A 115,343-nucleotide genomic window follows, 5' to 3' on the forward strand; every position below is an offset into this window, starting at 1 on the left:
GGGACCGACCCGGTCATGGCGGCCGAACTGACCCGCCTCGTCAAAGCGGCGTCATCCAAACCGGTGTACGTCAAGCTGTCACCGAACGTCACGTCGATCACTGACATGGCGAAGGCGGTCGAAGCGGCCGGGGCCGACGGGATCACGATGATCAACACGCTCGTCGGGATGCGGATCGACGTCGCGACCGGGCAACCGATTCTAGCCAATCGAATCGGTGGCTTGTCCGGCCCGGCCGTTAAACCGGTCGCCATCCGCATGGTGTATGAAGTCGCCCAAGCCGTCGATATCCCAATCATCGGAATGGGCGGCGTGCGGACGGTCGACGATGTGTTGGAGTTTATTTACGCTGGCGCCTCGGCCGTCGCGGTCGGAACGGCCAATTTTGAGAATCCGTACGTCTGTCAGGAAATCATCGAAGCGTTACCTGGCCGGCTTGACGAGCTCGGCATCGATCACATTTTAGACATCAGGGGGAAAGCTTATGAACAGACTGTATCTCGCGCTTGACGTCGAAACGGGCGCGGACGCGTTTCGTTTATTGGAACGAATCGAACAGAAGCCGGCCGTCAAAGTCGGAATGGAGCTGTTCTACCGTGAAGGCGGACAATTTGTCGAACGGCTCGTCGGCGAAGGGTACCCGGTCTTTTTGGACGTCAAAGTCCACGACATCCCCGAAACGGCGCGGCGGACGCTCCGCCAAATCGGTCGCCTCGGTGTCGAACTGACGAACGTCCACACACTTGGCGGCGAGACGATGATGCGCTACGCGTTAGACGGGTTACGCGACGTGACCGACACGACGAAGTTGATCGGTGTCACCCAGTTAACGTCGACCGATGAACGAATGCTCGCGGATGAGTTGCACATCAGCGGGGGGCTCGAACAGGCCGTTCTTAGGCAGGCCACGATGGCACACCGCGCCGGACTCGACGGTGTCGTTGCTTCGGTGCATGAATCCCGCGCGATTCATCAAGCGCTCGGTTCTTCGTTTTTGACCGTGACGCCGGGCATCCGGATGAGTGAGACGGCGGACGACCAAGTGCGCGTCGCCACGCCTCAGGCAGCCCGTGACGCCGGCGTATCCGCCATCGTCGTCGGCCGACCGATCACCCGCTCCGTTGATCCGAACGCCGCTTATACACATTACCTAGAGGAATGGAGTCGAACGTATGAAACAAATCGCTGAAGCATTGTTAAAAATTGAGGCCGTGACGCTGTCGCCGGAGAACCCGTACACATGGTCGAGCGGACTGAAGAGTCCGATTTATTGTGACAACCGCTTGACGCTTAGCTATCCCGAGGTTCGTAACTTGATCGTCGACGCGCTCGTCGAAGAGATTCGATTGCTCGACGTCGATGTCATCGCGGGGACGGCGACAGCAGGGATTCCGCATGCGACGCTTGTCGCCGATCGTCTCGGTTTACCGCTCGTCTACGTCCGGTCGAGCGCGAAAGGGCACGGCAAAGGGAATCAAATCGAGGGCCGGTTCGAACCGGGGGCTCGTGTCGTCGTGATCGAGGATTTGTTGTCGACCGGGGAGTCGAGCATCAAGGCCGCTCGGGCGGTCGAGAAAGCGGGCGGAGAAGTCGTGAAGATTCAAGCGATCTTCTCATACAGCCTGAGCCGTCTCGCCATCAATCTGTTGGAGTCCGGTTTCAGCGCCCACGCGCTGACGACCCTATCGGATTTGCTCGACGTCGCCGTCAAGAAGCGGATCATCAGTAAAGAAGAAGCTGCTTCATTGCATGACTGGCGAACTGATCCGACAGGTTGGAACGAACGCGTCACATCATAATCCACTCATCTAAGAATCCACCTTCGGGCGGATTCTTTTTCTATGCGCACCATGGGATACTGAACGTGTTAGAATAGGGAAAGCAGATGAAGAAGGAGATAGATATGGCGTACTCTAGAATGAAAGGGAAGTCGTGGAAAGCCCGCTTTCAAGACATCCCGAAGCATCGTAAAATCACATTCGGTCTCGTTTTCCTCGCCCTCCCCGTCCTCTTTTTTGTGAACTTATTCGTATTTAGCGACGTGTTGGCACTCGGGGACAAATACGAGGACCGCTACCAAATGAAGAAGCTTCGGCTTGAGACGGCACACGGCAATGTCGAGTTCGTCCGCAGCACGAATGAAAAAGTGCAAATCGAGGTGCTGCAGACGAACTCGAAGGAACGGACAGTAAAAGTGAAGGCGGTCGGGGATACGATTTCGGTCGTCGAACGGTTCGGCCGCTTCAGCCAGTTCGGCAGCCGACCGAGCGAGTCTCCGTCACGCTATAAAATACGCGTCGCCCTGCCGAGCTCGATGACATCGATTGATGTGACGGCCGAACAAGTGACGGGACAAGGTTTGATCGCGAAGTCGATCGTCTTGGATGCGAATGCGGTCAACTTGACGAAAGTCGAGTCGGACCGACTCCGCGTCGAGACGCGGAGTGATGTGACGCTTGAGACGGTCCGGGTCGTGCAAGCGGATATCCGTTCTTACCGCGAGGCGTCGGTGCGCGACATCGTCGTCAATCAGGCGTTGACCGTTCAAACCGAGGCCGGGGCGCTCACGTTCGAGCCGCGACATGCGACCGGGCAAGTGAACGTTAATACGGGTGGCAGTGTGACCGCGGCCGACCGTTATAACGAAATTGGCGGCGGTGTGTATCAGCTGTCAAACTCGAATCGACCGACGATCCATTTGATTGCTGAGACAGGGAAGGTTGAATTGAAATGATAGATAAGCGATACATCCCGAAAGTCGGACTCCGGACGTTGAAGACGGGCATCGCCGTCGCGATCACGATCGCGTTGTCGTGGTATGTGTTCGGAATTTATTCGGGCATGGGCGCCATCGCCGCGGTCGTCGCGATGCAACCGACCGTCAAACGTTCCTCGAAAATCGTGTTCAGCCGTATTTTCGGGACGATGGTCGGACTGATGTGCGGCTTGCTCATCGTCTATGCGTTCGGCGTGAACCCGATCTCGATCGGTCTCGCCGTCATCGTCGCCTTGACGCTGAACACGACGTTCGACAAGACGCACATGTCGACGTACGCGGCGTTCGCCATCGTGCTCATGCTCGAGAACCCGACGACCGACTTCTTTCACTACGCGTGGACGCGTTCACTGTTGACCGCGGTCGGCGTCTTCGTCTCGCTCGGCGTGAACTATGCGTTCTTGCCGCCACGTTACGAAGACCGGCTCCTCGGCGAGATTCGCAAGACGTCGGCGTATATGTTCCATCATTGGCGTGAACTCGTCGGGTCACCGGGTGAGCTGCTCGAGACACGGGCCCGGATTCTCGGGCATCAAGAACTTCATATGATGCTCCAAGAAGATATGAAAGTGACGAACGTGAAGCTGAAGCATTTGACGATCAAGCAGTATCGGCTGTTGATCCATCTCGAGGACAAGCTCGTGCTCTTACTCGAGAGCCTAGCGGAACATCGCGAGGCGCTCTTATTGATGGACGAGGAAGAGCGGAAAGCGTTCGAGTCCGAGTTTTTATACTTACTCGCGCATCACCACGACATCTTGTACACGTGTGACAAGCCGTATTCGCTGTTCACGTTGCCCCATGAAGATTTATCCGTATCTGAAATTTTACACGGGCACTTGCTCGACTACCATGAACAGCTTGAGTTGTTCAAACATGACCCGAAATAAACGAAGGCCCCGTCAAGCGACGGGGCCTTCGTTTATGATTGCCTGATAAAGAGCTCGTCCTTTCGGCGCCTGCGCTTTCCTCAGGCAATCCCGGAGCCGCATCGCCCCAGGAACGGAGGGTGCCGGCGGAGGGGATAGGAAGCATCGATTTATACGACATCCACAATCAAGGCCACGTCGCATGACGTGGCCTGAACTCATTGCTGGAGTGATTTGACGAGCCGCTCATCCGGCGTGACGTACACCGTCTGCTGATCCGTATAGATGACGAATCCGGGCTTGGCGCCGCTCGGTTTTTTCACGTAGCGTGCTTTCGTGTAGTCGACGGGAACACCGCTCGAGGCACGGGCTTTCGAGAAGTAGGCCGCGACCGTCGCCGCTTCAAGGAGCGTCGTCTCATCCGGGTCGGTCGAGCGGATGATGACGTGTGAGCCTGGGATATCTTTCACGTGGAGCCAAATCTCATCACGACGCGCGAACTTGAATGTCAAGTGGTCGTTTTGCGTATTGTTCTTGCCAACATAAAACTCGGTACCGGTCGATGACGTATAGCCTTCGAGCGCGACTTTTGCCGTCTGTTTTTTCTTCTGGCGCTTTTGGCGGATATAACCGCCCTCGGCCAGTTCTTCGCGAATCTCGATGATATCACGAGGGGAGGCGACATCGAGTTGGGCGACGAGCGTCTCTAAATAACTGATTTCGGCCTCGTTCAACTCGATTTGCTTTTGGACCTCGACTTTGGCGACTTTTAGTTTGTTGTACTTCTTATAGTAACGTTGCGCGTTCTCATTCGGTGTTTTGAGCGGGTCGAGCGGGATGTCGATCATGGCGCCGTCTTCATCGTAGTAGTCGACGACGTGGGCGACTTTCATCCCTTTCTCGAGTTGGAACAAGTAGGTCGTCAAGAGCTCGCCATATTTTTGGAGCTCATCGGACCGTTCTGTCGCTTTCAAATCTTCAAGCAGACGCTTTCGTTTCAACTGGTTGCGCTCGAGCTCAGACTTGAGCAGACGCTCGACGTCATGGGCCTGCTGCTTGACGCGGTCCCGGTTCGCTTTCTCGTAGAAAAAGCGATCGAGCACTTCCTTGCTCGTGTCGTACGTCTCTTCAGACGTGACGTCCCCGAACGTCAGGCGAAGCGGGGCGAATCGTTCTTTGCCAGAGGCGAGCTGTTGAAACACGTACGGCCCCGTGAGGTCATCGATTACGCTCTTGAACGCCGTCTCGATGCTCGCTCGGTTCGGTACGTTGGCCCGGTGCACGATCTCTTGGGCGACTTGAGGGCTGAGCCCGGAAAAGTGAGCGACGAGCTGTTTATCGAGCTTGCCTGCGTTCCAGTCGATTCGTTTCAATCCGTCCTCCCGCCCAGTGAGCGGATCGGCTTTGTCTTGCGCGGGTGGCAACAAATAGTCGCTTCCCGGCATGATTGTCCGATACGTGTTTTGTGACGGGGGCAAGTGCTTGATCGCATCCAAGATTTTACCGTCCTCATTGGTCAAGATGACGTTCGAGTGACGTCCCATCAATTCGATATATACTTTCTTGTTCTCTTCGTCGCCGAGTTCGTTGCGCGAGCGAATCGAGAAGACGATGACCCGGTCCCGTCCGATTTGCTCGACGGCCGTAATGAAGCCGCCCTCGATATGTTTCCGGAGCATCATACAAAACATCGGAGGCTCTTGCGGGTTTTTAATCGAGGTATCCGTCAGTTGAAGCCGCGCGTACATCGCGTTCGCCGAAACGAGCAACTGCACGCTCTGCCGGTTCGACCGCACTTGAATCATCAAGTCGAGCGCGTACGGTTGGTGGACGCGATTGATTCGTCCGCCGACGAGCGCCTGTAATTCTGTCACGACACGATATGTCATTAATCCATCATATGCCACTAGTCTCATCACCTTTGTTCTTTTTCTGTCTCTACGTTATCAGATTACCGGAAAATATGGTACGATGAAGTAGGAAATCCGAACTTCTTCTTGCCGTAACAATCGATTGACTGCTATTATTATGAAATGTGATGTTAGAAGATGGAGGGCAATGCATTGAATTTTAAAGAACGAGGATTATTAATCGTCTTGTCCGGTCCAAGTGGTGTCGGCAAAGGTACTGTCTGCCGTGTGCTCCGCGAGGAAGAGGATAACAACCTTCAGTATTCGGTGTCGGCGACGACGCGAAAACCACGCGAAGGAGAAGTCGAGGGAGTGCATTACTTCTTTAAGACGAGAGAACAGTTTGAAGACATGATCGAGCACGATCAGCTGCTCGAACACGCCGAGTTCGTCGGGAACTACTACGGGACGCCGGTCGAATGGGTACGCGAGACGCTCGAGGGCGGCAAGGACGTCATTTTAGAGATTGAAGTCCAAGGTGCTTTCCAAGTGAAAGAACGTTTCCCGGAAGCCGTCTTTTTATTCTTGGCCCCGCCAAGCCTGCAAGAACTTCGTAACCGTCTCGTCGGCCGAGGTACAGAATCTGAAGAAGTCATCAAGCAACGTTTGCTCGTCGCTCGTGAAGAAATTGAATTGATGGACGCATACGATTACGTCGTGACCAATGATGAAGTCGAGAAAGCGATCGATCGTATTAAAGCGATCGTGACGGCCGAGCATTGCAAACGTGAACGTGTCGCATCTCTCTATAAAAAAGCCATGATGGAGGTCATTTAATGTTATACCCTTCGATTGATGCCTTACAACGTACAATCCCGTCGAAGTATACGATCGTAACGGTCGCCGCGAAGCGGGCCCGCCAAATTCAGGACGGAAAAGCTCCGAAAATCACCGCGCCAAAATCGTATAAGCCGGTCGGACAAGCGCTAGAAGAACTGTTTTCGGGTGACACGACAATCATCGTGAACGAAAAAAACAACGGATGAATGGTGACCCAAGTCGTTTGCGACTTGGGTCTCATTGTCTATAAAGGGGAGAATTGTGAATGGTGAACGATCGGAACATCTTGCTTTGCGTGAGTGGCGGTATCGCCGCCTATAAGGCGTGTGCACTCACATCGAAACTCGTTCAAGCGGGTGCGAACGTCCGCGTGGCGATGACGCAGTCAGCTGAACAGTTCGTCGGGAAAGCGACGTTTCAAGCGCTCAGTCGCAATCCGGTGTATACGGACGTGTTCGAAGAGCACGATCCGACGAAAATCGCGCATATCGACGTCGTCGACACGAGTGATTTGATCGTCGTCGCCCCGGCGACGGCGAACATGATCGCCAAGCTCGCCAATGGGATCGCCGACGACTTCATCACGACCTCGATCTTAGCGGCAACATGTCCGGTCATCGTCTCACCGGCGATGAACGTCAATATGCTCGACCATCCGGCGACACGACGTAACATCGAGACGTTGAAATCATACGGTTACCAAATCATCGAGCCGGGTGTCGGCAACCTCGCCTGCGGTTGGATCGGCGGGGGACGTTTACCGGAACCGGAAGACTTGTTGCGCATTATCGAGAGCCAGTTCGTCCCGAAACATCTGCTCGGAAAACGGGTGCTCGTGACAGCGGGGCCAACGGTCGAACGCATCGACCCGGTCCGCTTCCTGTCGAACGATTCGTCAGGAAAGATGGGCGTCGCCCTCGCCGAGGCGGCCCGAGATATGGGGGCGGACGTCACACTCGTGCACGGTCCGTTGCAAATCCCGGTCCCGGCCGGCGTGAGGGCCATCCCCGTTGAATCGAGTGCGGATATGCTCGAGAAAGTGCTCGGCCATTTCGACACACAACACCTCGTCATCAAATCGGCGGCAGTCGCCGACTACCGCCCGAAAACGGTCCACGCCGAGAAACATAAAAAAGTGCACGGACCGTTGACGATCGAACTCGAGGAGACGACCGATATTTTGAAGACGCTCGGGATGAAGAAGACGCACCAAGTGGTCGTCGGCTTCGCCGCCGAGACGGAGCAGTTAGAGACGCATGCCCGGGCCAAACTCGAGAAAAAACGCGTCGACTACCTCGTGGCGAATCACGTGGCGACGCCGGGCATCGGGTTCGGGGCAGAGGAGAATGAAGTCACACTGTTTCGTGCGGACGGATCCACGCTCCGTCTACCGCGACAATCGAAACAAAAGTTGGCGCACGAGTTGTTGCTTCAATTTAAGGATGCGATCCAATGATTGCCCATGTCCACGTCGACGCGCCGGTCATCACGATCGACCGCCCGTTCGACTATGAGGTACCGGTCCAGTTCGAATCGCTCATCGAGCCAGGAATGCGCGTCTCGGTCCCGTTCGGTTCTCGGCGTCTGCTCGGTATCGTGACGGGTGTGTCCGCCGGAACGAGAGAAGGGTTGAAACCGCTCGAGGCGCTGTTGGACGAGACGTCTTCGTTGACCGAGGAGCTGCTCGACTTGTCGACGCACGTGAAAGAGACGACGCTATGTTTTCGATCGTCGGCTCTCCTCGCGATGCTCCCGGCCGCGTTGAAAGTGAGTTACGATAAAGAAATCAGCGGCACGGCTCTGCCGGAAGGTGTCCGTGCCGGCACACATCTATCGGAATATCCGAAAGACGTCCAATCCGTCATTTTAGAACGTGCGAAAAAAGGGGAGTTGACGTTGTCGCCCGTCCTCAAAGAGAAACGGACGGTCAAAACGGACCTCGTCATCGAGCTCGTCGACGCGGCGGTCGTCCCGGCCCGTGCGAAGAAACAGCTTGAAGCGATTCGATTGTTAGAAGAGGTCCCGCGCATGTACTGGTCTTCGCTCCGTCAAATCGGGCTGTCCCGTTCGCAACTGCAAAAGCTTGAGTCGCTCGGCGCCGTCCGTGTGACCGAAGTCGAATTGAATCGCGATCCGTACGCATTGATTGAACAAGTGTCCGAGACGGTCGAGTTGAACGACAGTCAAACGGTCGCCGTCAAAGCGATTCGCGAAGCGGAAGCGGGGGAGACGCTATTGTTGCACGGTGTGACCGGCAGCGGAAAGACGGAAGTGTACCTCGAAGCGATCGGACGTGTCGTCGACGAAGGGCGACAAGCGATTTTGCTCGTCCCGGAAATCAGTTTGACTCCGATGATGGTGAAACGGTTCAAACGACGGTTCGGTGACCGGGTCGCCGTTCTGCACAGCGCCCTTTCACAAGGCGAAAAGTATGATGAATGGCGGAAAATCAAACGCCGTGAAGTCGATGTCGTCGTTGGCGCGCGTTCGGCCGTGTTCGCACCGCTCGAACGAATCGGCCTTATCATTCTCGACGAAGAGCATGAGACGACGTATAAACAAGAAGAAAACCCGCGCTATCACGCCCGAGACGTCGCGATTTGGCGAGCCCGCTACCACGGTTGTCCGGTCGTGCTCGGCAGCGCCACCCCATCGCTCGAGACGTATGCCCGCGCCCAGCGAGGCGTGTACCGTTATTTACATTTGAAAGAACGATACGGCGGAGAGATGCCGCCGGTCCATATCATTGATATGCGGCGCGAGCTCGCCCGCGGGAACACGACAATGTTCTCGGAAGATTTATTTGTAGCGATCAATGACCGCATCGCGAAAAAAGAACAGTGCGTCATCTTGCTCAATCGCCGGGGCTTCACGACGTTCGTCATGTGCCGGGATTGCGGCGAGGGACTCACCTGTCCCCACTGTGCGGTCAACTTGACGTATCATCAGCACGGCGACCGTCTGAAGTGCCATTATTGTGGCTATGAGATGGGCATGCCGTCGAAATGTCCAACGTGTGACAGTAAGAAAATCAAACAGTTCGGCACCGGCACACAAAAGATCGAAACCGAGCTGTTGAACCGGATCCCGGACGCCCGAATCATTCGGATGGACCAAGATACGACGTCACGGAAAGGGTCGCACGAGCAGCTACTCAAACGGTTCGAGGACGGGGAAGCCGATATTTTGCTCGGAACGCAAATGATTGCCAAAGGGCTTGACTTCCCGAACGTCACGCTCGTCGGGGTGCTCGCGGCCGACGCCACGCTCGGCATGCCGGATTTTCGGGCGACCGAGCGCACGTTCCAACTCGTGACCCAAGTCGCCGGGCGCGCCGGACGAGGCAAATTGCCGGGCGAGGCGTACGTCCAGACGTACAACCCGGACCATTACGTCATCGAGACGGCGAGCCATCACGACTTCGAAGCGTTTTACGAACAAGAGATGAAGCTGCGGCAAGTCGGGAGCCATCCGCCGTACTGGTACATGACGCTCATCACGGTTGCGGCTGAAAATCCGCTCGTCGCCCAAACCGAGGCGGAGCAGTTCGCCGAGGACTTTATGAACGCTCACGTCGAACAGTCGCGGTTGAACGGGCCGATGCCCGCCCCGTTGTCCAAACTTAAAAACATGTACCGCTATCAACTGTTCATCAAGACGAAACAACCCGAGGCGCTTTATCCGGTGCTCGCCATGCTTCAACAAGCGCGGGCGAAAGCGATCAGCAAGAAAGAATATCAACTGAGTATCGATGTTAACCCATACGTATTCATGTGAGGTGGAATGAAATGTATAAAGTAGTAGAAGTACCAAACGAGATTTTACGTGTCGTTTGTGAACCGGTGACGAAATTCGATAAGAAGTTGCGCCAGACGGTCGACCGGCTGTTCGATACGATGTATGAGTATGACGGAGTCGGCGTTGCGGCCCCGCAAGTGAACTTGAATCAACGGCTCGCCGTCGTTCACACCGATGATGAGACGGGACCGCTCGTCTTGATCAATCCAGAGATCGTCGAGACGTCTGGAAAAGAAGTCGGACTTGAAGGTTGTCTGAGCATTCCTGGTGAATTCGGGTTTGTCGAGCGCCACGAGACGATCGTCGTCAAGACGCAAGACATGAAAGGACGCGAGCAACACGTGAAGGCGAGCGGCTTTTTCGCCCGCGCGATTCAACATGAGATCGATCATTTGGACGGCGTGTTGTTCACCGATAAATTGGCCGTCCCGCGGAAAGGGACCGACCAACGTATCGTCTTCATGGGCACGCCGACGTTCGCCGTTTCCGTACTTGAGCGCTTGCTCGAAGAAGGATACAATGTCGTAGGTGTCGTCTCACAACCGGACAAACCGGTCGGACGTAAACGAGAGTTGAAGCCGACGCCGGTGAAAGAATGTGCGCTCCGCCACGGCATCCCGGTGTTGCAGCCAGAGAAAGTCCGCACCGATTATGCGGACATTTTAGCGCTCGAACCGGACTTGATCGTGACGGCGGCGTACGGGCAAATCGTCCCGACCGAGCTGTTAGAGGCCCCGACCCATGGCGCCATTAACGTCCACGCCTCACTGCTCCCGAAATATCGGGGCGGGGCGCCGATCCATCAAGCGATCCTTGATGGAGAGAAAGAGACAGGCGTGACGATCATGTATATGGTGGATAAGCTCGATGCAGGTGACATGATCGCGAACACGATCGTACCGATCGAACAGACGGATACGGTCGGGACGCTGTTTGAGAAGCTCGCGGTCGCCGGATCGGACTTATTGATTCAAACGTTGCCGGCTTTCCTCGAAGGTTGGATTGAAGCGGTACCGCAAGACGAGCGTGACGTCACGTTCGCCCCGAACATCAGCCGGGACCGGGAACAGTTAGACTGGTCTCAACCGGGCGAAGCGGTCTTCAACCACATTCGAGGCATGAATCCGTTCCCGACGGCCTACACACTGATCGCAGGCGAACGGGTGAAAGTGTTTTCGAGTGAGAAGACGACCGGGACAGGTGAACCCGGAACGATCGTCCGGTTAGAAGACGACGGTTTCGTCGTCGCGACGGGCGATGCGGTCGCGATCAAAGTGGTCGAGCTTCAACCGGCCGGTAAAAAACGGATGGACGGTTCCACGTTCATGCGCGGCGCAGGACAGAAGTTACAAGTCGGCGACCGATTAGGAGGATAAATCATGAATGTCAGACACGCAGCGCTAGAGACGCTGATTAAAATTGAACAAGGTGGGGCATACTCGACGATCGCGGTCAACGAGTTGCTGAACCAAAAAAAATTGGCGACGAAAGATGTCGGCTTATATACCGAGCTCGTCTATGGGACGCTCGGGCGAAAACGGACGCTTGACTACATTTTAGAGAAGCGAATCCACAACCCGAGAAAGCTCGACCGTTTCGTCTTGCCGCTTCTCCGGATGAGCGTGTATCAACTGTTTTATCTCGACAAAGTGCCGGACCGGGCCGTATTGCACGAAGCAGTTGAGATCGCGAAACGAATGGGGCATTCCGGCACAGGGAAATTTGTGAACGGTGTGCTGCGCAACGTCATCCGTGACGGGTTCCCTGATTTGAGTGGACTGCCTGACGCCGAGCGCATCGCCGTCGAGCATAGCCATCCCGACTGGCTCGTCGCGGACTGGATTGAGACGTACGGTGTCGAAGCGACGGAAGCGATGTGTAAACTAAACAACGAACCGGCTCCGGTGACAGTTCGGGTCAACCGAAAACGTGCCAGCGTCGCAGAGATGATCGAACGCCTCGCTGACGTCGGTGTTGTCGCGATACCGTCAGTCTTGTCGGCAGACGGGCTCGTCATCGAGTCAGGAAACGTCCATCAGACGTCATTCATCGACATCGGACTGTTGTCGATCCAAGACGAGAGTTCGATGATCGTCGCCGACGCGCTCGATGCCGAGGCGTCGTCACACGTGCTCGATGCATGCGCGGCACCAGGCGGGAAAGCGATGCATACGGCCGAACGGATGGACGGCGGGACGCTCGTCGCCCTCGACTTGCATCCGCATAAAGCGAAATTGATCGAACGTCAAGCGAAGCGTCTACACATCGATGGAGTGACCGCACTGGCCCTCGATGCACGCGGCGCCGGTGACAAGTTCGAGCCGGAAAGCTTTGATCGCATCTTGCTTGACGTCCCTTGTTCAGGTCTTGGCGTCATTCGCCGGAAGCCGGACATCAAATGGACGAAAGAGAAAGCCGCGCTAGCCGGATTGCCGAAAGTACAACGTGAAATTATTGATGCCGTCTTGCCTCTCTTAAAACGAGGTGGTACGCTAGTGTACTCGACATGTACGATCGACCCGTCTGAAAATGAAGAGCAGGCCGACTACATTTTGTCGAACGGATTGACGTGGGATGAGACACTCCGTGATCGTCTTCCAGAAGTATTACGGCCGATGGTGTCATCGGACCGCGCTGAACTCAAATTACTCCCGACGACGTTTGGGACGGACGGCTTCTATATTGCCGCCTTCAAGAAAGAGGTATAAACCATGAATCCAAAAGCAGTTGAAAAAAATCCATTGGTCGGCGCTAAGCCGTCGCTCTACTCATTGACGTACACGGAACTCGAACAATGGCTCGTGGAAGCAGGAGAAAAAGCGTTCCGGGCGAAACAGTTATACGACTGGATGTACGTCAAACGTGTGACTTCGTTCGAAGATATGACGAACTTATCAAAACCGCTCCGCGAGAAACTCGATGCGGCGTTCCAGTTGACGACGCTAAAAGAACTCGTTCGTCAAGAGTCAAAAGACGGCACGATCAAGTTCTTGTTCGAGCTCCAAGATGGCTATTCGATCGAGACGGTGCTCATGCGCCATGAATACGGTAACTCGGTCTGTGTCACGACACAAGTCGGCTGCCGTATCGGTTGCACGTTCTGTGCCTCGACGTTAGGCGGGTTGAAACGTAACCTTGAAGCGGGTGAAATCACGGCCCAAGTGCTTGATGTGCAACGTGCGCTCGATGCGAGCGGCGAGCGGGTCGACTCGGTCGTCGTCATGGGAATCGGGGAACCGTTTGACAACTATGACGAATTGATGCGTTTCCTCCGTACGATCAACCACGACGATGGGTTGAACATCGGATCACGTCACATCACCGTCTCGACGAGCGGTATCGTTCCGAAAATCTACAAGTTCGCGGATGAAGGGATGCGCATCAACTTCGCCATCTCCCTTCACGCTCCGACGACAGAGATTCGGACGCGTCTCATGCCGATCAACCGTGCTTACAACTTGGATAAATTGATGGAAGCCGTCAATTATTATACGGAGAAGAGCGGTCGTCGCATCACGTTTGAATACGGTCTGTTCGGTGGCGTCAACGATACGGAAGAACACGCGCATCAGCTTGCCGACTTGTTGAAAGGCGTCAAATGCCACGTCAACTTGATCCCGGTCAACCACGTGCTCGAGCGCGACTACGTCCGGACGCCGCGCAGCCAGATTTTTGCCTTTGAAAAAGTGCTCAAAAACCGAAAAGTGAACGTGACGATTCGTCGCGAGCAAGGTTCGGACATCGATGCGGCTTGTGGGCAGCTTCGAGCGAAGGAGCGCGAACAAGAAACGAGGTAATGGGAGAGATGGAATTAGCCTATCGTACCGATCGTGGGCAGGTGAGGGCGCAAAATGAGGATGCCGTCTTGATTTTAGGGGACGAGCATGCCGGCATCGCCCTCGTCGCCGACGGGATGGGCGGGCATGAAGCCGGAGAAGTCGCGAGTCAGCTCGTCATCGAGCAGTTTCGTCGCGCTTTTCCGACGCTTCCGGCCACGCCGATGGAGATGGAACAATGGTTCCGCGACAATGTGGAACTGGCGAATGAACAAGTGCTCGCGTTTTCGAAACAGTCGAACCTTCTCATGATGGGGACGACGATCGCAGGCGTCTGTTGGCACGACGAGACGATCGTCATCGTCCACGTCGGTGACAGTCGCGTCTATGCGCTTCGTAACGGAGCGTTGTCACAGTTGACCGAGGACCATTCCTACGTCAACGTGTTGAAACAGCTCGGTGAGTTGACCGAGGAAGAGATGCGCGTTCACCCGAAACGAAATATCATCACGCGTGCCATCGGATCGAATGAACACGTCGAACCTGATTTGCAAGTGTTGGCCGAACCTGAATTTGACACAATCTTGATCTGTACGGACGGGTTGACGACTCATTTGACGGACGAGGACATTTTGCGCGTGCTCGAACGTCCGCTTTCTGCTGACGTCAAAGCGGATCAATTGATCGATCAAGCGAATCGATTGGGTGGGAGCGACAACATCACTGTCGCCATCGTCCAGTTTACAGATAGAAAGAGAGGATGAATCCGATGCGAAGCGGAGAACGAATCAACGATCGTTATCGGATCGAACAGCAAATCGGCAGCGGCGGCATGGCAAATGTCTATCGGGCTCACGATGAGATTTTAAACCGAACCGTCGCCATCAAAGTGTTACGATCTGAATTCTCACATAACGAACAGTTCATCAGACGGTTCGAACGAGAAGCCCATGCGGCAACTAGCCTGAATCATCCGAATATCGTCGCCATCTATGACGTCGGAGAAGAAGAAGATTTGTATTACATCGTCATGGAACATGTCGATGGGATGACGTTAAAACAATATTTGCAGGAAGAATACATATCTGTCGAAGAGGCGTTACGCATCATGGGACAGATTTGTGATGCGATTGACCACGCCCACGCGAATCGGATCATCCATCGGGATATCAAACCGCAAAATATGATGATTGACCAGAACGGGAACGTGAAAGTGACCGATTTTGGCATCGCCGTCGCCATGTCGAACGCGACGCTCACCCATACGATGTCGGTGCTCGGTTCTGTCCATTACTTCTCGCCAGAGCAAGCGCGCGGGAAGTTCGCTGATGAAAAATCAGACATCTATTCGCTCGGGGCGGTTCTATACGAGCTCATCACCGGGCGGGTCCCGTTCATCGGAGAGACACCGGTCGCCGTCGCCTTGCAACATTTACAAGACGACCCGATCCGACCGATGGATTTGAACCCAAAAATCCCACAAGCGCTCGAGAACTGCATCATGCAGGCGCTCGCGAAATCACCGGCGGCACGACATGCGTCGGTCGCGGCGTTCAAAAAAGATTGTCTGACGTCGCTTGACCCGGAACGGGCGAATGAGCCGAAGCGGGTGAACGCCGAACAAGATGCGTTCGATCAAACACTCGTCATGGCACCGGTCGTCCCGGACGAGCCGAAAGTCGTCGCCGAGCAACCAGTCAAACCGGTCGAACCAAAAGCTGAACCACCGAAGCAGAAAAAGCGGAAGTGGTGGTTGTGGTTGCTCCTCGCGCTCTTGCTCATCGGCGGGGGAATCGGCGCTTACGTCGTCGCTGATGAAATGTCGCGCGCTGTCGTGCCGGACGTTGTCGGCATGACAGTCGGTGACGCGACGACGGAACTTGAATCGTCCGGTTTTGTCGTCGACGTGATCGAACGGGCGAGTGATAACATCGAGGCCGGGAACGTCATCTCTCAAAACCCGCCAGCCGGGCGTAAGCCGAAACGAGGCACGACGGTCACGCTCGTCGTCTCGGCCGGTAAAGAGACGGTTCAAATGCCGGACGTCGAAGGATTGTCGCAATCAGCGGCGGAACGGACGTTGAAAGATTTAGATTTCACGGATATCGACATCCAAAAAGAAGCGTCTGAGACGGTCGACAGCGGGGACGTCATCTCGCAGTCGCTCGCGCCAGGCGAAGAAGTCATTCCGTCCGAAGTGACGGTCACGCTCGTCGTGTCGACGGGTAGCAATAAGATTGAGCTCGCCAACTTGGCCGGGTATACGTTCGAGGAAGCGACGACTTACGCGGAACAGAACAACTTGAAGATCGTCAAGCGAGACGAATATTCGACGAGTGTGCCGGCAAATCAAATCATTCGGCAACTCCCGACGGCCGGTACGGCCGTTGACCCGGGCACCGAGCTGACGGTCATCGTCTCACTCGGGGTCGAGCCGACCGATGCGTCGATCGAACGTGAAGTGAGCGTCGAGATCGAGCCGCCGGCAGAAGGGGAGACGGCTGAACCCGTCGAGGTCGTCATTCGTACGGTCGATGCACGTGGTGAGATCGAGGTGCTCCGTGATAAAATAACGGAGACGACGACATACTCGTACACACTCGTCATCGCCCCAGGCGAAGTCGGAACAGCGACGATCGAAGTTGACGGCGAAGTCGTCCGGACCGATTCGGTGACCTACGCACAAGCTAAAGATTCACAATAAAGAGGTGGCGTGCGCGTCGCCTCTTTTTCTAAGGAGGAAACAGGATGAAAGGAACAATCATTCGCCTGCAGGGCGGGTTTTACGATGTCATGACCGAGGCGAAACAAGAGATTCGTTGCCGTGCCCGTGGAAACTTTCGAAATCGTAACATCTCACCTGTCGTCGGGGACGACGTCGACATACAAGACCAAGGGGACGGCACCGGTTATATATTGGCCGTCGATGAACGGTCGAACCATCTCGTCCGTCCGCCGATCGCGAATATCGACCAAGCGTTTCTGTTGTTCTCAGTGAAGGAACCTGCATTTTCGTTCCATTTGCTCGATCGGTTCCTCGTCTTGATCGAATCCAAGCAAGTCCATCCGATCATCGTCTTGACGAAGATGGACCTGCTCAAAGAAGAAGAGCGTCCCGCCATTACCGCGGCCGCTGCGTTATACCGCACAATCGGTTACGAGGTCATCGAGACGTCGACCGAGGACGGCGCGGGGATTGAAGCGATCCGTGCCTTGTTCCAAGATAAGACGAGCGTGTTCGCCGGCCAGACAGGGGTCGGCAAAAGTTCACTCCTGAATGCCGTTGCGCCAGAGCTTGAACTTGCCACCGGGAAAATCTCGAAATCGCTCGGTCGCGGAAAGCATACGACCCGCCATGTGACGCTCATTCAACTGGCGGGCGGACTCGTCGCCGATACGCCAGGATTCTCAAGTCTCGAGTTCCCGCAAGAACTTGAAGTCGAAGAGATGCGTTGGTGTTTCCCTGAGTTCGTCGAGCGCCATGATGATTGTAAATTCCGGGGTTGTGCCCATTTGAACGAGCCGGGTTGCGCCGTCAAGGCGGCGGTCGAGACTGGAGAAATCGCTTCCACCCGTTATGAGAATTATGTTACGTTTATGGCAGAGTTAAACGATAGACAACGGAGGTACTAACATGATTAAAATTGCACCATCGATTTTGGCAGCGGACTTTGCAAATTTGGAGGCGGAAGTGAAAGCCGTTCAGGAGGCGGGCGCGGACTATATCCATTTTGACGTGATGGACGGTCAATTCGTCCCGAACATCTCGATCGGATTGCCTGTTCTTGCGAGTTTACGTCAAAAGACAGACATGATTTTAGACGTCCACTTGATGATTGACCAGCCGGAGCGGTTCGTCGAAGACTTCATCAAGGCCGGAGCGGACATCGTCACCGTCCACGTCGAGGCGACGAATCATTTGCATCGCGTCCTGCAACAAATCAAGGCGGCCGGGGCGAAATGTGGGGTCGTCTTGAATCCGCACACTCCGATCAGTTCGATCGAGCACGTCGTACAAGACGTCGATATGGTGCTTCTCATGACGGTGAACCCGGGCTTTGGGGGTCAGGCGTTCATCGAATCGGTCGTCCCGAAAATTGCCGCTCTAAACGAAATGCGTTCTGCCCGCGGGCTCGATTTCGAAATCGAGATCGACGGCGGGGTGAACGCGAAGACAGCGAAATTGTGCATCGACGCCGGGGCCGACGTCCTCGTCGCCGGTTCGGCGATTTACAACGAGCCGAGCTATAAAGACGCGATTGATGGCATTCGCAACGCATCTCGTGTATAATCGTTCATAGAACAACAAATATTGTCGCAAGGGGTGTCACATTCTGTGGCTGAGAGGCATACGCTAACCCTTTGAACCTGTTCCGTTCACACGGACGTAGGGATGTGGCGAAAATGCACGTTGCGAATCCAAGCAGCATGGCGTTTACGTCATGCTGCTTTTTGTCGTTCTCATTTGAAGAAGGGGGAATTAGAAATGAAACAAAAATTGAAGTTGCAAGCATTGATCGAGATCTCGCTCTTTTCGGCGCTCGCGTTGATCTTTGACTTGCTCATGCCGTACCGGATGCCGCAAGGAGGCTCGATCACACTCGTCATGTTGCCGATCTTCGTGATGGCGTACCGGCACGGGTTGAAAGGCGGTCTCGCGACCGGCGCTCTCGTCGGGACGCTCCAACTGCTGTTTGGCGCCTACATTTTCACGCCTGTCCAGTTCTTAGTCGACTACACGTTTGCTTATGGCCTCGTCGGTATGGCCGGTGTGTTCGCCGGGCAAGTGAAACGAGCTGCCCATGACGGCACTAAAAAGACGCTCGTCTTTTACTTGATTCTCGGTGCCTTGCTCGGATCGCTTCTCCGTTACGCGGCTCACGTCTTGTCAGGGATCGTCTTCTTCGCCCAGTACGCGGAAGGACCGGTCGTCGCCTATTCGCTCGGCTATAACATGACGTACATGCTCCCGTCGTTCTTGATTGCGACAATCGTGCTCGTCCTCTTGTTCACGACGGCACCGCGCTTCGCGACGCTCGCGACACGGGACGTTCGCTGATGCGGGTGTTGGTCGTGGCGGCCAGTCCGTCACCTGTTCCGTCCCTCCCGCGCGACGTCGATTACGTCATCGGCGTCGACGGAGGCTACGAGACGCTCCTCACCCATGGGATCGAGGCTGATCTCATCGTCGGTGACTTTGATTCTTTGACGGGTCCGGTGCCGACTGAGGCGGTTCGGTATCCGTCAGAGAAAGATGTGACCGACCTCGAGATCGCCCTCGAGGCGGCACGGGGCCATGGCGCCACGGAAATACTCGTTTACGGTGCACTAGGCGGTCGGCTCGACATGACGCTCGGGAATATCGGGTTGCTCGAGGCTTACCCGGAGATGTGTCTTTATGCCGACGGCCAAGTCGTCTCTCTCGCACGGGAGGGCCGACACGCGCTTGCGCGACGTGATGACCATTATTTGTCGCTTATTCCATGGAAGCGGGCGAACGTCACAATCCGTGGCGTCAAATATCCGCTCGACCGCCACCATGTCGTCAGCCACGAGGCGTTGACGATCTCGAACGAATGGGATGCGGAAACGGCGGAATTGATCGTCCATGACGGTACGGTGTTAGTCATGTATGTAAAAAAATAAGCACAAAAAAAATCCCATCGGCGCATGCCGCTGGGATTTGTTTCGTTCGTGTATAAGATTATACGCGTTCAACGAGACCAGATTTAAGAGCGCGAGCTGAAACCCAAACGCGTTTCGGTTTACCGTCAACGAGAATACGAACTTTTTGTACGTTTACACCCCAAGTACGTTTTGTCTTGTTGAGTGCGTGCGAACGGTTGTTACCTGACTTAGGTGATTTACCTGTTACGTAGCATTTACGTGCCATGCGTTTCCCCTCCTTTTTTATGTGGGTTCGTCCTAATAGACACTCGTTTATATTAGCACGGCTTTTTTCCCGATGCAACTAGAAAATAATAGTATGACAAGAAAAAAACTTGACATTACTGGTAAGGATTTTAATAATGAATGAGGGTTACAGCACAATTGACCGAGTTTAGGAGCAGGTCCTTTAAATAACTAGGTGGATATTGTAGAATGTAGTGAAGGAATCATTCTGAATGAAGGAGGCTACTCCATATGGCAATTGATATGAAGACAACATATGGCAATATTGACATTACGAACGATGTCGTGGCAACACTAGCAGGCGGTGCTGCGATGGAATGTTTCGGCGTCGTCGGCATGGCGTCACAGGCTCAATTGAAAGATGGAATCGCAGAACTTTTGAAGCGTGAGAACTATGCGCGCGGTGTCGTCGTACGTCAAGATGGTGAAGACGTACATATCGACATGCACATTATCGTGAGCTACGGGACGAAAGTGTCAGAAGTCGCATACAATGTGCAAAGTCGTGTGAAGTATACGCTCGGTGAAACGTTAGGATTAAACGTTTCGTCAGTAAACATATTCGTCCAAGGCGTTCGGCTGACGAATGACTGACGGAATCGGAGGAGGATTTGGTGTGGGTTTACAACGTTTAGATGGATTGGTGCTCGCGAACATGATCGCAAACGGAGCAGCCAACTTGAGTCAAAATGCGGATTACGTTGATTCGCTCAACGTGTTTCCGGTCCCAGACGGGGATACAGGAACGAACATGAACTTGACGATGACGTCAGGGGCGAAAGAAGTCGCTGCGCTCGAAACGGCGAACGCCGCTGACATATCGGCGAAATTCGCGCGTGGATTGCTCATGGGAGCCCGCGGGAATTCAGGCGTCATTTTGAGCCAATTGTTCCGCGGCTTCGGCAAGGCGATCGAAGGAAAGGCAGAACTAACGACAGTCGATTTTGCTGAAGCGCTCAAGCGCGGTGTCGATACGGCTTACAAAGCGGTCATGAAGCCGGTCGAGGGGACGATTTTAACTGTCGCCCGTGAAGCGGCGGACGAGGCGCTCGTAGCGTCTGAATCGACAAGTGATTTCAACGAATTCATGGAGCGGATCGTCGCCGAGGCGAAAGCGTCGCTCGACCGGACGCCAGACTTGTTGCCTGTCTTAAAAGAAGTCGGCGTCGTCGATTCTGGTGGTCAAGGCCTTCTCGTGATTTACGAAGGGTTCCTCGCGACACTCGAAGGGAAAGAACTCGAAAAGCCGCACGCCCCGGTCATGGATGCGCTCATCGAAGCTGAGCATCACGCCCATTCCGCTCAAGGATTCATGTCGACCGAAGACATCGAATTCGGCTACTGTACAGAAATCATGGTCCGGTTCCAAGACGAGAAGTTGAAAGATACTCCGTTTGATGAAGACGTGTTCCGCAACGAACTGTCTGAACTCGGGGACTCGCTTCTCGTCGTCGCGGATGAAGAATTGCTCAAAGTCCACGTGCACGTGGAAACACCGGGCGATGTCATCACGAAAGGACAGCGATTCGGCGAACTCGTCGCGGTCAAGATCGAGAATATGCGTCAACAACACTCGACGATTCTCGAAGAAGAACACGGCGCGAATCAACATGGCGTTCAACCAACTGCCCCGACGGCGACGGCACCGAAGCCGAAAGCACCGTATGCGATCGTGACGGTCGCGATGGGTGAAGGCGTCAGTGAATTGTTCCGTTCACTCGGAGCGGCGCACGTCATCGAAGGCGGCCAGACGATGAACCCGTCGACGGAAGATATCGTGAAAGCGGTCGAAGCGGCCAACGCCGATCACGTCTTCATCTTCCCGAACAACTCGAACATCATCATGGCAGCTGAACAAGCGGCGTCCGTGGCGCCATGCGGCGTCTCGGTCATCCCGACGAAGACGGTACCGCAAGGTCTCGCGGCAGCGATCGCCTTCAACCCGGAAGCCGACGTGGACACGAACGAGTCGGTCATGAAAGCGGCAGCGTCTGCGGTCAAGTCTGGACAAGTGACGTATGCTGTCCGTGATACGAGCATCGACGGCATCGAGATTCGAAAAGATGACCATATGGCCATCGCCGAGAAGAAAATTGTCGCCTCATCGGGCTCGAGCCTCGAAGCGGCGAAAAAGCTCGTCGATGCGCTCATCGATGCCGATGACGAGATCGTCACGATTTTGACAGGTGAAGGTTCGTCGGCGGAAGACGTCGAAGCGCTCTCAGCTTACATCGAATCGAAGAACGACGAGATCGAAATCGAGGTCCATGACGGGAAACAACCGCTCTACTCCTATATTTTTAGTGTGGAATAAGCTGTATCTCGGCCCTACCTTCTGTATAATGAAGGTAGGGTTTTTTTGAAAGGGGGAAATGCGATGAAATATCGCAGTGTGTTTGATATTATCGGTCCGGTCATGGTCGGACCGTCGAGCTCGCATACGGCTGGAGCGGCGCGCATCGGTCTCATGGCCGGCAAACTGTTCGGACGTCAGCCGCGTCTCGCTCGGATCACGTTTTACGGCAGTTTCGCGGACACGTACCGTGGCCACGGGACCGATGTCGCCATCGTCGGCGGGATCATGGGGTTTGACACGTTCGACCTGCGCATCCCGCAGGCGCTCGACATCGCCAAAGAACGAGGCATCGACGTCGTCTTCGAGACGAGCGATGCGCTCACGGACCATCCGAACACGGCGCGGGTCCATTTAGAAGACGCGGATGGGACGTTTGAAATCGTCGGGATTTCCATCGGCGGCGGGACGATTGAGATCACCGAATTGAACGGTTTTCCGCTCAAGTTGTCTGGCGGCGGTCCGGCACTCGTCGTCTTGCATCATGATCGCTTCGGGGCGATCGCGGCCGTGACGGGTATTCTCGCCAAGCACGAGTTGAACATTGGCCACATGGAAGTGAGCCGTCACGAGAAAGGCAAACAAGCGCTCATGGCGATCGAGATCGATGAACATTTATCAAAAGACGTGTTAGCGGAGATTGAGCGGTTACCTCAAATTGAGCGGGTAGCCATCTTTGGAGAATAAGGAGAATCGACTATGTTTAAATCAGTAGAAGAATTGGTCCGGTCGGCTACGGAACGAGGGGTCCCGATCTCAGAAATTATGATCGAGCAAGAAGTGCACGTCAGACGCTCGACACGTGAAGATGTGTTCGGGATGATGGAGCGGAACTTAGAAGTGATGGAAGAAGCGGTCGAACGGGCGCTGCAAGGTGTGACATCTGTCACCGGACTCACCGGCAACGATGCGGTGCTCATGCAGGATTACGTTCGGTCCGGGAAGTCGCTCGCCGGCGATCTGATTTTAGACGCGGTCGCCAAAGCGATCGGGACGAATGAAGTGAATGCGGCGATGGGGCGGATTTGTGCGACGCCGACGGCAGGGAGCGCTGGCGTCGTGCCAGGGACGCTCTTCGCGGTGAAAGATCGTCTCGAGATGGACCGCGAGGCGATGGTCCGTTACTTGTTCACCTCGGGAGCGTTCGGGTTCGTCGTGGCGAACAACGCCTCGATTTCGGGTGCGGCCGGAGGCTGTCAAGCCGAAGTCGGGTCAGCGACCGGGATGGCGGCGGCCGCGATCGTCGAAGCAGCCGGTGGGACGCCGGAGCAGTCGGCGACGGCTTTCGCCATCGCGTTGAAAAACATGCTCGGGCTCGTCTGTGACCCGGTCGCGGGACTCGTGGAAGTGCCTTGCGTGAAACGAAACGCCATGGGTGGCGCCAACGCGGTCGTCGCGGCCGACATGGCGCTCGCGGGCATCACGTCGCGCATTCCTTGCGACGAGGTCATCTCGGCGATGCATGAGATCGGCCAAATGATGCCGACAGCGCTCAAAGAGACGGCGCGTGGGGGGCTCGCCAACACGCCGACGGCACGTCGTCTCGAGAAAAACATCTTCGGAGCGAAAGAAAATGTTGAAAAGTGAGTCGCTGACGACGCTCAAAGGGGTCGGGCCGGAGATGGCCAAAAAATTAGAGGCGATGGGTCTCGAACGAATCGAGGACGTGCTAGAGCACGTCCCGTTTCGTTATGAGAATTATAATAGTGGGACAGTGACGACGGCCGTCCATGGCGACCTCGTCAAATGGAGCGGGACCGTTCAAGCCGAGCCGCTCGTCCGCTATTACAGCAAAGGGAAAAATCGCCTGCAGTTCCGACTGTTGCTCGAAGAGCGCTACGTCGTCCACGTGACGATGTTCAATCGGGCGTTTTACAAAGACAAGCTCACCCTCGGCTCGACCGTGACGGTCAAAGGCAAATGGGATATGAACCGGATGACCATCAGCGCGACCGACCTTGAGTTCGGAGAGCTATCGGACGGGTTGCAGCCGATTTATTCATTGCGGTCCGGTCTGACCCAAAAAAACTTCAGCCGCATCGTCAAGCTCGCGTTCGACCAGACGCCGACGTTTGATGACCGGTTACCGGAATCGATCCGCGAACGTTATCGGTTGCAAGACCGAGCGTCGATGCTGAAAGGAATGCATTTCCCAGAATCGGTCGACGCTTATAAACAAGCCCGCCGCAGCTACGTGTACGAGGAGTGTCTGCTTTATCAACTGAAGTTGCAGGCGTTTCGCAAAATGGAGCGCTCGGGGAAAGGGCGGGCACTCAGCCTCGACAAACAGCAACTGAACGAGTTCGTCAAACGGCTCGCTTTTCCGCTCACCGGGGCCCAAATGAGAGTCATTCGCGAGATTGTCGACGATTTAGAGAAGCCCGAACGAATGAACCGATTGTTGCAAGGGGATGTCGGGAGCGGGAAGACCGTCGTTGCCGCGATCGCCTTGTATGCGACAGTACGCGCCGGCTACCAAGGGGCACTCATGGTCCCGACGGAAATTTTGGCCGAACAGCATGTCACCTCGCTCCAAGCGTTGTTCGAGCCGTACGGCATGCGCGTCGCGTTGCTGACGAGCTCGGTGAAAGGAAAAGCGCGGACTGAATTGCTCGCGGCCATCAAAGCGGGGGACGTCGACATCATCGTCGGTACACACGCCCTGATCCAAGGACCGGTCGAATTTTCAAGCCTGCACTTGGCCATCACCGATGAACAGCACCGGTTCGGGGTCGAACAACGGAAGATGCTTCGTGACAAGGCGGACCTCGCCGACGTCCTTTATATGACGGCGACACCGATCCCCCGCACGCTCGCCATTAGCGCGTTCGGGGAAATGGATGTGTCGACGATCGATGAGATGCCGGCCGGACGCAAGCCGATCGAGACGTACTGGGCGAAGCCTGACCAAATCGACCGTGTCCACGCGATGGTCGAGCGCGAACTTGCGCTCGGTCGCCAGGCGTACGTCATCGCGCCGCTCATCGAGGAGTCAGATACGCTCGAGGTGGAAAATGCGACCGCTTTGTATGAATTATTAAATGAACGCTTCCGACAGTATGCGGTCGGTCTCATGCACGGGAAGCTATCAAGTGCCGAAAAAGACGAGGTCATGAAGTCGTTCTCAGAGAACGCGCTACAAATTCTCGTCTCGACGACGGTCGTCGAGGTCGGAGTGAACGTGCCGAACGCCTCGCTCATCATCATCCATGACGCCGAGCGGTTCGGGCTCGCCCAATTGCACCAATTAAGAGGACGGGTCGGGCGTGGTGCGCATCAGTCTTATTGCCTGTTAGTCGGGGACCCGAAGTCGGACGTCGGTAAGTTGCGCTTGAAGACGATGACGGAGACGAACGATGGCTTTGTCTTGGCTGAGAAAGACCTTGAGCTCCGCGGGGCCGGTGATTTCTTCGGTACGGCCCAAAGCGGGCTGCCGAGTTTCCGTGTCGCCGACCCGGTGCTCGATTTAAAAGTGATGGAAGTGGCGATGCAAGACGCCGTCCGGTTGCTCGGCAGTGAGACGTTTTGGCATGACGAGGCATACGCGCCGCTTCGTCACTATTTGAAGCGGCTCGACTTGCTCGTCGGGGAAAGGTTAGAATAACGGTTGAAAATAAAATCTAAAGAATATATACTACTATTAGTACCAGGTATTAAGTTCTTTAGCATAGAGTTTAGGAGGGAACTGAATGCGGGTACCTAAGAAAGAGCGGCAACGTTTGCTGCAAGAAACGATTGAACAAAACCCGTTCATTAAAGATGACGAGCTGTCGAAACAGTTCGCCGTCAGCATTCAAACGATTCGACTTGATCGGATGGAGCTCAAAATTCCAGAGGTGAGAGAACGGATCAAGCATGTTGCTTCAGAGCACCTTGATGAAGTGAAGTCGCTCGCGATGAGCGAGGTCATCGGTGATATGATTGACTTGAAACTCGACGAATCGGCCATCTCGGTTCTCGACATTGAGAGAGAACACGTCTTTAGCCGCAACGAAATCGCCCGTGGACACGTATTGTTCGCCCAGGCCAACTCGTTAGCGGTGGCGCTCATCAATGATGAATTGGCGTTGACCACTAAAGCGGAAATCCGCTTCAGTCGCCAAGTCCATCTCGGTGAGCGAGTCGTTGCCAAGGCTCGTGTGATCAAACTGCGTCGGGACGGACGGACAGACGTCACAGTGGATAGTTATGTCGGCGATGAGTGTGTCTTTAGCGGAGACTTTACGATTTATCGTCGCGGTGAGGAGGAACAAGCATGAAGTTAGCAATCGATGCAATGGGTGGGGATCATGCCCCGAAAGCGATCGTGGAAGGTGTCAAGCAATTCGTCGACCGCTTCCCGAACGACCAGATGGAATTATTTTTAGTCGGGGACGCGGTGAAACTTGCCTCTTACGGACTGACCGATCCGCGGATCACGATCGTCCCGGCGAGTGAAATCATCACCGGGGAAGACGAGCCGGTCCGGGCGGTACGCCGTAAAAAGGACAGCTCGCTCGTCGTGGCGGCCCAGCTCGTCAAAGACGGGAAGGCTGACGCGCTCGTGTCGGCCGGGAACACCGGGGCGCTCATGGCGGTCTCGTTGTTCGTCATCGGTCGGATTCCTGGAATCGAGCGGCCAGCACTTTCGCCAACGTTCCCTACATATACGGGTAGCGGTGTCGTCGTCTTAGACGTCGGGGCGAATCCTGACGCGAAGGCTGAACATTTGGTCGACTATGCGATCATGGGCTCACTCTATGCGGAGCATGTTCGCGGCGTCAAACGACCGCGTGTGGCGCTTCTCAACATCGGGACCGAGGCAGGAAAAGGAAATGCGCTAACAAAAGAAGCGTTCCCCCTCCTTGAACAGGCACCGGTCCACTTCGTCGGCAACGTCGAGGCCCGTGAGGCGATGTCAGGAGATGTCGATGTCATCGTGACCGAAGGGTTCGCCGGTAACATCTTGTTGAAAGGGGTCGAGGGCTCATCCTCGATGCTCATGAAAATGTTGAAAGAACAGTTCACGAGTGACCTTGTCTCGAAGCTTGCCGCTCTCGTCTTAAAGCCAAAGTTACAGAAATTAAAACAAACATTAGATTACCGTGAACATGGCGGGGCCGGCCTGTTCGGCATTAACGCCCCTGTCATTAAAGCACACGGGTCAAGTGACGCCCTTGCCATCATGAGCGCGCTCAAACAAGCGAAAATCATGGTCGAGCATGACGTCGTCACGAAAATCAAGCAAGCGAAAGAAACGACAGACTAACGTAAAGAAGGTGAGTACATGGGGAAGACAGCATGGGTATTTCCAGGACAAGGGTCACAAGCCGTCGGCATGGGCCAAACGTTCTTAAACAATCCTGAAACGCTACAAACGATCGGTCGTCGCCTCGGGTTTGATTTACTCGACGTGATGGCGGCCGGGTCGAAAGAAGACTTGCAACAGACGGAAGTGGCGCAACCTGCCATCGTGGCGCATGCGGCGTCGCTCGCGCTCGCTTACGGTGAGACGGGTGCGACACCGGACGTCGTCATCGGGCATAGCGTCGGGGAGTATGCGGCACTTGTCATCGCGGGCGTCATCGACCTCGAAGAAGCGAGCGTGCTCGTCCGTGAGCGCGGTAAACTCATGTCAGAGGTGAAAGATGGAACGATGGCGGCGGTCATCGGGATGACCGATGTCGCTGAAGCGTTCCATGTGACAGAGAAAATCAGTGCTAGCGGTAACCTTGTACAAATCGCCAACTATAACTGTCCTGGCCAATTCGTCATCTCGGGACATGTCGATGCCGTCAAACAGGCGGAGACGGAATTGAAACAAGCCGGCGCGAAGCGTGTGTTACCGCTCGACGTGTCGGGTGCGTTCCATAGCTCGTACATGATGCCGGCTGCGACGCGGTTCAAAGACGTGCTTGCCTCGTCACCGTTCAAACCGGCCTCGGTCGGGATCATCTCGAACGTCGATGCCGACGTGCACACGGACCCGGACAAGCTGAAAGCGCTCCTTACCGAGCAGCTGTATGCGTCTGTCCGTTTCGAAGATTGCGTCCGCAAAGCGATCGACGCAGGTGTCGATACGTTCATCGAGTTCGGTCCGGCGTCACCGCTTTCGGGTCTGATCAAGCGGATCGACAAGAGTGTGACGATCAAGCAAGCGACGACGTTAGAAGAAGTGGCATCGTTAGGAGGAGAAGTTCGTGCATGACCATGTTGCAATCGTGACCGGCGCGTCCCGCGGGATTGGGGCCGCCATCGCGAAGCGTTTAGGGGAAGACGGCTTTCGGGTCGTCGTAAATTACTCGGGTAGTGTTGAGAAAGCGAACGCGGTCGTCACCGCGATCGAAGAAGCGGGCGGAGAAGCTATTGCCGTCCAAGCCGACGTCTCGAACGCCGAAGACGTGAAGACACTCGTCAAGGCGGCGCTCGACGCGTTCGGTCGCGTCGATTGTCTCGTGAACAACGCCGGCATCACACGTGACGGCCTGCTCATGCGGATGAAAGAGAATGATTTTGATGCCGTCTTATCGACGAACTTGAAAGGTGCGTTCTTGACGTCACAGGCCGTGACGCGACCGCTCCTCAAGTCGACGTCAGGACGCATCATCAACATCGCCTCGGTCGTCGGGATCACGGGGAACGCGGGCCAAGCGAACTATGCGGCGGCGAAAGCAGGCCTCATCGGCTTGACGAAATCGGTGGCGCGCGAGCTCGCGGGCCGTCACGTCACCGTGAACGCGGTTTGTCCGGGCTTCATCCAGACCGATATGACCGATGCGCTCACGGAAGCACAGCGGGAAGCGACGCTCGGACAAATTCCGTTCAACCGTTTCGGACAAGTCGAAGACGTGGCCAACCTCGTCTCATTCCTTGCTTCCGATCAAGCCGCGTATGTCACCGGGCAGACGATCGCCGTCGACGGCGGCATGACGATGGCGTAAAACAGAACTTTACCAATCACAACACATTTTATATACTTTAATCTGGAGGGATTTAATCATGACAAAAGAACAAATTTTAGTAGACGTACAAGCAGCAGTGGCAGAAAAGCTCGGGAAAGACGTATCTGAAATCACAGCCGACAAATCATTCAAAGACGACCTCGGCGCTGACTCGCTCGAAGTGATGGAAATGGTCATGGACCTCGAAGACAAGTTCGACATCACGATCGAAGACGAAGATGCAGAGAAACTCGCGACAGTTGGCGACGTTGTCGCATACATCGAAACTAAATTGTAATCCAGCTTCCCACCGCTCGTTTTGAGCGGTGGGCATGCTTCTATTTGGAGGGAACTATGACAAAGGATAAACGACGGTTTGACCGTCAAGGGTCGGCGCAACGCCGTCGACGAAATGAATTGGAACGGGCCCGAATCATCGAACAGTTCACGGGACTCGAAGAACGGCTCGCTGTACAGTTTACGAACAAAGAACTGTTGATGCAGGCGTTCACGCATTCTTCTTACGTCAATGAACAACGCGGTCTGAAAAAAGACAACGAGCGGTTAGAGTTTCTAGGAGATGCGGTGCTCGAGTTGACAGTGTCCCGCTTCTTGTATGAGACGTATCCGGAGCGCTCCGAGGGGGAATTAACGAAGTTACGGGCGGCCATCGTTTGTGAGCCTTCGCTCGTGAACTTTGCAGAAGCTTACGCTTTCTCTGAGTTCATCTTGCTTGGAAAAGGAGAAGAGTTGACCGGGGGACGCAAGCGCCCGGCCTTGCTCGCTGATGTGTTTGAATCGTACATCGGGGCGCTCTATCTCGACCAAGGGATCGAACCAGTTGAACAGTTCCTCGCCGAAGCGGTTTTTCCGAAAGTCTTGGCCGGTGTGTTTGAAGAGCAGACAGACTATAAGAGTCAGCTCCAAGAGAGCGTGCAACGAGAAGGGCTTGGCCCGGTGGCGTACACGATCATCGAAGAGCGAGGTCCGGCCCATAGCCGGGAGTTCGTCGCTCACGCCCGTCTGTCGGACGATATCGTCGGGGAAGGGATCGGACGTTCGAAGAAAGAAGCCGAGCAAATCGCGGCGAAAGAGGCGTTGATCGAGTTCAACCGTCGCTACGCCGACCTATAAAAAAGAGTGGACCGAAGTTGGTCCACTCTTTTTCGTTACGTCAATTGTCCGAGTTCTTCGACGATGCCGTCGACTTCAGAAATCGACAATGATGATCGGTTCATCACGTAGTCATAAATCTCTTTCACGGCGGTGGCGTCGGCGCGGTTATATTCTTCGGCTTTGATGGCGCCGCGATTGATGATGTTCATTTTGTCGAGAATTTCCTCGATCATTTGTTCGTTCGTCATGTGTCGTACCCCTTTCTACAGTTCTTTTAAGAATAGCATGATTCTAGCATTTTGACGAACTGTCAACTGTGGTAAAATAAACGAATGAATGCTTACTGAGGATAGGATGGTCACGATGCACTTAAAACGAATCGAACTCGCTGGCTTTAAATCGTTTGCCAAGCGGATAGAACTAGATTTCCGTCCCGGTGTCACCGCCGTGGTTGGGCCGAACGGTAGCGGAAAATCAAATATATCGGATGCGGTGCGCTGGGTGCTCGGTGAGCAGTCGGCCAAATCGCTCCGAGGCGCCAAAATGGAAGATGTCATCTTTGCCGGCAGTGAAGGCGAGAACCATCGGAACGTAGCCGAAGTGACGCTCGTCCTCGATAACACGGATGCGCATTTACGGCTGCCGTATGAAGAAGTGAGCGTGACCCGACGCGTGTCACGCAGCGGCGATAGCGACTATTTCATGAACAAAAAACCATGCCGGTTAAAAGATGTCATCGATTTGTTCATGGATACGGGTCTGTCCCGCGACGCGTTCGCGATTATCGGACAAGGCCGCGTCGAACAAGTCATCTCCGGGAAACCGGAAGATCGCCGTGCTGTCATCGAAGAAGCGGCAGGCGTCTTGAAGTATCGGCAACGTAAAAAGCAAGCCGAACGCAAGCTCCAAGATACAGAATTGAACTTATCCCGAGTCGACGACATTTTGTATGAGCTGGCCGACCGGGTCGAACCGCTCCGTGAGCAAGCTGCGCTCGCACGAGAGTACCAAGTCGCGAAAGCCCGTCACGATGAGCTCGAGACGGGCATACTCGGAGCCGAGATTGCCGAGCTCGGTGAAAACTTGGCCGCTAGCCGCACCGGGCTCGAGACGGCGACGGGCGAAAAGGCGAGACAAAACACCGTGCTCGAGGCGATCGTCGGCGAACGGACCGAGCTCGAGACGGCGCTCGTAAACAAACGGGAAGAGCTCGAGGCGCTCCATCAACAAGAGCGGACGCAAGCGACCGAGCTCGAACGGCTCGTCGGTGAGATCAATTTGGCGAAAGCTCGTGAAGAACACGGTGCCGAGACGAAGGAACGTCTCGAACGGCAACAAGAAGAGTCGTCAGGCGAACTGGAGCAGTTAGATGCTCGGCTCCAGGCGGCACGGACTGACTTGGCATCAAAACGTGCGGCGCTCGAAACGGTCGAGTCGGCGCGAAGCGAACTCGACAAAAAGCTCGAGGCCGCATCGCGTGATTTCGACGCGGAAATCGACGCGCTCCAGAGCGAGGCGTTCGAGCTCGCGACGACGCGTGCGACGCTCACGAATCAACAGAAGCGCGAAGAGCGGGATATCGAACAGGCAAAAGAAGCGACGGAACGGTTGTTGCGGGAAAACAAAGATCGTCTGGACGTCCGGTCGGAGCAGACGGAAGCGCTCGACAGCGAACGAGCACGCCTCGACGCGTCACGTGCCACGTGGCAGCAACTGCTCGAGCGTGAAGACGAGTTGACGGCCGAGGCGGCAACGCTGCGTGACAAATTGACGCGGGCGGAACAGTCGTATCATGACCTTGACCGGCGCCGCCAAAAGACCGAAGACCGGATCGACATGCTTGAACGGATGAAACAATCGTATGAGGGATACTTCCATGCGGTCAAATTCGTCTTGAAAGACCGCGGTCCCGGTGTGCTCGGTGCCGTGGCGGAACTGATCCAGGTGCTCCCGACATACGAGGCCGCCATCGAGACGGCGCTCGGTCAGACGCAACAACATATCGTCGTCACAGATGAGTCGGTCGGGCGCCGCGAGATCGACAAGCTGCGGCGGTCGAGTGCCGGCCGGGCGACGTTCGTTCCGATGACGACCGTCAAGGAGCGTTTCGTCCCGTCTGAAGTCGTCCATCGGCTTGAAGCGATGGACGGGTTCATCGGGGTCGCATCCGACCTCGTCTCGACGGAAGCGACGTATGAAAAGTTGAAACGATCGCTTCTCGGGGCGGTCATCGTCGCCAAGACGCTTGAAGTCGCGAACCGGATCGCCCAGACGACCGGATATCGTTACCGGATCGTCACGTTAGACGGTGACATCGTCAACGTCGGCGGTTCGATGACCGGTGGGAGCCGGAAACAAGGGGTCGCCTTGTTCACCCAGTCACGTGAACTCGATGATTTGAAACAAGGTCTCACGCAAGGGCTCGCCATGCTTCACGAGCAACAGTTGCGCGTGACCGAGTATACGGAGGAACTCGGACGCCTCGAGACGGAACTGCAGACGTTGCGGGCGGAGAAACGAAACAACGAGACCGCTCTTCGAGAACGTGAGGCGGCGTATCGTGAACTTGAACGCGTCAGTCAAGACGCAAAGGCACAGCTAGAACTGTTTGACCACGAGATGAATCGTTATACGAAGACGATTGAGTCGTCGACAGCAGAACTCGCTCGTCTCGCCGAAGAAATCGCGACGACCTCGACGAAAGAGACGGCGCTCCGGAAAGAACTCGAATCGCTTCGTGTCGAACAGGCAAGAGGTGCCGAAACGACCGATGAACTGCGTGAGACGCTGCGTCAAAACGAGCTCGACCGACAGCGGCACACGCTCGAAGTGGAACGGGTCGAGGCCGAAGCCGAGCGGCTAGAGGATGAACGTCTGAAACTCGTCACCCGGCTCGGGCAGATCGAGGCCGAGCTCGGCCGTCTCGCGAGCGGGAAAGTCATCTCATCGGCCGAATTGCGTGTCAGCCATGAGGCGGCCGCGATGCAAATGGAGACGCTCAAACGACAGCTCGACACGGAGACGGTCGGACTGAAGGCGCAAGAAGAGTCGCATCGCATCCTTCGTCAACGGGAGCAACAGGCATCAGACCTATTGCGTCGCCTCGACGCGGAAGTACGGAAAGCCGAGACGATGCTGAATGAGCTCGAGTTGAAACGGCAGTGGAAGCTCGACGCGCTCGAGGAACGGGGACTCGTCTTTGAGCTCCTTCCGGCGCTCGATTTGCCGCTCGACGAAGCGCGCGAGGAGTTCAAGCTGCTCGTCCGTCAAATCGAGGAGATCGGGCCGGTGAACGTGAACGCGATTGAAGAGTTCGACATCGTCAACGAACGTTTCACGTTCTTATCGGAGCAACGTGATGACCTCGTGAGCGCCAAAGAAGACTTGTACGAGATCATCTCGGAGATGGACCGCGAAGTGACGCGCCTGTTCAATGAGACGTACACGTCGGTCCGGAACCACTTCAAACAGACGTTCAAAGAGCTGTTCGGTGGCGGTGAGGCCGATTTGAAATTGACTGACGATGGCGATCTCCTCAATACGGGAATCGATATCGTAGCGAAACCGCCAGGGAAGAAATTGCAGACGCTCAGCCTGTTGTCAGGCGGGGAGCGGGCACTGACGGCGATCGCCTTACTATTTGCCATCTTGAAGACGCGCCCGGTACCGTTTTGTGTCCTCGATGAAGTCGAGGCGGCACTCGACGAGGCGAACGTCCATCGCTTCGGCGAGTATGTGCGGACGCTGTCGATCGACACCCAGTTCGTCATCATCACCCACCGCAAAGGGACGATGGAGGCGGCTGACATGCTGTACGGTGTGACGATGCAACAAAACGGGGTCTCCGAGGTGCTTTCGGTCGAGTTGGCCGAAGCGAAGCGCGTCGTCGAGACGGAACAAGAGATGGAGGAATTGACTTGAGTTTTTTTAAAAAATTAAAAGATAAATTGACGACTTCGACACAAGAAGTGTCCCAAAAATTTACGGACGGATTGACGAAGACGCGCGACGGGTTCGCGAGCGCCGTCAACGATCTCGTCTACCGCTTCCGAGAAGTCGATGAGGATTTCTTCGACGAACTCGAAGACTTGCTCATCCAAGCGGACGTCGGTGTGACGACGACGATGGACCTCGTCGAAGATTTAAAAGAGGAAGTGAAGCGCCGCAACTTACGGGACCCTGAGAGCGTCCGTGACGCGCTCGTCGAAGTCGTGGCAAAAAGACTTCAAGAAGACGAGTCGGAACGGGAGTTGAACATGCAAGACGGGTTGACCGTCATCTTGTTCGTCGGCGTGAACGGGGTCGGGAAAACGACGACGATCGGGAAGCTCGCCCATCAATTAAAATCTGAAGGGCGTTCGGTCATGCTCGCGGCAGGCGACACGTTCCGGGCCGGGGCGATCGACCAACTCCAAGTATGGGGCGAACGGGCCGGCGTCCCGGTCATCCGGCAGGCGGAAGGGTCTGATCCGGCCGCTGTCGTCTTCGATGCCGTCCAGGCGGCGAAGTCGCGCGGGGTCGACGTCCTCATCTGTGACACGGCGGGCCGTCTTCAAAACAAGGTCAACTTGATGAAAGAACTTGAGAAAGTGAAGCGTGTCATCGAACGGGAAGTCCCGAACGGACCGCACGAGGTGCTCCTTGCACTTGACGCGACGACGGGGCAGAACGCGATGATGCAAGCGAAAGCGTTCCAAGAAGCGACGAACGTGAGCGGAATCGTCTTGACGAAACTCGACGGGACGGCCAAAGGCGGCATCGTGCTCGCGATCCGAAACGAGCTCGATATCCCGGTCAAATACGTCGGTCTCGGCGAGAAGATTGATGATTTACAACCGTTCGACCCGGAACAGTTCGTGCTCGGACTGTTCGGCGACGTATTTGAAGAAAAAGAACAACGAAACGATGACCTCGCCTAACTTTCACTGTTAAGAAAAAAACTTGACAAGAGGTTAGGACGGCTGTACTATTGGTAGTTGTAAAGGGATTTCACTTAACATGTGGAGGTGGAACGGATGTCGCTCGAAAAAACGAATCGAATGAACTATTTGTTCGATTTTTATCAAGCGCTTCTCACGCCGAAACAGCGCAACTATATGTCTCTTTATTACCTAGATGACTTTTCGCTCGGAGAGATTGCGGAAGAGTTCGAAGTCAGCCGTCAAGCGGTCTACGATAACATAAAGCGTACTGAAACGATGCTCGAGCAGTACGAGGAGAAATTAGGCTTGTTCACGAAATACGAACAGCGCCAACTTCTGCTCCAGACGCTCAAACGTCAAGTCGAGCTTTCGCCCGACGCGACGGAGACGATTTCGGCGCTTGAGAATTTAGAGTAGGGGGCTGAAGCATGGCATTTGAAGGATTATCAGAACGATTGCAGGCGTCACTTGCGAAGATGCGCGGCAAAGGAAAAATCTCCGAGGCTGATGTCAAAGAGATGATGCGTGAAGTTCGCCTCGCGCTCCTTGAAGCCGATGTCAACTTCAAAGTCGTCAAACAGTTCGTCAACGACGTGAAAGAACGGGCCATCGGCCAAGACGTCATGAAATCGTTGACGCCAGGACAACAAGTCGTCAAAATCGTTCACGAAGAGTTAACGACTTTGATGGGTAGCGATGTCGTCCCGATCACCTTTAGCTCGAAACCGCCGACGGTCGTCATGATGGTCGGATTACAAGGTGCGGGTAAGACGACGACGACCGGCAAGCTAGCGAACTTGATTCGCAAAAAGCATAACCGGAGTCCGCTCCTCGTCGCGGCCGATATTTATCGCCCCGCGGCCATCAAGCAGCTCGAGACGCTCGGCAAACAGCTCGATCTACCGGTGTTCTCACTTGGCGACCAAGTGAAACCGGAAGAGATCGTGACGAAAGCACTCGAGCACGCCAAAACAAATCATCACGATTTCGTGTTGATAGATACGGCTGGTCGCCTTCACATTGACGAGACGCTCATGGGTGAGCTCGAAAACGTGAAAGCGATCGCCAAACCAAATGAAATCTTCCTCGTCGTCGATGCGATGACGGGACAAGATGCGGTCAACGTGGCCGACAGCTTCAATGAGTTGCTCGGGATCACCGGGGTCGTGCTCACAAAGCTCGACGGAGACACACGTGGTGGGGCAGCCCTTTCAATTAAGGCAGTCACGGGAGCGCCGATCAAATTCGTCGGTCTCGGTGAAAAGTTGGATGCCCTCGAACCTTTCCATCCGGAACGCATGGCGTCACGGATTCTCGGAATGGGTGACGTGCTCACGCTCATTGAAAAAGCCGAGTCACAGATGGACCAAGATGCCGCCAAAGAGCTCGAGAGCAAAATGCGCGATGCATCATTCACGTTCGATGATTTTATCGAGCAATTGGGTCAAGTGAAAAACATGGGCCCGATTGATGAGTTACTTTCGATGTTACCTGGTGCAGGTAAGATGAAAGGGTTGAAGAACGTCCAAATCGACGAGAAACAACTCGATCACGTCGAGGCGATCATCCGCTCGATGACGAAGCATGAGCGCGCGCATCCAGAAGTGCTCAACGCGAGTCGTCGTAAGCGAATCGCAAAAGGAAGCGGTCGCTCCATCCAGGAAGTGAACCGCCTCATCAAACAGTTCGACGACATGAAGAAGCTGATGAAGCAGATGTCAGGACAAATGAAAGGGAAGAAAAAAGGCCTCGGTCTTCCGTTCTTCTAATAAATCTTTTGTCAGTCGGACAAAAAAGCAGTATACTATTAAAGTTGTCAATTCTTAAACACATGATGGAGGTATATTACCATGGCAGTTAAAATTCGTCTCAAGCGCATGGGCGCAAAAAAATCACCTTTCTACCGGATCGTTGTCGCTGATTCACGTTCACCACGTGATGGCCGTTTCATCGAGCAAGTAGGACACTACAACCCGGTTGCAAAACCTGAAGCAGAAGTTCGCATCAACGAAGAACTCGCTCTCAAATGGTTGGCAGACGGCGCTAAGCCATCTGACACAGTTCGTAACTTGTTCTCTAAAGCAGGGATCATGGAGAAATTCCACAACGCGAAAAACGCGAAGTAATGCTGTGGCCGACCTTTTATGGGGTCGGCCTATTTTTGTGAGGAGGGATACAATGGATTGGTTATACGTTGGAAAGATTGCCAACACGCACGGATTAAAAGGTGAGCTGAAAGTGCTCGCCGCCACCGATTTCCCCGAGGAGCGCTTTAAAAAAGGCACGACGCTCTATCTCGATGTCGATGGTAAGAAGATGCCGTTTGAAGTGACGACGTATCGTCCGCACAAACAGTTCCATCTCGTCACGTTCAAAGGGTTCGAGAACATCAACCTCGTCGAGAAGTATAAAGGGATGAAGCTGTACGTCCATGCCGAGCATGTGCATGAGCTTCCGGAACATGAGTTTTATTACCACGAGATCATCGGCTGCGAGGCCGTCGTCGACGGGGACGTCATCGGCGTCATCGATGACATCTTCGAGACAGGCGCGAACGACGTCTGGGTCATCAAGCGCCCTAATAAACCGGACGCGCTCATCCCGTACATCGAGTCGGTCGTCAGTGAGATCGACGTGGATGCCAAGCGTGTCATCATCACCCCGATTCCGGGAATGATTGACGATGAAGATTGATGTCTTGACACTTTTCCCCGAGATGTTCGCCCCGCTCGACCATTCGATCGTCGGACGGGCGCGCACGCTCGGACAGCTAGAAGTGAACTACATCAACTTCCGTGACTATTCGACGAACAAGCACCAGAAAGTCGATGACTATCCGTACGGCGGGGGAGCGGGCATGCTGCTCACCCCTCAGCCGATCTTCGACGCATACGATGCGATCGAGAAGACGCGGCCTCGTGTCATCGTCACGACGCCTACGGGCCGACCATTCACCCAACGTGTCGCTGAAGAGTGGGCCCGGGAAGAGCATCTCATCTTCCTATGTGGCCACTACGAAGGGTTCGACCAACGGATCCATGACGAACTCGCGACAGACGAAGTGTCGATCGGGGACTTCGTCTTGACCGGAGGTGAACTCGCGGCAATGGTCATGATCGATGCGACGGTCCGTCTGTTGCCTGATGTGTTAGGGGCCCAGGCGAGCCATGAAGACGACTCGTTCTCGACCGGACTGCTCGAATACCCGCATTACACGCGTCCTGCCGACTTCCGCGGCCTCAAAGTGCCGGACGTGCTGTTGTCGGGCAATCATGCGAAAATCGAGACGTGGCGCCGCGAGCAATCGCTGTTGCGCACGCATCGACGCCGTCCCGAGCTGCTCGAGCAAGCCGGGCTGACTGAAACCGATAAAAAGTTTCTCGAGTCGTTGCGCGATTGAACAATTTATGCTATGTTTGAGCATGTGGGTTAACCCCCCGATTACCGATGTTCCGCTATTGGATGCCTGGGCATATGAAGATATGAACATTGAAGAAAAAGGAGAATACATTCATGAACACACAAAAACTGTTCCGTGAAATCACAGAAGAACAATTCAAATCGGACGTACCTGCTTTCCGTCCTGGTGACACAGTACGTGTCCACGTTAAAGTCGTAGAGGGAACGCGTGAGCGTATCCAGATGTTCGAAGGCGTAGTCATCAAGCGTAAAGGTGGCGGCATCAGCGAAACATTCACAGTCCGTAAGATCTCTTACGGCGTAGGTGTTGAGCGTGCATTCCCGCTTCACTCACCACGTGTCGCGCAAATCGAAGTCGTTCGTTACGGTAAAGTCCGCCGTGCGAAACTTTACTACCTCCGCAACCTTCGCGGTAAAGCAGCACGTATTAAAGAAATCCGTCGTTAAGATGGGGATTAAGCTTGTCGCTTGCGACAAGCTTCTTTTTTTCTAGTACAATAAGTTCAAACGGATAGAGGAGTGAGGCATGTTGAAAGAAGTGTTCAGTTGGATTAAGGCGATCGTTGTAGCGCTCGTCATCGCGTTCGTGATCCGAACGTTCATCTTTGTACCTGTCATCGTCGAAGGAGAATCGATGATGCCGACGCTCCAAAATGCCGATCGCATGATCGTCAGTAAAATCTCGAACTATATCGGAGAGCTCGATCGCGGGGACATCATCGTCTTCCATGCGACCGAATCGAAAGATTACATCAAACGCGTCATCGCCATCCCTGGCGACACGCTTGAATATCGTGACGATACGCTCTATTTGAACGGAGAGGCGGTCGGGGAGCCTTACTTGGACGACTTCCGCGCCCAAATGAACGGGTTCCCGCTCACCGAGAACTTTACGCTCGAACAAGTGACGGGCGAGTCGGTCGTCCCAGACGGTCATTACTTCGTCATGGGGGACAATCGACAAAACTCGAAAGATAGCCGAGAAATCGGTCTCGTCTCGAAAGAGGATGTCGTCGGCAAAACGAACTTCGTGTTCTGGCCGCTAGACGACTTCGGGACGGTAGAAGAATAAGGTGGTGTTTTTTTGGCAATTCAATGGTTTCCTGGCCACATGGCCAAAGCAAGAAGACAAGTAACAGAAAAGATCAAGCTGATCGATGTCGTCATCGAACTCGTCGATGCACGCGTCCCACAGTCGAGCCGAAACCCGATCGTCGATGAGATCACGGCGGGCAAGCCGCGTCTCATCGTGCTCAATAAAGCCGACATGGCCGACCCTGTCGTGACGGACGCTTGGCTCAAAGCGTTCAAGCGTGACGACGTCGAAGTCGTCGCCGTCGACTCGAAGCACAGCAAAGGCTTGAAGCAGCTCATGACGGGTGCCGAGAAGCTCATGAAAGAGAAGCACGACCGGATGCGTGAGAAAGGCCGTAACCCTGGCCCGATCCGTGCCCTCATCATCGGTATCCCGAACGTCGGGAAGTCGACGCTCATCAACCGCCTCGCCGGGCGCAACATCGCCATCACGGGTGACCGCCCGGGTGTGACGAAGCGCCAGCAATGGATCAAAATGAAAGGCGGCGAGATGGAGCTGCTCGATACACCGGGGATTTTGTGGCCGAAGTTCGAGGACCAGCTCGTCGGCTATCGTCTGGCGGCGACAGGAGCGATCAAGGACGAAATCTTGAACTTGGACGATATCGCCCTGTACACGGCGCGCGAGCTCCGGACGCGGTACCCGGAACAGTTGAAGGACCGCTTCAAACTGGATGAGTTGCCGGAGGATGCGGTCGAACTGCTTGAACAGATCGGCAAGAAACGCGGTCTCATCAGCGGCGGCTACGTCGACTTTGAGAAAGCGAGCGAATTGTTGTTAAATGAATTGCGTCACGAAAAGATCGGCCGGATCTCTCTTGAGACACCGGACGACCACGAGATGGCGTGAAGCCCTGTGCAAACAGGGCTTTTTTGGATAGGAGGCATATTGTGACGATTCAACAGATTAAACAACGGCTTCAGACCGTCCGATATGAGGAGTGGGAAGACGTGAAGCGCGAGCTAGGCAATGACCCGCGGACCGGGGTCCAGGCGCTCCTGCGGCAACGTGAGCGTCGGTTCGAGGCCGAACGGGCACTTTTAGACGACTTTGTCCGCCGGTCCGCGCATGAAGCGGCGCTTCGGGCAGACGGGTACGCCCTGGTTGCCGGCGTCGATGAGGTCGGCCGAGGACCGCTCGCCGGGCCGGTCGTCGCGGCAGCGGTCATTTTACCGGAAGGATTTTATAGTCCCGGCCTCAACGATTCGAAGCAGATGACGAAATCGGCACGAGAACGGGCGTGCACGGAAATACTCGAGCAAGCGGTCGTCGGCGTCGGGATCGTCGACGCGGCGACGATTGATCAAATTAACATTTATGAAGCGACGAAGCTCGCGATGATGGAGGCGGTCCGTCAACTCGACGGCGTCGACGCGTTGTTAGTCGATGCGATGACACTCGACATCGACACGAAGCAGACGTCGCTCGTCAAAGGAGACACGTTGAGCGTCTCGATCGCGGCGGCGAGCGTCGTCGCCAAAGTCATGCGTGACAAGATGATGGAAGACTATGCCGTCTTGTATCCCGGTTACGGTTTTGAGCGAAACGCGGGCTACGGGACGAAAGATCACTTGACGGGGCTTGCGGAACACGGGGTCACACCGATTCACCGGAAGTCGTTCGCCCCGATCAAACATATGTGAAGGAGGGAGCCGGATGCGGATCGACCACCAAGGGGTCATGCCGTTCAAAGTCACCGAACAAACCTCACGGCCGTTGCTCATCGGCAACACGGTCGTCGGTCGGGTGCTGCAACTGTTGCCCGGCAATGAAGCGGTCATGCAGCTGCCGCAAGGGCTGTTTCGTGTCGGGGTGAATGCCGACGTCAAAGAGAACGTGACATATAAGATGGTCGTCACCGACCTCGAACCGAAGCTCGTCTTAAAAGTCGTGCCGCAAGCGCCGGACGGACAACTTGTCCGTTCACCGCTCGCCCTGCTCACCTCCGAGCTCGCTCGCCTCGCCAGACAACCGTTCGATACACCGGAACCGCTCAAAGCGCAAGGGCAAAAGTTGCTCGAGAGCGGGGCCGGGGCCGACTTGAAACAGTTGGTCGGCGATTTGTTCAAAGTGAAAGGGGATGCGAAGTTCGAACAGTTCGTCAAGGCGCAGGAGACGTTCAACGCGGTGCAGACGCCGCCGTTTGTCGCTCAATCATTTCACATACCGCACTTAGGTCCATTCGAACAAGTTCGTTTTCGGCTCGAGGCCCCGAAGCGCGACATCGTCGATTCCGACCATGCCCGCATCGTCTTGTTCTTGGAGACGCCACGCTTCGGGGAAACCGGCATCGACTTGCTCGTACAAAAGCGACATATCACGATCAAAGTGTTCAATGAGCGACATGATCTTTCGCCGTTCGTTCACGCCTATGAGCCAGTGCTCGTCGCGGCGCTCAAGTCGAACGGCTACGAGCTTGCCCGATTTGTCTTCGAGGAGAAAGTGGAGTCGGTGCCGGAAGTGTTCGCACCGCTCGGAAAGGTGGACCGACGCATATGACGGAACGAAAACAAGCGATCGCCTTATCGTATGAGCAATCAATGGAATCCCCGCGCGTCGTCGCCAAAGGCGGCGGACTCGTCGCTGAGCGGATGCTCGCGCTCGCGCAAGCGAACGGTGTCCCGATCCATGAGGACCCGGCCCTCTTGTCTCTGCTCGGTGCGTTGCACATTGAAGAGCACATCCCTGACGACTTATATCAAGTCATCGCCGAGCTCTTTGTGTTTCTTTATCAGATGGAACAGGACAAAATCAAAGATGTCTACAGGTAGATGTGAAAAAAAGATGAAAAGTTAAAGCAAGAACGATAGACAGCGCTTTCAGTTTTTCGTTACAATAGACGTGCCGATATTAAAGGGGACTAAGGGGGAAATGAAATGAATATCCATGAGTATCAGGCAAAAGAACTGCTTCGGGCGTTTGGTGTGGCCGTACCTACGGGCTATCCGGCGTTCACGGTTGAAGAGGCAGTTGCCGCCGCCGCCAAGCTTGACGGCGAACTGAAAGTAGTCAAAGCACAAATCCACGCAGGGGGCCGCGGTAAAGCCGGCGGTGTCAAACTTGCGAAGACGGATGAAGAAGTCAAACAGTATGCAGCAGAGATTCTTGGCAAGACGCTCATCACGCATCAGACAGGACCAGAAGGTAAAGTCGTCCAACGTCTTTACATTGAAGAAGGTTCTGCAATCGATCAAGAATTTTACTTAGGACTTGTGCTTGACCGTTCGATCGGCCGAATTGTCATCATGGGTTCATCTGAAGGTGGTATGGACATCGAGGAAGTCGCTGAACATACACCGGAGAAGATTCATAAGGAAATCGTCGACCCTGTCGTCGGACTTCGTCCGTTCCAGGCCCGCCGACTCGCGTTCAAGATGGAAGTACCGACAAAACTCGTCAACAAGTTCAGTGACATGGTCATGAAACTGTACAAAGTATACGTCGAGACGGATTGCACGATCGCGGAAATCAACCCGCTCGTCACGACGAAAGACGGCAACGTCATCGCACTCGACGCGAAGCTTAACTTCGACAGCAACGCGCTCTACCGTCATTCGGACATCGTTGACCTCCGGGACACGACAGAAGAAGACCCGCGTGAAGTCGAGGCGTCGAAACACGACCTCAGCTATATCGCGCTCGACGGCAACATCGGTTGCCTCGTGAACGGGGCTGGGCTCGCGATGGCGACGATGGATATCATCAAGCACTACGGCGCCGAACCCGCCAACTTCCTCGACGTAGGTGGCGGTGCGACGAAAGAAAAAGTAACCGAAGCGTTCAAACTGATCTTGTCGGACGACCAAGTAAAAGGTATTTTCGTCAACATCTTCGGAGGAATCATGAAGTGCGACATTATCGCTGAAGGTATCGTCGCCGCGACGAAAGAGATTGGGCTCGACTTGCCACTCGTCGTGCGCCTAGAAGGAACTAACGTGGATGCGGGACGACGCATTCTCGATGAATCTGGACTTGCGATCACGTCGGCGAGCTCGATGGCTGACGGTGCAGAAAAAATCGCGGCACTCGTTCGATAAGGGGGAAACGACATGAGTATTTGGGCGAATCAAGATACAAAAGTGATCATTCAAGGGATCACGGGGAAACAAGGTCTGTTCCACGGTGAACAGATGCTGGCGTACAACACGAAACTAGTCGGAGGGGTCACACCAGGCAAAGGAGGCACGACCGTTCTTGACAACGTACCGGTCTTCAACACGGTGTCTGAAGCTGTCGAAGCGACTGGTGCGAACGCATCGATCATCTACGTACCACCGGCGTTTGCGGCGGATTCGATCATGGAAGCGGCGGATAGCGGCATCGAGTTGATCATCTGTATCACAGAAGGCATCCCGGTGATCGACATGATCCAAGTGAAGCGATATCTCGAAGACAAGCCGGCCCGTCTCATCGGTCCGAACTGTCCGGGGATCATCACACCAGGTGAGGCAAAACTTGGCATCATGCCAGGTTATATCCACACGAAAGGTCACGTCGGCATCGTGTCACGTTCAGGGACACTCACGTATGAGGCGGTCCATCAGTTGACGACGGCTGGCATCGGTCAATCGACTGCGGTCGGCATTGGGGGCGACCCGGTCAACGGGACGAACTTCATCGACACGCTCAAAGCGTTCAACGAGGATGAAGATACGAAAGCGGTCATCATGATCGGTGAGATCGGTGGAACGGCTGAAGAAGAGGCGGCCGAATGGGTGAAGGCGAACATGACGAAACCGGTCATCGGCTTCATCGGCGGTCAAACGGCCCCAGAAGGCAAACGGATGGGCCATGCCGGCGCCATCATCTCGGGCGGCAAAGGAACGGCAGCCGAGAAAATCAAGACACTCAACGCTAACGGCATTGAAGTCGCAGAGACACCAGCTGTCATCGGAGAGACGCTCATCCGCGTGTTGAAAGAAAAAGGTTTATACGAAGCTTGTGTCACGGGCCAACCGACGACGTAAGCCGAATCGGTCTGAGGGATGAATCTTCATCCCTCTTTCTTATAAAGGAGATTGTGATGAATCAAACAATTGCCCGCTTTGCAGCCGAACGGTTGCCTGTCGAGTTCGTCCATCACTACTTGTCCGGTTCTCACGCTGCGTATCGCGCCATGCCTTCTGTATCGAGAAAAATCGAACGGGCGCTGCAAAGCACACAAACGTACCGTCATTTCATCACGTGGGAGGACCCGAATTTCCCGGAGCGATTGCTCCACATCCCGAATCCGCCATACTGCTTGTTTTACCGAGGGGATTTAGAGGTACTACAAGAAAGAACGACCGCATTGGTCGGAAGTCGTGAATTGAATCGAATCAGCCGTCCGCTCGTCGATTATTTGCATCCTTTAATAGAAGAAACTGTCTCGATTTCAGGGGGGGCGCTCGGCATCGACGGGCTCGTCCACGAACTCGCGCTCTCGCGGGAGCGTCCGACCGTCGCCGTGCTCGGATCTGGATTTTTACACCTTTATCCGGCCGCCCATAAGCAACTGTTCGGAAAAATCGAGCGAAACGGTTTGTTGCTCAGTGAGTACGTTCCGGAGACGCCCGTGAAAAAATTTCAATTTTTAGAACGGAACCGTCTCGTCAGCGGTCTCGGCGACCGACTTGTCGTCGTGCAAAGTCGCCAGCAGAGCGGGACGATGAATACGGTCGGTCACGCACTCGAGCAAGGAAAGACGGTGTTCGCGGTGCCGGGAAGCCCGCTCGATCCACTCGCTGCCGGACCGAACCGATTAATCGAAGAAGGTGCGATTCCATTGACGAATCCCGATCAAATTGTGAACGATCTCATGATTGCACGTTGACAAATCATCGAGAACATGAATATTATGGTAGGGATTTAAATGACCTCTAAAAGGGGAGCAGATGTATGGCAAAATATTTGGTGATCGTTGAATCACCTGCGAAAGCAAAGACAATTAAACGTTATTTAGGATCGAATTACACGGTCAAGGCCTCGATGGGTCACGTCATCGATTTACCGAAGAGTCAACTCGGTGTCGACGTCGAGCATGACTTCGAACCGAAGTATATTACGATCCGTGGAAAAGGGCCGGTCTTGAAAGAATTGAAGACGGCCGCTAAAAAAGCGACGAAAATATTCCTCGCGGCTGACCCGGATCGCGAAGGGGAAGCGATCGCATGGCATTTGGCACGTGCGCTCGGAGTCGATGAGACGACTGAATGTCGTGTCGTCTTCAACGAGATCACGAAAGATGCCATCAAGGAATCGTTCAAACACCCACGAAAAATCAATCACGATCTCGTCGACGCCCAACAGGCCCGACGCATTTTGGACCGCCTCGTCGGATACGGGATGAGTCCATTGTTATGGAAGAAAGTGAAAAAAGGACTATCGGCCGGACGTGTCCAGTCGGTAGCCGTCAAAATGATCATCGACCGCGAACGCGAAATCAACGCCTTCGACCCGGAAGAGTATTGGACGATCAAACTCACCCTCAACCATGACGGTGAGACGTTCGAGACGTCTTTCTACGGGAAAGACGGGAAGAAGATGGAGCTGAAGACAGAGGCGGACGCTGATAAAGTGCTCGAGACGATCGGCGAATCGTTCAAAGTCGTCGATGTCACGAAAAAAGAACGGAAACGGAATCCATCGTTACCGTTCACGACGAGTTCACTTCAACAAGATGCGGCACGTAAGCTCAACTTCCGGGCCAAGAAGACGATGATGCTCGCCCAGCAACTGTATGAGGGGATCGACCTCGGCAAGAAAGAAGGAACGGTCGGTTTGATCACATACATGCGTACCGACTCGACCCGAATCTCTGATTTGGCGAAAGCGGAAGCGAAGTCGTACATCGAATCGACGTTCGGCGAAGAGTATGTCGCATCGCAGAAACAAAAAGAGAAGAAGGCAACGAACGCTCAAGACGCCCACGAAGCGATTCGCCCGACGTCCGCTTTGCGTGACCCGGCGACGATGAAGCCGTACTTGTCACGTGACCAGCTCCGGTTATACAAACTCATCTGGGAGCGCCTCGTCGCGAGCCAGATGGCGCCGGCCGTACTGGACACGGTGAAAATCGATGTTGAATCGAACGGCATGATTTTCCGTGCCAACGGATCGACCGTCAAGTTCCCAGGTTTCATGAAAGTGTATATCGAGTCGAAAGATGAAGATATCGAGGACACGAACCCCGAGAAAGAAGGGTTGCTCCCACCGCTTGAAGTAGATGATACGGTCGCGTTCGATACGATCGAGCCGAAACAACACTTCACGCAACCACCACCGCGCTATACGGAAGCACGTCTCGTCCGGGCGATGGAAGAGCTCGGCATCGGTCGTCCGTCGACGTACGCACCGACGCTCGATACGATTCAAAAGCGCGGCTACGTCGTGCTAGAAGAGAAGAAGTTCGTCCCGACCGAGCTCGGAGAACTCGTCATCGAGATGATCAACGAGTATTTCAATGATTTCATCACTGTCCAATTCACGGCTGACATGGAGACGCTCCTCGATTCGATCGAGAATGAGGAAGTCGAATGGACCGATGTCGTGGCACCGATCTATCGCAGTTTCGAGAAGCGATTGAAGCGTGCAGAGGCGGAAATCGAGAAAATCGAAGTGAAAGACGAGCCGGCTGGAATTGACTGTGAGATTTGTGGATCACCGATGGTCATCAAGATGGGACGTTACGGCAAGTTCATGGCATGTTCTGGTTTCCCGAACTGTACGAATACGAAGCCTGTCCAAGTCGAAATCGGTGTCCCTTGTCCGAGTTGCGAAGACGGCCAAGTCGTCGAGCGACGTAGCAAGAAAGGTCGCCTGTTCTATGGCTGCTCGAACTATCCGGACTGCGAGTTTGTCTCGTGGGATAAACCGGTTGCGAAACCTTGTCCAGAATGCGGCAAGATGATGGTCGAGAAGAAGATCAAGGACGGCGTCAAATATCAATGTACGAACTGTACCCACACCGAGGTACATCAGCAAGAGGAGGATTAAGATTGTCACAACGTGTAACTGTCATCGGGGCCGGCCTTGCCGGTTCCGAGGCGGCTTGGCAACTCGCGAAGCGCGGGATTCAAGTCGACTTATATGAAATGAGACCGGTGCGTCAAACACCGGCCCACCATACCGACCAATTCGCAGAGCTCGTCTGCTCGAACTCGCTTCGGGCGAACGGCCTGCAAAATGCAGTCGGCGTATTGAAAGAAGAGATGCGCACGCTCGACTCGCTCATCTTGAAAGCGGCAGATACGGCAAGCGTCCCTGCTGGCGGTGCTCTCGCCGTCGACCGCCATGACTTTGCCGGGTTCGTCACGGACACGTTGAAGAACCACCCGAACGTGACCGTGCATAACGAAGAGATTCAAGCAATCCCGGACGGCATCGTCATCGTGGCGACCGGGCCGCTCACGTCGCCGGACTTATCGGCGTCGCTCAAAGCGTTCACCGGGGAAGACTACTTGTACTTCTACGATGCGGCCGCGCCGATTCTTGACGGCGAGACGATCGACCGGGAGAAAGTCTACTTGAAATCACGGTATGACAAAGGGGAAGCGGCTTATCTGAACTGTCCGATGACAGAAGAAGAGTTCGACGTCTTCTATGAGGAACTCGTCAAAGCCGAAGTCGTTCCGCTCAAAGAGTTCGAGAAAGAGATTTACTTCGAAGGGTGTATGCCGTTCGAGGTGATCGCACAACGCGGCAAGAAGACGCTTCTGTTCGGACCGATGAAACCGGTCGGGCTCGAAGACCCGAAAACGGGCAAACGTCCGCACGCGGTCGTCCAGCTCCGTCAGGACAACTCGGCAGGTACGCTCTTCAACTTGGTCGGTTTCCAGACACACTTGAAGTGGGGCGAACAAAAGCGCATCATCCAGCTCATCCCTGGTCTTGAGAACGCTGAGATCGTCCGCTACGGTGTCATGCACCGGAACACGTTCATTAACTCGCCGAACTTGTTGAAGCCGACGTATCAGGCGCGCACGCGTGATACGCTCTTCTTCGCAGGACAAATGACAGGCGTCGAAGGCTACGTGGAATCGGCCGCTTCAGGTCTCCTCGCCGGGATCAACGCAGCGAAACTGATTCAAGGGGAAGAACTCGTCGTTCTCCCGCGTGAGACGATGCTCGGATCGATGGCGCATTACATCACGACAACGGACGGTAAGCATTTCCAACCGATGAACGCCAACTTCGGTCTCGTGCCTTCCCTCGAAGATGCGCCGAAGAAAATGAAGAAACAAGAACGTTACGAGAAGTATGCGAATCGTGCCCTTGAAACGATTCAACAGTTTAAAGAGATTTAAGGGGAAGGAGCCATTTTTTGGCTCTTTTTTTTTGAATTTAAATTTCAATTGTGTAATTTGTACAACACTTTGAAAATTTTCAGATTATTGAAGGGGTTTCTATTGTCACCTCCGATTCTGTATGCTATGCTAATTTCGATTTGACGGGAACATGCGTTTTTAAGCCGAAATTGAGGGGGCGAGAGGATGGGATTCGTTGAGGATCAACAATCATTTTTACGCTATTGCCAAGTCGAACGACGACTGTCGCCTCACACGAAACGCTCTTACGAGCAGACGCTCGACCAGTACGCCGCATATTGCCAAGCGACACATCTCGAACCGTATGATGTGGAGTCGGCGCGGCGTTATTTATATGCGCTTTATGAGGCCGAGGCCGCGGCATCGACTGTGTCGCAAAAAGTGTCTTGCCTGAAACAGTTCGGGAAGTTCGTCGCACGTGAGAACGGGGGCGAGCCGCTGTTTCATGGCTTGACGTCACCGAAACGCCGCAAGACGATCCCGACTTTTGCCGTGCCGAGTGAGGTCGAACAATTGCTCATCGTGGCAGCAGAGGAGAACGACCCGTTTCTTCAGGCACGGGACGTCGCCATCATTGAGATGTTGTACGGCACCGGCATCCGTGTCGCCGAGCTGTGCGGGATGGACGTTTCGTCGTACGATGCCTCGCTCTCTTTCGTTCACGTTGTCGGAAAAGGGAAGAAAGAGCGCTACGTTCCGATCGGTCAGTACGCCAAGGAGGCGCTCGACCGCTACTTGCAAGTACGGGAAGCGCACGTCGAGGCACATGAAACGGCTTTATTTCTCAGTCAAAAAGGGAATCGAGTGACAACAGACCAAATTCGTTATGTGATGAAGCGGCTTAGAAAACGCGGCGGTCTTCAGAAGCCGTTGACGCCGCACTCGCTCCGTCACAGTTTCGCGACCGACATGCTCGAGCGTGGTGCGGACCTGCGTGCCGTACAAGAACTGCTCGGCCATGAGTCGTTGTCGACGACAGGCAGATATACCCACGTGTCGACTGAACGGTTGCGGGCGGTCTATCAAGCTACACATCCGAGAAAGTAGGGGGTCATACTATGTTCCATGCAACAACGATTTTCGCTGTCCGTCACGAAGGCAAAGGCGCGATGAGCGGCGACGGGCAAGTCACGCTCGGTAACGCCGTCATCATGAAGAACAAGGCAAAGAAAGTACGCCGGCTCTATGGCGGGAAAGTTGTGGCCGGATTTGCCGGAAGCGTCGCTGATGCGTTCACCCTGTTCGAGAAGTTCGAATCGAAGCTAGAGATGTATAATGGGAATCTCCCTCGAGCGGCTGTCGAACTTGCGAAAGAGTGGCGCGGTGACAAGATGCTTCGTCAACTCGAGGCGTTGCTCATCGTCATGGACGACGAACATCTATTGCTCGTCTCCGGAAACGGTGAGGTCATCGAACCGGATGATGGGATTCTTGCGATCGGTTCGGGAGGGAACTACGCCCTCGCGGCCGGCCGGGCGCTCGTCCGCCACTCACCGGAGAAATCGGCCGAGGAGATTGCTCGGGCCGCCCTCGAGATTGCCGGCGAGTTGTGCGTCTATACGAACGACCAAGTCATCGTAGAAACGATCGGAGGCGATTCTAAATGAAACGTGAATTGACACCACGCCAAATCGTGTCGGAGCTAGACCGGTTCGTCATCGGACAAAAAGATGCGAAGCGGGCAGTCGCGATCGCGCTTCGCAACCGCTATCGCCGTCAAAAGTTGAGTGCGGACCTGCGCGATGAAGTCACGCCGAAAAACATCTTAATGATCGGACCGACCGGCGTCGGGAAGACCGAGATTGCTCGTCGGCTAGCCAAACTAGTCGGAGCACCATTCATTAAAGTCGAGGCGACGAAGTTCACCGAGGTCGGTTACGTCGGCCGTGACGTCGAATCGATGGTGCGTGACCTCGTCGAGGCATCCGTGCGTCTCGTCAAAGAAGACAAGAAGGAAGGCGTGAAAGACGAGGCGGAGGCCGCTGCGACAGAACGTATTCTTGATGCGCTACAAGGAAAGGCGAAAGCCGAACCGACCACGGCCAACCCGTTTGAGGCGTTGTTCGGCGGGCAAGCCCAAAAGCCGCAAGAACCATCGACAGAGCATGCGTCTGACCGCTCACAGCTACGCCGTTTACTCGAGATCGGCGAGTTGGAAGATCGTTTGATCGAGGTCAACCTCGAAGAGAAGCAGACCGTCGATTTGTTCCAAGGTCAAGGGATGGAAGGATTGTCGAACCTGCAAGACATGCTCGGCCAAATCGTCCCGAAAAAACGGAAAAAACGAAAGCTTCCTGTCCGGGAGGCCAGACCGCTCATCGTCGCTGAAGAGGCGGAGAACTTACTCGACATGAATGAAGTTCACGACGAGGCCGTGCAGCGCAGTGAACAGATGGGGATCATTTTCGTCGATGAGATCGATAAGATTGCCACGAAGTCACAAGATCACGCTGGCGTCTCCCGTGAAGGGGTGCAACGTGACATCTTGCCGATCGTCGAAGGTTCGACGGTCGTCACGAAATACGGACCGGTCAAGACGGACCATGTCCTCTTCATCGCAGCCGGAGCGTTCCATATGGCGAAACCGTCCGATCTGATTCCAGAACTTCAAGGACGTTTCCCGATTCGTGTCGAGTTGAGCAGCCTGACCGAAGAGGATTTCGTGAAGATTTTGACGGAACCGTCACAGGCGCTCATCAAACAGTACACAGCTTTGCTCGAGTCTGAAGAAATTGGTGTCGAGTTCACGCATGAGGCGATTGAAGAGATTGCGAAGATTGCCACGCACGTCAACCGGGAGACCGATGACATCGGCGCACGTCGCTTGTATACGATCATGGAGCGCGTGCTTGAGGACTTGTCGTTCGAGGCGGCCGATATGCCGCAGACGAGCGTTCAAATCACACCAGCCTATGTCAAAGAGAAAGTCGGCTCGATCGCGGAAGATCGAGACCTTAGCCAATATATACTATAAGATTCTGTATGCACATACAGGGAGGAAAATTAGAATTATGAACTTACTAGATAAAACACGACAATTGAACACGATGCTTCAACAAGAGGCGAGCGCACACGTTGACTTTAAAGAAATGGCCGACAAGATGCGTGAAGTGCTCGAAGCGAACACGTTCATCGTCAGCCGCCGCGGCCGTCTGCTCGGCTTCGCGATCAAACAACAAATCGAGAACGAGCGGATGAAGGCGTTTCTCGTCGACCGTCAGTTCCCAGAACCGTACGCGTCGAACTTGTTTAACGTGAAAGAGACGACGGAAAACATCGACATCGACAGCGAGTATACAGCTTTTCCGGTTGAGAACCGCGAACTGTTTCTCGAGTCGAAAACGACAATCGTCCCGATTATCGGTGGCGGTGAACGTCTCGGCACACTCGTCCTCGGTCGTTTGAACAACGAGTTCACCCAAGACGACCTCGTGCTCGCAGAATACAGCGCGACGGTCGTAGGGATGGAAATTCTTCGTGAGAAGGCAGCAGAAGCTGAGGCGTCAGCTCGGAAGAAAGCGGTTGTGCAAATGGCAATCAACTCCCTCTCGTATTCGGAGCTTGAGGCGATCGAGCATATTTTCGAAGAGCTCGGTGGTAACGAAGGACTGTTAGTCGCTTCCAAAATTGCCGATAGAGTGGGAATTACTCGTTCGGTCATCGTCAACGCACTTCGTAAACTCGAGAGTGCCGGCGTCATTGAATCACGTTCGCTTGGAATGAAAGGAACGTATATTAAGATATTGAATGATAATTTCTTGTTCGAATTACAGAAGCTGAAATCGAATTGAAATAGTCTAATTCTTTCTATAAAAGCGTGATAACGCTTAGTTAGACTGAGCATTAGGTATATAAACCCGTTCTTTCTGAGGAAAGAACGGGTTTTTTAGTGCAAAAGTAATTATTTTCAGAATATGTCGTAAATTCGACAAAAAGAGGGAACAGCATTTACCTGTTTTAATAAAAATATCTTTCAGAACTGTTACAGATTTGTTTCAATGTAATAGTAGAATTTCCAAATAAGGTATATACATGCATCTTTATGAGAAAGTGAGTGAGCCGCATGAACTGGATTGGCACCGACTATCAATTGATGAAGCAAGCAATCAACCATTCGGTCATGAACCAAAAAGTAATCAGTCATAATTTGTCGAATATTGATACCCCGAACTTCCGGGCGAAGCAAGCCGTCTTCGAACAGACGTTGTCGAACGAGATGCGCCTGAAACTTGCCGGCGGGCGTCCGAGTGAACGGGCGGGCACACAAGTCGTGGATCGTGCCGGTGGCGCGATGCGAAGTGACGGGAACAACGTTGACCTCGATTTCGAGATGAGCGAGTTGGCCCGCAATCAGTTGCAATATGAGGCGATGATGGAGCAGCTCAACCGTCGGCTCGGCGGATTGAAGACTGTGATCCGAGGAGGTCGTTAACGATGGGCATGTTCGATAGTTTTCATATATCGGCGACGGCATTGACGTCACAGCGACTACGTATGGACACCGTGTCGGCAAACATTGCCAACGCCCAGACGACGCGCGGTAAGCTCGTCGATGGGGAGTGGCAACCGTATACGCGTAAGATGACGGTGTTGCAGGAAGCGCCGTTCCAGAAACAACTGGCGGGCGCCGTGAAGGGCGGGGTGCAAGTCGCACGCATCGTCGAGGACGAAGCCCCGTACAAGTTGTCTTACGACCCGAGCCATCCCGACGCGGACGAACGAGGGTACGTGCAATTGCCGAACGTGGATTTACTAAAAGAGATGGTCGACTTGATGGGCGCCACTCGTTCGTATGAGGCGAATATCGCCGCAATGAACGCGACGAAAGCGATGCTCGTCAAAGCGATGGAAATTGGTAAAGGATAAGGAGTGACAACATATGCAGATTAATCCGGTTTCAATGATTGGGGCGCAACCGACCACGCTTCCGAGTGTGAAGGATACCCCATCTCAGTTTGGATCATACTTGAACGAAGCGATGCGGTCGCTGAACGACGTGCAACAAGCGACGAGCGCGGCTCGGGCTGACTTGGCCGTCGGTAAGGCCGACCTTCACCAAGTGATGATTCAAAGCGAAGAGTCGTCGATTGCGATGCAACTCGCGATAGAGGTGCGGAACAAAGCTGTCGAAGCTTATCAAGAAATGATGCGAATGCAAGTTTAATGTAGAGGATGACGAGTTGCGATGAATGAAAAGTTAAAAGAACGATTCAGTTCACTGACCGGTTCGATCAAGGAGATGCCTGCGAACCGAAAAATCTTTTGGGGCATCGTCATCGCCGGCGTACTTCTCGTCGCGGTGATCCTCACCATGTTACTCGCTCGACCGAATATGGCGCCGCTATACACCAACTTGTCAGCGCAAGAAGCCGGAGAAGTGACGGAAAAACTGACGGCCGACGGGGTGAAGTCGGAAATCAAGGCGACGTCGAACGGTGTGAGCGTCTATGTGCCGAGTGAACGAGTCGACCAGTTGAAAGTAAACTTGGCGGCAGCCGGCATCCCAAAATCGGGCGCCATCGATTACAGCTTCTTCAGTGACAACGCCGGATTTGGAACGACCGACCGGGAAATGGCCGTGATCGAACGGAGTGCGATGCAAACCGAGCTCGAACGATTGATCACGCAAATCGAAGGCATCAACCAAGCGAAAGTCATCATTTCTTTGCCGGAAAAATCGGTGTTCTTGGCTGAAGACCAAGGGGAGCCGACGGCGTCGATCGTCTTAAACCTCGGGGCCGGCATGAATTTAGAGCCAGCGACGATCAAAGGGTTGTACCACTTGATCAGCAAGAGCGTGCCGAACTTGAAACCGGAGAACATCTCGGTCATGGACCAATACTTCACGTATTACGATTTGGACCAATCGACAATGGCCGGTGGCGGTTCGTCTGACCCGCTCGCCTTGAAACGTCAAGTCGAGAAAGATGTCCGTCAACAAATCCAACAGATGTTGTCCGTCCTGCTCGGGGAACGAAGTGTCCTCGTCTCGGTGACGGCGGACATCGACACGACCCAGACGGCAGAAGAGCAAAATCTTGTCACACCGGTCAACGAAGACAACATGGAAGGAATCGTCACGTCCGCCGAACGGATCGCTGAAGCGTACACGGGCGGTACCGGGACGACGACTGCGGCGGGAACGGCTGAGAACGATACCGTCAACTTCCCGGCTGCGACCGGGAACGGGACCGAAGAGAGCGAGAAGAACCATGAGATCATCAACTATGAAGTGAACCGCATCACGAAACAAATTCAAAATGCACCGTATACGATTCGCGACCTTGGCGTCCAGCTCATCGTCGAACCACCGAACGGTGCGACGACGATCGACCCGCAGCTTGAAGGCGACCTTGAAACGATGATGTACTCGATCATCCGGACGTCGCTCGCGAAGACGGGCGAGGCGCTCACCGAGGCCGAACTCGAACAAAAAGTCGTCGTCGTCTCACGGCCATTCGCCGAGACGCAAGAGGCGGCTGCTGTCGAGCAACCGACTCAATGGTGGATGTATGCGGCTGCGGCCGGTGCCGTCCTGTTGCTCGCGCTCGTGTTCTTCGCACTCCGGAAACGGAAAGAAGAACCGCTCAGCGAGACGAACGAATGGGAAGTACCGTATGAGGACGAAGTACCGGACCTCGATCTCGAAGAGCGGGGCGAAGGCGCCGTCAAGAAGAAACAGTTGGAGAAATTGGCGGAGAGCAACCCAGAGGAATTTGCCAAGCTTCTTCGCACTTGGATGTCTGAGGAGTGAGTACCGTGAACTATGCAAAACAATCGAACCGAGAAAAAGCGGCGATGCTCATGATCTCGCTCGGACCGGAAGTGGCGTCGAGCGTCTACAAGCATTTGTCCGAAGAAGAGATGGAGCAGTTGACGCTTCAAATCTCGGCATTGAAGAAAGTGTCTTCTGAACAAAAAGAAGCGATCATGGGAGAGTTTCATGAACTCGCCATGGCGCAGAGCTACATTACGCAAGGGGGCATCGGGTTCGCGAAAACGGTGCTCGAAAAAGCGGTCGGCGAAGAGAAGGCGATGGCACTCATCCATCGTCTCACGTCGACGCTTCAAGTCAGACCGTTCGAGTTCGCGCGTAAAGCCGATCCGAAACAGCTTTTGAACTTCATCCAGAACGAGCATCCTCAGACGATTGCTTTGATTTTGGCGCATCTCGAGCCGGTCAAATCTGGTCAAATCTTGTCCGAACTACCGCCCGAGATTCAATCGGAAGTCGCCAAGCGGATCGCCACGATGGACCGTCTCAATCCGGACGTCATCCATGAAGTCGAACAGATCCTTGAGAAGAACTTGTCGCAAACCGACATGCAGGATTATGCGCAGTCTGGAGGCATCGAAGCTGTGGTCGAAGTGCTCAACGGCGTCGACCGCACGACAGAACGAACGATACTCGACGCGCTCGAGATCGAAGACCCGGAACTGGCCGAAGAAATCAAGAAGCGGATGTTCGTCTTCGAAGACATCGTCACGCTCGACTCGCGGGCGATTCAACGAATCATTCGCGAAGTCGCAAACGACGATTTACTGCTCGCCCTCAAAGTGTCGTCCGAAGAAGTCAAACAAGTCATCTTCAAAAACATGTCACAACGCATGGTCGATACGTTCAAAGAAGATATGGAATTCATGGGGCCTGTCCGGTTGCGTGACGTCGAAGAGGCGCAAAGCCGAATCGTCGGCATCATCCGTCGCCTAGAAGACGTCGGAGAAATCGTGATCAGCCGCGGCGGAGGAGATGACATCGTTGTCTAGTGTGATCAAACGAGGGCGTGCGACCTCGCTCCGACCGCAACGGATCGACTCGAAGCCGTTATTTGAGACGGTCGACGTATTACCCGAAGTCGATCACGAGTCAGAGATCGCAGACCGCTATGAAAAACTCAAGCAAGAAGAAGCCGCAGCCAACGAACGCTTACACGCCTCACAAGAAGCGTTAGAGCGTCTGAAGGACGACACGCTTGCGGCTGCGTACGAAGAAGGTCGTGCTGCCGGTTTCGCGCAAGGCCAGACGGAAGGGAAGGCAGAGTTCGAAGAATTGACGACACGGTTGAACACCGTGCTCGTCGAACTCGAACGACTATACGACGACAAGTGGCGTTCAGCCGAACAGCACCTCGTCGCCCTCGCCGTCGAAGTCGGCGCCAAGTTGACGACCGACCTCGTGCGTAAAGAAGAGACGTTATTCGCTGATATGATTCGCCAACAACTGCTCCGAGAATTAGATGCCGAGTCGTTGACGGTTTATGTCCATCCGACTCGTCTCGCCTCGATTCAACGGTTCGAGTCGACGTGGCGGTCTGAACAGACGCCACTGCTGAAATATCGTGCGGACGCGAGCTTGTCAGAGACGAGTGTCCGCATCGAGACGCCGCAACACGGCACTGAACTCGATTTGTCGTACAGCTTGGAACGGATCCGCTCTAACATCGAGGAGGTCTTGGCCGATGGCGCTTATTGAACGCGTCGCCGCAACGTTGGCGCGCTCACCGGAAGACGAGTACGTGCGTAAAGTCGGCCGTGTTTGCCGAGTCGTCGGACTTATGATCGAATCGAACGGACCGAGTGCCTTTGTCGGTGAAAGATGTCTGATCGAATTACCGGCCGGACAGTCCGTCGAGGCCGAAGTCGTCGGGTTCAACGAAGAGCGAGTGCTCCTCATGCCGTACGGGGAGACGACACAGATCGCTCCGGGCTGCATCGTCAAAGGGACCGGTCGTATGCTCCAAGTTCCGGTCGGCTTTGAACTGATCGGTCAAGTGTTAGACGGGCTCGGTCGTCCGCTCTCGGGTGAAGCTCCGGCTACCGTGAAACGTTATGACGTGTTGCGCAAGCCGCCGAACCCGCTCGAACGGCCGCGCATTTTGGACAGTCTATCGACCGGTGTCCGTATTATCGACGGTCTGTTGACTGTCGGCAAAGGGCAGCGGGTCGGACTGTTCGCTGGTTCCGGGGTCGGGAAATCGACGTTGCTCGGGATGATCGCCAAACGGTCTTCGGCTGATATTAACGTCATCGCCTTAATTGGGGAGCGTGGCCGGGAAGTGAAGGAATTCATTGAAAACGAACTTGGACCGGAAGGGATGGCCCGTTCAATCGTTATCGTGGCGACGAGCGATCAGCCCCCGCTTGTCCGGTTGAAAGGCGCCTACACGGCGACAGCGATCGCCGAGTACTTCAGAGACGAAGGGAAAGAAGTCGTGTTGATGATGGACTCGGTGACCCGCTTCGCTATGGCGCAACGAGAGATCGGCCTGGCGACCGGTGAGCCACCGACATCGAAAGGGTACACGCCGTCAGTCTTCGCGATGTTGCCGCAACTGCTTGAACGGAGCGGCACGGCCGTGGCGGGCTCGATCACTGCGTTCTACACGGTGCTCGTCGATGGGGACGATATGAACGAACCGATTGCCGATGCGGTACGGGGGATCCTCGACGGTCACTTCGTCATGGACCGAGCACTTGCCAACCGTGGCCAGTTCCCGGCCATCCATGTCTTGAAGTCGATCAGTCGGGTCATGAACCAGATCGCCTCACCCGCGCATCGGGAGAGCGCGATAACATTTCGGAGCTGGCTCGCCACGTATTTGGACGCCGAGGACTTGATCAACATCGGAGCGTACAAAAAAGGGACGAACCCGGCCATCGATACGGCCATTGATCAATATCCGCGACTGCTCACATTTTTAAAGCAGTCGATTGAAGAAGAGGCATCGTTCGAGCAGACGCTCGATCGTCTCGCCCAAATCGCAAGAGGTGAATCATGAACAGGTTATTACTAGAACGCATCATGCCGATCGCCGAACACGCGAAAGAAGAGACGGCGACCGAAGTGAGAGGGCTTAAGGCGCGCCTTGAGGGCGACATGGAGGAGCTGTATCGTCTCGTCGTGACATACGAGACGCTCATGAAGAGTCAAGACGAACAGGAAGGTGTCATCGATTTGCTCATGTCTCAATATCGTGAGAAAGCACGCGAACAATTGAAACGACAAATCGAGACACAACAACTCGTCGTCCAACAGTCACGTAATCGATATCACTTGGCTCAAGAGCGACTGCTCGGGAAAGTCGTCGAGGAGAAGAAGTACGTGACGCTCCATGAAAAAGCGAGCCAGCACGAAGTGGCTGTTTCAAAATTGACGGAGCAACACTTTATTGATGAACTGGCAGTCATTCATCACGGGAAAGGGAAGTAAGCTGATGGAAAAAGAGAACAATAAGCGCGGGGTGCAGTTGTTAGTCGCTCTTGTCCTCGTCCCGGCGATTTTCCTACTCGTCGGAGGCATCGTCGTCATGAACTACGCGATGGACCGTCCGCTCATGTCGGTACCGTTCCTCGAAATCAAAGAAGAGCGCCCGGTCGAGAAGAACGTCAACGTGACGGGGATCGATTCGGACGCGTCGAATCGCTTGAAAGTCGCGAACGCTGAAATCGAGAAACTTCGCGGCGAGAACGTCGAGCTGACGAATGAGGTGAAGGCGCGCCAAGAGGAAGTGTCCCGTCTCATCAAAGAGCGAGACCGTCTGTTGACCGAATTGAGCGCCGCGGCCGCAACGGAAGAGACGACCTCGGACGTGTCACGTGTGTATGAAGAAATGTCGGCCAAACAGGCGGCGGCCATCATGAACGAGCTTGAAAGCCCGCAAGTGGCCAACCTGTTAAAACAACTGTCGCCAAAGCAACAAGCCGACATATTAGGGCGGATGGATGCGCAACGGGCAGCCGTTGTCACCCAGTTGCTCCAGTAGACGTGAGGAGGACACGACCATGAATATCGCCTTGCTCGCCCAAGCGGTTCAAGGAACGACGCAAAAAGGCGGGGAAGCAACGGCTTCCCCGACCGGTCAATTTTTACAGTTGCTGTCTTCGATGCTCGGAACGTTCATCGAGACGCCTGAAGCGGAAATGGAGCCCGCTGAGCCGAAACAAACGATTGCGCTCGACCAATTGTCAAACGAACTTGAACAGTGGCTTCAAAAGCCTGAGAGCCTCGAATGGTTGAAAGTGTTACCGCAAGATGCGTATCGTCAGTTCATGGATGCTTATACCGGTTTGTTGTCCCAAGCTGGCACAGCTGTCGTCACGGACGAACTTGCCGTGCAGGCACAAGCCCAAGCACCACTCGTGACAAATACGCTCGTCCCGGTACCGACGTTGAAAGAACGCGACGTAAAAGCCGAGGCGGACAAAGGGGCGCTCGAAGCGAACGTCCGTGTCATTCAACAAATCGTGACGCAGTTTAACGGCACGTTAGGACAGACCCCTAAAACAGTACCCGCTCCAAAACAAGTTGAAACATCGTGGACGTCGATCGTGAAAGAGACGATCGAGTTGGTCCCGAAAGGAACAACTTGGACAAAACCGCAAATCGATGTGGACACAATCATGTACGCTTCAAAAAGCTCGCTTCCGGAAAATTTGAAGGCCCGGATTGAGGCGGCGCTTCATCGGGCCCCGTTCCAAAGCGGGGCGGATGGGTCGAAAGTATTCACCGTCCGGCTTTATCCGGAACAACTAGGAGAACTTGTCGTGAAGCTCGAACGGACGAACGGTGAACTCGTCGTGAAGTTGTTCGCGAGCAACCAAGATGCGAAGCAACTGCTCCAATCGCAACTTCAGCAGTTGCATCAAACACTCCAACCGCTCTCGCCGAACGTTCGGGTCGAACTGAACTTGACGCAACAGGCACTCGATGCGAAAGCATCGACGTTCTCAGGGGAACAGTCAGAAGCAGAGCAAGAGCAGCAGGAACAATCGAAAGGAGAGTCAGAAGATGACGACCATCCAACCGAAGACGAATGATTTCTCGTTGCCCGATCAATCAGCCCCAAAAGCAACGAATCAATACGACAAAAACATGTTCTTGAAATTGCTGCTCGCGCAGCTCGCGAACCAAGACCCGATGTCGCCGATGGAAGACCGAGAGTTTATCGCCCAGATGGCACAGTTCTCTTCACTCGAGCAGATGCAGACGATTTCGAAGCAGCTCGATTCGGTGCTCGTCGACCGTCATATGTCATCTATCTCCGAGTTCAGCAACATGATCGGCAAGACGATCGACTATAAGACCGAGACGGCCACCGAGACGATCAGAGGATCGGCTCGTGTCATCTCAATTTCGAGAACGGACGAGGCCGGTTATATGGCAGACCTTGAAGACGGCACGTCCGTCAGCGTATACGACATCACGTCCATCAAACAAGCATAGGAGGAATTACCATGTTAAGAGCAATGTACTCAGGAATCAGTGGACTTAAGAACTTCCAGTCCAAGCTTGACGTCATCGGGAACAACATCGCCAACGTTAACACGTTCGGCTACAAAAAAGGTCGTGTCACGTTCAAGGACCTCGTCAGCCAACAAGTCGGCAGTGCCACCGCCGCCAACGCGGTCAGCGGTGGGGTCAACCCGAAAGAAGTCGGACTCGGGGGCACGATGGCGACCGTCGATAACGTCTACAACCAAGGTGCGATGCAAAATACAGGTCGCGCCCTCGACGTCGGGATTTCAGGCGAAGGGTTCTTCGCACTCAACGTGAACGGACAAACGCAATATACACGTGCCGGTAACTTCTATACGGACAACGCCGGCGACATCGTCAACGGCGACGGTTCCTACTTGCTCAGCACGACCGGACAAAAAATCACCATCCCGCCTGGGGCGAAATCACTATCGATTGGGAAAGACGGTCAAGTGAGTTACGTCAACGACGCCGGTGCGTCGACGACGGTCGGCCAAATTCAAGTCGTCACGTTCGCCAACAACGCTGGTCTTTCAAAAGTCGGAGCGAATAACTTCATCCAATCACAAAACTCAGGCAACCCAAACCCAGGTATTCCGGGGCAACAAGGTCGAGGTGAGCTCGTCTCCGGCGCGCTCGAGATGTCGAACGTCGACTTGTCTGAAGAGTTCACCGAAATGATCGTCGCGCAACGCGGATTCCAAGCGAACACCCGTATCATCACGACATCGGACGAGATTTTACAAGAACTCGTCAACTTGAAACGCTGATGATTCGCGTCACGGGCCTACGCGGTGATGCGTTCGTGTTGAACGCCTTGTTCATTGAGACGGTCAAGGCGGAGCCGGACACGATTATCCACTTGTTTAACGGCAAGACGTATATCGTCAAAGAAACGAAGCAAGACGTCATCGACCGGACGACGGCATTTTACCGTACGATCGGTCTGGTTGGAACGATAGTCACAAGAGGTGAAGAAGATGAGTGAAGAAAAACAAAAAGGCGGCGCCATGAAGATGGTGCTCATCCTGCTCGTCGTCCTGCTCGTCATGGGGGGAGCCGGGTTTATGACTTATAAATATTTGTTCGGCGACAACGTGACGGCCAAGACGAAACCGGTCACGGCCGTAGAGTTGGCCGAACGGAGCTTCACGACGGATGACATGACGACGAACATTCAAGATGAACGTTTCATCAACGTCCAGTTCACGGTCGTCACAGACTCTGCCGAGACGAGAGAAGACCTTGAGCTACGGAAGTTCCAAGTGCACAACGTCATCCTTGGTGATTTGGCCGGAATGACGAAAGCACAGCTCACAACGAAAGAAGATATGCAAAAGTTTGAACAGTCGCTGCGCGAACAATTGAACGGCCTGCTTGAAAAAGGTGAGGTTCAGCGCGTCTACATGACGAAGAAAATCATACAGTGAGGTGGCATCATGGGAGAAGTACTGTCTCAACAAGAAATTGATGCCCTGTTATCAGCGCTAAGCAGCGGAGACGTCGAGGCGGATTCGTTTTTGGCCCAAGAAGAAGAACGGAAAGTCCGGCAATACGATTTCAAACGGGCCGTCCGTTTCTCGAAAGACCAGATCCGCAGCCTCACCCGCATCCATGAGCATTTCACACGGATGTTGACGACATTTTTCTCGGCGCAACTCCGTACGTACGTCCAGTTCACCGTCAATTCGGTCGAACAGCTGCCGTATGACGAGTTCATTCATTCCATCCCGAGCATGACGATGATCAATTTGATCGAAGCACCGCCACTTAACGGTCGTTTCATCATCGAAGTCAACCCGAACATCTCTTACGCGATGCTCGATCGTCTGCTCGGCGGACCGGGAGTGGAAATCGAGAAAGTCGACAGTTTCACCGAAATCGAGATGCGGATTTTGACACAACTATACAAACGTGCGTTTTCCTCGTACGGAGACGCCTGGGAGTCGATCGCGGAAGTGAAGTCCGAGATGACGGCCGTCGAAGTGAATCCCCAGTTTCTTCAGCTTGTGTCACCGAACGAGACGGTCGTTCTCGTTTCGATCGGGGTGACGATTGGTGAAGTGAGCGGGACGATTAACGTCTGCCTGCCGTTCGTCACGATCGAACCGGTCCTCTCGAAGCTGTCGAGTCATTATTGGATGCAAGAGGCGAACCGGCGCAACGCGACCGGAAGCAGTAAAGAACCGCTCAAAGCTCAATTGATGAATTCGTCGGTCGAGGTCGTCTCATTACTCGGCGAGACGACAATCACATTCGGAGACTTGTTGCATTTAGAAGTGGGTGACTGCTTGACGCTCGATCAGTTAGTGAAAGAACCGCTGTCGGTCATGATAGGGGAAAATAAAGTGTTTAGAGGGCAAGTCGGTGTGAGCGGGAAACGGATGGCGGTCCAAGTATTACACCGGGTGAAGGAGGAAGAGCAATGAGTGAGATGTTGTCACAAGATGAAATCGACGCGTTATTACGAGGGACGAGCGACAACTCGGCACCGCAAGAAGTAGCACAAGAAGAACATTTAGACTCGATGGAAAGCGACGCGCTCGGCGAAATCGGGAATATCTCGTTCGGAAACTCGGCGACGGCGTTATCGACACTGTTGCAACAGAAAGTCGAGATCACGACGCCGGTCGTCAGTGAAGTGAAAATCGAGGCGTTACGCGAGCGTTATCCGACGCCGCACGTCGCGCTTCGTGTCGGTTACACCGAAGGGTTGAAAGGAGAGAACGTGCTCGTGTTGACGCGAGAAGACGCAGCCATCATCTCCGACTTGATGCTCGGTGGGACCGGTATCGGCGTCGATGCGGAAGGACTTGACGAGATCCGTCTTTCAGCCGTCCAAGAGGCGATGAACCAAATGATGGGGGCGGCAGCGACGTCGTTGTCGACCGTCTTCTCGAAAAAAATCGATATCTCACCGCCGCTCGTCGAAGTGTTCGACGCGACAAAAACGCAGACGATCATCGATCGGCTCGAACTGTGGGAGACGATGGTGCTCATCGAGTTCAACTTGAAAGTCGGGACGTTGATCGACTCAAAAATCGTTCAAATCGCCCCAATCGAATTCGGAAAGCAACTCGTCAACGAACTGATGGCGGCCACGTCGCCTCAGCCGGCGCCTGTCGCACCGAAACAACCGGAACCGACAAAACAACCAGAACCGGCCAGACCGGTCGCTACGGCACCGCGTCCGGAGACGAAAGCAACGCCTGAAGTGGCGGTTAGCCAAGCGGAATTCATGCCGCTCCACGCCCCGAGTTCTTATGACCCGGTGCCGGCAAACTTAGGCTTGCTCTACGATGTCCCGCTCAACGTGACGGTCGAACTCGGCCGGACGAAACGGTCGGTACGAGAAGTACTCGAATTGTCGCAAGGGTCGATCATCGAACTAGATAAGTTGGCAGGGGAACCTGTCGATATATATGTGAACCAACAACGCATTGCCCGCGGCGAAGTCGTCGTCATCGAAGAAAACTTCGGGGTGCGCGTGACAGAAATCATTCAACCGCACGAGCGGATTGGAATCGTTTAAGGAGGAAGAACAATGAGTGCAAAAATTTTAGTGGTAGACGATGCGGCGTTCATGCGCATGATGATCAAAGATATTTTAACGAAGAATGGGTTTGAAGTCGTCGGTGAGGCGGAGAACGGTGTAGACGCGGTCGCGAAGTATCGCGAATTGACGCCTGACCTCGTCACGCTTGATATCACGATGCCTGAGATGGACGGACTTGCGGCACTCAAAGAGATTCGCGGTTTCGATTCGAACGCGAAAGTGATCATGTGTTCGGCGATGGGCCAGCAAGCGATGGTCATCGATGTGATTCAAGCTGGAGCGAAAGATTTCATCGTGAAGCCGTTCAACGCGGAACGTGTCATCGAAGCAGTCTCTAAAACGGTCGCACAATGAACAAGTGGTGGTTGATTATCCTTCTCGTGGTCGGTCTGTATGGGCCGGCCACGGTTGAGGCCGCCACCGTCGAGAAGCAGTTCGAGCAACAGCAAGAGCAGACAGAGACCCCGAAAACGGAGTCGACTACCGTTTCGACGATTGGCACGCTAGTGAAGGTTATTCTCAGCCTCGTCGTCGTTATCGGTGGTTTTCTCGTCTTGATGCGCTGGTTGAGCGCTCGGACGCAAGGGGTGAAGACGGCCCAACATATGAAACATTTAGGCGGTGTACCGCTCGGGAAAGATCGTTCGGTCCAACTCGTCAAACTCGGCGACCAAGTGTATGTGCTCGGTGTCGGGGAATCGATTCAATTGATTGATCGTGTCGAGTCAGACACGCTTGATGAGGAAGTGACTGAAAATTTACCGGTGACCGGTTCGAACGGCTCCGCATTTTTAGATACGTTTAAACAACAGTTGTCCCAGATTGAACAAGCGAGGAAGAATCAATGACGACGATTGAACAATTGATCAACTTAGAAACACCGGACAGTACGTCGACGTCGATCAAGTTGCTCGTCGTGTTGACGCTGCTCACGCTCGCTCCGTCGTTCTTGATTTTGATGACGTGCTTCACGCGTGTCGTCGTCGTGTTGTCATTCATACGCCCGGCACTCGGGACGCAACAAACGCCGCCGAACCAGCTCATTATCGGCCTCGCGCTGTTCATCACATTGTTCGTCATGTCACCGGTATTGTCCGACTTGAATGAGAAGGCACTCACGCCTTACATGGACGACCAGATCAGTCAAGACGAGGCGTTCGAAGAGGCGAGCAATACGATGAAACGATTCATGGCAAAATATACGCGGCAAGAAGACTTGCAACTGTTCATCAAGTACGGCAACTATGAGCAACCGGAGTCGATTGAAGACGTGCCGCTCCTCGCAATGGTGCCAGCTTACGCCATCAGCGAACTGAAGACGGCGTTTCAAATCGGGTTCATGATTTTCTTGCCGTTTTTGATCATCGATATGGTCGTGGCGAGTGTGCTCATGTCGATGGGGATGATGATGCTCCCGCCGGTCATGATTGCCTTACCGTTCAAACTGTTGTTGTTCGTATTAGTGGATGGGTGGCATTTGATCGTGGAGTCACTGCTTAGAAGTATGTAGGAGGAACGATTATGACGCAGGAAATGGTCATTTATTTGGCGACAGAGAGTGTGTGGACATTGCTCAAGATTGCGATGCCGCTACTGCTCATCTCCCTCGTCGTCGGTCTCGTCATTTCGATATTACAGGCGACGACACAAATTCAAGAGCAGACGCTCTCTTTCGTCCCAAAGATCGTTTCGGTCTTTATCGGGCTCGTCGTCTTCGGTCCTTGGATGTTGCAACAAATCGAGGGGTTCACCCGGATGATCTTTGAACTGATGGTTGAGGTTGCCTCGAAATGAATGCGGTCGACTTCATCAGTCTTTACGGTTTGACGTTCGCGCGGCTTTCCGGTTTTTTCGTCAGCGTGCCGCTCTTCTCGTCACGCCAGTTACCGGTCATGCACCGCGTCGCGTTCAGCGCGTTACTCGCTTATTATGCGATGTTCACGGTGACGGAACCGATTCAAATGAGCGAGGCGTTCATCGTGCAAGTATTGTATGAAGTGCTCATCGGGCTATTGCTCGGCATTTTGATCAATATTTTGTTCTTCGCCCCGCAAATCGCCGGCGGTGTCATCGACCTTCAGTTAGGTTTGGCGATGGCTTCGGCGTACGACCCGATGTTTGGCGGACAATCTCCGCTCATTGGACGGTTTTACTATATTTTCACGCTGTTCATCATGCTGTCGACGAATATGCATTTACTGCTCATCGACGGGATTTATTATAGTTTTCAAATTTATCCACCCGGTCAACCGATGATCAATTTCACCGAAGCGTCACTCATGATGGCGGTAAAAGTCGTCACGATGACGATGCTCGTCGCGTTACAGCTCGCCCTGCCGATGATGGCGTCGTTACTGCTCGTCGACTTGGCGCTAGGGTTTTTAGCAAAATCGGCGCCACAGTTCAACATCTTCGCGATCGGTTTTTCATTCAAACTCATCGCCGGGTTCTCGGTCATGGTCGTCATGATGGGTCTGACGTTGAATGGCATCAGCCAGTTCATCCCATTGTTGCAAGACGTGTTGCGTGATTTTATGACGCTGTTAGGAGACGTTTCATGAAGCCTCTATATCCTTTATCGGTCGATCTTCAGTTTTTTGCAGGAGAAAAAACAGAAAAAGCGACCCCGCGAAAACGCCAAGACTCACGGAAGAAGGGCCAAGTCGCCAAATCAGCCGACTTGACCGGTGCGTTTGCCTTGTTCGCCATGTTTCTCATGCTCTCTTTTCTCGGCCCGTACATCGGGAAACAACTGTTCACGTTGACGAAAGATTTGCTCGGACCGAATTATTTATTGACCGACTTGTCAAACGGCATGGCCGGTATGCTCGTCGATTTGTTGTTCCGAGTTGGGCTTATTCTGGCCCCATTCTTCATCGTTGCGGTCGTGTTCGGCGTCTTGGTCAACTACTTTCAGATTGGACCGCTCTTCTCGACGGAGGCGATTCAGCCGAAACTCGAACGAATCGACCCACTCAAAGGGGTCAAACGGATTGTCAGCATGAAAGCGGTCGTCGAATTTTTAAAGTCCTTATTCAAATTATTGATGATCCTGACGACCGCCGTCACCGTCCTTTGGCAAAACCAAGACAAGCTGTCCCGTATGGCTGTCGAACACGTCCGGGAATCGATCGTCGCGCTCGCGAGCATCACGATCGAGCTCGGACTTTGGGTGAGCGTTGCTTTGCTCGCACTCGCACTGTTCGACTTTTTCTATCAACGGTTTGACTTTGAAAAATCGATTCGGATGTCCAAGCAAGACATTAAAGATGAGTATAAGAACAGTGAAGGTGACCCGCTCATCAAGTCGAAAATCAAGCAACAACAGCGGGAGATGGCGATGCGCCGGATGATGCAAGAGATTCCAAACGCCGACGTCGTCATCACGAACCCGACCCATTTTGCCGTCGTCATCCGGTACGACGACCAAAAAGACTTCGCACCGCTCGTCGTCGCCAAAGGAGTCGACCGCGTCGCGTTCCACATTCGCGATGTGGCAAAAGAACACAAAATCCCGATTGTCGAGAACAAACCGCTCGCCCGCGCCTTGTATGCGCAAATGGAGATCGGGGAAGTCGTCGACGAGTCATTTTATCAAGCGATCGCCGAAGTACTCGCGTTCGTCTACCAACTGAAACAACCGTCTTGAGGAGGAGTATGTGTTGGCTGTAAAAGCTAAAGATTTCGCGGTATTGATTGGCGTTCTCATGATCGTCGTCATGCTCGTCATCCCGTTACCGGGATTCATGTTAGATTTTCTGATCATTGTCAATATATTGATTGCCCTGCTCATCTTGCTCGTGGCCATGAACGCGCGGGAAGCGCTCGATTTCTCGGTCTTCCCGTCGCTCTTACTGATCGTGACGTTGTTCCGACTTGGATTGAACGTATCGACGACCCGCTCGATTTTATCGAACGGCTACGGCGGAGAAGTCATCGCCACGTTCGGTAACTTCGTCGTCGGGGGGAACGTGCTCGTCGGATTCGTCGTCTTCCTCATCCTCGTCATCATCCAATTCGTCGTCATCACAAAAGGTGCAGAACGGGTCTCGGAAGTATCGGCCCGCTTCACGCTCGATGCGATGCCAGGGAAACAGATGGCGATCGATGCCGATTTGAACTCGGGTCTGATCGATGACAAGCAAGCTCAAATCCGTCGCAAAAAGATTCAAAGTGAGGCCGACTTTTACGGGTCGATGGACGGGGCCTCGAAGTTCGTCAAAGGAGATGCCATCGCCGGTATCATCATCGTCGTCATCAACTTGATCTTCGGGATCATCATCGGGAGTGTCCAAATGGGACTCCCGGTCGGACAGGCGTTTCAAACGTTCTCGCTCATGACGATCGGGGACGGCCTCGTCGGACAGATCCCGGCGCTCCTCATCTCGACGGCGACCGGTATTATCGTCACCCGTGCCGTCTCGGACGGCAATCTAGGCGAAGACGTCGTCGACCAGCTCGGACAGAATCCGACGTTGCTTTACATCGCAGGGTCAATCGTCATTATGCTCGGTATCATTTCACCGAGCCTACTTCCGGTGACACTCCTCATCGCCGGTGTCGCTTTTTACGGTGCGTATGCGATGCGGCGGAATATAAAACGGGCCATCGAACAACCTTTGCCCGACGAAGAACCGGCCGCACCGACGGAGACGGTCGTCTCGCTCCTACAAATCGATGCGATCGAGTTCGAGTTCGGATACGGATTGATCCCGCTTGCCGATGAGTCGCAAGGCGGTGACTTGCTCGATCGCGTCGTCATGATTCGTCGTCAGCTCGCGCTTGAACTCGGTTTCATCTTGCCGACGGTCCGAATCCGTGACCATTTGCAACTGTCGCCGAACGCGTATCGGATTAAAGTGAAAGGCAACGTCGTCGCCGAAGGGGAACTGTTACTCGATCACTACTTGGCGATGAGCCCAGGAATCGAAGACCCCGAAGTGTACGGCATCGAGACGACCGAACCAGCATTCGGTCTCCCGGCGTTATGGATTGATGAAGAGACGCGTGCTCGTGCCGAGATGAGCGGGTACACGGTCGTCGACCCGCCGTCAGTCGTGGCGACACACTTGACGGAGACGCTCAAGAAACATGCTGCCGATCTGCTCGGTCGGGAAGAGACGAAACAACTTGTCGAACATTTGAAAGAGACGCACCCGGTACTCGTCGAAGACGTCACGCCGGCCGTCTTATCCATCGGGGACATTCAAAAAGTGCTCCGCCATCTATTGAAAGAGCACGTCTCGATCCGCAATTTGCCGCTCTTGTTTGAGACGATGGCCGACTACGGCAAAGTGACGAAAGATGCCGAGATTCTTGGGGAATACTGTCGTCAAGGACTGTCCCGTCAACTGACGGACCAAGTCAGCCCACCGGACGGACCGTTGTACGTCGTCACGCTCGGAGGACAGACGGAACAACTCATTCAAGACGCTGTCCAGAAAACAGAGTTCGGGAATTATTTGGCGCTTGATCCCGATCAAGCGCGCGAGATCATCGAACGTTCGGGCGAACAGCTATCGATGTTCGAACGCTACGGCGCCTCGGCCGTCATCCTCTGTTCTCCGACGATTCGTTTATTCGTCAGACAACTGCTCGAGCGTTACTATCCGGACGTACCGGTGCTCGCCTATAACGAACTGCTCAGTTCGGTCGAAGTGAAAAGTATTGGGGTGATTTAAATGCAAATCAAAAAGTTTACCGGCAAGACGATGAGCGAGGCGATGGCGAAAGTGAAGCAAGAACTCGGCGATGAGGCCGTCATCTTGAACTCCCGTCAAGTGAAGACGGGATGGTTCGGGTTGTTCGCTTCGAAACAAGTCGAAGTCATCGCCGCGCTTGAAAAAGCGCCGCTCCACACGAAGCCGCGGACGGAAGCAATCCCGGTGAAACGTCCGACCGCGCCAGAGGCACGAAAGCAGAAGCCGGCCCCTGACGTAGCACCGGTATTATCTGTCCCCCGGCGTTTACCGCTGGGAATGGAGCACATCGAGACGTTGCTTTCAACGGAATCGTTTCAAGGGACGGCATGGGAAGAACAGCTCAATGAACTGTTTTACACGACGAAGTCGATCGAGGCCGTCGAACAGTTCGTTCACGACCAGATTGAACGGGCCTTCCCGCCAGTCCCGGATACGCTACGCTACGTCATGCTCGTCGGGCCGACCGGTGTCGGCAAGACGACGACGCTCGCGAAACTGGCCGCTCATTATAAGCTCGATGAAGGCAAGACGGTCGGATTGATCACGACCGACACGTATCGAATCGCCGCCATCGAGCAGCTCAAGACGTACGCCGAGATTTTGAACATCCCGGTCGAAGTGGCGTACGACTTCGATGACTTCAAACGGGCGAAGCAACTGTTCGCAAGGAAAGACATCGTCTTGATCGATACCGCCGGGCGCAATTTCCGCGACGAGGCGTACGTCGAACAGTTCCACCAGCATCACGACTTTTCAGAGACGAACTTGTCGCTCGTCCTCAGTTTGACATCCAAGTTGAAAGATATGGAGATGATTTATAGCCAGTTCGAGCAATTGCCGCTCGGGTCCCTCATCTTTACGAAAGCGGATGAGACGAGCGACATCCATGCCATGTATAAACTCGTCCATGACAGCGGTCTTCCGGTCGCCTGGTTGACGGACGGACAGGAAGTGCCGGACGACCTCGTCGAAGGCACACCCGAACGATTGACACGGAAGATGCTTCAGAAAGAAGGGTGGCCGCGATGGACCAAGCAAGGCGTCTAAGGGCAAAAACGGATAGCGCACCGACGACCATCGCCTTCGCTAGCGGCAAAGGCGGGGTCGGGAAGACGAACGTCTGTGTCAACACAGCGATCGGGCTCGTCGAACTCGGTAAACGCGTCTTGATCGTCGACCTCGACCTTGGCATGGCGAACGTACACATCCTCTTGAACGCGTCACGTTCAAGAACGATGGTCGATTCTGTGAAAGCTCGGATTCCGCTCGTCTCCTCTGTTCAGAAAGACGTCCATGGTGTCGATATATTACATGGGGGAAGCGGACTCGATGCGTTAGTCCAATTCTCAGACAGCGACATGCAATTTTTAATGCGCGAACTTGAAGTGTTGACCGACTATGACTATGTCTTGTTTGACATGGGAGCGGGGGCGACCGACACGTCACTTCAGTTCATCGCCGGATGCGATGAGATGTTCTTGATTTTGACGCCGGAGCCAACTTCGCTCATGGACGGTTACGCGTATACGAAACTCGTCCATCAGCAATATCCTGATTTACCGCTCGGGGTCATCGTCAATCGTGCCCAGTCCGGGGACGAGGCGCTTCAATGTTTTGAACGAATGGAAGTCGCATGTAAGCAATTTTTAAATAAATCGATTCGATTCCTCGGCTTTCTACCCGATGACCCGTCTGTCAGAAAAGCGGTCATCGCCCAAGTCCCGTTTTATGAATTCGACCGGAAAAGTGATATCAGCTGGCGACTCGAGCGTGTATTGACGACGCTCACCGGGACGCCACCTAGGCCGCGTCACTTCATGGATCGCTTAGTCGGGAACTTACGACGCCAGTGGAACCGAGTCTAACGACAGGGAGGCAATATAGATGGACGTGAACGAATACTTAGGGTTGTTTTTAGATGAGGCACAAGAGCATATCCAGTCGGTCAACACGCAGTTGTTGAAGCTCGAACAGACGGGAAGTTTTGAGGCGGTCCAAGAGATTTTCCGCTCGGCGCATACACTTAAAGGGATGTCGGCGACGATGGGCTATGAACATGTCGCCAACTTGACGCACGAGATGGAGAGCGCGCTCGACCTCGTTCGAGGCGGAAAGAAAGAAAGCAACCAACTGTTGCTCGATACGATGTTCTCGGCGATGGAGCAGATTGAAGAGATGATCGCCGACATCGAGAGCGGCGGCAGAGGGTCGAACGTCGACGTCGGTGCGACGGTGAAGGCGTTCCAATCGTTCATCGGTCATGAAGAGTCCGCAGCCATCGAGGAGGTCTCGCCGTTCACTGTCGACTTATATACCGACTCGGTCGTCGAGCAAGCGAAACAGACCGGTTTCGAGGCGTTCCAGCTAAACGTCAAACTGTCGGACGCGGTCGTTTTGAAAGCGGCCCGTGCCTACATGGTGTTCGATCGCTTGCAAGAGCTCGGCGAAGTCGTCCGGACGGTGCCGGATACAGAAGCGATTGAACAAGAACAGTTTGAGCTCTCGTTCGATGTGTTGTTCTTGTCGCAAGAGTCGGCCGAAGTGATCGAGCATGCCGTGTCGCAAGTGTCAGAAGTCGAACGGGTGCAAGTGACGGTGTTCACGAGCGCACACGAGAGCGTACCGGAAGTCGCGGCGAGCGTTGAAGCAGTCGCTGTGCCCGAAGTGAAGCCACAACCGTCCGCGCAAGAAGTCGAAGAAGTGAAAGACCAACCCGTCGCCCAAGCGAAGACGATTCGGGTCAACCTAGAACGGATCGACCGGCTCATGAACTTGTTCGAAGAGTTCATCATCGACCGTGGACGCCTCGAGCGTCTCGCCGATGAAGTCGGTCAGCCTGAGTTGAATGAGACGGTCGAGAAGATCAAACGAGGGACGAACGAGTTGCAATCGCTCGTCTTGACACTTCGGATGATGCCGATCGAGCAAGTGTTCAACCGGTTCCCGCGCATGGTGCGCTCGGTCGCGAAAGACATCCATAAGAAAGTCCAACTCGATATCACAGGTGCCGAAACCGAGCTCGACCGGACCGTCATCGATGAGATTGGCGACCCGCTCGTCCACTTGATCCGTAACGCCATCGACCACGGGATCGAGTTGCCTGAAGTTCGTGAACAAGCCGGGAAAGACAAACAAGGAAAATTGTCACTGCGCGCCTATCACGGCGGCAACCGCGTCTTCATCGAAATCGAGGACGACGGTGCCGGCATTAACGTCGATAAAGTCCGGGCCAAAGCGCTCGAACGCGGTGTCCTCACAGCCGACGAGGCGGCGGCGATGTCGGACAACGAACTGGCGATGCTCATCTTCGCACCTGGGTTTTCAACGGCGGACGTCGTCACAGACTTGTCGGGCCGCGGTGTCGGACTGGACGTCGTCAAAAACAAAATCGAATCGCTCGGTGGGGTCGTCTCGCTTGAGACCGTCGTCGGTCAAGGGACGAAGTTCCAAGTCAGCCTCCCGCTCACGCTGTCGATCATCTCGGCGATGCTCGTGTTAGCTGGCGATGAAACGTATGCCATCCCGCTCTCCTCGATCCTCGAGACGACGCTGCTCGATGAAGCCGATATTTTGACGGCGCACCGTGAACGCGTCTTCGATTTCCGGGGACAACTCGTGCCGCTCGTCTATTTGAAAGAGATGTTCGGCATCGACGCCGAGACGAAATCACAATTCCCTGTCGTCGTCGTACGCAAAGGGAACAAACTTGTCGGTGTCGTCGTGAACGACTTGATCGGCCAGCAAGAAATTGTCATGAAACCGCTCGGGTCATATTTAGAAGGTATTCCGGCGATCTCGGGCGCAACGATTCTTGGAGACGGGCGTGTCGCCTTGATCGTCGACAGCAACGATCTCTTTTAAGGAGGAAGAATGATGGAACAAAAATGGGTAGTCTTCTCACTCGCAGACAACACGTACGGCATCGACGTCCAATCGGTCCGTTCGATTGAGCGTCTGCAACCGGTGACCCGGGTCCCGAACGCCCCGGCACATGTGAAAGGTGTCATCAACTTACGCGGGGTCGTCACCCCGGTGATCGATCTTCGCCTCCGTCTCGGCTACGAGGAAATCGAAGCGACAGACGAGACGCGCATTCTCATCGCCTCTTTGAATCAAGGAGACGCCGGGTTTATCGTCGATCGAGCGAACGAAGTCGTCGAAAGCGACGACGTGCGCATCGAGCCGATCCCGGAATCGAGTCAGGATATGTTGTCGGCGCATTTGACGGCGATCGCGAAAGGGGAAGACAAGTTGTTCTCACTCCTCGACGCCAACGCCTTGTTCGAGGACCAGCATGCTGAGTGAGTTTGAACAAGATTTGTTGAAAGAGCTCGGCAACATCGGGTCGGGTCACGCCGCCACGGCGTTGTCGACACTCTTGGCAAAACCGGTCAACATCACCGTCTCGTCTGCCGAGATGGAACCGATCACTTACTTGCCGGAACGTGTCGGCGGTCCCGAGCGGCACGTCGCGTCCGTCTTGCTCGAACTCGGAGGAGACATTAGTGGCATGATCCTCATCTTGTTCCCGGTCGACGATGCCGAGACGATGGTCACATCATTGATTGGGACGCCGTTCACGTTCGCCACGGCGGACGAACTCGGCCAGTCGGCCTGGGAAGAGATCGGAAACATTATGAGCGGGGCGTATGCCCGTGCCTTGAGCGATTGGCTCATGACGCCGATCATGATTCAAGTACCGGCGACAGCGATCGACATGGCCGGGTCAATCGTCGAATTCGTCGTCACTTCGGTCCAACCGGAAGAAGATGCGGCGCTTTATATCGATACGACATTCTTAATAGACGACAAAGTGAGTGCCGGCCATGTGTTGTTCCTACCGACGCACGGCTCACTTAAACAAATCGAACGGCGGTTGCTCGGCCATGGTTGAAGTGCTCAAAATCGGCATCGCCGAATGGAAGCAGACGTCGGCACCGAACCGCCTTCGCACGGCCGGTCTCGGCTCATGTGTCGGGGTGATCCTGTTTGACGTCCGCACCCAAGTGGCGGCGATGGCCCACGTCATGTTGCCAGATTCGAATATCGCCCGCAAACATCAGACGATCGAGGTAGGTAAGTACGCCGATACGGCGATCGACGCGCTCGTGAAATCATTAAATCAGGCCGGGGCGAACCGGTTGCAGGCGAAAATGGCCGGAGGCGCCCAAATGTTTCAATTCAAGTATGAGAACGAGGCGATGCGAATCGGTGAACGAAACGCCGAGGCGATTCGAAAAGCGTTGAAAGCGCACCGGATCCCGCTTGTCGCTGAAGATTGCGGCGGCCATAACGGCCGCACAATCGAATTTGATGTGGCGACGTCCGTCTTATCGATTCGGACTGTCAGTGTAGGAACAAAAGAAATTTAAGGGGGGATCGACATGACGACTCAGCTTACTCAGTTGTGGGATCGTTGGAACAGTGACCGTGATATGGATACGGCGAACGAACTATTATCTCATTATGAATTTCTCATCCATTATCACGTACAACGAATGATCGTGACGCTCCCGAAAAGCGTCGAACGCGACGAATTGAAGAGTTTGGGTTACATGGGATTGTACGATGCCCTCATGAAATATGATCCAGAACACAACAATAAGTTTGATACGTATGCGGCGTTTCGGATCCGCGGGGCGATCATCGATGGACTTCGGAAAATCGACTGGTTGCCGCGTTCGGTCCGGGAGCGGGTCAAAAAAATCGACCAAATCGCCGAACAGCTCGAGCAGTCGTTGCACCGCGCACCGACGAAAGAAGAACTGGCCGCTGCCTGCGCGTTGCCGGTTTCAGAAATTGAGAAAGCGATGGCGGAAGGATATTTCGCTAACATGTTGTCGATAGATGAGGCGGTGACGTTACAAGAAGAAGGAAAAGTCATGTCTGTCACGTATTTTGACCCGGATTCAGAGAAACCGGAAGAGACGCTGTTGCAACGTGAGCTCATCGATGTGTTGACGACCGAAATCGAACATCTGTCCGAAAAAGAGCGGCTCGTCGTCTCACTCTTTTATTTTGACGAGTTGACGTTGACCGAGATCGGTGAGGTGCTCGACTTGTCGACGTCACGCATCTCGCAAATCCATTCAAAAGCGTTGAAGACACTCAAAGCAGCGCTCGGACGCTCTTATTTAGAAGAAAAGACATCGTGAGGAGGGGAACAGATGACAATCGTATTACTCATCGTGGCTATCGTCGTCACTTACGCTCTCCTCATCGTGTTTAAGCAGCTGCAGACGTTGAAGGAACGGGTGGAACGGCTCGAGGTCGAGAAGCGTGAAACCGAGGCGCTGTTGTTGTCGTTCATGGAATCGATGAACGATGTCGTCAAACAAGACGTTGTGGTTGAATCGACGTCGCGTGAACCGGATTCACTTCCCGTTCAGCGAGTGGAAGAGGATCAACCATCGGACCAACAACTCGTCGAAGAGACGTTACTCCGGCACTCTGTGCGCGACGCGGCCCGTCTTCTTGGAAAAGGAGAAGGCGAGATGGCGTTATATGCAAAATTTCGGGGCAAGTGAGAGTTGCCGGATTCGGTGACATATGCTATAGTAATTCTCGGTGTTAAACACATCACACACGTCTCGGGATGGTATTCCTCGGTGCCGAAAGGTCGGAATACAAAGATGAACGAGGCGGAGGACTTTTTAAACCACAAGGAGGAAATTTATCATGGCAGTAATTTCAATGAAACAATTGCTCGAAGCAGGTGTCCACTTCGGTCACCAAACACGCCGTTGGAACCCAAAAATGGCGAAATACATCTTCACGGAGCGTAACGGGATCTACATCATCGACCTTCAAAAGACGGTCAAAAAAGTAGACGAAGCTTACAACTTCGTTCGTGAACTCGCGGCAGAAGGCGGAAACGTCCTCTTCGTAGGTACGAAAAAACAAGCTCAAGACACGATCAAAGAAGAAGCACTCCGTTCAGGTATGTACTTCATCAACGAGCGTTGGTTGGGTGGAACACTCACAAACTTCTCAACAATCAAAAAGCGTATCAACCGCTTGAAGCAACTTGAGAAAATGGAAGCAGACGGCACGTTCGAAGTACTTCCTAAGAAAGAAGTCATCATCTTGAAAAAAGAAATGACACGTCTTGAGAAGTTCCTCGGCGGAATCAAAGATATGCCAGGCGTTCCAGATGCACTCTTCATCGTTGACCCACGCAAAGAGCGTATCGCGATTGCAGAAGCTCACAAATTGAACATCCCAATCGTTGCGATTGTCGATACAAACTGTGACCCAGACGAGATCGACTACGTCATCCCAGCGAACGACGATGCGATTCGTGCGGTTAAATTGCTCACTTCGAAGATGGCAGATGCGATCATCGAAGCGAAACAAGGCGAAGAAGAAGTTGCTGAAGAAGCTGTAGCACCTGAAGCAGAAGCTACAGAAGCTGAGTAATCAGTTAGACAACAGGTGATAAAGGGAAAGCCTTTTATCACCTTTTTTTAGGACATGCATATGAAGGCATCGTGCCTTCTTCTAAAAATTTGTAGTGTTACAAGGAGGAATTTCCGATGGCAGTTACAGCAGCAATGGTAAAAGAACTTCGTGAAAAAACAGGCGCAGGTATGCTCGATTGCAAAAAAGCACTCACTGAGACAAACGGTGACATGCAAGCGGCAGTCGACTTCCTTCGTGAAAAAGGGATCGCAAAAGCAGCAGCTAAAGGCGATCGCATCGCAGCAGAAGGTTTGACGGCAGTAGCGGTTGACGGCAACAAAGCTACACTCGTCGAAGTGAACTCAGAAACAGACTTCGTTGCGAAAAACGAGAAGTTCCAAACGCTCGTTTCAGACGTTGCGAACGCAGTCCTCGCTTCAGGCGCAGCGACAGTGGAAGAAGCACTCGCTTCTGAATTCGTAGCAGGTAAGACGCTCGAGACACACATTCAAGAAGAAGCATCGACAATCGGAGAGAAAATCTCACTTCGTCGTATCGCAGTCCTTGAAAAAGCGGACAACGCTGTGTTCGGCACATACCTCCACATGGGCGGACGCATCGGTTCGGTCGTCATCATCGACGGCACGACAGACGAGACAGTTGCGAAAGACGTTGCGATGCACGTAGCAGCAGCACGTCCACTTTACGCGACACGCGACGAAGTTTCTGCTGAAGAAGCTGACCGCGAGAAGAAAGTCTTGACTGAACAAGCACTCAACGAAGGCAAGCCAGCGAACATCGTCGAGAAGATGATTGCAGGACGCATGAACAAGTACTTCGAGGAAATCTGCCTCGTTGACCAAACATTCGTCAAAGACGCTGACTTCAAAGTTGGGAAATATGTAGAGTCTAAAGGCGGCCGTGTCAACTCGTTCGTACGTTTCGAAGTCGGCGAAGGCATGGAAAAACGCGAAGAAAACTTTGCTGAAGAAGTTATGAACCAACTTAAAAAATAATCTGCGTCACACGTGATGCATTCAAAATTGGGAACACGTCTGTATAACCTTGAGTTAGTTCGTTAAGGGAGCGTGTTCCCTTTTTTCAAGCAAGAGGAGGCAAAGTATGGAACCGAAATATAAGAGAATTGTGTTAAAATTGAGTGGAGAAGCGCTCGCAGGTGATCAAGGGTACGGCATCGATCCATCGATCGTCAACTCGATTTCTGGACAAATTAAAGAACTCGTGGAAATGGGTGTAGAAGTCGCCGTCGTCGTTGGCGCCGGCAACATCTGGCGCGGGAAAACCGGTAGCGAACTCGGTATGGACCGGGCGAACGCCGATTATATGGGCATGCTCGCGACAGTCCTTAACTCACTCGCGCTTCAAGACAGCCTTGAATCACACGACGTCCAAACACGCGTCCAAACTTCGATTGAAATGCGCCAAGTCGCGGAACCGTACATCCGTCGTCGTGCGATGCGTCACCTTGAAAAAGGACGTGTCGTCATCTTCGCGGCCGGAACGGGCAACCCGTATTTCTCGACAGACACGACAGCGGCACTTCGGGCAGCCGAAATTGAAGCTGACGTCATCTTGATGGGGAAAAACAACGTGGACGGCGTCTATTCTGCCGACCCGAAACACGACCCGGAAGCGGTGAAGTACGAGACGCTCACGTACTTGGACGTACTCAAAGACGGTCTCCAAGTCATGGACTCGACGGCGACATCACTCTGTATGGACAATCACATTCCACTAATTGTATTCTCATTGCTTGAAGAAGGAAACATTAAACGTGTCGTACTCGGGGAACATATCGGGACGGTAGTAGGAGGAATCAATTCATGAGTGTAAATGAAGTGTTGAAAACTGCTGAAGAAAAAATGGAGAAAGCCCATGCCGCGCTTAAACGCGACTTCGGGACGCTTCGCACAGGTCGCGCGAGCGCATCGATTTTGGATCCGGTCCAAGTCGATTACTATGGTGTGCCGACGCCACTCAACCAAGTGGCGAACATCAACACACCAGAAGCGCGCCTTCTCTTGATTCAACCGTGGGACAAATCACTCGTCTCGGAAGTTGAGAAAGCGATTCAAAAAGCGGACCTCGGTTTGTCACCATCGTCTGACGGTACGGTCATCCGTCTCGCCATCCCAGCTTTAACGGAAGAGCGCCGCAAAGAACTCGTTAAAATCACGAAGAAGTATGCGGAAGAAGCGAAAGTAGCGGTCCGTAACGTCCGCCGTGACGCCAACGAGAACTTGAAGAAGCTCGAAAAAGACGGTGATTTGACGGAAGACGATCTTCGCGGCTATGCGGACGACGTCCAAACGTTAACGGATTCTTACATCAAAAAGATTGATGAATCTGCAGCGGTCAAAGAAAAAGAAATCATGGAAGTGTAATCACGGAAGTGGTATACCAAAAAGCTGTGTGGGGACCCTTTTATTGAGAGGGTCCCTCTTTCATACAATCAGGAGGATAGAGTATGTTTAAATGGATGAATCCGACCACGAAGACCGAGGCGGAATTGAGCATCCCTGAACACGTCGCCATCATCATGGACGGCAACGGCCGTTGGGCGAAGAAACGTGGGCTCCCGCGCATCATGGGTCACCGGGAAGGGATGAAATCGGTCCGGGAATCAGTCCGGACGGCTCAAGAACTCGGGATCAAGTCGTTGACACTTTACGCGTTCTCGACAGAGAATTGGACCCGTCCAGAAGAAGAAGTCAACTTCTTGATGAAGTTGCCGAAGCAGTTTTTGGAGACGGACTTAAAAGAGCTCGATGAGCAAAATGTCCGTGTCCTAGTCGCAGGAGACGTGACGAGATTGCCCCGGGGCACACGTGAGGCGGTCGACGAGGCCCGGACCCGGACGGCGACGAACACAGGGCTAGACCTCGTCTTCGCCTTGAACTACGGTGGCCGTGACGAACTCGTTCAAGCGATGCGGCTGATCGCCGAAGATGTGGCGGCTGGACGAATCCAGCCTGAACAGATCGATGATGTGATGATCGGGGAACGGCTCATGACGAATATGCAAGACGTGGACTTGATCATTCGTACGAGCGGTGAACAGCGCCTGTCGAACTTCTTACTATGGCAAGGGGCATATGCCGAGCTACACTTTACAGACGTGTTGTGGCCAGAGTTCAAGCGTGATCACTTCATGGAAGCAATTGAAGCGTACAATATGCGGACGCGCCGGTTTGGTGGTGTGACATGAAAACAAGAATCATAACCGGTCTTTGGGCCGGAGCGATTTTCGTGACGTTGATTGCCCTTGGCGGCAGTCCGTTCGTCATCTTGATGGGTGTGCTCGCCTTGATTGGGTTGAGCGAGTTCACGTTGATGAGGAAGCACAAGTTGACCGCGTTCCCGTTTCTCGTGACCGCGCTTCTCGTCGCGTTCCCGTTCGTGATGATGCTGCTCGAACGTCAAATGGACATGAGCGACTTGCCGATGTCGGTCAACCAATGGATGATTTTAGGTTTAACGTTGCTGCTTTTTTGGACGGTCGTCACGAAAAACCGTTTCACATATGAAGACGCCAGCTTTTACTTCGTCTCGGCTGTGTACCTCGTCATCGGCTTCTCAAGTTTTGCCCTCGTCCGTCTCTCAGAAGACGGGCTTAGTAAAGTACTCCTCGTGCTCTTTATCATTTGGGCGACCGACTCCGGTGCCTACTTCACTGGAAAAGCGATCGGGAAGACGAAACTCTGGCCGTCGATCAGTCCGAACAAGACGATCGAAGGAGCGGTCGGTGGTATCGTGTCGGCCATCATCACTGGTCTGGTGTTTATTTTAGTCGATCCAATCTTACCGTTTATAGAAGTCGTCATCCTCGCCATCGTCGTCGCGGTCGTCGGCCAGCTCGGAGATTTGGTACAATCGGCATATAAACGTCATTATGGTGTGAAAGACTCGGGTCATTTATTGCCTGGCCACGGTGGGATTTTGGACCGGTTCGACAGTATGATCGCGGTGTTCACGGTCATTTGGATTTTCAATTTGTTATAAAGGAGTGTCAAGATGAAGCGAATCAGCTTACTCGGGGCGACTGGCTCGATCGGCGTACAGACGTGCGACGTGATCGAGCAGCACCCCGACTTGTTTGAACTTGAGGCATATGCGTTCGGAACGAATATCGAGGTAGCCGAAGAATGGATCAACCGCCTTCGTCCGAAATACGTGTCGGCCAAAAATATCGAAGTGCTCGAACAACTCAAACCACGCCTTACATACGAACCACTCTTTTTCATCGGACTGGAAGGGTTGATCGAATGTGCGACGGCGGAACGGGCTGATGTGGTCGTCACCGCAGTCGTCGGAGCGGTCGGACTTGAACCGACGCTCGCTGCGATCAAAGCCGGCAAAGATATCGCGCTCGCGAACAAAGAGACGCTCGTGACGGCAGGGCATCTCGTCATGGCCGCCGTCAAAGAGTACGGTGTCAACTTGCTTCCGGTCGATAGTGAACATTCGGCCATCTATCAATGCCTGAACGGGGAACGCCGCGAAGATGTCGCGAAGATCATCTTGACGGCATCAGGCGGTAGCTTCCGCGACCAAACGCGGGAAGAATTGGTTGATGTGACCGTCGAGCAGGCGCTCAATCACCCAAACTGGTCGATGGGGGCAAAGATCACGATCGACTCGGCGACGATGTTCAATAAAGGACTCGAAGTCATCGAGGCGCACTGGTTGTTCGATATCGATTATAATGATATTGAAGTGGTGCTCCATCGCGAGTCAATCATTCATTCGATGGTCGAGTTTAAAGACGCTGCCGTCATGGCACAACTCGGCAACCCGGATATGCGCGGACCGATCCTTTATGCGTTGTCTGCACCGAAACGGCTTGAAATCGAAGGGAACAAGCGGTTAAACTTGAGAGAAATCGGAACGCTCCATTTCGCGGAAGCGGATTTTGTACGCTATCCCGCGCTCCGGCTCGCCTTTGATGCCGGACGTGCCGGCGGTTCGATGCCGACGGTGCTCAACGCGGCGAACGAAGCGGCTGTCGAGCGGTTCTTGAACGGAGAAATCGCGTTTTTAGATATCGAACGGCTCGTCGAAGCAGCGATGGAAGCCCATGCAGTGATTGAAGAACCGACACTTGAGCAAATATTACAAGTCGACAAGGCGGTTCGTGAACAGATTCAGCAAGGAAAGTGAAGGTGGGGAATAGACAATGACGACTTTTATCGCCATCGTTTTGATGTTTGGGGTACTCATTTCAGTCCATGAATGGGGCCACCTCGTCATGGCGAAACGGGCAGGGATTCTCTGTCATGAATTTGCAATCGGCTTCGGGCCGAAAATTCTGTCTTTTAGAAAGAATGAGACGCTCTACACGATTCGGCTTTTGCCGATCGGCGGATACGTCAAAATGGCAGGAGAAGATTTTGAACCGATCGAAGTGAAAGCGGGTCAACACGTTGGTTTGCGTTTGACGAAGACAGGTACGGTCGACCGTGTCTATTTTCAGCCAGACGAGGCGACAGACATTCATGTCGTCGGGACTGTTGATAAATTTGATTCGATTCGTGAGTTGAAAGTGCAACTGCTCGTCGATGAAGAGGTTCGGGTTTACGAGCTCGAACGAGAGACACTCCTTGTCGACCAAGGCATGGAAATTCAAATCGCACCTTACGACCGGACGTTCGGGGCCCAATCGGTGTGGAAACGTGTGCTCGCCATCGCGGCCGGCCCGGCGATGAACTTCGTCCTTGCCTTCATCTTGTTAGTCGTCGTCGGCCTCGTCCAAGGGACACCGACGGATGACGGACAAATCGGGACGGTCCAACCGGAATCAGCTGCGGCTGCGGCCGGGCTCATGGCCGGAGATGAAATTGTTTCAATCGAAGGAAACGAACTCGACAATTGGGCGGAATTACGCTCCGCGCTCGCGGACCGGGCTGACGTGCCGACAGAAGTGACGTACGTCCGTGACGGTACAGAACAGACGGTCACGCTCACGCCGCAACCGCTTGAGCAAAACGGGGAGACGGTCGGGATCTTAGGGGTCACGAACGCGCTTGAACGGTCGCCGACGAAAGCGTTCACGACCGGTGCCGAGACGACGTGGACGATGTCGACGCTCATCTTTTCTGCCGTCGGAGACCTCGTGACGGGTCAAGTTGGTGTCGATCAACTGGCCGGACCGGTCGGGATCGTCCGCATGACGGACGAAGTCGCGGCGAGCGGGCTCATCATGCTCCTCAACTGGACGGCACTCCTTTCCGTCAACTTGGCCATTTTCAACTTATTGCCGCTCCCGGCCCTCGACGGTGGAAGACTGATCTTCCTCATCTTCGAAGCTGTACGCGGCCGGCCGATCGATCCGAAGAAAGAAGGCTTTGTGCATTTCATCGGCTTCGCACTGTTGATGCTGTTGATGCTCATCGTCACGTGGAACGATATCCAATCATTTTTCAAATAGAACGTGTTAGAGAAGGGAAACGTTGATACCTATGAAACAATCGAGATTGCTTATGCCAACACTTCGAGAAGTTCCTGCTGATGCTGAGGCAATCAGCCACCAGCTTCTCGTCCGTGGAGGATTTATTCGTCAAAACGCGGCCGGCATCTATTCGTATTTGCCGCTCGGTCACAAAGTATTACAAAATATCCAAACCGTCATCCGTGAAGAGATGAACCGTGCCGGAGCACAAGAATTGCTCATGCCGGCGATCCAACCGGCCGAGCTGTGGGAAGAGACGGGACGCTGGGGAATTTACGGTCCTGAACTCATGCGCTTGACGGACCGCCACGACCGTCGCTTCGCCCTCGGTGCGACACATGAAGAGTTGATCACTTCGATCGTACGTGACGAGTTGAACTCATATAAGAAATTGCCGGTCAACTTGTATCAAATTCAAGCGAAATATCGCGACGAGCGCCGTCCGCGTTTCGGGCTGCTCCGCGGTCGTGAGTTTTTGATGAAAGACGCGTACTCATTCCATGCCGACCAAGCCGGTTTGGATGAAGAGTATGACAACATGTATAACGCCTACTCACGCATCTTCGACCGGGTCGGATTAAAGTATCGTCCGGTCGTGGCGGATTCAGGCGCAATCGGCGGAAAAGATACGCATGAGTTCCAAGCGCTCGCCGCTATCGGCGAAGATACGATCGTCTATACAGACTCGTCTTCGTACGCAGCAAACATCGAGATGGCCGAGACGTTAGACCGTTATGAGATGCAAACAGGAGACGTGTCATCGCTTGAGAAAGTCGACACAGAAGACAACAAGACGATCGAAGACGTCGCCCGTTTCCTCGATGTCGATGTGAAGACGACGATCAAGTCGGTCCTCTTCAACGTCGATGGTGAGACGGTCATGGCGATCGTCCGCGGTGATCACGAAGCAAACGACGTCAAAGTGAAGAACGCGCTCGGCGGACTCGACATCCAAATGGAGGACGAGGCGAAAATCATCGAGCTGTTCGGATGTGAGCCAGGGACGCTCGGACCGATCAACGCCCCGGTGAAAGTCGTTGCTGACTATGCCGTCAAGTATTTGCTTGACGCGGTGTGCGGCGCGAATGAGGCGAACACGCACTTCTTGCACGTCAACGCCGAGCGTGACCTCGCCCATTTGACGTACCATGATCTTCGGTTCGTCGTCGAAGGCGATATGGCGCCAGACGAGTCAGGCCCTGTTCGCTTCGCGCGAGGCATCGAGGTCGGACAAGTGTTCAAGCTCGGGACGCGTTATTCAGAAGCAATGGGGGCGACGTTCTTGAACGAGGAAGGACGGGCCGAACCATTGATCATGGGTTGTTACGGCATCGGGGTCTCACGTACGCTTTCGGCAATCGTCGAACAGCATCATGACGACCGCGGTATCGTGTGGCCAAAGAGTGTCGCACCGTTTGATTTGCATTTGATTGCGATCAACGCGAAAGATGAGACGCAACTCGAACTTTCGAACCGTCTTTACGAACAGCTGTCGTCGAAGTACGATGTGTTGTATGATGACCGTAAAGAACGGGCCGGCGTCAAGTTCGCCGATGCCGATTTGATCGGTTTGCCGATTCGAATCAACGTCGGGAAAAAAGCCGGTGAAGGCATCGTCGAAGTAAAAGTCCGTGCTACGGGCGACGTGATTGAAACAACGGTAGATGAGTTGCCGAAAGTGATTGTCGCGCAACTTAACGAGACGCATTGATCGATGAAGGTGACGGTTTCTTGCCGTCACCTTCATTTTTCGACACCGTATGATTAAAGGGGGGGACTACTTACCCGTGGAAGCAAATCAGAAGATGTTATTGTTACTGAACGACCTCGGCATCACGACCGAGACGGACCAATTTGATGGTGCCGAACTGACACGACTCGTCGTCAATAAACAGCGGCGCACGTGGACGTTCCATTTTCGCGTCCATCATGTGCTCCCGTATGACGTCCATCAGTTATTCATGAGCCGTCTCGAAAACCGTTACGCGACGTTCGCGGACGAAGTGTATGCGCGTTTCACGACCGAGGTGGGTGGCACGGAGGCGGATTATATCGATTATTGGCCACGCATCGTCAGCGAACTGAGCCAAGTGTCAGGTGCGATGCGCAGTTACTTCGCTTCGGTCAGACCGCGTTTCGAACAGAATAAACTGCTCATCCCGGTCCGTTCGGCTCCCGAGGCGAGTTATGTCGACAAAGAGCTGTGCCAAGAAGTGCAGGCGCTCTATAGCGCGTATGGTTTCACGAAAAAACCGTGCCAGGCACACTTCTCTGAAGATGCGGAGGCGAATCAAGCGCTGCGTGAACAAGTCGTTCAAGAAGATATCGAGCAGGCAAAACTCGCCTTGGCCGCCCAGTTCGCGAAGACGACCGAATCGAATGAGGAACCCGTCACCGAAGTGCGTATGGGCGCCTTGATCAAAGATGAGATCGTCCAAATCAAGACGATCATCGAAGAAGAGCGCCGCGTCGCGATTCGCGGGCTCGTCTTCTCCGCAGAACGAAAAGAGTTGAAAAGCGGGAAGAAACTGTTCACGTTCAAACTGACCGACTACACGGATTCGCTCATCGTCAAAGTGTTCGCACGAGACGACGATGACGACCGGATGCTGAGCGCCGTCAAAAAAGGCATGTGGATTCAAGCGGCCGGGCGCGTCGAAGATGACAGCTTCATGCGCGAACTGTGCATGATGGCATCGCAACTTCAAGAAGTGAAAGTCGAGCCTGCCCGTGATGAATGGGAAGGAGAGAAGCGTGTCGAGCTTCATGCACACACACAGATGAGCCAGATGGATGCGGTCACAAACGTGTCGGCAGTCGTCGCTCGGGCAGCCAAATGGGGGCACCGCGCCATCGCCATCACCGACCACGCGGGCGTGCAGTCGTTCCCTGAGGCGTATTACGCCGGTAAGAAGAACGATATCAAGATTTTGTACGGTGTCGAGGCAAACGTCGTCAACGACGGTGTCCCGGTCGCTTACCACCCGACCGATGTACCGCTCGACGAGGCGACATACGTCGTCTTTGACGTCGAGACGACCGGGCTTTCAGCCGTCTACAACAAGATTATCGAACTGGCCGGCGTCAAAATCAAAGACGGGGAAATCATCGACCGGTTCGAGGCGTTCGCCGATCCGAAACATCCACTCTCGGCGACGACGATTGAATTGACCGGGATCACGGACGACATGGTTCACGGTCAACCGGACCCGGAAGTGATCACGAAGCAGTTCGTCGACTGGTGCGGTGACGGGATTCTCGTCGCCCATAACGCATCGTTTGACATGGGCTTTCTGGAAGCTACACTTCGGAGCGGTGGACATGAACCGGACAATTATCCGGTCATCGACACGCTTGAACTCGCCCGGACGATCTTACCGACGCTCAAGAACCACCGGCTCAATACGCTCGCTAAACGGTTCGATATCGAACTGACCCAGCATCACCGGGCGATTTACGATGCCGAGGCCACGGCGTATTTGCTGATGAAGCTACTCGACCTCGCCAAGCAGATGTTCGAGATGCAAACGCACCGCTCGCTCAACGCGAAAGTAGGGAGTGACGTCTCGAAGATTCGTCCGTTCCACGCGACGATTTACGCGAAAAACAAGAAGCCGGGCCTACGCCACTTGTACGAGTTGATCACATTGTCACATATCGACTTCTTGTATCGACAGGCAAGGATGCCGCGATCGGAAATTGTGAAGCGACGAGAAGGGCTTCTCATCGGCTCCGCCTGCGACAATGGCGAGATCTTTGATGCCGCGCTCAACAAGTCAGACGAGGAACTCGAGAAGATGATGTCGTTCTATGACTTCATCGAGATCCATCCGCCCGCGCTGTATCTTCATTTAATTGATAAAGAGATCGTCGCGAACGAACTTGAACTGCGTGACATCATCAAACGGATCATCCGTGTCGCGAAGCAAGCAGATCTCCCTGTTTGTGCGACCGGGAACGTTCACTATCTCGACCGGACGGATCGCTCGTACCGGGAGATTTTAATCCGTACGCAAGGCGGGGCGAATTTCATCAACACGCGTAAAGAACTCCCGCACGCGCATTTCCGGACGACGAAAGAAATGATGGAAGAGTTCAAGTTCCTCGGCGACGAGCTCGCCCGTGAGATCGTCATCACGAACCCGAACGCGATCGCCGATCAAATCGAGTCGATTCAAATCATCCCGGATGAACTGTTCACGCCGAAGATTGAAGGGGCGGATGATGAAGTCCGCAACATGAGCTATGACATGGCCCGTTCGATTTATGGCGATGAACTTCCAGAAATCGTCGAGGCCCGGCTCGAGAAAGAACTGAAATCGATCATCGGTCACGGATTTGCCGTCATTTACTTGATCTCGCACAAACTCGTGAAGAAATCGCTCGACGACGGATACCTCGTCGGGTCGCGGGGATCGGTCGGTTCGAGTCTCGTCGCGACGATGACGGAAATCACTGAGGTCAACCCGCTCCCACCGCACTACGTCTGTCCGAAGTGTAAGCATTCCTACTTCTTCAATGATGGGTCGGTCGGTTCAGGGTACGATTTGCCGGACAAGGAGTGTCCGGAATGCGGCACATGGTATAAAAAAGACGGTCACGACATCCCGTTCGAGACGTTCCTCGGTTTCAAAGGGGATAAAGTCCCGGATATCGATTTGAACTTTTCGGGCGAATATCAGCCGCACGCCCACGCCTACACGAAAGTGTTGTTCGGCGAAGAGTACGTCTATCGTGCCGGGACGATTGGTACGATCGCCGACAAGACGGCGTACGGGTACGTGAAAGGCTATGCGACCGAGAACGATAAGATTTACCGTAACGCCGAGGTCGATCGGCTCGTGTCCGGTGTGACCGGCGTCAAACGGACGACCGGGCAGCACCCGGGTGGAATCATCGTCGTCCCGGACTATATGGATATCGCTGAGATCTCTCCGATTCAATATCCGGCTGACGATAAGACGTCTGAATGGAAGACGACCCACTTCGACTTTCATTCGATTCATGACAACTTGCTCAAGCTCGACATTCTCGGTCACGATGACCCGACCGCGATTCGGATGCTCCAAGATTTGTCGGGCATCGACCCGCTGACGATTCCGACCGATGATCCGACCGTCATGAAAATCTTCTCGTCTCCGGAAGTGCTCGGCGTCACCCCGGAACAGATCGAGTCGAAGACGGGGACGCTTGGCATCCCTGAGTTCGGTACGAAGTTCGTGCGGCAGATGCTCGAAGAGACGAAACCGTCCACGTTCTCGGAGCTCGTCCAAATTTCTGGACTGTCACACGGGACGGACGTTTGGATCGGCAACGCGAACGAATTGATTTACAACGGCACGTGTGAACTGAAAGACGTCATCGGCTGTCGAGACGACATCATGGTCTATCTCATATACGCTGGTCTTGAGCCGTCATTCGCCTTCAAAATCATGGAGTCGGTACGGAAAGGGAAAGGATTGAGCGAAGAGATGGAGTCCGAGATGCGAGCGAACGGCGTTCCGGAATGGTATATCTCATCTTGTAAGAAAATCAAGTACATGTTCCCGAAAGCGCACGCGACCGCTTACGTCTTAATGGCCGTCCGCATCGCTTACTTCAAAGTCCATCATCCGATTCTGTACTATGCGACGTACTTCACGGTCCGCGCCGGCGATTTCGACTTGTCGGCGATGATCAAAGGATCACAAGCGGTACGAAAAGCGATGTCTGACATTCGTGAAAAAGGGTTTGAAGCGACGGCGAAAGACAAAGGCCTCCATACCGTGCTCGAACTCGCCCTCGAGATGCTCGAGCGCGGAATGAAGTTCCAAAACATCGACTTGTACCGGTCGAGCGCGACCGAATTTTTGATCGAAGGCAACACGCTCATTCCACCGTTCAATGCGGTCGACGGACTCGGCACGAACGCGGCGAAAGCGATCGTCGATGCGCGTGCCGAAGGGCAGTTCTTATCGAAAGAAGATTTGCGGAAGCGAGCTAAACTATCGAAGACGATCATCGAGACGCTTGATACGATGAAATGTCTCGAAGGTCTCCCGGACGAGAACCAACTGTCATTCTTTGATTTTGGGGTGTAAGTTGCAGAAAAACGGGAAAATATGATATATTAGTATCGAACAAAGTTGGATACTACGACGGAAAGGAGTAGGGAACCCTACTCCTTTCTTGTATGTAAAAGCCAGAAGGAGGGATGAGAGTGTCCAAAATAACAGAGGTCGTCGAAGTCATCGCTTTGCCGATCGTCGAGCAAGCGAACATGGAATTAGTCGACGTTGAATTCGTGAAAGAAGGTCCAGACTGGTTCTTGCGTGTCTACATCGACAAGCCGGGGGGCGTCGATTTAGATGATTGCGTCAACATCAACGAACAGCTCTCGGAAAAACTAAACGAAACCGACCCGATCGAACAAGCCTATTATCTTGACGTCTCGAGTCCCGGTGCGGAGCGCCCGCTCAAGAAACCGGTCGACTTTGAACGGGCGATCGGAAAGAACGTCTACATTAAGACGTTCGCTCCGATTGAAGGTGCCAAAGAGTTCGAAGGCGTTTTGACAGCGTATGACGGTGAGACAGCCGTCGTCGAGACACGGATTAAGACACGTAAAAAAGCGATCACGCTACCAGTAGACAAAATTGCACAAGCCCGCCTAGCGGTCACGTTTAGTTAAGGAGAGGTAAAGATGGGGCCACAATTACTCACAACAATCGAACAGATTGCAAATGAAAAGGGAATCGAGAAAGACATCATCATCGATGCGCTCGAGCAAGCGCTCATCTCGGCTTATCGCCGAAATGTCGCGAACCCGAACGAACACGTAAAAGTCGAGTTCGACCAAGTGACAGGTGACATTCGCGTGTTTGCATTAATCGAGGTCGTCGAGCGTCTCACGCAACCCGACCAGCAACTCTCACTCGAAGAAGCGCATGAAATCGACCCGAACTATGAACTAGGCGACTTCCATAAAGAAGAAGTGACTCCGAGCGACTTCGGTCGCGTCGCTGCGATGACGGCGAAACAAGTCGTCACGCAAAAGATGCGTGAAGCTGAGCGCGAGCGGATTTATAACCACTTCGCCGACAAGGAAGACGAGATCATGACGGGAATCGTCGAGCGGTTCGACCCGCGCAACTTGTATATCGGTCTCGAGAACAACATCGAGGCGGTGCTCACACCGAACGAACAGATGCCGAACGAGTCATATCAGATTCACGACCGCATCAAAGTGTACGTGACGAAAGTCGATTCAACGACAAAAGGATCAGGTGCGGCGATTCAAGTATCACGGACGCACCCGGGACTGCTTCGTCGTTTGTTCGAGCTTGAAGTTCCGGAAATCGCGAGCGGGACGGTCGATGTCATGTCAGTGTCACGTGAAGCGGGAGATCGTTCAAAAATCGCCGTCCATTCGGATATCGTTGACCCGGTCGGTGCTTGCGTCGGTCCAAAAGGACAACGTGTTCAAACGATTGTCGATGAGTTGAACGGTGAGAAGATCGACATCGTCCGTTGGTCGGAGGATCCGAAAGAGTTCGTGAAAAACGCACTCAGCCCGGCACAAGTTGTCGCGGTTTATGTGAACGAACCGGCTAAATCGACGACGGTCGTCGTACCGGATTACCAGTTGTCACTCGCCATCGGAAAGCGTGGACAAAACGCGCGTCTCGCGGCTAAGTTGACAGGTTGGAAAATCGACATCAAGAGCGAGACGGACGCGGAAGCGCTCGACTTGTTCGATACGTACGCTGAAAAAGTTGAATCGGAGCCAGAAATTGTTCACAATGAAATGGAACAGGCTGACTCAGTTGACGTAGCAGTTGAACCAACCGCGGTAAAAGAAGAGGAATGACCATGAAGCAAAAGAAACTTCCTTTGCGCAAATGCGTGGTCACGCAAGAAATGTTGCCGAAGAAAGACTTGATTCGTGTCGTACGGACGCCAGAAGGCGACGTCGTCATCGACGTGTCAGGAAAACTGAACGGTCGAGGCGCTTACTTGTCTAAAGATATCGATGTGATTCGTCTAGCAGAAAAAAAACGGACGCTTGATCATCATTTGAAAGTGAAAACGAGTGAGACGCTCTATGAACAGCTCAGACAGTCTGTTGAAGGTGACGTTTCATGAGTCAGTGGGAATCATTGTTAGGCCTCGCCGCACGGGCGAGGAAAGTAACGATGGGAGAAGAGTTTGTGTTGAAGGATATACGGGCTGGCCGCGCCAAGCTCGTCATTCTTGCCGGAGACGCGGGAGCGTCGACGAGAAAACGGGTTACCGACAAATGTACATCGTATGGTGTTCCTTTCGTTGAAGTGAGCGACCGATATACGATCGGTGCCGCGATAGGGAAAGATATGCGTGTCGTCGTGTCAGTGACAGAATCCGGATTTGCGAACAAGCTTAAGCAACTTCTCTCGTAACTATTAACGGAGGTGGATGCTTTGGGAAAACGCGTCTATGAATTTGCAAAAGAACAGAACGTAACAAGTAAACAAGTCATTACCCAGCTCGAAAAATTGAACAAACCTGTGAAAAACCACATGGCTGTTCTCGATGAGGAGTCGGTCAAACAATTGGATCGTATATTTAACCCTGAGAAATACCGGGCAGAAGAGAAGAAAGCCGAAGTGAAACCGGCGGCTGAACAACCGAAGCAAGAGAAAAAAGAAGCGCCGCAAGCTCGCCCGCAGGCGTCGAGCACGCCGCAAGGCAACCGTGGCGGCAACCGCTTCAGCAACAACCGCAACGACAACCGCAACAAGAAGCGCGGTAAAGGCAAAGGCAAGCCGGCGAAAGCGGCCATCCCGCAAGAAGCGGATCCGAATTCGAAGACGAGCCAACGTAAAGCTGCTCGTCTAGCGCAAGAGTCTGAAATGGGTAACATCATCAAATATGACGATGTCCTCAGCGTATCGGACCTCGCTGCGAAGATGGATAAAAAGCCAAACGAGATCATCATGAAATTGATGGGTCTCGGTGTCATGGCGACAATCAACCAAACGCTCGACGACGAGACGATTGAATTGCTCGCTACAGAATTCGGCTACGAAGTCGAAAAAGAAGTCATCGTCGATGAGACGGACTTCGAAGAAGTGGAAATCGACTTCTCGGCTTACGACCTTGTAGAACGTCCTGCTGTCGTCACAATCATGGGTCACGTCGACCACGGTAAGACGACGCTTCTCGACTCGATTCGTAACACGAAAGTCGTCGCTGGCGAAGCCGGTGGAATCACGCAGCATATCGGTGCGTATCAAGTTCAAGTCAACGACAAGAAAATTACATTCCTCGATACACCTGGTCACGCCGCCTTTACGACGATGCGTGCCCGTGGAGCGGAAGTGACGGATATCGCCATCATCGTCGTCGCAGCCGATGACGGTGTCATGCCGCAAACGGAAGAAGCGATTTCGCACGCGAAAGCAGCGAACGTCCCGATTATCGTTGCCGTCAACAAGATGGACAAAGAAGGGGCGAACCCGGACCGTGTCAAACAAGAGTTGACTGAATTCGGACTCGTACCGGAAGAGTGGGGCGGCGAAACGATTTTCGTTCCGATCTCAGCTTTGAAAGATGAAGGAATCGACGAGTTGCTCGAAATGATTCTTCTCGTGTCAGAAGTCGAAGAGTACAAGTCAACGCCTGACATGCCGGCACGTGGTTCTGTCATCGAAGCGAAGCTCGACAAAGGTCGCGGTCCTGTCGCGACACTTCTCGTACAACACGGGACACTCCGCATCGGAGACTCGATTGTCGTCGGAAGCACGTTCGGACGTGTCCGGGCGATGGTGAACGATATCGGTCGCCGTGTGAAAGAAGTCGGTCCATCGACTCCAATCGAAATCACAGGCTTGAACGACGTCCCGCAAGCAGGCGATCAGTTCATCGTCTTCGAAGACGAGAAAAAAGCACGTGCCATCGGTGAGAAACGTTACCAACGTTACCTCGAGTCGCAACGTCGTGAATCGGCGAAAGTCAGTCTTGACGACTTGTTCAGCCGGATTCAAGAAGGCGAAGTGAAAGACTTGAACGTCATCATTAAAGCAGACGTACAAGGTTCGGCGGAAGCACTCGCTGGATCACTCCGTAAAATCGACGTCGCAGGCGTCAAAATCAACATCGTCCACCAAGGTGTCGGCGCGATCACAGAAGGTGACGTCATCCTCGCTTCAGCGGCGAACGCGATCATCATCGGATTCAACGTCCGCCCAGATGGTAACGCCCGTTCGATGGCTGAGCAAGAACATGTTGAAATGCGTCTGCACCGCATCATCTACAACGCCATCGATGAAATCGAGAGCGCGATGAAAGGGATGCTCGACCCTGAGTTCGTTGAAGAAATCACAGGTCAAGTCGAAGTCCGTGACGTCTTCAAAGTCTCGAAAGTCGGAACGATCGCTGGTTGCTACGTCACAGAAGGTAAAATCTCACGTGACGCCGGCGTCCGCATCATCCGTAACGGCATCGTCGTATACGAAGGTAAGCTTGATACACTCCGTCGCTTCAAAGACGACGTCAAAGAAGTCGCGACAGGCTATGAGTGTGGGATTAAAGTAGAGAAATTTGATGACATTAAAGTCGATGATGTCATCGAAGCGTTCATCATGAAAGAAGTCGAACGCAAATAAAGCGAGGAGGGAACACGTATGAACATTCGTGCCCAACGCGTCGCAGAACAGATGCGTAAAGAAATCACTGACATTCTGTTGCGTGAAGTGAGCGATCCGCGTACGAAAAACGCCACGATCACGAGCGTGGACGTGACAGGAGACTTGCAGCAAGCGACTGCCTATTACACGGTGCTCGGAGACGACGCTGAAGTGAAGGCTGAGACGCAGGCTGGTCTCGATAAAGCGAGCGGATTCATCCGCCGTGAAATCGGAAGCCGAATCCGTCTTCGCAAGACACCAGAATTGTCGTTCGAATATGATTCATCGGTCGCATATGGTAGCCATATCGACTCGTTGATTCGTGACTTGAACAAAGACGAATAAACTGAAGGGGGACTCGCGTCCCCCTTTTTTCATGTGGAGGGAACAGAGATGGAACCGACAGGAGTATTGATCCTCGATAAAGACAGCGGCATGACGAGCCACGATTGTGTCTTTAAATTACGTAAGTTGTTTCAGACGAAAAAAGTCGGACACACCGGTACACTCGACCCGGAAGTGACCGGCGTCTTACCGATCTGTCTCGGACGGGCGACGAAACTTTCTCGCTTTTTAACAGATGAAGGAAAGCGTTATGAGGCCGAAGTGACGATTGGCACGGCGACGATGACAGAAGACGCCCATAGTGAGGTCGTCGACAGCCGTTTGGTCGACATCGAGGCATTCACGAGTGATGAGATCGATCAGGTGTTACAGGCTTTGACAGGGCGAATCGAGCAAATTCCGCCTTACTACTCTGCCGTCAAAGTGAACGGGAAGAAATTATATGAATACGCCCGAAAAGGTCAAACGGTCGAACGGCCCCGGCGCATGGTTGAAATCCATCGTTTGACGCGGACGAGTGAGCCGGTATTTGCCGATGGCGTATGCCGTTTCCAGATTGACGTCGAGTGCGGCAAAGGAACGTTCATCCGAACACTCGCCGTGCAAATCGGGGAAGCGCTCGGCTACCCGGCGCATATGAGCGATCTTCGTCGGACGCGGTCAGGCTCGTTCGACGCGACTGACGCGGTCAATCTCGAGACGCTACAAGCACTCGAGACGGTCGAGGAACGGATGCAATACCTGATCCCGCTCGAAGAGGTCATCAAACGTTGGCCGGCGATGACAATCCCGGGCAACCGAGAACGTTATATTCGCAACGGCGGCAAGCTAAACGACGTCTCGCTCGAATTTGAACTGTTTACTGTCTATAATGAAGAAGGAATTCCGCTCGCCCTTTACCGACGGCTTGACGGAACGACAGACGCTACAGTCGAGGTCATGTTGACAATCGACTAAGGGGGAAATGGAAGTATGGAAACGATTCATCTCACACATCCCGAGACGCCGGACTTTGTCCCGTCGGTCATGGTGCTCGGCTTCTTCGACGGTGTGCACAACGGACACCAGGCTGTGATTCGTCATGCACAAGAGCAGGCGGAACGGCTGAACGTGCCGGTCACCGTCGTCACGTTCGACCCGCATCCGAAACAAGTGCTGTCGAATCAGCCGGACGCGGTACGCTACATCACGCCACTCGCTCGTAAACTGAATCGAATTGCCGCGCTTGGCGTCGAACGTTGCCTCGTCCTCACGTTCACGAAAGAACTTGCCGGCCTGTCACCGCAACAGTTTGTCGATGATTATTTGATCGGTGCCGGTGCGATGCACGTGACGGCCGGGTTTGATTACTCCTATGGCAAGTTCGGAGAAGGGACGATGGAGACGATGCCGTACCATGCCCGGGGACGATTTACGACATCGGTCGTCACTGAACAGACAGACGATGGTGAAAAAGTGTCCTCGACCCGCATCCGCAAGCTGCTCGGTGCGGGGGACGTCGATAAGGCGGCGGCGCTCCTTGGGACACCTTATGTCATTTGCGGGGAAGTCATCCACGGAGATGCCCGCGGACGCACGATCGGGTACCCGACGGCGAACGTCGTCATGGACGCGTCTTACGTCATGCCGCGGCTCGGCGTCTATGCGACGCGCGTCCGGTTGCGTGACGGTCGGACGTTTGATGCGATGACGAACGTCGGGCGGCGCCCGACGTTTTACGACACGGGTGACGTCTCGATCGAGAGCCACTTGTTCGACTTCTCAGAGGACTTGTACGGTCAATTGATTGAGATTGAGTGGGTCCGATTCATCCGGAACGAGCGGGCGTTCGATGGTCTCGATTCGCTCATCGCCCAGTTGAAGCAAGATGAGACGACGGCCCGATCAATCCTATCTTGACTTTGGACACGGACTCCTGTATTCTATTTTGGTACGCAAAGTACACCGTTTCGCTTGGCTGGTCGATTCACCAACGCTGGCTCGGCAACGCGGCAATTTTATTTAATTGGAGGTGGAGAGGCAAATGGCACTCTCAAAAGAACGTAAGAACGAAATCATCGCGGAATACGCGACAAAACAAGGTGACACTGGGTCACCGGAAGTTCAAGTTGCAGTTTTGACTGAACAAATCAACACTTTAAACGAACATCTTCGTACACACAAGAAAGACCACCACTCACGTCGCGGTCTTTTGAAAATGGTTGGACGTCGTCGTAACTTGCTTACGTACCTTCGTAACAAGGACGTTACACGTTACCGTGAATTGATTCAACGCCTTGGTCTCCGTCGTTAATCCGACCGGACCATGTGACGGGCTGGGACACTTGTTCCTAGTCCGTTTCTTCTTTTTTTAAAGGAAAATCATTAGACATTCCTAGGAATGAGTTACATAATAAACTAGATAAGGTTTGAGAGGAGAATGTTCATGTTAGGTACGAAACAAGTATTTTCTACAGAATGGGGCGGACGTCCGCTATCTGTGGAAGTGGGTCAACTCGCGAAACAAGCGAACGGCTCGGCGCTCGTCCGTTACGGCGACACGGTCGTGCTCGCAACGGTGACGGCATCGAAAGCACCAAAAGATTTAGATTTCTTCCCACTTACGGTCAACTACGAAGAAAAACTATACTCGGTCGGTAAAATTCCAGGAGGTTTCCTTCGTCGGGAAGGGCGTCCTGGCGAGAACGCGATTTTGACGTCACGTCTCATCGACCGTCCGATCCGTCCACTTTTCCCTGACGGCTTCCGTCATGATATTCAAGTCATGATTTACGTCATGTCAAACGACCCGGACTGCTCGGCTGAGATGGCCGGTATGCTCGGAACGTCGATCGCCTTGTCGATCTCGGACATCCCGTTTGACGGACCGATCGCCGGTGCGACGGTCGGTCGCATCGACGGCGAATTCGTTGTCAACCCGACGACGGAGCAACTCGAGAAGACAGAGCTCGAACTTCAAGTCGCCGGTACGGCAGACGCCATCAACATGGTGGAAGCAGGCGCGAACGAAGTGTCTGAAGAAATCATGCTCGAATCGATCTTGTTCGGTCACGAAGAGATCAAAAAGCTCGTCGCTTTCCAAAGCGAAATCGTCGCAACAGTCGGGAAACCGAAATTCGAATACACTGTCTCAAAATTCGATGAGACGTTGTCACAAGAGCTCGAAGCGGCTCGCCCTGAAATCGTCGAAGCGGTTCAAGTCGAAGAGAAACACGCACGTGACGAGGCGATCAACGAAGTCATCGCCAAGTACGTCGCCTCTTACGAAGAGCGCCTCGCGGACGAGCCTGCCAAGTTGAAAGAAGTGTCGGGCATCTTGAACAAGTTCGTCAAAGACGAAGTCCGCCGTTTGATCACGGTTGAAAAAGTTCGTCCTGACGGTCGCCGCCCGGACGTCATCCGTCCACTCGCTTCTGAAGTCGGCCTGTTGCCACGTGCGCACGGCGTCGGCTTGTTCACGCGTGGACAAACGCAAGTCATGTCGGTCGCGACGCTCGGCGTCATCGGTGACGCTCAAATCATCGACGGCATCGGCTTAGAAGAGAACAAGCGTTTCATGCACCATTATAACTTCCCGCCGTTCTCGGTCGGTGAAGCGCGTCCGGTGCGTGCGCCAGGTCGCCGGGAAATCGGACACGGAGCACTCGGAGAACGTGCGATGTTGCCGGTCATCCCGAATGAGGCAGACTTCCCGTATACGATTCGTCTCGTATCGGAAGTACTCGAATCGAACGGATCAAGTTCACAGGCATCAATCTGTGGCTCGACGCTCGCGCTCATGGATGCCGGTGTGCCGATCAAGGCACCGGTCGCTGGAATCGCGATGGGTCTGATCATGGAAGGTGAGCACTACACGGTACTCACGGACATTCAAGGACTTGAAGATCACCTCGGGGACATGGACTTCAAAGTCGCCGGAACGAAAGACGGGATCACTGCCTTGCAAATGGACATCAAGATCGCGGGTATCACGCGTGACATCTTGGAAGAAGCGCTCGAACAAGCGCGTTCAGGACGTCTCCACATCTTGAACCACATGCTCGAGACACTCGACGCACCACGTCCACAGTTGTCGAAATACGCTCCGAAGATCATCACGATGACGATCAATCCGGACAAGATTCGCGACGTGATCGGGCCGGGTGGTAAGATGATCAACAGCATCATCGACCAGACAGGTGTCAAAATCGACATCGAACAAGATGGTACGGTGTTCATCGCCTCGACCGATCAAGAAGGTATCGATATGGCGATGGCGCTCATCGGCGATATCGTCCGCGAAGTCGTCGTCGGGGAAGTGTTCGACGCGACCGTGCGCCGGATCGAGAAGTTTGGCGCGTTCGTCGAGTTGTTCAAAGGCAAGGACGCTCTCGTCCACGTCTCAGAGTTCAGCTTAGAGCGTGTCGCGAACGTCGAAGACGTCGTCAAGCTCGGTGACACGATCAAAGTCAAAGTCACAGAGATCGATGACAAAGGGCGTGTCAACGCCTCGCATAAAACGCTCATCCTCGAAGGGTTGTCCCCGGAAGAGCGAGAAGCGTACGAAGCGAAACGGAAAGCGGCGCGCGAAAGCCGTCCGCCACGTGACAGTCGTCCGCCGCGTCGCGACGGCGACCGTCGCCCGCCAAGAACGACAAACTAATCAATGATGGCCATCGTCTGTTGCGATGGCCTTTTTCATAGGAGTGAGGACATGGAAATTATCACGTTACAAAACGGCGTCCGCATCGTGGTCGAACCGATGGCCGACGTCCGCAGCACGTCTACCGGTGTGTTCATCAAAGCCGGGACACGAACCGAATCGACAACCGAGATTGGTATTAGCCACTTGATTGAGCATATGCTGTTCAAAGGGACAAAGACGAAGACGGCCAAAGAGATCGCTTCGTTCTTCGACGAGCTCGGCGGTAGCGTCAACGCGTTCACTTCGAAAGATCACACGTGCTATTACGTGAAGACGCTCGATGAACATGCGGTCGTCGCTTTCGACGCCCTCGCCGACATGTTGTTTCAGTCGCTCTTCGATGAGACGGAACTCGAGAAAGAAAAGCGGGTCGTGTTAGAAGAGATTAAAATGTATGAAGACACGCCGGAAGATCTCGTGCATGAATTGCTCGCGAAGGCCGTCTATCAAGACGACGTGCTCGCCGAACCGATTCTCGGGACGGAAGCGAGTGTGCTCGGGCTGTCACGCGAACAGTTGCTCCGTTACGTCGCGACGATGTACACGGGCAACCGGGTCGTCGTCTCGATTGCCGGTCATGTACCGGACGCCCTCGTCGACGCCGTCAAGGCAAGGTTTGCCGAGCTTCCATCAGGGGAATCATCGAAAGAATCAACCGTTCCGACGCTCCATGCCGAGGTCGTTAAAAAACAGAAAGAGACCGAGCAAGCTCACCTCTGTTGGAACTTCGAGGCGATTGCTGCGACCGATGACCGGTTGCCGCATCTTGCACTCATGAACAATGCGATCGGAGCGACGATGTCCTCCCGCTTGTTCCAGTCGATTCGGGAAGAAGAAGGGTTGGCGTATTCCATCTATTCGTATTACACGACGTTCGATGACCATGGGACGTTCACGATTTACATCGGCACGTCTCCAGACACACTCGAACAAGTCGAAGCAATCATGGTGCGTGAACTGACAGAGCTGAAACAGTCTGGACTTACCGACGAAGAAGTCGAGAAAGGCAAACGACAGTTAAAAGGTTCACTCGTTCTCGGCAACGAAAGTACGAGTGCGCGGATGAATCGGAACGGGCGAAACCTCGTCTTATTGGATGAGGTGGAGCCGATTGACGTCGTCCTCGACAAGGTTGACCGGATCGAGACAGGCGAAGTCAACGCCTTGATCCGGGAAGTGCTTAACCACGCCCCTGCCAAATCATACGTCCTTCCGTCCGAAGACCGACTTGAAACCGAATTGTAAGTTCTCTACACTGATTAAGAGGTATTCTTTACTTTGGACAGGATATAGGTGAAAGAAGGGAAAGACTTGAACTTAACGGATTTAATTAAAAAGATACAAGTGATCAACAAACTGCAGACAACTGACATTGAAGTGACCCACGTGACGACCGATTCGCGAGAAGTCGTGCCAGGGACGCTGTTTGTCGCCATTAAAGGCTATACGGTCGACGGACACGATTATGCGGCTACCGCGGTCGAACGAGGCGCCGTGGCGATCGTAAGCGAGCGGACACTCGACGTGGCCGTGCCGAACATTCTCGTACGTGACAGCTCGCGAGCGGTCGGTTTATTAGCGTCGGCTTTTTACGGCTATCCGTCTGAACAGATGCGTATGTTCGGCATTACAGGAACGAACGGCAAGACGACGACGACGACAATTTTACGCGACGTCCTCACCGAGCTCGGTCATAGCACCGGGCTCATCGGGACGGTCGAAGTTCGCATTAACGATACGGTCGTACCGAGTAAAAATACGACGCCGCAAAGTTCAGAACTGCAACAATTGCTCACCCAAATGAGAGATGAAGGGGTGACCGACGTGATGATGGAAGTGTCATCACACGGGCTCGAGCTCGGCCGCGTCATCGGGACCGACTTTGACATCGTCGGGTTCACGAACTTGACGCACGATCACCTCGATTTCCACGGGACGTTCGAAAATTATGCCCGGGCCAAAGGACTTCTTTTTGCCCAACTCGGACAGACGGCATCGCGCGACAAAGTGGCCGTCTTGAACGCAGACGACCCGTACAGCAAGCTCTATGAGACGATGACGGGGGCGCGTGTGCTTACATACGCCATCGACACACCGGCTGACGTGACGGCGACAGACATTGTTCAGACGCTGTCAGATACGAGCTTCCATCTCCACTATCAAGGAGAAAGTCTACCTGTGACGGTGCAGTTCATCGGGCGTTTTAACGTCTATAATATTTTGCTCGCGACGGGCTGCCTCCTCGCCGCCGGCTATTCGCTCGGTGTCATCATTGAGGCGCTCGAGGCGATCCATCCGGCTAAAGGACGGATGCAACGTCTCGACGTCCCTGGGTATAACGTGTATGCCGATTATGCGCACACGCCAGACGGCATCGAACAATGCTTGAAATCGCTCGTCGGCGTCCCGAAAGAAGACATCATCTTCTTGATCGGGACGGGCGGGAACCGAGATGTGACGAAACGCCCGACGATGGGCGAGATGGCATCGACGTATGCCGGCACCGTCGTCATCACGACGGATGACCCTCGTTTTGAGTCGTATGACTCGATCACGAACGGAATCGCTTCTGGCATGACGCATGACAATTACGTCGAAATCGGGGACCGAGAAGAAGCGGTCCGCTACGCGGCACGTCTCGCAAAACCGGATAATATCGTCGTCTTGGCTGGAAAAGGACACGAGAAATATCAAATCATCGGCAATGAGAAAGTACCGCTTGATGAAGAATTGATCGTCCGAACGACAATTTTGAATATGGAGGAATAAGGATTTATGGCAGTACAACCAATCAGCTTGACAGAGAAAGAGCATGATGATTTTGTCAAAACACATGACCGAGGAGATTTGTTGCAACTCTCGAGTTGGGCCAACGTGAAACGTCAAAACGGTTGGTCTGGCGAGCGCATCGCCGTCGCCACGGACGGGAAAGTGACAGGCGTCGCCTTGTTGCTGTTCAAACAAGTACCGAAATTGCCGTTCACACTGTGCTACGCGCCGCGCGGATTCGTCGTCGATTACGATGATGTGGACTCGCTGCGGGCACTCACGGACGAAGCGAAGCGGGTCGCAAAGACAAGACGGGCGATCACGATTAAAATCGACCCGAATGTCGATCGAGACGAAGTGCCTGGGTTGTTGACGGAGATGGCCGACCTCGGATTCACGCATAAAGGGTACGGGGGCGGGTTCGATTACGCCCAGCCCCGCTTCACGATGGAAACGGATTTACGGCCGAGTGAGAAAGACATTTTCGCGAAGTTTCATCATAAGTTCCGCTATAATGTCCGCCTGGCCGAAAAGAAAGGGATCGTCTGCACGGAAGTCGGACGGGACGGCTTAAAAACGTTCGCCGACTTGATGAAAGTGACGGGTGAGCGGGACGGTTTTGCCATCCGCGGCCTCGATTATTTCGAGAACTTATACGATTGTCTCCAACCGGGGGACGCCAGATTGTTCTTGACGAAGCTCGAACCGAGTATCGCGCTCGACCAACAACAGGCGACACTCGACAAAGCGAAGCGCGAACTCGAGAAGATCGAACGAGCGCTCGAAAAAGAGACGGCTGAGAAGAAACGGACGAGCCTGTCGAATCGTCAGAAGCAGACGAGCGAACAGATTGCAAAAATCGAGACGGCGTTACCTGAACTCGTACAACTGCACGAAAAATATCCGAACGGTCTCGTCTTGTCGGGCGGCCTATTGACGCTCGCTGGACGCCGCTCCTACTATCTATACGGCGCGTCTTCCAACGAATTCCGTGAATTCATGCCGAACCACCTCATGCAATGGACGATGATGCAAGCTGCCAAGGCGAGCGGGGCCGAACGCTATGACTTCGGAGGCGTTTCCGGCAGTACTGCGCCGGACGACGAATACGCGGGACTTTATGCGTTCAAATCCGGATGGGGGAGCGACCAGATTGAAAAGGTGGGCGAGTTTGACCTCGTCATGAACCGACCACTCTATTTCGCCCTCGAAACGGGACTTCCGCTCGTCAAAGGACTCCGTAAACGGCTGAGACGATGAAGTGGACCGGTATTTTGACGTTAGCGATGGTCGCATTTTTAGTCGGGATTTTTTTGGCATATTCATACTCGCAGCCGGGGCCGATGCCGTGGATCGATGAGCCGTCGTTTGAGGCGGGGATGTGTGAGCGATCACCCCGTTCGGAGCAGACGATCGTCGACCGGAGCGACAAGGCGTTCGTCAACTTGCATCCGCACGTACGGGAACGGAGCGAATTGTTCGTCCGTCTCGCTCATTCATGTCTCGGGCTCGAAGTGCGCTTGACGTCCGGGTATCGATCGGCCGAAGAGCAAACCGCTTTATACGCCCAAGGGCGTTCTAAGCCGGGCCAAGTCGTCACGAACGCCAAGGCCGGTCAAAGTTATCACAACTACGGGCTTGCCGTCGATTTTGTCATCATCCATGACAACCGGGCTGATTATGATTTGTCTTCAGATCATAACCGGTCTGGGGTGCCGGATTGGCAAGAACTCGGGGAACTCGGCAAGGCACTCGGGTTCGAATGGGGCGGGGACTGGCGAAACTTCCCAGACTACCCTCATCTGCAGATGGACTTCGGTTTGTCGATTCGACAGCTTGCGGCCGGCAAGCGCCCGGCGGAACAAGCGACCGTTCCGCTCGCCGATGTTTTACAACCTCTAGTCGATTGAACGGAAATGTTGGCAATGAAGCCGTTTTCCGATACAATATTCAGTAGCGATAAGTGGACGAACCAGAATATGAATCATCTAGGAGGTTTTTGTTAGTGTCAAAGAAAAAGACAGAGAATATTAGCGTCTTTGCGCTTGGTGGCGTAGGCGAAATCGGGAAGAACATGTACGTCGTGGAACTAGACGACGACATCTTCGTCATCGATGCCGGCCTCATGTTCCCAGGCGATGAGATGCTCGGGATTGATATCGTGATCCCAGATATTACGTATTTGAAAGAAAATAAGGACCGTGTCCGGGCGATCTTCATCACCCACGGGCACGAAGATCATATCGGCGGACTAAGTTATGTGCTCCGTGATTTGAAACACGTTCCCGTCTACGGGACGAAATTGACACTCGGTTTGATTGAAATCAAGCTGAAAGAAGCAGGATTACTGAAAGAAGTCGACCTTCGGTTGATTGACGCCAAAACGAAATTGACTATCGCTGATCATTTCATCACGTTCTTCCGCGTCAACCACTCGATTCCAGACTGTGTCGGTGTCTGCATTCAAACGTCCCAAGGGGCGATCGTCCATACGGGCGACTTCAAGTTCGACTACACACCGGTCGACGGGAAGCAGTCGGACTTCAATAAACTGGCTGCAATCGGTCAGCGTGGCGTCCTTTGCCTGCTGTCGGATTCGACGAACGCGGAACGACCTGGTCAAACCGGTTCGGAGTCGCTCGTAGGCGCCGAATTGAACGATGTCATTTATCAAGCAGAAGGCCGCGTCATCGTCGCCTCGTTCGCCTCGAACGTGCATCGCTTGCAACAAGTGTTCGCGGCTGCGGAAGCGAACGACCGTAAAGTCGCCGTCGTCGGACGCAGCATGGTGAACATCGTCGAAGTGGCGCAAAAGCTGAACTATTTGCGCTTCAAGCCAAAGACGCTCGTCGAACTGTCACAAGTGAACCGTCTCCCAGACAACAAAGTCGTCATCTTGACGACCGGGTCTCAAGGCGAGCCGATGGCAGCGTTGACTCGGATGGCCCGGAACGCCCACAAACAAGTGAACATTCGCTTGAGCGATACGGTCGTCATCGCGGCGACTCCGATCCCTGGAAATGAGAAGTCAGTATCGAAAACGATCGACTTGTTGTTCCGTTCAGGGGCGAACGTCATTTATAACCAACGTAAAGTCCACGTCTCAGGACACGCTTCGGCGGAAGAGTTGAAGCTCATGCTCAACCTCGTCAAGCCGAAATACTTCCTTCCAATCCACGGGGAGTACCGGATGCAGATGGCCCACTCGAAGCTTGCTGAACAAGTCGGTGTGAAATCGAACAACATCTTTATCGTTGAAAAAGGAGATGTCGTCGAGTTCACAGGCAGAAAAGCGCGGATGAGCCGGAAAGTGCCGGCCGGGAACGTCTTGATTGACGGGATCGGTGTCGGTGACGTCGGTAACATCGTGCTTCGCGACCGTCGCCTCTTGTCACAAGATGGTGTCGTCCTCTGCGTCGTCACGTTGAACCGTAAACAAAAGAAATTGATTTCAGGACCTGAACTCATCTCACGTGGATTCGTCTATATGCGTGAATCGGAAGAGATGATCTCAGAGGCGAACCGTATCGTCACGAAACAGATCGAGAAGAGTCTTCAAGCTGGGAGTGACTGGACCGAATTGAAATCAAATATTCGTGAGCGGCTCAGCGTCTTCTTGTTCGAGCAGACGAAGCGTCGTCCGATGATCTTGCCGATCATCATGGAGATATAATGAATTGAGGCAAAAGTCATCTGACTTTTGCCTTCTTTTTTTAGGAGGAATGGAAAGTGGCACAAAAAAAGGTGGCTCAAAAAACGAGAAAGACCACGACGACGAAGCGGAAGCGACCGGCGACAAGGACGCGAAAGCAACCGGTCCCTTGGCGTACATATGGCTGGGTCGCCTTCGTTCTGGCGATGACGGCGTTCATCTTTTCATTGTTCGAGTTCGGATTGGTCGGTGCACGGACGTCGTCGCTCGCAGTAACGTTGTTCGGCGGCTGGGGCGCATTGACGTATTTGGCGATCGCGTTCACGTTGCTCATCTTCTTGAACGATTGGCGTCCCGGACAGCGGGCCGGGATTATGCTTCTTTTTATTGCCTTTTTGTTGTTTGGTGACCTCGTCTGGGGAGCCGAGCGCGGCGCCATCAACGGCTCGCTCTATGAGTTAAACCATTACTTACTGTCCGACTTCGGAATCGTCTTCCTCGGAATCATCTGTCTCGTCGTCGGTATCTCTTTACTATCACCAACAGTTTGGCGCAGTGTCGGTCGGAGACTGCTCGAATCCGGTCAAGCGATCAAACAAGAGTGGCAGGAACGGGAGCGGCCTGAGCGGAAGGTGAGCCCGGCCCGGAAGAAAGCGACGCCTGCCGTCCCACGTGAAGCAGAGGCGTCACGTAACGCGCCGTATGCTGAACCGGAAACGGATGCGGTGACGATGCACGATATCCCGATCGTTGGATTCAGTGAACGAGTCGTTGCCGAGAAGCAGGAACAAAAACAAGACACGAACACGACGGAGCGCGCAGACGACGTAACGGACATGCCGACCGAGGACATGATGATGACGGCCGCCCAAGATGTATCTGCCACGTACGAGCTTCCAACGTTCGCAATCTTGTCTGAGCCGGTCGTCACCGACTTGTCCGGCGAGAACGCCCGCTTGAAAGCGAATGCGACGAAACTCGTCCAGACGCTGAAATCTTTCGGGGTCGGAGTCAAAGTGTTGAAGATTCATCTCGGTCCGACCGTGACGAAATACGAGCTTCAACCTGATATCGGTGTGAAAGTGAGCCGGATCACATCACTGAGCGATGACTTGGCGTTAGCACTCGCCGCGAAAGATATCCGAATCGAGGCGCCGATCCCAGGGAAGGCGGCTATCGGCATCGAGGTCCCGAACCAAGAAGTCGCACCGGTCTGTCTTCGTGAGGTACTCGAAGCCGAACCGGTCAAACGGGAAGTGTCACCGCTTCTCGTCGCCCTCGGAAGAAGTATTAGCGGGGAGACGGTGACGGTCGCCTTGAACAAAATGCCGCACTTGCTCGTGGCGGGGTCGACCGGGTCAGGAAAATCAGTCTGCATTAACGGTATGATCGTATCAATCTTGATGCGGACGCGTCCGGACGAGGTTCGTCTCATGATGATCGACCCGAAAATGGTCGAGCTGAACGTTTATAACGGCGTCCCGCACTTATTGACCCCGGTCGTCACAGACCCGAAGAAAGCAGCGCAGGCACTCAAACAAGTCGTCGCCGAAATGGAGCGACGGTACGAGCTGTTCAGCCGCTATGGCGTCCGTAACATCGAAGGTTACAACGAACTCGTCGACAAGTCTGAGGATGAGGACGCGAAACGGCTTCCGTTCATCGTCGTTATCGTCGATGAACTTGCCGATCTCATGATGGTCGCCTCGAACGATGTCGAGGACGCGATCATGCGTCTCGCCCAGATGGCACGGGCGGCGGGCATCCATATGGTGCTCGCCACGCAACGGCCGTCGGTCGACGTCATCACCGGCGTCATTAAAGCGAACATCCCATCCCGTATCGCCTTCGCCGTCTCTTCGCAGACGGATTCACGGACGATCCTCGACGGGGGTGGTGCCGAGAAATTACTAGGACGTGGCGATATGCTCATGCTCGCCAACGGCATGAACAAGCCTGTCCGTGTCCAAGGGGCGTTCGTCTCTGATCAAGAAGTCGAGACGGTCGTCAATCACGTCATCGCGCAACAACGGGCGCAATATGTCGAAGCGATGATGCCGAAAGAAGAAGAAGTGACGACGATTGATTCCGATGACTCGTTGTTCGGGGAAGTCGTCCAATTCATCTTGACGCAAGAGACAGCGTCGACATCGATGATTCAACGAAGATTCCGGATCGGCTACAATCGGGCGGCCCGTTTAATCGATTCGCTTGAACAAGCTGGATACGTCGGTCCGTCTGAAGGTTCGAAGCCTCGGAAAGTACTTGTCAACGAACAAGATGTATGAAACATAAAAACGAACGTTATGATTTTTATATATCATAACGTTCGTTTTTTATTGTTTTTTCAGTGAAAAGGCAATAGGTGGTCAATTCTGAAAACAAGCCCGTTGACGCCGACTAATATAGCACATCGTACCTATATGAGTAAATGAGCCATACTACTGAAAAACGTGAAACGCTTTCATATTTTAATACCGTTTACATTTTACAGATTCTTTTCAAACCGACAGTGAACAGGTAATATAGACTAAGAGGTGAACGGAATCCCTTCATGTTAAAATATTTCCTTGATTCCGAACAAAAACTATTGCGTTCTAATTCTGGAATCCCTATACTTAATATTGGCAAGGGCATTCATACGTCAGATGTCTGAGCACTGGTAAGAATAGGTAAAGGTGGTGAGGCCCATGTCGATCAAGCTCGATCATCGCTTGCTCTATCTCCGGGTGATTGAGAAAATCAAGCAGGATATCGATGAGGGTGTCTATCGTGAAGGAGAAAAGCTTCCTTCAGAATTCGAGTTGTCGAAGCAACTAGGAGTCAGTCGTGCGACGCTCCGAGAAGCGCTCCGTATCCTCGAAGACGAGAAATTTGTCGTGCGAAAACATGGCGTCGGAACGTTCATCAGTTCAAAACCTCCCTTCACGTCGGGGATTGAAGAACTGTTCAGCGTGACGGACATGATCATGCGCGCCAAAATGACACCGGGAACAAAAGTATTGGTGGCCGAAAAGGTGTTAGCGACAGAGAGAGAAGCCGACCGTCTAAAGATCGAACCGAACTCACCGATTTATCGGATTGTACGGATTCGTTATGCGGACGAAACACCGGTCGTATACTGTGTGGACAAGATTCCCGCACATCTCGTTTCTAATCCTGAAGCCTTGACAGAAGGGAAGTCGTTGTTCGACGCACTCGAAAAAGAGGTAGGACGTCGGGTCGCATATGCGATCACGCACATCGAACCGAGTGTGAGCACCGAAATCTCGACTCAACTTCAGACGGACCAACCGTTACTCGCATTAAAGCAACTGCACTACGATGAGAGCGACTTACCGTTGCTTGATTCAGCAAACTTTTTCCGAGCGGACCGCTTCGACTTTCACGTCGTACGCAAACGCGTCTAAGTAAGTTCGTTTTATCCGGAAACGGTTATTTTTGGGGAACAGCGTGAAAGCGCTTTCTTATACCGGTGTAAAGACTACTGATAACATGACAACCTAAATTGTTATGAACCGAAAGGGGAAACACGACGATGATGAACAAGAAAAAAACGATTCTCTCAGCTTTAGCAGCAGGTCTCACACTCTCGACAGTACTCGCAGCATGTGGCGGGGACGACAATGAAGGTGCTTCAAACGGAGAAGGCGGCGGCAGCGAAGCTGGCGACTTCAAAGTGGCGATGGTAACGGATACGGGCGGCGTAGATGATAAGTCGTTCAACCAATCAGCTTGGGAAGGTCTCACGAAGTTCGGTGAAGACAACAACTTGACGGAGAACGAAGGATTCAAATATCTTCAGTCTTCAAAACAAGCGGACTACCAGCCAAACTTGCAACAATTGGCGCGTGACAACTTCAACTTGATCTACGGAATCGGCTTCTTGATGGCTGAGGACATCGAAACAGTCGCAGGCCAGTTCTCTGACAACAACTTCGCGATCGTCGACATGGTCGTCGATGCACCGAACGTCGCGTCAATCACGTTCAAAGAGCAAGAAGGATCGTTCCTCGTCGGTGTGATTGCCGGTCTCATGACAGAAACGGACAAAGTCGGCTTCATCGGCGGCGTCGAGTCTGACTTGATCAAGAAGTTCGAAAACGGATTTAAAGCGGGCGTCATGGCAGTTAACCCGGACGCGACAATCGACGTCAAATACGCTGAAGACTTCAACTCGGCTGAAAAAGGAACGGCGATCGCTTCAGGCATGTACGGCGCTGGTTCTGACATCATCTATCACGCGGCAGGCGGTACAGGTGTAGGGGTGTTCACAGAAGCGAAGAACCGTAAGAAGAACGGCGAAGAAGTATGGGTGATCGGGGTTGACCGTGACCAATACGAAGAAGGACTCCCAGAAGACGTAACGCTCACTTCAATGGTCAAACGTGTAGACACGGCGACGTATGAAGTATCGAAACAGACGATGGAAGGGAACTTCCCAGGTGGCGAGATCATCGAGTTCGGTTTGAAAGATGACGGTGTCGGCATCGCTGAAACGTCTGACGAGCACGTACCGGCTGACATCCTCTCGAAAGTGGATGAGTATCGCCAACAGTTGATCGACGGCGAACTTACAGCTCCAGCGACAGACGCTGAGTTTGAAGAGTTCATGAAATCAGTAGAATAAATCATTGAGTTAGGGGGGACCCATGCGGTCTCCCTTTACTTAAAGTTAGGGGTGGACTTTCTTGGAATATGTAATTGAAATGCTCAATATTCGCAAAGAGTTCGGAACGTTCGTAGCGAACGACAATATCACCCTCCAACTACGCAAAGGCGAGATTCATGCGCTTCTCGGAGAGAACGGTGCCGGGAAATCGACGCTTATGAACGTCTTGTTCGGTCTCTACCAACCGGAAGGTGGAGAGATTCGCGTGCGTGGAGAAAAAGTGGACATTGAGAATCCGAACATCGCCAACGACCTCGGCATCGGCATGGTGCACCAACACTTCATGCTCGTCGAGAAGTTCACGGTGACAGAAAACATTATCCTCGGCTCAGAACCGAAGAGCGGGTTGACGGTCGACCGTGCCACGGCGCGTAAAAAAGTGATGGACATCTCAGAACAGTACGGACTCCGTATCGATCCGGATGCGAAGATCGAGGACATCTCGGTCGGGATGCAGCAGCGTGTCGAAATTTTGAAGACGCTCTATCGTGGGGCGGAGATTTTGATTTTTGATGAACCGACGGCCGTGTTGACGCCGCAAGAGATTCAAGAACTCATCCAGATCATGAAGCGTCTCATCGAAGAGGGTAAGTCGATCATCTTGATCACGCACAAGCTAAAAGAGATCATGCAAGTCGCCGACCGCTGTACGGTCATCCGTCGCGGGCGCTATATCGGCACGGTCGACATCGACGAGACGGTCAACGAAGACCGCCTTGCTGAGATGATGGTCGGTCGCGAAGTCAACTTTGATGCGGAATATTCCAAGGCAGATCCACAGCAAGTCGTTCTCGACATTCAAAAGCTCGTCGTCAAAGATAGTCGTGGCCTAGAAGTCGTCGAAGGCTTGGATTTACAAATCCGCTCAGGTGAGATTCTTGGGATTGCCGGGATCGATGGGAACGGACAGACGGAATTGATCGAAGCGATCTCAGGATTGAAGAAGCCAGAGGCAGGAAAAATCTTCTTGAATGGGAACGATGTGACCGGATTCACCCCTCGTAAAGTGACCGAGGCGGGCGTCGGCCATATCCCGCAAGACCGGCACAAACATGGTCTCGTCCTCGATTATACGATTCGTGACAACATGGTGCTCCAGACGTACTACAAAGAGCCTTTCTCGAAACGCGGTTTGATGAACTATAAAGCCGTGGCGGAGAAAGCAAAAGCGTTGATTGAGAAGTTTGACGTCCGAACTCCATCAGTCGACGTGCCGGCTCGTGCGCTTTCTGGCGGTAACCAACAAAAAGCGATCATCGCCCGTGAAGTCGACCGGTCTCCGGACCTGTTGATCGCGGCACAACCGACGCGCGGTCTTGACGTCGGAGCCATCGAGTTCATTCACGAGCAGTTGATCAAAGAGCGTGAAAAAGGACGTGCCGTCCTGCTCATCTCGTTCGAGCTCGAAGAGATTTTACACGTGTCCGACCGGATCGCGGTTCTCTATGAAGGGAAAATCGTCGGGATTCGTGACCCGAAAGAAACGACAGAGCAAGAGCTCGGCTTCTTGATGGCCGGCGGTAAGAGAGGGGAAGAAACAGTATGAACAAGCTAGGACTCAATCGACTGCTCATCCCACTGCTATCCATCTTGATGGGGCTATTTGTCGGAGCGATCGTCATGCTCATCGGCGGCTACGACCCGATTCGCGGCTTCTCGTCGCTCTTTAACGGCATGCTCGGCAGCCCGTACGCCATCGGTGAGACGCTTCGTGCGGCCGCGCCGCTCATCTTCTCTGGTCTCGCCGTCGCGTTCGCGTTCCGCACCGGTCTCTTCAATATCGGGGTCGAAGGCCAAGTGTTGATCGGCTGGGTGGCGGCGGTGTACGTCGGAATCAACTTTGATTTGCCGATGTTCCTCCACTTGCCGCTCGCTTTGCTCGCCGCGATGTTCGCTGCGGCCGCATGGGCGTTCGTGCCTGGTTTCCTCAAGGCGAAGTTCCACGTCCATGAGGTCATCACATCGATCATGATGAACTACATCGCGCTCTATACGACGAACGCGATTTTACGGAGCGTCATCGGCGTGACGAATGAACGGACAGAGTCGATCAAAGATTCGGCATCGCTCTCGTCGCCGCTCCTTCAAGAATTGACGACGTTCTCACGCTTGCACTGGGGCATTCTCATCGCCGTCCTTGCCGCGGTCGTCTATTATTACATTTTGCAACGGACGACGCTCGGGTACGAGCTTCGCGCCGTCGGTTTCAACAAGCACGCCTCACAATATGCGGGGATGAGCGTCAATCGCAACATCGTCTTGTCGTTCGTCATCTCGGGTATGTTCGCCGGTCTCGCCGGTGCGATGGAAGGTCTCGGGACGTTCAACGGTATGACGCTTAGCGCGTCGTTCACTGGCGTCGGATTCGACGGGATCGCGGTCGCGCTTCTCGGAGCGAACACGGCAGTCGGTGTCGTCTTGGCGGCCTTGTTGTTCGCTGGACTCAACATCGGTGGACTCGCGATGCAGCTCGGGGCGAACATCCCGTCTGAACTCGTCAAAGTCATCATCGCAGCCATCGTCATCTTCGTGGCGTCTGGTTACGCACTGAACTATGTCATTGAGAAACTTAAAGGAAATCGTAAGAAAGGAGTGGAGAAAAAATGAGCTTCTTAGAAGTCCTCTACATCGTCGTACCGGTTGCACTCGCCTATGCGACTCCACTCATCATCGCCGCTCTCGGTGGCATCTTCAGTGAACGGTCGGGTGTCGTCAACATCGCGCTCGAAGGAATCATGGTCATCGGGGCAGCGACGGGAATCATTACGACGCTGACGCTGACGAACATGGGTCTTGGCGGGATGAGCCCGTGGATCTCGCTCTTGGTCGCCATGGTCATCGGGGCGCTGTTCTCACTCTTCTTGGCAGTACCAGCCATCCTATGGCGGGCCGACCAGACCGTACTCGGTGTCGCGATCAACATGCTCGCGGTCGGACTTGCGATCTTTGTCGTCCGTGTCCTTTACAATAAAGGGCAGACCGACTTCATCCAATACCGGATCGCGAAAGAGAACGTGCCGATCTTGTCGGATATCCCGGTTCTCCGCATGTTCTTCATCAACGTCCAGTACACGTCGTTCATCGCGATCGCGCTCGCGTTCATCGTCTGGTTCGTCATCTTCAAGACGCCGTTCGGCCTTCGTCTCCGTTCGGTCGGGGAACATCCGATGGCGGCAGACACGATGGGGATCAACGTCACGAAGATGCGTTTCATGGGCGTCATGCTCTCTGGGGCGTTCGGCGGTCTTGCCGGAGCGGTGTATGCCGTCACGGTCACGACGAACTTCAGTGCGACGACGATTGTCGGGCAAGGGTTCCTCGCCATCGCCGCGATGATCTTCGGTAAATGGAATCCGCTTGGCGCGCTCGGAGCCGGACTTTTCTTCGGATTCGCGCAAGCGCTCTCGATCATCGGTAGCAACTTGCCGGTCATCAATAACGTGCCGCAAGTGTTGCTCTTGATCGCGCCTTACGCGCTCACGATTCTAGCCCTCGCTGGTGTCGTCGGTCGGGCCGATGCGCCGAAGTCGGTCGGTATCCCGTATATTAAAGGGAAACGTTAACGAAAGAAAGGACATATGTCCCGTTTAGGAAAGGTTGTTTGACGCTTAAGTCGAACAACCTTTTTTGTTATACTCATAAAGAGGTGAGACAATTGAAAAAATGGTGGCAATGGTTGTTCGTCATGATGGCGACAGTTGTGTTGGCCGGCTGTTCGGTCGACGACTGGTTCGCCGGGCAAGTCGACCCGCCTGAATCGCTCGTCGAACTTGAAGCCGACTATCCAAGCGCTGACGTCAGGCAACAAGTCGCTCGTCCGATTGGCAAGACAGAGACGGTCACGCTCGACCGCGTCGTCGATGGCGACACGCTCAAAGTCGAGTTCGAGAGCGGCGCGACCGAATCGATTCGCCTGCTCCTCGTCGACACACCAGAGACGAGTCATCCGACATTGCCGGTGCAGCCGTTCGGAGAAGAGGCGAAATCGTTCGTCGAGCGTTGGCTCCCGGAAGGGGATACGATCACGCTCGAGTATGACGTCGGTCGCTATGACCGTTATCAGCGTACGCTCGCTTACGTCTGGTACGACGGGGTGATGTTGAACGAGGAACTATTGCGGCGCGGTTTGGCCCGTGTCGCTTACATCTATGCGCCGAACACGCAGCACGTCGATGCGTTCCGGACGGTCGAACGGTCAGCGAAAGAAGCGCTGCTCGGTATCTGGAGTCTTGAAGAC

The 115,343-nt window shown here is 53.8% G+C and carries 117 protein-coding genes, 1 pseudogene and 1 riboswitch (1 of these 119 running past the window's edge); of the genes and pseudogenes, 115 read left to right on the forward strand and 3 right to left on the reverse strand.

Annotated elements, in window-relative coordinates; all coding sequences use genetic code 11:
• From L971_RS07935 to L971_RS07955, 5 genes are all read left to right on the forward strand, one after another.
• On the forward strand, positions 1-510 hold a 510-nt coding region (locus tag L971_RS07935), incomplete at its 5' end, for a HisA/HisF-related TIM barrel protein (protein ID WP_047375317.1).
• Positions 485-1,189 carry an orotidine-5'-phosphate decarboxylase gene (gene pyrF / locus L971_RS07940; RefSeq protein WP_024370048.1) on the forward strand — a complete coding sequence of 235 codons (705 nt, stop codon included), beginning with the start codon at positions 485-487 and terminating at the stop codon, positions 1,187-1,189. The genes L971_RS07935 and pyrF, both read left to right, overlap by 26 nt.
• Complete coding sequence (gene pyrE, locus L971_RS07945; RefSeq protein ID WP_024370049.1) at positions 1,173-1,799, forward strand: orotate phosphoribosyltransferase; 627 nt, start codon at positions 1,173-1,175, stop codon at positions 1,797-1,799. Before pyrF ends, pyrE begins: the two co-directional genes overlap by 17 nt.
• Positions 1,800-1,903: 104 nt before the next feature.
• Positions 1,904-2,734, forward strand: a complete 831-nt coding sequence (locus L971_RS07950; protein WP_024370050.1) for a DUF4097 family beta strand repeat-containing protein — start codon at positions 1,904-1,906, stop codon at positions 2,732-2,734.
• Positions 2,731-3,666: an aromatic acid exporter family protein gene (locus L971_RS07955; RefSeq protein WP_024370051.1), complete on the forward strand. Its 936-nt coding sequence runs from the start codon at positions 2,731-2,733 to the stop codon at positions 3,664-3,666. The genes L971_RS07950 and L971_RS07955 overlap by 4 nt, the downstream gene beginning before the upstream one ends.
• Before the next feature lie 197 nt (positions 3,667-3,863).
• Here L971_RS07955 and L971_RS07960 read toward each other — a convergent pair whose 3' ends face one another.
• Positions 3,864-5,552 (reverse strand): NFACT family protein, encoded by a 1,689-nt coding sequence (locus tag L971_RS07960; RefSeq protein ID WP_024370052.1) that lies wholly within the window; start codon positions 5,550-5,552, stop codon positions 3,864-3,866.
• 141 nt (positions 5,553-5,693) lie between these two features.
• Between L971_RS07960 and gmk the strand changes: the two genes are divergently transcribed.
• From gmk to L971_RS08030, 14 genes and pseudogenes are all read left to right on the forward strand, one after another.
• Positions 5,694-6,332, forward strand: coding sequence for a guanylate kinase (gmk, locus tag L971_RS07965; RefSeq protein ID WP_029335430.1), 639 nt, complete (start codon positions 5,694-5,696; stop codon positions 6,330-6,332).
• The gene (gene rpoZ, locus L971_RS07970) at positions 6,332-6,541 is read left to right on the forward strand and encodes a DNA-directed RNA polymerase subunit omega (protein ID WP_024370054.1); all 210 of its coding nucleotides are present in this window, start codon (positions 6,332-6,334) and stop codon (positions 6,539-6,541) included. The genes gmk and rpoZ overlap by 1 nt, the downstream gene beginning before the upstream one ends.
• A gap of 59 nt (positions 6,542-6,600) precedes the next feature.
• Positions 6,601-7,791: a bifunctional phosphopantothenoylcysteine decarboxylase/phosphopantothenate--cysteine ligase CoaBC gene (gene coaBC / locus L971_RS07975; protein WP_047375320.1), complete on the forward strand. Its 1,191-nt coding sequence runs from the start codon at positions 6,601-6,603 to the stop codon at positions 7,789-7,791.
• Positions 7,788-10,112, forward strand: a complete 2,325-nt coding sequence (priA, locus tag L971_RS07980) for a primosomal protein N' (protein WP_047375323.1) — start codon at positions 7,788-7,790, stop codon at positions 10,110-10,112. The genes coaBC and priA overlap by 4 nt, the downstream gene beginning before the upstream one ends.
• An 11-nt stretch (positions 10,113-10,123) precedes the next feature.
• Positions 10,124-10,549: pseudogene (gene def, locus L971_RS15290) on the forward strand (peptide deformylase); the annotation flags it as partial.
• Between the two features lie 45 nt (positions 10,550-10,594).
• Complete coding sequence (fmt, locus tag L971_RS07990) at positions 10,595-11,509, forward strand: methionyl-tRNA formyltransferase (RefSeq protein WP_047375397.1); 915 nt, start codon at positions 10,595-10,597, stop codon at positions 11,507-11,509.
• 3 nt (positions 11,510-11,512) lie between these two features.
• Positions 11,513-12,841: a 16S rRNA (cytosine(967)-C(5))-methyltransferase RsmB gene (rsmB, locus tag L971_RS07995; protein ID WP_024370057.1), complete on the forward strand. Its 1,329-nt coding sequence runs from the start codon at positions 11,513-11,515 to the stop codon at positions 12,839-12,841.
• A 3-nt stretch (positions 12,842-12,844) separates the two neighbouring features.
• Positions 12,845-13,930 carry a 23S rRNA (adenine(2503)-C(2))-methyltransferase RlmN gene (gene rlmN, locus L971_RS08000; RefSeq protein WP_024370058.1) on the forward strand — a complete coding sequence of 362 codons (1,086 nt, stop codon included), beginning with the start codon at positions 12,845-12,847 and terminating at the stop codon, positions 13,928-13,930.
• 8 nt (positions 13,931-13,938) lie between these two features.
• Positions 13,939-14,673 (forward strand): Stp1/IreP family PP2C-type Ser/Thr phosphatase, encoded by a 735-nt coding sequence (locus tag L971_RS08005; protein ID WP_024370059.1) that lies wholly within the window; start codon positions 13,939-13,941, stop codon positions 14,671-14,673.
• Positions 14,674-14,678: 5 nt separating this feature from the next.
• The gene (gene pknB, locus L971_RS08010; RefSeq protein WP_047375326.1) at positions 14,679-16,613 is read left to right on the forward strand and encodes a Stk1 family PASTA domain-containing Ser/Thr kinase; all 1,935 of its coding nucleotides are present in this window, start codon (positions 14,679-14,681) and stop codon (positions 16,611-16,613) included.
• A gap of 44 nt (positions 16,614-16,657) precedes the next feature.
• Entirely contained in the window at positions 16,658-17,542 is an 885-nt protein-coding gene (gene rsgA, locus L971_RS08015; RefSeq protein ID WP_047375329.1) for a ribosome small subunit-dependent GTPase A, read from the forward strand.
• A 1-nt stretch (position 17,543) separates the two neighbouring features.
• The gene (rpe, locus tag L971_RS08020; protein WP_024370062.1) at positions 17,544-18,200 is read left to right on the forward strand and encodes a ribulose-phosphate 3-epimerase; all 657 of its coding nucleotides are present in this window, start codon (positions 17,544-17,546) and stop codon (positions 18,198-18,200) included.
• Positions 18,201-18,219: 19 nt separating this feature from the next.
• Positions 18,220-18,320, forward strand: a riboswitch (TPP riboswitch).
• A gap of 75 nt (positions 18,321-18,395) precedes the next feature.
• Positions 18,396-18,968, forward strand: coding sequence for an energy-coupled thiamine transporter ThiT (gene thiT, locus L971_RS08025; RefSeq protein WP_029335419.1), 573 nt, complete (start codon positions 18,396-18,398; stop codon positions 18,966-18,968).
• Positions 18,968-19,555, forward strand: coding sequence for a thiamine diphosphokinase (locus tag L971_RS08030; RefSeq protein WP_024370064.1), 588 nt, complete (start codon positions 18,968-18,970; stop codon positions 19,553-19,555). Before thiT ends, L971_RS08030 begins: the two co-directional genes overlap by 1 nt.
• Positions 19,556-19,613: 58 nt before the next feature.
• Here the strand turns inward: L971_RS08030 and rpmB are convergent, their stop codons facing one another.
• A complete protein-coding gene (gene rpmB, locus L971_RS14955; protein ID WP_015881349.1) occupies positions 19,614-19,802 on the reverse strand; it encodes a 50S ribosomal protein L28 in 189 nt (62 codons plus the stop codon).
• Positions 19,803-20,053: 251 nt separating this feature from the next.
• Here rpmB and L971_RS08035 point away from each other — a divergent pair, with 251 nt between their 5' ends.
• The 11 genes from L971_RS08035 to rnc all read left to right on the forward strand — a co-directional run bounded on the left by L971_RS08035 (position 20,054) and on the right by rnc (position 30,229).
• Positions 20,054-20,416 (forward strand): Asp23/Gls24 family envelope stress response protein, encoded by a 363-nt coding sequence (locus L971_RS08035; protein ID WP_024370065.1) that lies wholly within the window; start codon positions 20,054-20,056, stop codon positions 20,414-20,416.
• A 22-nt stretch (positions 20,417-20,438) separates the two neighbouring features.
• Positions 20,439-22,136 (forward strand): DAK2 domain-containing protein, encoded by a 1,698-nt coding sequence (locus L971_RS08040; protein WP_024370066.1) that lies wholly within the window; start codon positions 20,439-20,441, stop codon positions 22,134-22,136.
• 63 nt (positions 22,137-22,199) lie between these two features.
• Positions 22,200-22,862: an L-serine ammonia-lyase, iron-sulfur-dependent subunit beta gene (gene sdaAB, locus L971_RS08045; protein ID WP_024370067.1), complete on the forward strand. Its 663-nt coding sequence runs from the start codon at positions 22,200-22,202 to the stop codon at positions 22,860-22,862.
• 12 nt (positions 22,863-22,874) lie between these two features.
• Complete coding sequence (gene sdaAA / locus L971_RS08050) at positions 22,875-23,762, forward strand: L-serine ammonia-lyase, iron-sulfur-dependent, subunit alpha (protein ID WP_024370068.1); 888 nt, start codon at positions 22,875-22,877, stop codon at positions 23,760-23,762.
• Positions 23,749-25,779 (forward strand): ATP-dependent DNA helicase RecG, encoded by a 2,031-nt coding sequence (gene recG / locus L971_RS08055; RefSeq protein WP_024370069.1) that lies wholly within the window; start codon positions 23,749-23,751, stop codon positions 25,777-25,779. Before sdaAA ends, recG begins: the two co-directional genes overlap by 14 nt.
• A gap of 85 nt (positions 25,780-25,864) precedes the next feature.
• On the forward strand, positions 25,865-26,434 hold the full coding sequence (gene fapR, locus L971_RS08060; protein ID WP_024370070.1) for a transcription factor FapR: 570 nt from the start codon (positions 25,865-25,867) through the stop codon (positions 26,432-26,434).
• Positions 26,431-27,423, forward strand: a complete 993-nt coding sequence (plsX, locus tag L971_RS08065) for a phosphate acyltransferase PlsX (protein WP_024370071.1) — start codon at positions 26,431-26,433, stop codon at positions 27,421-27,423. The genes fapR and plsX overlap by 4 nt, the downstream gene beginning before the upstream one ends.
• Positions 27,424-27,441: 18 nt before the next feature.
• A complete protein-coding gene (gene fabD, locus L971_RS08070) occupies positions 27,442-28,362 on the forward strand; it encodes an ACP S-malonyltransferase (protein WP_024370072.1) in 921 nt (306 codons plus the stop codon).
• Positions 28,355-29,095, forward strand: coding sequence for a 3-oxoacyl-[acyl-carrier-protein] reductase (gene fabG / locus L971_RS08075; RefSeq protein ID WP_047375332.1), 741 nt, complete (start codon positions 28,355-28,357; stop codon positions 29,093-29,095). Before fabD ends, fabG begins: the two co-directional genes overlap by 8 nt.
• Positions 29,096-29,153: 58 nt before the next feature.
• The gene (gene acpP, locus L971_RS08080; protein ID WP_024370074.1) at positions 29,154-29,393 is read left to right on the forward strand and encodes an acyl carrier protein; all 240 of its coding nucleotides are present in this window, start codon (positions 29,154-29,156) and stop codon (positions 29,391-29,393) included.
• 56 nt (positions 29,394-29,449) lie between these two features.
• Positions 29,450-30,229 (forward strand): ribonuclease III, encoded by a 780-nt coding sequence (gene rnc, locus L971_RS08085; RefSeq protein WP_024370075.1) that lies wholly within the window; start codon positions 29,450-29,452, stop codon positions 30,227-30,229.
• 35 nt (positions 30,230-30,264) lie between these two features.
• Here the strand turns inward: rnc and L971_RS08090 are convergent, their stop codons facing one another.
• Positions 30,265-30,459, reverse strand: a complete 195-nt coding sequence (locus L971_RS08090) for a DUF1128 family protein (protein WP_024370076.1) — start codon at positions 30,457-30,459, stop codon at positions 30,265-30,267.
• A gap of 115 nt (positions 30,460-30,574) precedes the next feature.
• Between L971_RS08090 and smc the strand changes: the two genes are divergently transcribed.
• From smc to L971_RS08515, 85 genes are all read left to right on the forward strand, one after another.
• A complete protein-coding gene (gene smc / locus L971_RS08095; protein ID WP_047375334.1) occupies positions 30,575-34,132 on the forward strand; it encodes a chromosome segregation protein SMC in 3,558 nt (1,185 codons plus the stop codon).
• Positions 34,129-35,130, forward strand: coding sequence for a signal recognition particle-docking protein FtsY (ftsY, locus tag L971_RS08100; RefSeq protein ID WP_047375336.1), 1,002 nt, complete (start codon positions 34,129-34,131; stop codon positions 35,128-35,130). Before smc ends, ftsY begins: the two co-directional genes overlap by 4 nt.
• A gap of 96 nt (positions 35,131-35,226) precedes the next feature.
• Positions 35,227-35,550: a putative DNA-binding protein gene (locus tag L971_RS08105; RefSeq protein WP_024370079.1), complete on the forward strand. Its 324-nt coding sequence runs from the start codon at positions 35,227-35,229 to the stop codon at positions 35,548-35,550.
• An 11-nt stretch (positions 35,551-35,561) separates the two neighbouring features.
• On the forward strand, positions 35,562-36,902 hold the full coding sequence (ffh, locus tag L971_RS08110) for a signal recognition particle protein (protein WP_024370080.1): 1,341 nt from the start codon (positions 35,562-35,564) through the stop codon (positions 36,900-36,902).
• A gap of 81 nt (positions 36,903-36,983) precedes the next feature.
• Positions 36,984-37,259 (forward strand): 30S ribosomal protein S16, encoded by a 276-nt coding sequence (rpsP, locus tag L971_RS08115; protein WP_015881366.1) that lies wholly within the window; start codon positions 36,984-36,986, stop codon positions 37,257-37,259.
• A 52-nt stretch (positions 37,260-37,311) separates the two neighbouring features.
• The gene (rimM, locus tag L971_RS08120; protein WP_024370081.1) at positions 37,312-37,827 is read left to right on the forward strand and encodes a ribosome maturation factor RimM; all 516 of its coding nucleotides are present in this window, start codon (positions 37,312-37,314) and stop codon (positions 37,825-37,827) included.
• A complete protein-coding gene (trmD, locus tag L971_RS08125; protein ID WP_024370082.1) occupies positions 37,817-38,533 on the forward strand; it encodes a tRNA (guanosine(37)-N1)-methyltransferase TrmD in 717 nt (238 codons plus the stop codon). Before rimM ends, trmD begins: the two co-directional genes overlap by 11 nt.
• 113 nt (positions 38,534-38,646) lie before the next feature.
• Positions 38,647-39,000, forward strand: coding sequence for a 50S ribosomal protein L19 (gene rplS, locus L971_RS08130; RefSeq protein WP_024370083.1), 354 nt, complete (start codon positions 38,647-38,649; stop codon positions 38,998-39,000).
• 79 nt (positions 39,001-39,079) lie between these two features.
• On the forward strand, positions 39,080-39,625 hold the full coding sequence (lepB, locus tag L971_RS08135; RefSeq protein WP_024370084.1) for a signal peptidase I: 546 nt from the start codon (positions 39,080-39,082) through the stop codon (positions 39,623-39,625).
• Positions 39,626-39,637: 12 nt separating this feature from the next.
• On the forward strand, positions 39,638-40,498 hold the full coding sequence (ylqF, locus tag L971_RS08140) for a ribosome biogenesis GTPase YlqF (RefSeq protein ID WP_047375339.1): 861 nt from the start codon (positions 39,638-39,640) through the stop codon (positions 40,496-40,498).
• 41 nt (positions 40,499-40,539) lie between these two features.
• Complete coding sequence (locus L971_RS08145; protein WP_029335406.1) at positions 40,540-41,292, forward strand: ribonuclease HII; 753 nt, start codon at positions 40,540-40,542, stop codon at positions 41,290-41,292.
• 13 nt (positions 41,293-41,305) lie between these two features.
• Positions 41,306-42,148 carry a hypothetical protein gene (locus L971_RS08150; RefSeq protein WP_047375342.1) on the forward strand — a complete coding sequence of 281 codons (843 nt, stop codon included), beginning with the start codon at positions 41,306-41,308 and terminating at the stop codon, positions 42,146-42,148.
• Positions 42,145-42,420: an EscU/YscU/HrcU family type III secretion system export apparatus switch protein gene (locus L971_RS08155; protein WP_024370088.1), complete on the forward strand. Its 276-nt coding sequence runs from the start codon at positions 42,145-42,147 to the stop codon at positions 42,418-42,420. The genes L971_RS08150 and L971_RS08155 overlap by 4 nt, the downstream gene beginning before the upstream one ends.
• Positions 42,421-42,525: 105 nt before the next feature.
• Positions 42,526-43,686, forward strand: a complete 1,161-nt coding sequence (gene sucC / locus L971_RS08160; protein WP_024370089.1) for an ADP-forming succinate--CoA ligase subunit beta — start codon at positions 42,526-42,528, stop codon at positions 43,684-43,686.
• A 12-nt stretch (positions 43,687-43,698) separates the two neighbouring features.
• A complete protein-coding gene (gene sucD, locus L971_RS08165; protein ID WP_029335403.1) occupies positions 43,699-44,616 on the forward strand; it encodes a succinate--CoA ligase subunit alpha in 918 nt (305 codons plus the stop codon).
• A 56-nt stretch (positions 44,617-44,672) separates the two neighbouring features.
• On the forward strand, positions 44,673-45,461 hold the full coding sequence (gene dprA, locus L971_RS08170; RefSeq protein ID WP_047375344.1) for a DNA-processing protein DprA: 789 nt from the start codon (positions 44,673-44,675) through the stop codon (positions 45,459-45,461).
• Positions 45,462-45,526: 65 nt separating this feature from the next.
• Complete coding sequence (gene topA / locus L971_RS08175; RefSeq protein ID WP_024370092.1) at positions 45,527-47,623, forward strand: type I DNA topoisomerase; 2,097 nt, start codon at positions 45,527-45,529, stop codon at positions 47,621-47,623.
• Positions 47,575-48,933 (forward strand): FADH(2)-oxidizing methylenetetrahydrofolate--tRNA-(uracil(54)-C(5))-methyltransferase TrmFO, encoded by a 1,359-nt coding sequence (gene trmFO / locus L971_RS08180; protein WP_052200335.1) that lies wholly within the window; start codon positions 47,575-47,577, stop codon positions 48,931-48,933. Before topA ends, trmFO begins: the two co-directional genes overlap by 49 nt.
• A gap of 186 nt (positions 48,934-49,119) precedes the next feature.
• A complete protein-coding gene (locus L971_RS08185) occupies positions 49,120-50,001 on the forward strand; it encodes a tyrosine recombinase XerC (protein ID WP_047375346.1) in 882 nt (293 codons plus the stop codon).
• Between the two features lie 11 nt (positions 50,002-50,012).
• A complete protein-coding gene (gene hslV / locus L971_RS08190; RefSeq protein WP_024370095.1) occupies positions 50,013-50,561 on the forward strand; it encodes an ATP-dependent protease subunit HslV in 549 nt (182 codons plus the stop codon).
• A complete protein-coding gene (gene hslU, locus L971_RS08195) occupies positions 50,558-51,928 on the forward strand; it encodes an ATP-dependent protease ATPase subunit HslU (RefSeq protein ID WP_047375347.1) in 1,371 nt (456 codons plus the stop codon). The genes hslV and hslU overlap by 4 nt, the downstream gene beginning before the upstream one ends.
• Positions 51,929-51,965: 37 nt before the next feature.
• A complete protein-coding gene (gene codY / locus L971_RS08200; RefSeq protein ID WP_024370097.1) occupies positions 51,966-52,745 on the forward strand; it encodes a GTP-sensing pleiotropic transcriptional regulator CodY in 780 nt (259 codons plus the stop codon).
• A gap of 272 nt (positions 52,746-53,017) precedes the next feature.
• Entirely contained in the window at positions 53,018-53,386 is a 369-nt protein-coding gene (gene flgB, locus L971_RS08205; protein WP_024370098.1) for a flagellar basal body rod protein FlgB, read from the forward strand.
• A gap of 2 nt (positions 53,387-53,388) precedes the next feature.
• A complete protein-coding gene (flgC, locus tag L971_RS08210) occupies positions 53,389-53,820 on the forward strand; it encodes a flagellar basal body rod protein FlgC (RefSeq protein ID WP_024370099.1) in 432 nt (143 codons plus the stop codon).
• 13 nt (positions 53,821-53,833) lie between these two features.
• On the forward strand, positions 53,834-54,118 hold the full coding sequence (gene fliE, locus L971_RS08215) for a flagellar hook-basal body complex protein FliE (protein ID WP_047375349.1): 285 nt from the start codon (positions 53,834-53,836) through the stop codon (positions 54,116-54,118).
• Positions 54,119-54,139: 21 nt separating this feature from the next.
• Positions 54,140-55,708, forward strand: coding sequence for a flagellar basal-body MS-ring/collar protein FliF (fliF, locus tag L971_RS08220; protein WP_024370101.1), 1,569 nt, complete (start codon positions 54,140-54,142; stop codon positions 55,706-55,708).
• Positions 55,709-55,713: 5 nt separating this feature from the next.
• On the forward strand, positions 55,714-56,721 hold the full coding sequence (gene fliG / locus L971_RS08225) for a flagellar motor switch protein FliG (protein ID WP_029335396.1): 1,008 nt from the start codon (positions 55,714-55,716) through the stop codon (positions 56,719-56,721).
• Complete coding sequence (locus tag L971_RS08230) at positions 56,705-57,427, forward strand: FliH/SctL family protein (protein WP_029335392.1); 723 nt, start codon at positions 56,705-56,707, stop codon at positions 57,425-57,427. The genes fliG and L971_RS08230 overlap by 17 nt, the downstream gene beginning before the upstream one ends.
• Positions 57,414-58,733 (forward strand): flagellar protein export ATPase FliI, encoded by a 1,320-nt coding sequence (fliI, locus tag L971_RS08235; RefSeq protein ID WP_024370104.1) that lies wholly within the window; start codon positions 57,414-57,416, stop codon positions 58,731-58,733. Before L971_RS08230 ends, fliI begins: the two co-directional genes overlap by 14 nt.
• Positions 58,730-59,164, forward strand: a complete 435-nt coding sequence (locus L971_RS08240; RefSeq protein WP_024370105.1) for a flagellar FliJ family protein — start codon at positions 58,730-58,732, stop codon at positions 59,162-59,164. The genes fliI and L971_RS08240 overlap by 4 nt, the downstream gene beginning before the upstream one ends.
• Before the next feature lie 4 nt (positions 59,165-59,168).
• Complete coding sequence (locus tag L971_RS08245; RefSeq protein WP_024370106.1) at positions 59,169-59,717, forward strand: MotE family protein; 549 nt, start codon at positions 59,169-59,171, stop codon at positions 59,715-59,717.
• A gap of 19 nt (positions 59,718-59,736) precedes the next feature.
• Positions 59,737-60,771 carry a flagellar hook-length control protein FliK gene (locus L971_RS08250; RefSeq protein ID WP_047375351.1) on the forward strand — a complete coding sequence of 345 codons (1,035 nt, stop codon included), beginning with the start codon at positions 59,737-59,739 and terminating at the stop codon, positions 60,769-60,771.
• Positions 60,743-61,177, forward strand: coding sequence for a flagellar hook capping FlgD N-terminal domain-containing protein (locus L971_RS08255; protein WP_024370108.1), 435 nt, complete (start codon positions 60,743-60,745; stop codon positions 61,175-61,177). The genes L971_RS08250 and L971_RS08255 overlap by 29 nt, the downstream gene beginning before the upstream one ends.
• Positions 61,178-61,188: 11 nt before the next feature.
• Positions 61,189-61,980 carry a flagellar basal body rod protein FlgG gene (flgG, locus tag L971_RS08260; RefSeq protein WP_024370109.1) on the forward strand — a complete coding sequence of 264 codons (792 nt, stop codon included), beginning with the start codon at positions 61,189-61,191 and terminating at the stop codon, positions 61,978-61,980.
• Positions 61,980-62,198 carry a flagellar FlbD family protein gene (locus L971_RS08265; RefSeq protein WP_024370110.1) on the forward strand — a complete coding sequence of 73 codons (219 nt, stop codon included), beginning with the start codon at positions 61,980-61,982 and terminating at the stop codon, positions 62,196-62,198. The genes flgG and L971_RS08265 overlap by 1 nt, the downstream gene beginning before the upstream one ends.
• A complete protein-coding gene (locus L971_RS08270) occupies positions 62,191-62,640 on the forward strand; it encodes a flagellar basal body-associated FliL family protein (protein WP_024370111.1) in 450 nt (149 codons plus the stop codon). Before L971_RS08265 ends, L971_RS08270 begins: the two co-directional genes overlap by 8 nt.
• 9 nt (positions 62,641-62,649) lie before the next feature.
• Positions 62,650-63,639, forward strand: coding sequence for a flagellar motor switch protein FliM (gene fliM / locus L971_RS08275; protein ID WP_029335388.1), 990 nt, complete (start codon positions 62,650-62,652; stop codon positions 63,637-63,639).
• Positions 63,636-64,742 carry a flagellar motor switch phosphatase FliY gene (fliY, locus tag L971_RS08280; protein ID WP_024370113.1) on the forward strand — a complete coding sequence of 369 codons (1,107 nt, stop codon included), beginning with the start codon at positions 63,636-63,638 and terminating at the stop codon, positions 64,740-64,742. Before fliM ends, fliY begins: the two co-directional genes overlap by 4 nt.
• A 12-nt stretch (positions 64,743-64,754) precedes the next feature.
• Positions 64,755-65,120 carry a response regulator gene (locus L971_RS08285; protein WP_047375354.1) on the forward strand — a complete coding sequence of 122 codons (366 nt, stop codon included), beginning with the start codon at positions 64,755-64,757 and terminating at the stop codon, positions 65,118-65,120.
• Positions 65,117-65,614 carry a flagellar biosynthetic protein FliO gene (locus L971_RS08290; protein ID WP_024370115.1) on the forward strand — a complete coding sequence of 166 codons (498 nt, stop codon included), beginning with the start codon at positions 65,117-65,119 and terminating at the stop codon, positions 65,612-65,614. The genes L971_RS08285 and L971_RS08290 overlap by 4 nt, the downstream gene beginning before the upstream one ends.
• Positions 65,611-66,276 carry a flagellar type III secretion system pore protein FliP gene (gene fliP / locus L971_RS08295; protein ID WP_024370116.1) on the forward strand — a complete coding sequence of 222 codons (666 nt, stop codon included), beginning with the start codon at positions 65,611-65,613 and terminating at the stop codon, positions 66,274-66,276. Before L971_RS08290 ends, fliP begins: the two co-directional genes overlap by 4 nt.
• Positions 66,277-66,287: 11 nt before the next feature.
• A complete protein-coding gene (gene fliQ, locus L971_RS08300; RefSeq protein WP_024370117.1) occupies positions 66,288-66,560 on the forward strand; it encodes a flagellar biosynthesis protein FliQ in 273 nt (90 codons plus the stop codon).
• Positions 66,557-67,327 carry a flagellar biosynthetic protein FliR gene (gene fliR, locus L971_RS08305; protein ID WP_024370118.1) on the forward strand — a complete coding sequence of 257 codons (771 nt, stop codon included), beginning with the start codon at positions 66,557-66,559 and terminating at the stop codon, positions 67,325-67,327. Before fliQ ends, fliR begins: the two co-directional genes overlap by 4 nt.
• Positions 67,324-68,415, forward strand: a complete 1,092-nt coding sequence (gene flhB, locus L971_RS08310; protein WP_024370119.1) for a flagellar biosynthesis protein FlhB — start codon at positions 67,324-67,326, stop codon at positions 68,413-68,415. Before fliR ends, flhB begins: the two co-directional genes overlap by 4 nt.
• A 58-nt stretch (positions 68,416-68,473) precedes the next feature.
• The gene (flhA, locus tag L971_RS08315; RefSeq protein ID WP_231557582.1) at positions 68,474-70,447 is read left to right on the forward strand and encodes a flagellar biosynthesis protein FlhA; all 1,974 of its coding nucleotides are present in this window, start codon (positions 68,474-68,476) and stop codon (positions 70,445-70,447) included.
• Positions 70,448-71,515 (forward strand): flagellar biosynthesis protein FlhF, encoded by a 1,068-nt coding sequence (locus L971_RS08320; protein ID WP_047375355.1) that lies wholly within the window; start codon positions 70,448-70,450, stop codon positions 71,513-71,515.
• Positions 71,494-72,333 carry a MinD/ParA family protein gene (locus L971_RS08325; protein ID WP_029335376.1) on the forward strand — a complete coding sequence of 280 codons (840 nt, stop codon included), beginning with the start codon at positions 71,494-71,496 and terminating at the stop codon, positions 72,331-72,333. The genes L971_RS08320 and L971_RS08325 overlap by 22 nt, the downstream gene beginning before the upstream one ends.
• Before the next feature lie 19 nt (positions 72,334-72,352).
• Positions 72,353-74,329 (forward strand): chemotaxis protein CheA, encoded by a 1,977-nt coding sequence (locus L971_RS08330; protein WP_024370123.1) that lies wholly within the window; start codon positions 72,353-72,355, stop codon positions 74,327-74,329.
• 12 nt (positions 74,330-74,341) lie between these two features.
• Entirely contained in the window at positions 74,342-74,773 is a 432-nt protein-coding gene (locus L971_RS08335; protein WP_024370124.1) for a chemotaxis protein CheW, read from the forward strand.
• Positions 74,763-75,362: a chemotaxis protein CheC gene (locus tag L971_RS08340; RefSeq protein WP_047375357.1), complete on the forward strand. Its 600-nt coding sequence runs from the start codon at positions 74,763-74,765 to the stop codon at positions 75,360-75,362. Before L971_RS08335 ends, L971_RS08340 begins: the two co-directional genes overlap by 11 nt.
• The gene (locus L971_RS08345) at positions 75,355-75,840 is read left to right on the forward strand and encodes a chemotaxis protein CheD (protein ID WP_047375359.1); all 486 of its coding nucleotides are present in this window, start codon (positions 75,355-75,357) and stop codon (positions 75,838-75,840) included. The genes L971_RS08340 and L971_RS08345 overlap by 8 nt, the downstream gene beginning before the upstream one ends.
• A gap of 12 nt (positions 75,841-75,852) precedes the next feature.
• A complete protein-coding gene (locus L971_RS08350) occupies positions 75,853-76,623 on the forward strand; it encodes a FliA/WhiG family RNA polymerase sigma factor (RefSeq protein WP_029335375.1) in 771 nt (256 codons plus the stop codon).
• Positions 76,624-76,635: 12 nt separating this feature from the next.
• Entirely contained in the window at positions 76,636-76,995 is a 360-nt protein-coding gene (locus L971_RS08355) for a hypothetical protein (RefSeq protein WP_024370128.1), read from the forward strand.
• 151 nt (positions 76,996-77,146) lie between these two features.
• Positions 77,147-77,887 carry a 30S ribosomal protein S2 gene (gene rpsB / locus L971_RS08360; RefSeq protein WP_021067146.1) on the forward strand — a complete coding sequence of 247 codons (741 nt, stop codon included), beginning with the start codon at positions 77,147-77,149 and terminating at the stop codon, positions 77,885-77,887.
• A 116-nt stretch (positions 77,888-78,003) separates the two neighbouring features.
• Positions 78,004-78,885: a translation elongation factor Ts gene (gene tsf, locus L971_RS08365; protein ID WP_024370129.1), complete on the forward strand. Its 882-nt coding sequence runs from the start codon at positions 78,004-78,006 to the stop codon at positions 78,883-78,885.
• A 106-nt stretch (positions 78,886-78,991) separates the two neighbouring features.
• Positions 78,992-79,717, forward strand: coding sequence for a UMP kinase (pyrH, locus tag L971_RS08370; protein ID WP_024370130.1), 726 nt, complete (start codon positions 78,992-78,994; stop codon positions 79,715-79,717).
• Positions 79,714-80,274, forward strand: a complete 561-nt coding sequence (frr, locus tag L971_RS08375) for a ribosome recycling factor (RefSeq protein WP_024370131.1) — start codon at positions 79,714-79,716, stop codon at positions 80,272-80,274. The genes pyrH and frr overlap by 4 nt, the downstream gene beginning before the upstream one ends.
• A gap of 83 nt (positions 80,275-80,357) precedes the next feature.
• Entirely contained in the window at positions 80,358-81,098 is a 741-nt protein-coding gene (locus tag L971_RS08380) for an isoprenyl transferase (RefSeq protein WP_024370132.1), read from the forward strand.
• Positions 81,095-81,892 carry a phosphatidate cytidylyltransferase gene (locus L971_RS08385; RefSeq protein WP_047375365.1) on the forward strand — a complete coding sequence of 266 codons (798 nt, stop codon included), beginning with the start codon at positions 81,095-81,097 and terminating at the stop codon, positions 81,890-81,892. The genes L971_RS08380 and L971_RS08385 overlap by 4 nt, the downstream gene beginning before the upstream one ends.
• Before the next feature lie 12 nt (positions 81,893-81,904).
• The gene (gene dxr / locus L971_RS08390) at positions 81,905-83,050 is read left to right on the forward strand and encodes a 1-deoxy-D-xylulose-5-phosphate reductoisomerase (RefSeq protein ID WP_047375368.1); all 1,146 of its coding nucleotides are present in this window, start codon (positions 81,905-81,907) and stop codon (positions 83,048-83,050) included.
• 16 nt (positions 83,051-83,066) lie between these two features.
• On the forward strand, positions 83,067-84,317 hold the full coding sequence (gene rseP, locus L971_RS08395) for an RIP metalloprotease RseP (RefSeq protein WP_047375369.1): 1,251 nt from the start codon (positions 83,067-83,069) through the stop codon (positions 84,315-84,317).
• Between the two features lie 31 nt (positions 84,318-84,348).
• Entirely contained in the window at positions 84,349-86,049 is a 1,701-nt protein-coding gene (locus L971_RS08400; protein ID WP_047375371.1) for a proline--tRNA ligase, read from the forward strand.
• A 76-nt stretch (positions 86,050-86,125) separates the two neighbouring features.
• Positions 86,126-90,418 carry a PolC-type DNA polymerase III gene (locus L971_RS08405; protein WP_047375373.1) on the forward strand — a complete coding sequence of 1,431 codons (4,293 nt, stop codon included), beginning with the start codon at positions 86,126-86,128 and terminating at the stop codon, positions 90,416-90,418.
• Between the two features lie 119 nt (positions 90,419-90,537).
• Entirely contained in the window at positions 90,538-91,008 is a 471-nt protein-coding gene (gene rimP, locus L971_RS08410; RefSeq protein ID WP_024370138.1) for a ribosome maturation factor RimP, read from the forward strand.
• 12 nt (positions 91,009-91,020) lie between these two features.
• Positions 91,021-92,187, forward strand: coding sequence for a transcription termination factor NusA (nusA, locus tag L971_RS08415; protein ID WP_024370139.1), 1,167 nt, complete (start codon positions 91,021-91,023; stop codon positions 92,185-92,187).
• Entirely contained in the window at positions 92,184-92,462 is a 279-nt protein-coding gene (rnpM, locus tag L971_RS08420; RefSeq protein ID WP_167601153.1) for an RNase P modulator RnpM, read from the forward strand. Before nusA ends, rnpM begins: the two co-directional genes overlap by 4 nt.
• Positions 92,459-92,755, forward strand: a complete 297-nt coding sequence (locus L971_RS08425; RefSeq protein WP_024370141.1) for a YlxQ family RNA-binding protein — start codon at positions 92,459-92,461, stop codon at positions 92,753-92,755. Before rnpM ends, L971_RS08425 begins: the two co-directional genes overlap by 4 nt.
• 21 nt (positions 92,756-92,776) lie before the next feature.
• Positions 92,777-94,963 (forward strand): translation initiation factor IF-2, encoded by a 2,187-nt coding sequence (gene infB / locus L971_RS08430; RefSeq protein ID WP_024370142.1) that lies wholly within the window; start codon positions 92,777-92,779, stop codon positions 94,961-94,963.
• A gap of 18 nt (positions 94,964-94,981) precedes the next feature.
• Entirely contained in the window at positions 94,982-95,329 is a 348-nt protein-coding gene (rbfA, locus tag L971_RS08435) for a 30S ribosome-binding factor RbfA (protein WP_024370143.1), read from the forward strand.
• Between the two features lie 48 nt (positions 95,330-95,377).
• Positions 95,378-96,286: a tRNA pseudouridine(55) synthase TruB gene (gene truB / locus L971_RS08440; protein WP_024370144.1), complete on the forward strand. Its 909-nt coding sequence runs from the start codon at positions 95,378-95,380 to the stop codon at positions 96,284-96,286.
• A 15-nt stretch (positions 96,287-96,301) separates the two neighbouring features.
• Positions 96,302-97,228 carry a bifunctional riboflavin kinase/FAD synthetase gene (locus L971_RS08445; protein ID WP_024370145.1) on the forward strand — a complete coding sequence of 309 codons (927 nt, stop codon included), beginning with the start codon at positions 96,302-96,304 and terminating at the stop codon, positions 97,226-97,228.
• A 124-nt stretch (positions 97,229-97,352) separates the two neighbouring features.
• Positions 97,353-97,622 (forward strand): 30S ribosomal protein S15, encoded by a 270-nt coding sequence (gene rpsO, locus L971_RS08450; RefSeq protein WP_016508254.1) that lies wholly within the window; start codon positions 97,353-97,355, stop codon positions 97,620-97,622.
• Between the two features lie 132 nt (positions 97,623-97,754).
• Positions 97,755-99,971, forward strand: a complete 2,217-nt coding sequence (gene pnp, locus L971_RS08455) for a polyribonucleotide nucleotidyltransferase (protein WP_047375376.1) — start codon at positions 97,755-97,757, stop codon at positions 99,969-99,971.
• 51 nt (positions 99,972-100,022) lie between these two features.
• A complete protein-coding gene (locus L971_RS08460; protein WP_047375378.1) occupies positions 100,023-101,258 on the forward strand; it encodes a pitrilysin family protein in 1,236 nt (411 codons plus the stop codon).
• A 66-nt stretch (positions 101,259-101,324) separates the two neighbouring features.
• Entirely contained in the window at positions 101,325-102,782 is a 1,458-nt protein-coding gene (locus tag L971_RS08465) for a UDP-N-acetylmuramoyl-L-alanyl-D-glutamate--2,6-diaminopimelate ligase (RefSeq protein ID WP_047375398.1), read from the forward strand.
• 6 nt (positions 102,783-102,788) lie between these two features.
• The gene (locus L971_RS08470) at positions 102,789-104,042 is read left to right on the forward strand and encodes a lipid II:glycine glycyltransferase FemX (RefSeq protein WP_024370149.1); all 1,254 of its coding nucleotides are present in this window, start codon (positions 102,789-102,791) and stop codon (positions 104,040-104,042) included.
• Positions 104,039-104,692: a M15 family metallopeptidase gene (locus L971_RS08475; protein ID WP_024370150.1), complete on the forward strand. Its 654-nt coding sequence runs from the start codon at positions 104,039-104,041 to the stop codon at positions 104,690-104,692. The genes L971_RS08470 and L971_RS08475 overlap by 4 nt, the downstream gene beginning before the upstream one ends.
• Before the next feature lie 95 nt (positions 104,693-104,787).
• A complete protein-coding gene (locus L971_RS08480) occupies positions 104,788-106,455 on the forward strand; it encodes a ribonuclease J (protein ID WP_024370151.1) in 1,668 nt (555 codons plus the stop codon).
• A 56-nt stretch (positions 106,456-106,511) separates the two neighbouring features.
• On the forward strand, positions 106,512-108,722 hold the full coding sequence (locus L971_RS08485) for a DNA translocase FtsK (protein ID WP_231557580.1): 2,211 nt from the start codon (positions 106,512-106,514) through the stop codon (positions 108,720-108,722).
• 402 nt (positions 108,723-109,124) lie between these two features.
• Positions 109,125-109,844, forward strand: a complete 720-nt coding sequence (locus L971_RS08490; protein WP_024370153.1) for a GntR family transcriptional regulator — start codon at positions 109,125-109,127, stop codon at positions 109,842-109,844.
• A gap of 131 nt (positions 109,845-109,975) precedes the next feature.
• Entirely contained in the window at positions 109,976-111,064 is a 1,089-nt protein-coding gene (locus tag L971_RS08495; protein ID WP_024370154.1) for a BMP family protein, read from the forward strand.
• A 61-nt stretch (positions 111,065-111,125) separates the two neighbouring features.
• A complete protein-coding gene (locus L971_RS08500; protein WP_024370155.1) occupies positions 111,126-112,652 on the forward strand; it encodes an ABC transporter ATP-binding protein in 1,527 nt (508 codons plus the stop codon).
• Positions 112,649-113,713, forward strand: a complete 1,065-nt coding sequence (locus tag L971_RS08505) for an ABC transporter permease (RefSeq protein ID WP_024370156.1) — start codon at positions 112,649-112,651, stop codon at positions 113,711-113,713. The genes L971_RS08500 and L971_RS08505 overlap by 4 nt, the downstream gene beginning before the upstream one ends.
• Entirely contained in the window at positions 113,710-114,669 is a 960-nt protein-coding gene (locus L971_RS08510) for an ABC transporter permease (protein ID WP_024370157.1), read from the forward strand. The genes L971_RS08505 and L971_RS08510 overlap by 4 nt, the downstream gene beginning before the upstream one ends.
• An 83-nt stretch (positions 114,670-114,752) precedes the next feature.
• Positions 114,753-115,343, forward strand: partial view of a thermonuclease family protein gene (locus L971_RS08515; RefSeq protein WP_051638956.1) — the 5' portion only. 213 nt of this gene lie beyond the right edge of the window; only the first 591 of its 804 coding nucleotides appear in the window; it begins with the start codon at positions 114,753-114,755; the stop codon falls past the right edge of the window.

It is taken from the genome of Exiguobacterium sp. ZOR0005 (assembly GCF_000798975.1).
Lineage (GTDB): Bacteria > Bacillota > Bacilli > Exiguobacteriales > Exiguobacteriaceae > Exiguobacterium > Exiguobacterium aurantiacum.

Coding starts and splice junctions, on each gene's coding strand:
- L971_RS08230 (WP_029335392.1), top strand. CDS start 56,705: ATGACATCGTTGTCTAGTGTGATCAAACGAGGGCGTGCGACCTCGCTC.
- rimM (WP_024370081.1), top strand. CDS start 37,312: ATGGATTGGTTATACGTTGGAAAGATTGCCAACACGCACGGATTAAAA.
- L971_RS08005 (WP_024370059.1), top strand. CDS start 13,939: ATGGAATTAGCCTATCGTACCGATCGTGGGCAGGTGAGGGCGCAAAAT.
- sucC (WP_024370089.1), top strand. CDS start 42,526: ATGAATATCCATGAGTATCAGGCAAAAGAACTGCTTCGGGCGTTTGGT.
- fliY (WP_024370113.1), top strand. CDS start 63,636: ATGAGTGAGATGTTGTCACAAGATGAAATCGACGCGTTATTACGAGGG.
- dprA (WP_047375344.1), top strand. CDS start 44,673: ATGAATCAAACAATTGCCCGCTTTGCAGCCGAACGGTTGCCTGTCGAG.
- thiT (WP_029335419.1), top strand. CDS start 18,396: ATGAAACAAAAATTGAAGTTGCAAGCATTGATCGAGATCTCGCTCTTT.
- rsgA (WP_047375329.1), top strand. CDS start 16,658: ATGAAAGGAACAATCATTCGCCTGCAGGGCGGGTTTTACGATGTCATG.
- flhA (WP_231557582.1), top strand. CDS start 68,474: ATGATCGTCGTCATGCTCGTCATCCCGTTACCGGGATTCATGTTAGAT.
- L971_RS08495 (WP_024370154.1), top strand. CDS start 109,976: ATGAACAAGAAAAAAACGATTCTCTCAGCTTTAGCAGCAGGTCTCACA.
- L971_RS08340 (WP_047375357.1), top strand. CDS start 74,763: ATGCTGAGTGAGTTTGAACAAGATTTGTTGAAAGAGCTCGGCAACATC.
- L971_RS08185 (WP_047375346.1), top strand. CDS start 49,120: ATGGGATTCGTTGAGGATCAACAATCATTTTTACGCTATTGCCAAGTC.
- L971_RS08270 (WP_024370111.1), top strand. CDS start 62,191: ATGAGTGAAGAAAAACAAAAAGGCGGCGCCATGAAGATGGTGCTCATC.
- L971_RS08425 (WP_024370141.1), top strand. CDS start 92,459: ATGAGTCAGTGGGAATCATTGTTAGGCCTCGCCGCACGGGCGAGGAAA.
- rnc (WP_024370075.1), top strand. CDS start 29,450: ATGACAAAGGATAAACGACGGTTTGACCGTCAAGGGTCGGCGCAACGC.
- topA (WP_024370092.1), top strand. CDS start 45,527: ATGGCAAAATATTTGGTGATCGTTGAATCACCTGCGAAAGCAAAGACA.
- L971_RS08285 (WP_047375354.1), top strand. CDS start 64,755: ATGAGTGCAAAAATTTTAGTGGTAGACGATGCGGCGTTCATGCGCATG.
- pyrF (WP_024370048.1), top strand. CDS start 485: ATGAACAGACTGTATCTCGCGCTTGACGTCGAAACGGGCGCGGACGCG.
- acpP (WP_024370074.1), top strand. CDS start 29,154: ATGACAAAAGAACAAATTTTAGTAGACGTACAAGCAGCAGTGGCAGAA.
- rpoZ (WP_024370054.1), top strand. CDS start 6,332: ATGTTATACCCTTCGATTGATGCCTTACAACGTACAATCCCGTCGAAG.
- L971_RS08105 (WP_024370079.1), top strand. CDS start 35,227: ATGTCGCTCGAAAAAACGAATCGAATGAACTATTTGTTCGATTTTTAT.
- L971_RS08155 (WP_024370088.1), top strand. CDS start 42,145: ATGACGGAACGAAAACAAGCGATCGCCTTATCGTATGAGCAATCAATG.
- tsf (WP_024370129.1), top strand. CDS start 78,004: ATGGCAGTTACAGCAGCAATGGTAAAAGAACTTCGTGAAAAAACAGGC.
- L971_RS08400 (WP_047375371.1), top strand. CDS start 84,349: ATGAAACAATCGAGATTGCTTATGCCAACACTTCGAGAAGTTCCTGCT.
- fliQ (WP_024370117.1), top strand. CDS start 66,288: ATGACGCAGGAAATGGTCATTTATTTGGCGACAGAGAGTGTGTGGACA.
- dxr (WP_047375368.1), top strand. CDS start 81,905: ATGAAGCGAATCAGCTTACTCGGGGCGACTGGCTCGATCGGCGTACAG.
- pnp (WP_047375376.1), top strand. CDS start 97,755: ATGTTAGGTACGAAACAAGTATTTTCTACAGAATGGGGCGGACGTCCG.
- fabD (WP_024370072.1), top strand. CDS start 27,442: ATGGGGAAGACAGCATGGGTATTTCCAGGACAAGGGTCACAAGCCGTC.
- L971_RS08240 (WP_024370105.1), top strand. CDS start 58,730: ATGAACAGGTTATTACTAGAACGCATCATGCCGATCGCCGAACACGCG.
- L971_RS08265 (WP_024370110.1), top strand. CDS start 61,980: ATGATTCGCGTCACGGGCCTACGCGGTGATGCGTTCGTGTTGAACGCC.
- L971_RS08325 (WP_029335376.1), top strand. CDS start 71,494: ATGGACCAAGCAAGGCGTCTAAGGGCAAAAACGGATAGCGCACCGACG.
- rsmB (WP_024370057.1), top strand. CDS start 11,513: ATGAATGTCAGACACGCAGCGCTAGAGACGCTGATTAAAATTGAACAA.
- L971_RS07950 (WP_024370050.1), top strand. CDS start 1,904: ATGGCGTACTCTAGAATGAAAGGGAAGTCGTGGAAAGCCCGCTTTCAA.
- L971_RS08250 (WP_047375351.1), top strand. CDS start 59,737: ATGAATATCGCCTTGCTCGCCCAAGCGGTTCAAGGAACGACGCAAAAA.
- L971_RS08245 (WP_024370106.1), top strand. CDS start 59,169: ATGGAAAAAGAGAACAATAAGCGCGGGGTGCAGTTGTTAGTCGCTCTT.
- truB (WP_024370144.1), top strand. CDS start 95,378: ATGGAACCGACAGGAGTATTGATCCTCGATAAAGACAGCGGCATGACG.
- fliM (WP_029335388.1), top strand. CDS start 62,650: ATGGGAGAAGTACTGTCTCAACAAGAAATTGATGCCCTGTTATCAGCG.
- L971_RS08460 (WP_047375378.1), top strand. CDS start 100,023: ATGGAAATTATCACGTTACAAAACGGCGTCCGCATCGTGGTCGAACCG.
- recG (WP_024370069.1), top strand. CDS start 23,749: ATGTTGAAAAGTGAGTCGCTGACGACGCTCAAAGGGGTCGGGCCGGAG.
- L971_RS08380 (WP_024370132.1), top strand. CDS start 80,358: ATGTTTAAATGGATGAATCCGACCACGAAGACCGAGGCGGAATTGAGC.
- rpe (WP_024370062.1), top strand. CDS start 17,544: ATGATTAAAATTGCACCATCGATTTTGGCAGCGGACTTTGCAAATTTG.
- L971_RS08335 (WP_024370124.1), top strand. CDS start 74,342: ATGGAACAAAAATGGGTAGTCTTCTCACTCGCAGACAACACGTACGGC.
- frr (WP_024370131.1), top strand. CDS start 79,714: ATGAGTGTAAATGAAGTGTTGAAAACTGCTGAAGAAAAAATGGAGAAA.
- L971_RS08150 (WP_047375342.1), top strand. CDS start 41,306: ATGCGGATCGACCACCAAGGGGTCATGCCGTTCAAAGTCACCGAACAA.
- hslV (WP_024370095.1), top strand. CDS start 50,013: ATGTTCCATGCAACAACGATTTTCGCTGTCCGTCACGAAGGCAAAGGC.
- lepB (WP_024370084.1), top strand. CDS start 39,080: ATGTTGAAAGAAGTGTTCAGTTGGATTAAGGCGATCGTTGTAGCGCTC.
- rpsB (WP_021067146.1), top strand. CDS start 77,147: ATGGCAGTAATTTCAATGAAACAATTGCTCGAAGCAGGTGTCCACTTC.
- flgC (WP_024370099.1), top strand. CDS start 53,389: ATGGGCATGTTCGATAGTTTTCATATATCGGCGACGGCATTGACGTCA.
- gmk (WP_029335430.1), top strand. CDS start 5,694: ATGGAGGGCAATGCATTGAATTTTAAAGAACGAGGATTATTAATCGTC.
- sdaAA (WP_024370068.1), top strand. CDS start 22,875: ATGTTTAAATCAGTAGAAGAATTGGTCCGGTCGGCTACGGAACGAGGG.
- L971_RS08350 (WP_029335375.1), top strand. CDS start 75,853: ATGACGACTCAGCTTACTCAGTTGTGGGATCGTTGGAACAGTGACCGT.
- fliI (WP_024370104.1), top strand. CDS start 57,414: ATGGCGCTTATTGAACGCGTCGCCGCAACGTTGGCGCGCTCACCGGAA.
- fliR (WP_024370118.1), top strand. CDS start 66,557: ATGAATGCGGTCGACTTCATCAGTCTTTACGGTTTGACGTTCGCGCGG.
- L971_RS08505 (WP_024370156.1), top strand. CDS start 112,649: ATGAACAAGCTAGGACTCAATCGACTGCTCATCCCACTGCTATCCATC.
- sdaAB (WP_024370067.1), top strand. CDS start 22,200: ATGAAATATCGCAGTGTGTTTGATATTATCGGTCCGGTCATGGTCGGA.
- L971_RS08320 (WP_047375355.1), top strand. CDS start 70,448: ATGCAAATCAAAAAGTTTACCGGCAAGACGATGAGCGAGGCGATGGCG.
- fliF (WP_024370101.1), top strand. CDS start 54,140: ATGAATGAAAAGTTAAAAGAACGATTCAGTTCACTGACCGGTTCGATC.
- rlmN (WP_024370058.1), top strand. CDS start 12,845: ATGAATCCAAAAGCAGTTGAAAAAAATCCATTGGTCGGCGCTAAGCCG.
- rseP (WP_047375369.1), top strand. CDS start 83,067: ATGACGACTTTTATCGCCATCGTTTTGATGTTTGGGGTACTCATTTCA.
- L971_RS08035 (WP_024370065.1), top strand. CDS start 20,054: ATGGCAATTGATATGAAGACAACATATGGCAATATTGACATTACGAAC.
- plsX (WP_024370071.1), top strand. CDS start 26,431: ATGAAGTTAGCAATCGATGCAATGGGTGGGGATCATGCCCCGAAAGCG.
- pknB (WP_047375326.1), top strand. CDS start 14,679: ATGCGAAGCGGAGAACGAATCAACGATCGTTATCGGATCGAACAGCAA.
- rbfA (WP_024370143.1), top strand. CDS start 94,982: ATGAACATTCGTGCCCAACGCGTCGCAGAACAGATGCGTAAAGAAATC.
- L971_RS08385 (WP_047375365.1), top strand. CDS start 81,095: ATGAAAACAAGAATCATAACCGGTCTTTGGGCCGGAGCGATTTTCGTG.
- ffh (WP_024370080.1), top strand. CDS start 35,562: ATGGCATTTGAAGGATTATCAGAACGATTGCAGGCGTCACTTGCGAAG.
- L971_RS08445 (WP_024370145.1), top strand. CDS start 96,302: ATGGAAACGATTCATCTCACACATCCCGAGACGCCGGACTTTGTCCCG.
- flgB (WP_024370098.1), top strand. CDS start 53,018: ATGAACTGGATTGGCACCGACTATCAATTGATGAAGCAAGCAATCAAC.
- trmFO (WP_052200335.1), top strand. CDS start 47,575: ATGTACGAACTGTACCCACACCGAGGTACATCAGCAAGAGGAGGATTA.
- hslU (WP_047375347.1), top strand. CDS start 50,558: ATGAAACGTGAATTGACACCACGCCAAATCGTGTCGGAGCTAGACCGG.
- L971_RS08090 (WP_024370076.1), bottom strand. CDS start 30,459: ATGACGAACGAACAAATGATCGAGGAAATTCTCGACAAAATGAACATC.
- L971_RS08510 (WP_024370157.1), top strand. CDS start 113,710: ATGAGCTTCTTAGAAGTCCTCTACATCGTCGTACCGGTTGCACTCGCC.
- fmt (WP_047375397.1), top strand. CDS start 10,595: ATGGGCACGCCGACGTTCGCCGTTTCCGTACTTGAGCGCTTGCTCGAA.
- L971_RS07955 (WP_024370051.1), top strand. CDS start 2,731: ATGATAGATAAGCGATACATCCCGAAAGTCGGACTCCGGACGTTGAAG.
- rnpM (WP_167601153.1), top strand. CDS start 92,184: ATGACCATGAAGCAAAAGAAACTTCCTTTGCGCAAATGCGTGGTCACG.
- rpmB (WP_015881349.1), bottom strand. CDS start 19,802: ATGGCACGTAAATGCTACGTAACAGGTAAATCACCTAAGTCAGGTAAC.
- trmD (WP_024370082.1), top strand. CDS start 37,817: ATGAAGATTGATGTCTTGACACTTTTCCCCGAGATGTTCGCCCCGCTC.
- pyrE (WP_024370049.1), top strand. CDS start 1,173: ATGAAACAAATCGCTGAAGCATTGTTAAAAATTGAGGCCGTGACGCTG.
- nusA (WP_024370139.1), top strand. CDS start 91,021: ATGGGGCCACAATTACTCACAACAATCGAACAGATTGCAAATGAAAAG.
- rpsP (WP_015881366.1), top strand. CDS start 36,984: ATGGCAGTTAAAATTCGTCTCAAGCGCATGGGCGCAAAAAAATCACCT.
- fliE (WP_047375349.1), top strand. CDS start 53,834: ATGCAGATTAATCCGGTTTCAATGATTGGGGCGCAACCGACCACGCTT.
- sucD (WP_029335403.1), top strand. CDS start 43,699: ATGAGTATTTGGGCGAATCAAGATACAAAAGTGATCATTCAAGGGATC.
- rplS (WP_024370083.1), top strand. CDS start 38,647: ATGAACACACAAAAACTGTTCCGTGAAATCACAGAAGAACAATTCAAA.
- coaBC (WP_047375320.1), top strand. CDS start 6,601: ATGGTGAACGATCGGAACATCTTGCTTTGCGTGAGTGGCGGTATCGCC.
- L971_RS08355 (WP_024370128.1), top strand. CDS start 76,636: ATGACAATCGTATTACTCATCGTGGCTATCGTCGTCACTTACGCTCTC.
- fapR (WP_024370070.1), top strand. CDS start 25,865: ATGCGGGTACCTAAGAAAGAGCGGCAACGTTTGCTGCAAGAAACGATT.
- L971_RS08490 (WP_024370153.1), top strand. CDS start 109,125: ATGTCGATCAAGCTCGATCATCGCTTGCTCTATCTCCGGGTGATTGAG.
- L971_RS08470 (WP_024370149.1), top strand. CDS start 102,789: ATGGCAGTACAACCAATCAGCTTGACAGAGAAAGAGCATGATGATTTT.
- codY (WP_024370097.1), top strand. CDS start 51,966: ATGAACTTACTAGATAAAACACGACAATTGAACACGATGCTTCAACAA.
- L971_RS08030 (WP_024370064.1), top strand. CDS start 18,968: ATGCGGGTGTTGGTCGTGGCGGCCAGTCCGTCACCTGTTCCGTCCCTC.
- fliP (WP_024370116.1), top strand. CDS start 65,611: ATGACGACGATTGAACAATTGATCAACTTAGAAACACCGGACAGTACG.
- L971_RS08345 (WP_047375359.1), top strand. CDS start 75,355: ATGGTTGAAGTGCTCAAAATCGGCATCGCCGAATGGAAGCAGACGTCG.
- flgG (WP_024370109.1), top strand. CDS start 61,189: ATGTTAAGAGCAATGTACTCAGGAATCAGTGGACTTAAGAACTTCCAG.
- pyrH (WP_024370130.1), top strand. CDS start 78,992: ATGGAACCGAAATATAAGAGAATTGTGTTAAAATTGAGTGGAGAAGCG.
- L971_RS08330 (WP_024370123.1), top strand. CDS start 72,353: ATGGACGTGAACGAATACTTAGGGTTGTTTTTAGATGAGGCACAAGAG.
- L971_RS08290 (WP_024370115.1), top strand. CDS start 65,117: ATGAACAAGTGGTGGTTGATTATCCTTCTCGTGGTCGGTCTGTATGGG.
- priA (WP_047375323.1), top strand. CDS start 7,788: ATGATTGCCCATGTCCACGTCGACGCGCCGGTCATCACGATCGACCGC.
- L971_RS08255 (WP_024370108.1), top strand. CDS start 60,743: ATGACGACCATCCAACCGAAGACGAATGATTTCTCGTTGCCCGATCAA.
- rpsO (WP_016508254.1), top strand. CDS start 97,353: ATGGCACTCTCAAAAGAACGTAAGAACGAAATCATCGCGGAATACGCG.
- L971_RS08475 (WP_024370150.1), top strand. CDS start 104,039: ATGAAGTGGACCGGTATTTTGACGTTAGCGATGGTCGCATTTTTAGTC.
- smc (WP_047375334.1), top strand. CDS start 30,575: ATGCACTTAAAACGAATCGAACTCGCTGGCTTTAAATCGTTTGCCAAG.
- flhB (WP_024370119.1), top strand. CDS start 67,324: ATGAAGCCTCTATATCCTTTATCGGTCGATCTTCAGTTTTTTGCAGGA.